Genomic DNA, 115,343 nt, shown 5'->3' with positions numbered 1-115,343 from the left:
CACTGTGGTGAGTGTACACAGAATATGTAAATTCATGAAGGCCCTCATCTGCGAAAAAGTCTGGAAATATGCCTGCTTTTATGAGAGATAGTGCGATGGTATTTTGATGAACGCTGTAACCATATTTTCCATCATTCAAGATAGTCACTCCGAAGTCAGTTTGAGATAAATCAGCCCATCTGTGTGCCGGTACTTCAAAACGCGCCTGTTCATATTTTGTGTTTTTGTGAGAAGATCTTTCTATAAACCCGCCTGAGATATCGAATATAGCTTTTCTTGTTAAGACATTTACAGGGAAATACGCCCTTAGCAGTGCCCGTCTTGTGTGCCAGTCGATCTTTGTTTTGATGTCCAGTCTTTTCGATTTTTTCGCAAGTATATAATCCTGTATGATCTTACTGCCTTCAGCTTCATACTCTACTCTTATGATCTCTCTGATAGGTCCTGATTCAATTTTCATTATTTTCGATGCTTTTAGTGTGAAACCTGTTTTTTCGACACCGTCTGCTATATCCCAGTTATCCCAGTAATAAGGAATATTCTTATGCATTTTTAAAATATTTCCACATTTATCGAATGCGAATTTCCCCAACTCTTTGTCGTATACTTGAACAGAGCCATCTTCTTTCACGGAAATTTTCAGATATTCGTTTTCCATCGAAAGGTTGTCTTTCGTTAAAGATTGTTCAGGTTGTTCATCATCTGCTCCAGAAATTTTTAGCTCTATTTTAGAGAATGGTTCTATTTTCCTGTCAACAAAATAAATGTATCTACCGTCGAAGGTTTTCTGACTGAAAACAACTTCTCTGTCAAGGGAAAGTTTGAGATTTTCGTTCAGAGAAAAGACACATCTTTTTGGAAATGAGGAAAGATTAAGTATAGAAATTATGCTTTTGTTTTTCTTTGTGATCGAATTAATGGCTTTTTCAAAAATTTCTGTGGCTTTTTCTTTTACATATGAAAGTTCTCTTTCTGCGTCTTGGTAAACTTCTTTGATAGACGATCCCGGCAAGATGTCATGAAACTCATTTCTCAGAACGATTTTCCACAGTTCATCTAACTCGTCAGAATAATTGTGTTTACAAAAAACAGAAACCACCTCTGAAAAATAAAGAGCATCTTCTGCATCTTTGTGAAGTTTTTTTATATTTGACTGAGAGGTGTAAGTTCCTCTGTGGCATTCAAGATAGAGTTCATCATCCCATATTGGAAGGTTTTTCTGAAGTTCTAATGATTCGAAATATTTTTCAACGCTCTGAATTTCAAGTTTTGGAAGGTCTGGAAATTCTTTTAAAATACGATAATTCTGTAACATCTCTTCTGTTGGACCACCGCCGCCATCACCATAACCGAACGAGAGAAGCACTTTATCTGTTAGTTCTTTTTGCCTGAAGTTTTTCCAGGTTTTGTAAACCGTATCCGGGTCTATCCTGCCATTGTAACCTTCATTGGGATTATTAAAGCTGCAATACAGAACTTCAGAGCCATCTATTCCACGCCAGATACAGAGATCGTAAGGAAATTCATTGGTGTCATTCCAGTTCAGTTTCGTTGTAACGAAATACTCTATGCCAGCTTGCTTGAGAATCTGTGGTAATATCCATGAAAAGCCAAATACATCGGGCAACCAGCAAACCTTGCTTTTTTTCCCAAATTCTCTTTCAAAAAATTTCTGTCCGTAATAGAACTGTCTTATCAAGGATTCAATGGTTGGGACATTACAGTCTGATTCCACCCACATGCCGCCAACTGGTTCCCATCTGTTCTGTTCTACGAGCTGTTTCACAGTTTCGTACAGTTCAGGGTATTTTTCTTTCAAGTCCTGATAGATCTGAGCAGAAGATTGAGAAAAGACAAATTCCGGGAACATTTTTGACAGCATAACAGCGTTTGCAAATGTTCTTGCAATCTTTCGCTTTGTTTCCTCTACTGGCCACAGCCAGGCATAATCTATATGTGAATGGCCAACAAGATGAATTGTTCCAACAGGGGGGTGCTCTCTTTTGAGTTTTTCAAGCTTGCTTTTAAATACTTTGTATTTGTTAATCAGTTGCTCTTTCAACTCTTCTTGCAATTTGATCCCCGTGAACTCTTCAAATTTTGGCGCATTCCAAACGCTTTCGATTTCTCCTTTAACACCTATGTCTTGTTGAGCAGTTTTGAGATATGTTTTTGTATCTCTCGGCACCCATACATTCGAGAGAAATTCATCGCAGATATCAGAGAGCTTTTTTGAGACAGGTTCTTCCAGAATGTTTGCCGCTCTCACAGTAATTTCCACTGTCTTAAGTATCTCAGAAATTTCTTCATCAATGATGAGTAAGAAAGCTTCCGAAAAGACTGGTTCCTGTGGTTTGCCAAACAATCCGCGCGGCATTACCTGCGCTTCTACACGATGTGTTTTCCCGTCACAGAGCGGTGTGATATTAAGCAGTTTGTGATATTCATTTATCTCACCGTAGGGTTTTCCATCTACTAATATAAGACTTTCCCCACCAAACCACAGCTTCAGGTAGGCTTTCTGGTTTTCTTGAAGTAAAACAGCTTCTAAATCTTTCATGAACCAGACTGGTGATTTTTCAAAGTCCCATTTGAATGGAAAAGTGATGGTCTTTTCGTAATCAAGAGGTTTTTCTTCGATTGGACCATTGGTGAAATACCAGGCTTTAAGAGGCCTCTGTTCTGAAATTGTGTAAGGAAGAATTTCAGAGATGCTCTTAAGAAGTCTGTAGAAAAATTTTTTGTCCACAATTGATTCCTCCCTCTGAGTTATCCTTTCAGCCCTGTAAATTTTATACTTTCCAGTAGATGCCTTTGTGCAAAAATAAAGAAAATCAAAGTGGGAACAACAGCTATGGTTGCAGCAGCCATCATTTGATTCCAGAGTGTGCCATATCTATCCAGAAACTGTGGCAGCCCGAGAGCTAAGGGATATTTTTTCTCATCTGTCAGGTATATGAGAGGCCCGAGATAATCGTTCCAGGAAGCTATGAACTGGAAAAGCCCTACTATTACAAGAGTAGGTTTTATCAGTGGAAGAGCTATCTTGAAATATGTTTGAAACTCTGAGGCACCATCTATTTTGGCAGCTTCGAATAGATCGCGTGGAAGTGTGAGAAAAAATTGACGAATGAGAAAGATATAAAATGGATGTCCAAAAAAAGACGGTAAAATCAAAGGCCAGAAAGTGTTAACCATGTTAAGTTTGCTGAAAATCAAAAAAGTCGGTATCAGTGTAACGGCATTTGGCAACATAATAGTTGCTAAAATAGCGTAGAAGACTATTTCTCTACCCTTCCATTTGAGAACAGACAATCCGTACGCAATAAGCGGGCAGGAGATCAGAGCCCCTAAAACAGCACCACCTGCTATTATCAAACTATTCCTGAAATATGTAAAAAACGGGAATCTCTGCAAAGCTTTTGAATAGTTGTTAAATTCTGCAATCGATGGGATCAGTTTAGGAGGAAATTCGTAAAGCTCGTAATTTGGTTTTAGAGAGGTAGAGATCATCCAGAAAAAAGGTGCCATATAGATCAAGGTAATTAAAATTAAAAATATCACGCGAAAGAGTGCCTGTATGCTGAATTTTCTGTTCATCAGGTTCTCCTCCTCAGCTGTAAAAAACCCATTTTCTTGACGTTTTAAAGTAAAGAATGCATATCCCCAAGGAGATCAAAAATATGAACCATGCCATTGCAGAGGCATAACCCATGTTCCCATATCTAAAAGCGTGTCTGTACAGATAAATTGCGATCGATAAACTTGCGTTGTTCGGTCCACCGCCAAACATGATTTGAGGTAGTTCAAAAAACTGGAGTGCAAGTATAGATGAAGTGATAAAATAATACAGAATAGCTGGGGTTATCAACGGCAGAGTTATTTTTCTAAAGATCTGCCATTTGTTTGCCCCGTCTATTAATGCACTTTCGTAAAACTCTTTTGGGATATCTTTCATCGCTGCCATAAGTATCATCGCCTGTTGACCTGCTCCCCATTGTGCGATGAGGATTATCGTGAGTTTGACAAGTTTGTCATCCGCGGTCCATAGGGGACCCGGGATACCGAATTTCGCAAGAAATCCATTTACAAGCCCCAGATATGGGTTAAAGAAATTCAAAGCGACTACAGCAAATGCATAGATTGGAACAACAGACGGCATGTACATAACTGCTCTGAAAAAACTCACTCCTTTAAAGTCTCTCACAAGTAAAAGAGCAAGCAGAATTCCCACTATCAGGCCAATCGGCACTAAGCCAATGAAATATACAAATGTATTCTGAAGACTTTTTACGAAAAGAGGGTCATGAAAAAGTTCTTTGAAATTTGTCAATCCTATCCATTTTGGTGGAAGGGTTATGTGATATTCAGTGAAACTGAAAAAGAAAGAAGCAAAAATCGGATATATTCTGAAAACCAGAAGGCCAATTATTCCCGGCAGAACAAAAAACATCGCTGTCCAAAATCGTTTATGCTTTTTCATAATATATGCCCTCCTGAATGTATAACAAAAACAGCCACCCCTTTTAAAAGAGTGGCTGTGAATAATGGTCGTTTTTCACTTTGTTAACCATTTATCGAGTTCTTTCTGTACCTTTTCCTGCGCACTTCTCAATGCTTCGGTTGCGCTCTTTTCACCGTAAACAACCGCTTGCATCGCGTTTGTGAGTTCGTCCCAGAGTAAAGCTCCCACAGGAATAACAGGCCTCACGTGAGCGGTTGGTAGAAGATCGGCGAAGATTTTCTGCTCTGCTGGGGAAGCACTCAAAAGTCCCGGAACAGCTTCTTTCAGAGTGGGAAGATGCTGAGTGTCAATGGCGAATTTTATCTGTCCCTTGGTTGTCATATAATGAATAAATTCTGCAGCTTCTTTCGGATGTTTCGCTCCTTTCGGTATAACGAGTGACCACCCTCCAGCCCATGTACTGTTTTTCTCGCCGTATGCTGGAGCAGGTATTGGAGCGATACCAAATTCGAAATCTTTCGGAGCCAATTGCAATATTTGTGCTAAGAGCCAATTTCCATCAACTACCATCGCGAGTTTTCCAGCCAAAAATGGATTTATTGGTTCAGCTCCACCTATACTTGCCCCTGAAAAACTCATTCCAAATGAAGAAACAAAGGCTTCCAATTCCTTTATATTGTATTTTTTTGCCCATTCTCCAAGCCATTCAAAAGCTTTCACAATTCTTGGATCATCAGCAAATACAAGCTTCTGGCTTTGAGCATCATAGAAATTTCCTCCAAAAGCCCAGCCCCATGTGTAATGCCAACCTTGAAATGCCCATGGTATGAAACCGACCTGAGTATATCTACCTGCGGTCTTTTTGGTGAGTTTTTCAGCATAGATTTCTAACTCTTCCAGTGTTACAGGAGGTTTGTTTGGATCTAAACCTGCTTCCTTGAAAAGTTTTTTGTTATAGTACAAAGCTCTGTTATCTGTATCCCATGGTAACGCCCACATTTTATTGTTCCACTGACATTCCTCGATAGCGAAATTGAAAAACTCCTCTTTCAATTTACTGATATCATAACCGAGTTGAACAAGATAGTCCTCCAATGGTTCGAGAACTCCGTACGCAGCCCTTTGTGCAACAGTAAAACGATCAAGATAGTAGACATCAGGGCCTGTTCCGCCGGCAACGGCTGTCATGAGCTTCGTGATCTCGGTTTCCGAACCTGGCACGATAACGATGTTCACTTTGATATTTGGATGTGTTTTGTTGAATTCCGCTACAGCTTCGGCTATACTTTCTCTGTCTACGGGATTGGTCATGCTGTGCCAGAAAGTAATTTCTACGCTTTGAGCAAAAAAGCAAATTGCAAAGCCTGCTATTAGCAAAAATGTAAGTGCGTGTTTCATAATTTCACCCCCTGAAAAGTTGAATTTTCACGAAAGATTCTACGTATACTTTGCAACTATGTCAAATCGTGTTTTAAATGTTTTTTTCATAAGTATTTCCAAATATACCTGATTATACTTGTATATACAAGTTGGTACTCAAAAAAACTTTCAGCTACTACTGCTTACAACCGCAGGATTCTCTCACCACTATACTAACCGGCACCTGCTGTTGGAGTTCGATATTTTCCCGCAAAAAGATCTTTGCTATTTGCAACGCGGCCAATTCCCCCATAGCCTGGAAGTCCTGGCTGATGGTTGTAAGACGGGGGTGAGAATAAACGCTTACCCTGAGATTGTCAAAACCGTATATACTAATATCTTGAGGAATATTTCTTTTTTGCTCCTTAAGATAGGTGATACCCCGTATTGCAAGATAATCATTACAGAAAAACACGGCTTCTATATTCTCTTTCTCGATAATCTCAGCAACTATTTCGAAGTCCCTATCATAATCCCCTATCATTTTATAACAGACATCCTCAATTTCTTCTTTTATTCCTTCAAACCTTTCTTTCACACTGGATACTTCAAAAGGTTCTTCTGTTACAAAAAGGGCTTTTGATACATGGTGCTTTTTCATGTGTTTGCCTATTAATTGGCCGCCTGCTTTATTATCTGACGACACCATTGGAACTTGTGGAAAGCCTTCTATTGTTCTATCGACAAAAACAACAGGAAAGTTCTCTTTTATCAAACTTATCAGCAAAGTGTCAGCAAGAGAAGTTATGCGTGGCTCCATTATAAGTCCTTTGATTTCTAATTTCAGCAATTCCTTTAACATTTTTTCTTCGTGAAATGGAGTGGTGACAAAGGTATCTAAATTGAATGGTATAACGCTGATTGAGAATTTCTGAAGAGTTCTCACAACACCGAACAGAAGAGAGGCCCGAGTATCTTGATAATTTGTTATCAAAACTCCCACTCTTTTTCCTTTTAAAGATTCCTGCATGGAGGCTACAAAAGTTCCTAAGCCCTGTATTCTTGTGACTATACCTTCATATTCCAGATTCTCTAAGGATTTTCTGGCAGTTAATCTACTGACATTAAATATTTTTGCTAACTCATTTTCTGAGGGAATTTTGTCCCCGGGTTTAAGTTCTCTTGAAAATATTTTGTTTTTGATATAGTCCATTATCAGGACATAAGCCGGTTTCATGCATTTTCCTCCCCACCAAATATTGTGCCAACGAAACATTTCATGTTTCAGACCATGATTTTTATTTTCAAATTTGCTTTGTGCATGTAATTATTATACTTTATGAATAAAAAAGAAACAGCCAGCAACAATAACACAGATCCTCTATAAATAAAGAGGATCTGTGATTTATTTTTATTTAGTTGTTAATTATTGATCCTGTAGATCTGCCTCTTGGATCGTATATGTGGATGGCATGGTGGGTGTCCACATCATATTTGGTGGAACCGGGTAAACTGAAAAACCACCTTTTGCAGTTTCTTCAAGGTTTTTCAGTATTCGATTCATTTCAGAAAATGGTATTGCCATTAACAATTCGTGATTTTGAGTGCCGCCGAAGATTCTATCTCCAGCACAGGGGAAACCGATTATTGGTTTTTGTTTTGAGATAGCAAAACCTATCGATGAGCATAGAGCTGCTTCGGCAACTGTATCAGCTGTGGTTTTTTCTCCTGTATCGTATGTATTTGCATGAATAAGTCTCATTATTTGAGCTGGGGTCGCATAGAGAACAACAGCGTCTGGTTCGAAATCAACGCTTTCTAAGGGAGCAACCATTATTGCATCATATTTTTTTCCACTATCTCCTATTTTGAAGGTATTCTCCATAAATCTTTTACCTGCTTTTTCATCTCGAGTATAAGGTCCGACGGCTGCTCTACCTGTTCTAATTGGTTCGGGAGTTTTTATCAAACCAACGCAGGCAGCACCCATGGAACAAACCATTTTCTCGGGGATACCAGAGTTGCTCTTTTTGGCATATCTTGCCATTGAAACAAGCTGACAGATGTTGAGTTTAAAATTCAAAGGTTTTCTCGGTAATTCTTCAGCATTTTTGTACATTTTAATTGCCACCGGAAAGGTGTCGAGCCGCAAAATTTGCTCAAGTTTAACAGCAATTTCTGAGAAATTCACTTCTTTCGCCCTTTTCAAAATAAATTGTCAGTTATATTCTATGCTAAAACATTTCGTGATATTTTTCACTATTGTAAGAAAGTAGTTTAAATATGCTTGTGATCAAATCATGTAAATATTCCAAATTTGGGCTTTTGAACCACACTTAGACTATTGACAGAGATAATCTCCAATTATATAATTAAAAATGGAAAATATTTCCAATAATGGGGGAAAATTATGAGGAAACTACCACGAGGAATAATAATAAGCTGCCAGTTAGAACCCGGGGACCCTGTGCAGGACGTTTCATTTATTGTAAACATGGCCAGGTCTGCTGATTATGCAGGTGCAGTGGCAGTCAGAACTAATAACGCAGATCATGTAAGAGCTGTCAAAGATTCTGTAAGTATTCCTGTCATAGGACTTGTAAAAGATAGAAATTACCAGGCTTTTATAACACCGACATTTGAACACGCAAGAGATGTAATAAAAGCTGGGGCTGATTTTGTGGCTATCGATTGCACAAGAAGTGAAAGACCTGTGCAATTAAAAACATTATTTGAAGAGATACGTTCCAGTTTTCCTGATGTTGGCATTATAGCTGATATCGCTGATGAAGCTGATGCTGAGTTGGTTTCTGCCCTGAGACCAGATTTCATTGCCACGACTCTGTGCGGTTACACACCATATACTCTCGGATGTAGTCTGCCAAACATTGAACTTGTAAGAGGGCTTTCACGGAAAATGAGTATTCCCATTATTGCAGAGGGCGGCTATACAACTTTGGAAGAAGTTCAGAATGCCTTTCAAAATGGAGCTTATGCAGTTGTTATAGGTACCGCAATAACGAGGCCCTGGATAACTATAAAAAAATTCGTCGATCTTTTCTATAAGAAATTTAATTAAGGGGGAGAAAATATGAATTGGGATGTTGCTGTTTTTGGTGGGGGTTTAGCAGGTGTAAGCGCTGCAGTTAATGCTAAAAGAGCTGGGAAAAAAGTTATCTTAATAGAGCAAAATTCCATCATTGGTGGAAATGCAACTTTAGGTTTGGTAAATCCATTTATGAGATTCTGGATCGATGGAAAAGTACTTGTCGGGGATTTTTTCCAGGAAATTATGGCAGATCTGGAAAGTAAAGGAGCTTTGTTTGAAAACTGCTTTGATTCAGAGATGCTGAAAATAGTCCTGTTAGAAAAACTTGAAGGTGTAACTCTCCTTTTCAGAGCAATTCCCATTGATGTTTTAAAGGAAGGCAAATTTATCAAAAAGGTTGTTGTTAAAACAAGTCTTGGAAATTGTTATACCATAGAGGCAAATCTCTTTGTCGATGCTACAGGCGATGGAACTTTATCTTATTTAGCCGGTTGTGAATTCCAATCCGGTGATGAATTTGGCGAAAATCAAGCGGTAACTTTGATGTTTGTTTTAGGAAATGTCGATTTTGAAAAGATTAGAAACAATATAAGGAAAGACCCTGATAACTTTTATAAATGGGTTTCAGCAGATTCAAAGGTTCTCTCCGTTGCTGGGTATTTTAAAGAAATTAAACATGCAAGAAAAGAAGGTATGGATCTCCCAAATGATTTCTTTTTCTTCACACAGCTTCCAGGCACGGGAAGAGTTTCTGTAAATACAACTCATATCTCAATTAAAACAACAGACGATTTTCAATTATCTTCGGCTATTAAAAACCTTCATAAACAAGTTAACGATGTTTATCGCTTCGCAAAAAAATTCGTGCCTGGATTCGAGAATTCTTACATTGAAAAAATCGCGACTATTCCTGGAGTCAGAGAGAGCAGGAGAGTAGTTGGTTTGTACATTTTTTCCGGCAAAGATGTACAACTCAAAATGAAGTTTAAAGATGCAGCCGTCAAGGCATGTTATGGAATTGATATTCACAGAAAAAATTATACTGTGACCGAAGAAGAAAGAACAGCTATTCCAAAATATGAGGATTATTATGAAATTCCAATCAGGTCACTTATTTCCAAGGATTTTGAGAATCTCGCAGTAATTGGAAGAAATTTTTCATCAGACTTTCCCGGACAATCTGCCGCAAGGATTATGCCATCGTGCATTGATATGGGAGAAGCGATCGGCAAATTTGCAGGGAGAGTCAGCAAAAGTTTTTACGAACCAGCAAAAGTTCGGGGGAGTTAAAAATTTGGGGAGGTGTTTTTATGAAAAGGTTTCTGGTATTTTTGATGGTCTTACTGGTAGCGGTTCTCTTGGCTAAGACGGTGACTGTAGAATTTTGGACGCTTTCCTTGAGTCCCACTTTTGACGATTACATCAAAGCAATTATAGAAGAATTTGAATCACAAAATCCGGAAATAAAAATCAAATGGCTTGATGTTCCCTATGGTTCAGCCGTTCAAAAACTTACAGCCGCCATAGCAGCACGTCAGGCCCCTGACGTGGTTAATTTGAACACAACCTGGGCTATTGACTTTGCAGCTCAGGGAGCACTGAGACCTCTTGATGATCTTATTAATCACGAAGACAAAGAACTTTATTGGGAAAAGCTCTGGAAAGCAACTGTTTTGAATGGAAATTCTTATGCCTTTCCATGGTATGCTTCTATTCCAATATTGATGTACAACAGAGATATGTTTGAAAGAGCCGGTCTTGATCCAGATAACCCTCCGAAAACCTGGGATGAAGTTTTTGAGTATTCAAGGGTAATTAGAGCAAAACTCGATGCCTATGGTTTCGAACCAAACATAATAGCGCTTGATGAGCTCCTGCTTGAAGGAATTCCAATAGTAACTGATGATGGAAAAAAGGCTGCTTTCAATACACAAGAAGCCGTCAAAAAGCTCGAGTGGTTTCAGAAGGCTTATCGCGAGAATTTAATGCCAAGAACCCTTGGTGGTTACGGAGAAGCTCGAGAATTTTATCAATCTGGAAGGCTGGCTATGTATCCAGCAGGATTGACCATGCTTAAACATATAGAGGTGAATAGCCCTGATATATACAAAGTTACTGATGTATCAAGCCACCCATTGGGAAAAGGAGGTATGATAAAAGTATCGCTGATGAATTTAGCAATTCCTATTACCTCGAAGTGTCCAAAAGAGGCTGCAAAATTTGCCTTGTTTGTGACTTCTGCAAGATGGCAAATCGAGTTCAGTAAATATGCAACAGTGATTCCATCTACTAAGCAGGGGCTTGAGACGAGCGAAGAGTTTCTTAATCGAGCAAAGTCTGGAGATTTAAGTGCTAAGGCAATGTTGATGGCAAGCAAATCCATGCAAAATGCAGTTGATCTAAATTCAGTGGCTGTTCATGGAATACCGAGCGAAAAATATGCAGATGTGAGAAAAGTGATACAGGATTACTGGATGAAAGCAATCAAAGGAGAGCTGTCCGCCCAGGAGGCTTTGGATTTGGCAGAACAAGAGGTTAACAAAATATTATCTAAGTAGTTTTGCGTGGGAAGGATTATCCTTCCCACATTTTTATTTTCGAGAGGGTGATAGTCGGTGGCTTTGAGCCGCAAGAAGCAGGTTTATTTAATAGTGTTTGCTTTTCTAATTGCTCCACTAACTTTACTTGCGATCTTTACTTATTATCCTATTTTTAGAGGGGTATTTCTTTCTTTCACCGAATACAACATGCTCTTACAGACCGGCAAGTGGGTTGGTTTAAAAAATTACATTTCACTTTTTCAGGACAGGTATTTTTACATGGCGCTTGGGAATATCTTCAAATATTTGTTGGTTGTACCTTTTATACAGTTTTTTTCAATTCTTCTGGCTGTTGCCGTCAACCAAAGGATACCAGGAATAAAGATCTTTAGAACGTTGTTCTATGTTCCTGTGATAACTGGTGCTGTAATTGTCAGCATGGCATGGAAATGGATTTTCAATGTTGACGGTATACTGAACAATTTCTTGATGAATGCAGGTTTAATAAAAGAACCCATTCTCTGGCTCACTGATGCAAGATTTGCGATTTACAGTGCCATGTTTGTTACTTTCTGGAGGGGACTTGGATATTATATGGTGATTTACCTTGCTGGACTTCAGAATATTCCTTCTGAAATATATGAAGCTGCAAGAATTGATGGGGCAAACCGGAGACAAACATTTTTCAGAATAACGATTCCTCTTTTAAGACCAACAATGCTTTTTTGCTTCATTATATCAAGCTTAGCAGCTTTAAAAGTTTTTGAAGAAATTTACTTGTTAACTCAGGGTGGTTCGGAAACGACAACTATGATGTATTTGATATATGATTATGCCTTTAATAGATATAGATTTGGTATATCTGCTGCTGCTTCTGTTGTCTTTTCCTTGATTTTGCTTGTTTTTACAGTAATCAATTTCAAGTTTTTCGGCATCGGAGGTGAGAAAGGATGAGGGGAAGAAAAATATTGAGATGTATTTTTACATACCTTATTTTAATAGTAGTTGCGTTATTTTTTACTTTTCCATTTTTATGGGTTCTATCCACGTCATTTAAGGGTGCTGAAAATATATTTACATGGCCCCCTGAGTGGATTCCGAAGAAACCAACTTTTGAAAATTATAAAGCTGTATTTGAGAGAATACCCATGATCAGATATTTTTTAAATACTCTAATAATAACAGCTATAGGTGTTGTTTTTCAAGTTGTACTGGCATCATTGGCGGCATATCCACTTGCAAGACTGGAATGGAAAGGAAAAGATCTGATTTTTAAATTGATACTTTTACCCATGTTAATACCAATGCAGGGCGCCTTAATTGTCAACTTTATAACGATTATAAAAATGGGGTTATACGATTCATATTTTGGAGTAGTATTACCGGGTGCCGTTTCTATATTTGGTATATTTCTAATGAGACAACAATATTTTTCTGTACCAAAAGAAATAGAAGATGCTGCAAGGATAGACGGTTGCAACGAATTTCAAGTCTTCTGGAAAATAACATTTCCGCTTGTCAGACCAGGTACATCAGCACTTGCTATATTTGCTTTCACATCATATTGGAATTCTTTACTATGGCCACTCGTCGTATTGAGATCTCCTGATAAATATCCCATTCAAGTTGGGCTTGCTCAACTGAGCAGCACTTTTGAACCTAACTTTAGAACTGCATCAGCGGCAATGGTTCTGGCAATGGTTCCCATACTGATTTTCTTCTATTTCACTCAGCGATTTTTTATCGAGGGTTATAAAGGAGCAGTTATTCAATAGGAGGAATGACCGTGAAAAGAATTTTAGTGTTTTTACTTGTTTTATTAGTAACGGAACAGGTAGTTTTAGCAACGAATGTGGGAATCTTTTATTCTCCAACCTCAGAAAAATATTATGGTTCTTCCACCTACAAAACTATAATTGATGGGCTGATAGAAGCATTAGAGTTTGGAAAAATAAACTATGATATTATCAACAGTTTAGATGGATACATACCGGAAAACATAAAGGTTCTTATAGATCCTTCGAATGCTGCACTAACAGATTCAGAGGTGTCGGTTGTAGAGAATTTTATTCTGAATGGTGGGAAGTTGCTTGCTGCTTATGAGAGTAGCCTCAGATTTCCAGACGGAAAATTGAGGATGAATTATGCGTATGGAGATTTCCTGAGCATAAAATTCAAATCATGGGGCAGTGGAAAATATTATTTTCTACAGCCAACTGACGACGGTGAAAAGGTTTTCAACGTATCAAATATCATTAATTTACCCAGGGGATTCGCGTTCTTGGTAGAAACTACCGAAAACTCGACGCCTCTTGCTTTATGGGTGAAAGAAGATAAGACAATTGTGGACGAAAAATTTCCGTCGGCGGCTGTTTTAACGCAATTTGGGATCTTTTTTGGTGAGAATATATATCTTCATACTTCTGTAAGTGATGAAATAAAAATTATTCTGGTTAATGCCGTAAAGTTTCTTGCACAAATGCCGCCTGCTGAAGTTGATTTTATGGAATATGAACGAAAAAAACTGTCTTCAAAGATATTTGATTTTGAACAAGCAATAAGCGAACAATACGAGGCATTTCCTGAACGTGCAAGGGAATTGGAAGAAAAAGTAAAAAATTTTAAAGCGAAGCTTTATGCGGCTTCAGACATTAATTCTATTAAAGAATTGAAAAAAGAGCTGGATCTTCTCCAAATAGGTTTGTTGAAAAAATACAGCATTCAAACAAGAGGTATCTGGCTCGACAATCAATCGATAAAGAAAACAGGTTCTCCTGAAAGATTAAGGGAAACAATTCGTAAACTACACAGTATTGGATTCAATATGATTATACCTGAGGTAATTTATAAAGGTAAAACTATGGCTTCGAAGCTCTCTTATTTTCCTCAAGATGATGATTTTCAGAGGTGGTCAGAAGATCCGTTGCAAGTGATAGTTGATGAAGCAAAAAAACTCAATATTGAAGTTCATGCATGGTGCTGGGTTTTCGCTGCAAGCTCGGGAGGAGAAGAAAATTATTTCATAAAGAATTTTCCGGATTGGATTGAGAAGGATAAGTATGGGAATATATTCACCAAGAATGGTACTGCCTGGTTTTCTCACTCTAATCCCCAAACAAGGGAATATTTAATTGATGGCATTTTGGAAATTGCGAAAAAATATGAGATAGATGGGATTAATTTAGATTATATACGCTATGATGGAGATGAAATGGGATATGATGAGCACGCTGTTAAGAGCTTCATGAAAGAAACAGGTGTTGATCCCTATAAGATTGAAAAATACAGCAAAGATCAGGTAATTTGGCATATGTGGAGAGAAGAAAAAATAAATTCTTTTGTAGAGGAGTTATACAAGAGGGCCAAGGCTTTGAATGATCGTCTTTTAATAAGTGCAGATGTTTACCCAAGTTTGAGTGGGGCAAGGAACGAGAAAAAGCAAAATTGGGAAGCCTGGGTTAGGAATAAATACATTGATGCTCTTATTCCCATGAATTACAAAGGTAGTATAGAAGATTTAAAGATAGTTCTCGAGATGCAAACGAAGTTCAAAAATATGGTTTATCTTTACTCGGGTCTTCAAATGATCAATTTGAAAAGCACAGAGGATCTCATTGAACAAATAAAGACCTCTATCAATTATTTGAGTTCGGGCATTGTGTTATTTTCATTATCATACCTGGACAGGTACGATGAAGATTACATAAGAAATATTTTCGGTGTTGAAGCAATATGTGCACATTCAGAAATCAATAGTCTTGTTAAAGCCTTTGAAAGAAAATTGCATGAAGATTTAGCTTTATGCCAGGATCTGGGTCTCTCGGAATCAGAGGTAAACATTGTTCTTGAAAAGTGGGAGAAAATAGAATTTGGTAACGATGTTGGAAATATTTTCTCTCAGCTTTCCGAATTTTTTTACTATATTTCCGACAATATTAAAAATCCGAAGGCGGCTTTGATACTCTCAGATGAAATTTCATGGATGATGGACATTCTTCGTCCAAAAGTTTATAAAGCTATGCCGGTAGAAAAATTTGTTCCTGAGAAACCTGTAGATATGATAGTTGTCGACAATATCAAACCACTGCCGAAAGTTATTGTACCTTTTGGGCATGCAAAGGTGGATGGAATTTTCGATGAATGGAAAGATATAGATGAACTTTCTCGATTTTTTGTTTACGATACTGGCGAGATTTTCCAACCATATACGTCTGTCAAAGTCATGTATGATGATGCAAATCTATATGTTCAGTTTCTATGTGAAGAACCGTATATGAATGATGTGAAGAAAGTTTCAGGCCCTCGAGATACGAGAACATACTTAGGTGATTCTGTTGAGGTTTTTATTCTGAAAAACGAGAGAGACAGAGAATATTATCATTTTGTCATTGGCATAGACGGAACTATCTATGACGAAAAAGGGCTTGACAGCAAATGGAACGGGGATATAGAAGCGATAACGACGTTGAGTGACAATTTATGGTGTGCAGAAATAAGAATAAATTTGCGAACGATTGGATTGAAACCGGTTGAAGGTGGGATTTTGAAAGCTAATTTTACCAGAAACAGATGGAGAGCGGGGAAACCGCAGTACAGTTGCTGGAGTGTAACGTATGGTTCTTATCATACAATTGAAAGATTTGGAACGCTGATATTTGGGGAGTGAAAAATATGCGCATAATTTTTCTTCCTGTTGATAACAGGTTTTGCACCAAGGATTACTTTATGCTGCTTTCTAAGGCTTTCAATTTTGACGTTCTTTGTCCAGAGGATTTAGGGTGTAAAAAAATACCGGCAGATACGGAATATATATCTCATTGGCTTTTGGCGAATGCCAGAGAAGGCGATCTATTAATATTGTCACTGGATATGTTGCTACACGGTGGGCTTGTTCCTTCAAGAATAGATAGGTTGCAGATAGAAACTTTGCTTGGAAAACTTGAGATTCTTGAAAAGCTCAAGAAAATAGGAACGAAAATATATGCCTCCAGATCTATTACACGCATACCAACATACAATTCTGATGAGGAAGAACCTGATTACTGGATGTATTATGGCGAAAAATTGTACAGATATTCACTTTCTCTCTCCAATGGAGATAAAAGAAATTTTTCAGATATACCAGGGTGGGTAATTGAGGATTTTCTGTGGAGAAGAAAGAGAAATTTATCGGTAAGTAAAGAGATTATAAATCTTGTCAAGAATGGGGTTATAGATTATTTAAGCCTCATGATGGATGATAATTCAGAAGGTAGTTTGGTTGCTAAAGAGGCAAAGGAATTGAATGATTTTGTTGAAAGATCCGGTTTATCAAAAAAGGTCTCAATTAGAAATGGAACTGATGAAATTTCCCTTGTTCTTCTCTCAAGAGCTCTGTGTGATCACTTTGATATTAGACCTCGTTTTACTGTCAAATACACATTCCCAGATTGTAAAAATCTCATTCCTCCTTATGAAAGTTCACCCTTAGAGGCGTCTGTTCAAAGTCATATAAGTGGTTCGGGAGGGGTTTTGAGCGATTCAGAGGCTGATATATTACTGTATGTGAATAATTTTAATGAGTATGAAAAAATCAGAGAGGCTCCTTTTCAGGAAAAAACGAGATCGACGATTAGTAACCAAACCTTTGATATGCAAAAGGTTTTAGGACTGGCAGATGTTAGATTTGCAAATGGTTCTGACAGAGCTTTTGTCGAAAATCTCTTAGATATGAAAATTGACTGGACCAGAGCATGTTATTATGGGTGGAACACGGCGGGAAATACAATAGGATCTACATGTGCGCATACTATTTTTTTGTATCTTTCGCATAAGAAATTAATCAATATAAATGAAGATGAGATCAAGAGATATCAAGCTATATTGATTTTGGAACACTATGGATATCAGTCAGATATTAGGCAACGCTTGGTTGAATTTGTTCGCCAGAAAAATAGTTGCTCCTATTTTCTTCCCGATGAAAACTGGGCCGTTAATTTTGTCGAACGAGAAATTCAGGAATATGTTGAAAAATTGAATAAAGTTTTTAAGCGCTCATGGAAAGCATCTGTATATTTTCCGTGGCATAGAACATTTGAGATAGGCATTGTTTTAAATGAAACCAGGTGATTGCCATGAGTCCATTGTTACTTGGTATAGATATTGGAGGAACAGCGATAAAAGGTGGCATAGTTGAAAAAAGTACTATTGTTTGGAAAACAGTCGAATTAATTGAAATGAAAAATCCCTTTGAAACACTTGTCTATGTAATTGGAAAACTGGTAGAACATGCGGATACCAGACCAGAAGCAATCGGGATTGCAAGCGCTGGCAGGATAGATTCAGAAAAAGGAATAGTTGTCTATGCTACTTCAAATTTGAAAAACTGGTCTGGTCTGGATTTGGCTCAGAAAATAAATAGCAGATTTCATATTCCAACTTTCATCATCAACGATGCTCGTGCGGCGGCTTTGGCTGAAGCAGGGAGTAGAAATGTGTCTAATATGGTTTTGTTGACAATTGGCACAGGATTGGGTGGAGGAATAGTGGTTGATGGAAAATTGATTGAAGGAGCGCACTGGCAAGCTGGAGAAATAGGACATACGATACTTTATCCAGATGGCAGGCGCTGCAACTGCGGGAAAAAAGGTTGTGCCGAAATGTATATATCGATGAAAGTTTTGCACAGGTATGCAAAAGAGAAAGATAGGGAAAGACTAATAGAGAAATTCAAACAAAAAGATGAAAATACAGTTATAGCTGTGGAAAAGATGTGTAGGGATATAGCTGTATTGATTGATAGAATTTTTCTCACAATCGATCCGCAAGTTGTTGCAATTGGCGGTGGCTTTTGCGAATTAGGATCAAATGCACTTGAGATACTCAGAAAATGTGTGGAGCCATATTCTTCTAAATCCTTGTATAATACCTCACAGGTAGATTTATCGATTCTTGGAAATGACGCGGGTATAATTGGTGCAGTTATCTATGCTAAAGACAGGATTTCGAGGAGCTGATAACAGTGACGGGTGATGTTCAGACAATCATCAAAGCCAATCAAAAACAGTTTACGAAAAAAGAGAATGAACTTGCGCAGTTTGTTATTGATCATCCTGATGAAGTAATCCACATGAGCATAACAGAAATTGTTGATGAACTTAGAATAGGCCAGGGAACAGTGGTGCGTTTTTGCCAGAAACTGGGTTTTTCCGGTTTTCATCCTTTTAAAATAGCACTTGCAAAAAGCTTGGGTCGTCAGGAAGAGGCTTCTGAGGGTTCAAAAGATATGCTGGCTATGGTAAAAGAAGATCACATCAAAGCGATAGAGGAAACCTCAAAGTTGTTGAAATTAAACGAGAAGGTCGTATATCAATGTGCTGAAAAGATATCAAATTGTAGAAGACTTTATCTACTTGGAGTTGGTGCTTCAGGTGTAACAGCCCTTGATGCATATTACAAATTTATGCGAATCGGGGTAGACGTGAAATATATGCTGGATCCACATTTTCAGGCTATGAGTTTATCTGGATGCAATGAAAAAGATTGCGTGGTAGCTTTTTCTCAGAGTGGTTCCACCGCAGTTGTAGTTGATATGGCCCAAATTGCAAAACAAAACAAAGCATGTGTGATTGCTGTTACAGGGTATAACAAATCACCTCTAACATTTTATGCAGATTTTGTTTTGTTGACAGCAGTCAGAGAAAATCCTTTTCAAAGCGGCGCTATAAGATCTAAAATAGCACAGCTCCATGTTCTGGAAGTGCTTTTTGAACAAACAAAATTGCTTCTTGCAGATAAAGCAAAACAAAATGTGGATCGCACAGCTCGTTCTGTAGAAAAGTGGATATATTAGACTTACGAGCGAGTATCTTGAGATAAGCAGGATGAATGTGCAAATTATCAAACAGGGCTAAATCGCGATATTTCTTGAGAAAGTTCGATAATGATTTTGGATTTTATTTTTAAGAGTGTTCAGATAGTTTGATAACATACCAACCCGATCTTTGTTGGGAAGATGCATAAGACTAATTCTTTTAATTAGTATTGAAGTAAAGAAAGTCAGTATTTTCGTTATATGAATTCTAATTGTTGTTGCGGTTTCTCTGTATGAAGCAAGTAACGATGAAAACAAAAGCTCTTAATTCGTGCAAAAAATATATTCCATACCACAAAATTTGAAGTCAAGTTGAATATGGTGGGCACATAAATAGTTGTGATCATCGAAAATAGATTAATTTAAAAAATTATTGAATTTTTGCGCTGGTAGGGATATGGCAACTAACTCACTTGCGATCTTGGTTTCTTTCAGTAGTACAATTTTATTGCTCAGCTAAAAATCATTTATATAAAAAACGAACTTGAGCAAGATCAACTCCATCAAAGCTGTTGCTATCTGGAAATCAATCGTTATCCTTAATCTCTTTTCTCATTTCTTTTATTTCCTCTGACAGCTTTTTATATGACTCCAGAAGATCAACATTTTGTTGCAACGTTGGAATGAGAGCTTCAAGATGGTGGTTTTCCTGTTTCAAGTTGTTTAAATCAACGCTCATTGCGTCTTCAAGAATGTGTGCTAGTTTCTTGTTTTCAACCATCATTTCATCTATCTTATTTAGTTGTTCGATATGCTCGGATAGAAGAGCAACCAGTGTTCTCATCTGTTCAGTCTGAGATTTTAATTCTTTTGCTTTTTTAAAGAGAGTCTCTGAATCCAACGTTGCCAAGCTTTTATGGACCAATTCCAATTCGTTCAATTCGCTTAGGAGAGTTTTAGCTCTCTTGCATATAAAAGGTATTTTTCTAGTGCTTTGATCTTCTTTTTTAACAAACGGTTTTTCGTTTTTATACTTTTTAAGTCGAATTCTTCTGCCCCTGCGAGAAATTGTTCTAATTTGTTCTCTCCCATATTATTCCCCCCCGAATAACTACGCATATAATCCAAACAGTTAACACTGTTATTCTACACCATTTGGCAATCTGTAAATATTCTGATTATCTAAAAAGGCAAACCTTTGAATGTGAAAATATGAGATTCAAAGAGAAGGATTTATATCTCTATGTACAAGATATAGTCGCACCATTAATTGAGGTGAAGATAAAAAGCTAAAGCACATACAATGATATCACTCGTACTTTTGATTTTATAATTTGCTTATCTTCATCATCCTGAGTTTTCGCGATTTTTGTCAATTTATTCAGGATTAGTGTATTCACAAAAAAACGCTCCGACGCATGCCGGAGCCACGAGTTCTTAAAAATGTTTTTGTTAATCTCTGGTAGCGGGGGCAGGATTTGAACCTGCGACCTTTGGGTTATGAGCCCAACGAGCTGCCAGACTGCTCCACCCCGCAACGCATATATCTTCAAAAGATCACTTTTTATCTCCATCTGGTGCCGGGGATCGGACTCGAACCGACACGGAGGCTCCCTCCAGCGGATTTTAAGTCCGCAGCGTCTGCCAATTCCGCCACCCCGGCGACCAAATAGAATTCTATCATATTTATTATAGCTATGCAAGAGGTAGTGAAGTAGAATAACGGCAATCTGCATATCTACCTGGGCTCTTTCCATATTGTAGTAGGTTTTCAGATAAGTCAGAAATTGAGCAAATAGTGATTGTCTGAATATTATTCCTCGCTTTTGAAATGATATTTCTCTACAGACCTGTATCTCTACGAATGTTCATCATATTGTTTCACGAGATAATATTTTCTCAACATTTGTAGTGGTCATCAAACTTTTTGCAAAACTATACCAATTTATGTTAATGGTATTGACATATAATGTAACATGTGATAGAAAATAGGTAGAAAATTTTCCTTTTGTTCTGAATTTATGAAAAACATTTTCACCTATAAAGGGGGTGCTTTCATGAGGCGTTTTTTAATTGTGATGATTTTGGCAGCGCTTGTGGTTTTCAGTTTTGCAAAAGTTAACTTCGGTTCGACCCAGATGACACCGGCGGCAGAACGTGAATTTATGATCAGAAAACTTGGTGAATTTTCGAAAGCCTCTGGTGTGGATGTTGAATTTCTCAATTTCGAGTACACTGATTTGCTCAGCAGATTGGAGGCCGAACAAAAAGCAGGTAAACCCGTTTTGAATTTGGTGGCAGATTTGCAGAGCGGACTTTACACGATGGGCGCCAACGGATTGCTTGCCGATTTGTCGGGAGTTTTGCTGAGTGGAAAAACATTTGTTCAGACTTTCGAAAAGTACACTTACGTTGGAAAAGAAAAGGTATTTATACCATGGTTACAGGCAACCTATGCGATGGCAATCAACAAAAAAGCTTTCGAATATTTGCCGAAAGGATTGACAATGGAAGATGTGACAAATGCAACTGAAAAATGGACCTATGATGCTTTATTACAATGGGCAAAAAATATGCAAGAAAAAACCAGGCAACCTCAACTTGGATTTCCTCTTGGACCGAAAGGTTTATGGCACAGGTTTTTGCATGGTTATATATACCCATCTTACACAGGTGCTCAGGCTGTTAAATTTGATAGTGTGAAAGCTATTGAAATGTGGAATTACCTGAAGGAATTATTCAAATATGTGCATCCAGCCTGTACAACCTGGGATAACATGGATCAGCCCTTGCTCAGGAATGAAGTACTGATTGCCTGGGATCACACGGCAAGAATCAAACAAGCCATAGTTGAAAAACCTAACGATTTTGTTGTCGTACCTGTTCCAAGGGGTCCTATGGGCAGAGGGTATATTATTGTTCTCGCAGGTATAGCAATTCCAAAGAATGTCGACATGACAGAACCTTTAAAGGTTCTGGACTTTTTGACCAGCCCAGAAACACAGATAGCTATTTTAGAAAATGTTGGATTCTTCCCCGTTGTTCAAGAAGCAGCAGGTTTGATACCCGAAGGGGCTTTAAAGGTGCTTGCTCAGGGTGTTGTTAATCAATCTGCGGCGAAAGATTCTGTTGTTTGCTTCATACCAGGACTTGGAGCAAAAGGCGGAGAGTTCAGCGAAACCTACCGCCTGGCTTTCACCAGAATTGTTTTCAACGACGAAGATCCAGTAAAAGTGATAGGTGAACTTGGAGAGAAGATAAGACAGCTGTTTATAGAAGTTGATGCACCTCTGCCTGAACCAGATGCAAGCCTGTTTTGATGATTTGCAGGTGGCTTTCGCCACCTGCTTTTGGATTGGGAGTTGAGAGTGTGAGAAGAGAAGGTATAACCCCTATGTTACTTATCTTACCTGCTCTGGCGTATCTTGCAGTTTTCATTGGTTATCCTATATTTGGTACATTTCAATTAGCTTTTACTAATGAGAAAGGCTGGCTTGAGAATTTCAGGTATGTTTTTTCTTCAAAAGATTTTCAAAATGCTTTTTTGAACACTATTATTCTCGGGTTAATTATTATTCCTGTACAGTTTGTTTTTGCAATAATGCTGGCTTTGCTGGTAAATAAGAAGTGGAAAGGTTATCAATCGCTTTTGTATATAATAGCCACTCCATTAGCTCTCAGTGATGTTACCGCTGCATTGATAAGTTATTCTATATTCGCCCCAAATGGTTATTTGAATAAAATTCTTTTGAAGCTTAACTGGATAGATAGGCCTTTGTATTTCTTCGGGTATCTTTTCAAATCGAGGGAGTTTCTTGTTGTAATTTTGACGGAAGTTTGGAGAGCCACACCCCTCGTCTTTGTAATTTTGCTGGCGGGACTTCAATCTATAAATACTGAATATCTTGAAGCAGCAGATATCTTTGGCTTTTCGGCGTGGAAAAAATTCATCAAGATTACTTTACCATTGCTTAAACCATCGATTGTTTCAGCTCTTCTTGTGAGAACGCTTTTCGCTTTTCAAATATTTGGAGTTGTCTGGCTTCTGGCGGGAAGAGATATCACAGTACTTGCAGGAGAAACTTATTATTGGTATGTGTTTATGAATAACAGAAATATCGCAAGCACTTATGCTCTGATCATAGCTGTACTGACCTTTGTAATAGGATGGTTCTACATAGGCACCATTCGCTCAAAACATTTAGAAGAAGGTGTCAGATCATGAGAAAATTCTTTTACGTGCTCGCCTTTGCGGCAATATGCCTGTGGTTTATTGGGCCAATCTTTTTTGTTTTTCTTGCTTCACTGACACCGGCGTCTGAGTTCTATCAAATGGATAGGATTTTTCCTGAGAAACTGACATTTGAACATATATACAAATTACTGGTGAACCTCGGAGGATGGAGGGCGTTGCTAACAAGTGTTCAAGTTGCGTTGATATCTATAGCTGTTTCTTTTGCCCTTGGTATCCCTGCTGGTTACGCGGTTACCCGATATATTTTTCCTGGAAAAAACTTCATAAAACTTACGATGCTCTTTACAAGATCTATACCACTTGTTGTTATTGCAGTTTCTCTTGTGACAATATATCTGAGATTCAATCTGGCAGATACAATGATAGGTGTCGCACTTGCTCATGCAGCCATGATACTTCCTTTCGTCGTTTTGATAACATCGAGTATATTTTCCGGTGTGTTTGTTGAATATGAAGAAGCTGGCATGATATTCGGTCTTTCAAGATTCGGAGCCTTTTTGAAAATAACAATTCCGCTTGCTTTGCCGGGCCTGGCAGCTTCTGCTATTTTTGCTTTTATAATGTCTTGGAATGAGGTTTTCGCAGCATCTGTACTGGCTATAACTGATAGAACTCTACCTGCTCATATATTGAACACGGCGATGGCGTCTCCAGATTATTTCAAATTTGCGGCCGGGACAATTATGGCTGTGCCTGCTATGGTTTTTATATTTATCATAAGAAAATATCTTATATCTATGTGGGGAATTTCTCTGAAATGACGAGGTGATAAAAGTGGCAAGAGTGGTTGTACAAAATGTGAAGAAATATTTTGGTAATGTGAAAGCGCTTGATGGGATAGATATTTCCATAGAAGAGGGATCTTTCGTCGTCTTACTTGGACCTTCCGGGTGTGGAAAAACGACTTTAATGAGATGCATATCCGGTTTGGAGAAACTCACAGAGGGGGAAATTCTCTTTGATGGTAAAAACATTACGAATCTTGCACCGAAAGACAGAAATGTAGCTATGGTATTTCAAAGCTATGCTGTCTGGCCTCACATGAAAGTAAAAGAAAATATTGCATATCCTTTGAAATTGAAAAAAGTTCCCAAAAAGGAAATAGAAGAAAGAGTACGCTGGGCGTCTGATTTGTTGCATATTTCTGAACTCCTCGATAGGTATCCTTCTCAACTATCAGGTGGACAGAGGCAGAGAGTAGCTGTTGCGAGGGCTATTGTGCATAAACCAAGGGTACTTTTGATGGACGAACCTTTATCAAACCTTGATGCTCTTTTGAGAATAAAAATGAGAAGTGAACTCAGAAAACTTCATGAACAGGTCAAAGTTACAACTATTTATGTTACACACGACCAGACAGAAGCCATGACAATGGGGGATAAGATAGCTGTCATGAATGCTGGTAAGATCATACAGTACGGTTCACCTGAGGAAATATACAAAGCACCCAGGACACTTTTTGTAGCTGGTTTTGTTGGTTCCCCTCAGATGAATTTTTTACCCATGAAAGTTATTTCTCACAAAGATAAGTTTTTTGCAGAAGGATTTGGCCTTCAAATACCTCTGAAAAAAGATCCAGGAATTGAATCAGTAATTGTTGGTATAAGGCCAGAACATATCTCTGTTGAAAAAAGGCAAGATTCTATTGGATTTGAAGCAAGTGTTTATTTTGTAGAAAAGCTGATGTCCGAGACAGTGATACATCTGTCTGTAGCTGATGACAAAAAAATAGTAGTCAAGGTTCCCGGGGATGTGTCTTTTAAAGAATCACAATTGGTACAGGTTCATCTTGACCTTCCTTTTATTCACATTTTTAATCCTGTTACAGAGGAGAGAATTGAATTTTGAATCACATTATCTGCCACACACACTGGGATAGGGAATGGTTTGCCACCTCGAATATCACGAATTCATGGTTGAGGGAACTTTTTGAAAGGCTCTTTATTCTCATCGAGAAAACCCCTGAATATACTTTTGTTCTTGATGGTCAGACACTCATAATCGAGGATTTGCTGGAGAATTTTCCTGAGTTTGAAAAAAAATTAGTTGCAGCGATTAAATCAGGAAATTTGATAATTGGTCCGGTGTATTCGCAGATAGATTTTCGAATAGCTTCAGAAGCAGCTATTATAAAAAATTTTGAGATTGGTTTGAAAGATATGGAGAAATTTGGAGATTTACCGAAAATTGCCTGGATGGTCGACAATTTTGGCTTTATTTCTCAACTTTCTCAATTGCTCAGAATGTATGGAATAGCAGCGGTTTTTTTGTGGAGAGGCGTTGGCATTGAGAATCCAACGATAGAATTTGTTCATGAATCTATTGATGGCTCGAGAGTTTTGTGTGTTTTCCTCATAGGAGGTTATAGAAATCTGTACGGACTTTCTTTGACGAAAGATATTGCAAAAAAGAGATTGATCCATGAAATAAAAAAGCTTGAACCATTTTCTTTAACGAAACAGATACCTCTACTTGATGGGTATGATCTTGATTTGTCTCCCGAAGATCCGTTTGAATTACTGAGCCGGAATGGTGAGACTGTGAGATCTTCTCCAGAAATCTTTTTGAGCCATATTGATGAATCATTGAACATACCTGTTGTGAGAGGTGAAATGTTAAGTGGTAAATATGCCTGTGTCTTTCCCGGGACATTGTCGAGTAGGAGTTATCTGAAAGTAGAAGCTTATTATATTGAGAAAATGCTCAGGTACTGTGACTTTCTCTCAATTTTCGGCGGCGAATCTGTAGAAGATTTGTGGAGAAGATATTTGAAAACACTCATACATGACAATATCTGTGGGGTTGCGATAGACAAAGTCCATGAGAACATGGAAAAAACCTATAGAGAACTCTATAGAGATCTTAAAAAGTTTCTTTTGAGTAAGATAGGCAATTATTTAGGTGCATCGAATTTCAAGAGTGGCTCTTATGCGTTGTGCTTTTCTCCGCATGAATATAATAACTGGTACTGTGATGGCAGAAGATGCTTTTTTCTGAAAAGCAAAGGAGTAGGTTTTTACAGAATAGAAAAAGTTGACCGCTACAGAAATGATAATACGCTTGTATGGAAAAACGATTTTTACAGGGCAGAATTGAAAAATAACGGTATTATGAAGGTAAATGACTTTAGTGTGGGATATCTGGAGCTGCTTAAGGAAGCAGGAGATAGTTATTCGAGTTTTACCAGCCCTCTTGATTTTTCATGCTCTGTTAAATCTATAGAAATTGAAAGTGCTGGATTGAACCACAAGATCATCAAAATGAAAAGGAAGCTAAGATCAAGAAATGCCGTAATAGAAACAGAAGAAAAGATAGTTTTTGACAAAACACCCTTAATCAAATGGAGTATAGTAACCACTTCAAAAGGAAAAAATTATGTGCTCAATTTTTCGATAAAGATGAAAAATAGCGGTTCAGAAGTGTTTGCCAAAATGCCATTTGAAATAGTCCGGCGTGAAAAGGAAACATATGAATTTATTGATGAAGAGCTTCTTGAAAGATTGAAGCATGTGTTGATTGCTGCCAGAGAAGTTGGAAAGGTTGATGAATACCCCTTTCAGGGTTTTGTATCACTTTCATTTCCCGGCAGAACTGTTGCGCTTATGGCTAAGGGATTAAGAAGTTACAGAATTGATGATTCAAAACTGTCCGTAACTTTGATCCGTTCTGTGGAGTGGATTGCAAAAAAGAATGTAAAAGGAAGGATTGGTGATGCCGGACCCCTCATATATGCTCCAGGTGCAAAATGTGATAGAACAACACGATTTGAGCTTGCTGTATGTGATGTGAATGTAAATGTTAAATCAACGGAGTTTATGAAATGGTTCAATTTGTTTGATGACCAGCCTTTAAAGATAGAGTTGAAGAATAACAGCTGTTGTAGAAATAATAAAATCCTTTTTTTGAGTAAATTACCGTGGGTTTGTGTAAAAGAAAGTAAAGTTTTTGTTTATAACCCTTTTGATGAGATTGTTGAACATATTCTTCCTGGAAAGATTTCAACAGTTCCTTTGAATCCGAGAAAAACTGCTGGGGAGAAAAATTCAGTATTAGTCAGATTTGTCGATTTTCCTTCTTTTCCTTCCAGGGCTGGTAAAAAGACCTCGTCTGCAAATATGCAGAAAGCGATTAAAGATAAAATAAACAAGATCAATGAAGAGATAAAAAATGTGAAAACCAAATTGAAAAACATAGAAAAAAACACAAAAGAATATCGCTTTTTACTGCACAGGTTTTTTACTCTGTACAGAACCATGCTGGAATTGAAATTATCTCTGCCTCTCCTTAAAGGGAGGCTTCCAGAGAAATTAGTCTGGAAGTTAAATGAAGTAAGATCGAAGAAAAGAATTTCTGACTACATAGTTGAACTTATGGAGGAGGAATGATTGTGGAGTATGTCAATGAGGTTCATGATTTAAAGAAATATGATGTACTGGTAGGTATACCGAGTTACAATAATGCTGAGACAATAGCAAATGTGGCAAGTGTAGCTGCAAAAGGTTGTCTGGATCTCAATTTGAAGGCTTTGATAGTTAATTCTGATGGAGGCTCTACTGATGGCACTATCGATGCATTCATGAATAGTGATACGTTTGGAGTGGAAAAAATGTCTTTCAAATACAGGGGTATAGCTGGAAAAGGTAGCGCTGTTAGAGCTCTCTTAGAAGTTGCACACAAGGTGAGAGCAGAAGTCTTTATAATGCTTGATTCAGATTTGCGAAGTGTTCAGCCGTGGTGGATAGAAAGGCTCGCATCACCAATTATTCATGGGAAGACAGATTACGTGGCGCCGTTTTATCTGAGACATAAATATGACGGAACCATAACGAACAATATCTGTTATCCGCTGACCTCTGTTCTGTACGGATTAAAAATTCGCCAGCCCATAGGTGGAGATTTCGGTGTCGGACGCAGATTAATAGAAACTTACCTTTCAAAACCAGTCGATACCTGGCAGACAAACGTGGCAAGATTTGGTATAGATATCTGGATGACAACAATTGCCATAAATGAATCAAACAAAAAGCCTTTACAAGCGGCTCTTGGAGCAAAAGTTCACGATGTTAAAGATCCTGGTAAGCATCTTCAAAATATGTTTGTTCAAGTTGTACAGACTCTCTTTGATTTGATGCTGGCTTATGAAGATAAATGGAAGAACGTCAACAAAGTTGAAAAGTGTTATGTGTACGGGGAGCAGCCCAACCAGATTGTGGAGAAAATCGTGATAGATCTTCCCGGTTTGAAAGAAAAAGCGCGAAACTTTTTGAAAAACAGGCTGGAACATATATCCTATTTGCCGTGGAAAATAGTTGATTCCGTTGTTAACTCAGGGCAGATAAAAGTTGATGATTGGGTTGAAATTGTTTATCAGGTTGCTCTTCATTATAAAAAAACTGCTGATGAGCAGGCGATAGTTGATTTACTTCCGTTTTATTTTGCCCGAATAGCCAGCTTTGTTGAAGAGACCCGGGGGGTTGACGACTGCGTTGCAGAGGAGGTTATCGAGAAACAATTGGGTGTATTTTTGCAGCTTAAACCGTCGTTTTCAAAGAGGTGGTTTGGGTGATATTTGATTACCTTCTTGGAATATTCGACAGATTGAGCGATTCAGAGAAAAAAGTAGCGATGTATATACTTGAAAGACCTGATGATGTGATCCATTATTCTATAACTGAGTTTGCAAGGGTCGTTGATGTTAGTGAAACCACTATATACAGAGTAATTAAGAAGATGAAATTCAAAGGATATCAGGCATTTAAAATAGAATTGATTAGACAGACAAGTGGTGTGAAATCTGTTCCTCTGACAAACATGGAAACACTTGATGAATATGTGGAGGAGATCAAATCTCTTGCAGAAAGAATGAAGACGACTCTCAAAAAGGATGATTTGCAAAAGGCAGCTGACTGGATCGTACAATCTCAAAAAACTATATTTTTTGGTGTAGGACTTTCATCTGTGGTTGCTGAGTATGGTAGTTTGTTGCTATCTTTACTTGGTTTTTCCTCATTTTGCTACAACGATCCCCATGTACAGGTTATCGTGGCAACAGGCCTCTGTGAGAAAGATCTTGTGATCTCAGTCAGTCATAGTGGAAACATAAGAGATACCGTGAAATCAACTCAGGTTGCGAGAGATGTTGGTGCCAGAACAGTGGCTGTAACTGCCGGAATAAATTCTCCTCTGTCGAGTGTTGTGGATATTGCCCTTTATAGTCCAGTTGCGAGATTTGAAAAGTATGAATTTCTCAGAGGAAATCTTGGAGAAATGGCGGTTCTGGAGATTCTATTCAAGATGGTTCTGAAGAAAATATATGGAGAAAAAGAAAGTCATCTCAACGATCTTTCGGAAGTGCTCAAACCGAAAATGTATAGTGGTGGTGAGCAATGAAAATCGCCCTCGTTCATTTCAGAGCTGGTGAGACAGATGGTGTTTCCTTGGAAATGGCGAAATGGAAACGTGTTCTTGAGAAAATGGGGCATGATGTTTTCTATATTTCAGGAGATCTGTACGAAGTTGGTGGAGTCCAGATTTCAACTATATCAATGAGAAATCAGGTGAATCTGTGGATTCATAGAAACGCATTTGAAAAATTATCAGTTGACGAGAAATTTTTCATCAGAATCTTTCAGAAATATGTTCAACAGATCAGATCGGAGCTGGAAGCCAAAGCACCTCCAGCGGATATTTTCATAGTCAACAATATCTTTTCTCTCGGTTTCAATTTGGCTGCAGCAGTGGCGATTGATCAGTATGCGCGGGAAAATAAGGTGAAGGTTGTAGGGCATCACCATGATTTTTACTGGGAGCGCGAGAGATATTCTAATTCCCAAATGGGTTTTGTAGAGAAGATTTTAGATGACTATTTCCCACCCAAAAATAGCAATATGGTGCATGTTACCATAAACAATATAGCAAGAAATGAACTTATTTCACGCAAAGGTGTAAATTCTTTTGTAATACCAAATGTTTTTGATTTCGATCAACCACAGTGGGTGATAGATGACTACAACAGAGATTTGAGAGGCAAACTTGGCATATCTGATAAGGATTTTGTTTTGTTGCATGCAACGCGTATTGTTGAGAGGAAAGCTATAGAAATTGCGATGGATTTTGCGGAATATCTTCAAAAATTTGTTAAAAAAGAAGTTCATTTCGTCGTTGGTGGATTTCCCGAAAAAGAATCGCTTGGCTATTTTCAGAAGCTTCAAAAAAAAGCTGATAATATAAAAGTTAAAACTCATTTTGCTTATCCTTTGTTGAGGCAGAACAGGTCAAACAGAGAAGAGAAATTCTACTCTTTCTGGGACATATACGCGATATCTGATGCAATAACCTATACTTCTGTTCTGGAAGGTTGGGGAAATCAACTCATTGAAGCTGTTTTTGCGAGAAAGCCATTGATTGTTTTTGAATATCCTGTTTACAAAACTGATATAAAGCCTCTTGGATTTGATTTCATATCTTTATCTGATGCAGTTGTGTGGAACGAAAAAACCGGGTTTTATGAAATAGACAAAAATATTTTGCAAAAAGCAGCCAAAAAGCTTGCAGGACTAATCGGCAGAACAGAAGAGCTCGAAAAAAAAGTAAAACAAAACTTCGACATAGGGAAAAAATATCTGTCCTTAGAAAGCTTGGAAAAAAGACTTGATGAGCTGATGAAAAATTTATAACTGCATTCTCATTATTTCCCTGTAAGCTTCAACTATTCTGTTTCTTACTTCTGTTGTTAGTTTGAGGGCAATGCTTGCTTTCTCTGCCTCAATTATCACTTCATGTATATTGCTGATTTTTCCAAGCGCAAAATCTGCAGACATCTGTTCGGCATTTTTTTGAATTTGATTCACTTTATTGATGGCGCTCTTAAAAATCTCTGCAAAATCATTTTCGCTTTTCTTTTTCTCTGAGGTCTGGTTCAATGAATTCAAATCTTGATTTATTCCTGATATTTTGTCTACCATTTATTAACCCCTCCCTATTTGAAGGGCACTGTTGATCATGGACTTTGTTGTATTAAACGCAGAAATATTTGCTTCGTAAGATCTCTGTGCACTTATTAAATCAACCATTTCTCTGAGTACATTGACGTTAGGCAAACTTACATAACCATTCTCATCTGCATCCGGGTGTGAAGGATCATAAACGAGCCTGAATGGTGACGGATCTTCTTCAATTCTTACAACTTTCACGCCCGTGCTCGCAGATTTACCGTCGCTTATCAGATATTCTGAGAAAACAGGTACACGCCTTCTATAAGGTGTACCCCGATCGGTCCTTGTTGTTTCTGAATTGGCTATGTTACTTGATATTATATCAACTCTTAATCTCTGAGCTGTCATACCAGATGCGCTGACATTCATGATAAGAAATTCGTTCATATCAAGCACTCCTTAGAACAGTGTTGTAATATTCAATATTTTTGCTCATCAAGCGCGAGAGTACTTCATATTTTAATCCATTAGCTGTCATTTGAGCTATTTCAATTTCTAAGTCCACCCCGTTTTCATCGTTTCTGTAAAAGAAGCTTTCCTCTTCTTTTATCTGAGGTTTAACCACAGATTTCTCTGTTTGTATATGATTGTCATCTGTGGTTTTCATCTTCATGCTCATAGCCTGATTGAGAAGTTCTTCAAAGACAACATATTTTCTTTTGTATCCGGGTGTTTCTGCATTAGCAATGTTCTGGGCAAAGATATTCTGTCTTAATATTGCTACATCCATAGCTGTTTTTATTATTTGGAAATTCTCGTTGAACATCTTTTCACTCCCTGAATAGCTTTCTACATTACCATAGAATTTTCCTAAAAACTTGGCGGGCTAACTACCCACACACCCACTGCAGTGACGTTTCCAACATTTTTCCACCGATGCGGTATCGTGGAAGGGTAGGTTATGCTGTCACCTTCCCTCAAAACAATTGATTTGTCACCAACAGTAATCTCAACTTCTCCCTGAATAACTATCCCCGATTCAATGCCTTCATGAGCATAAAAAGATTCCCCACTATCCGCCCCGGGCTCCAGATAAGAAATGAACATGGAATAAGCGTTATTCTTTGATGAAAGAAGCTCGTAAGTCAAGCCGGGAGAGACAATAACCTTTCTTCTTTCTTCCTTTCTAACAATACCTTTTATGATCTGATCTCCAACATCTTGTTCTACGAGAGAAATTATCGTTTCTCCAAGAGCCGAAAGAATAGCTTTTAAAGTGCTTAAAGACGGTGATACTTTGCCATGCTCAATCTGACTTATTAAGCCGGGAGTTACGCCAGACAACTTTGCGAGTTCTCTGACTGTCAATTTTTTTGATTGTCTGAGTGATCTGATTTTTTCACCTATGTTGTCCAACTCGCTATTCATTCATCACACTCCTCTCCAGCATAAACTAAAAAAGTCAGATCCCCGTAAAGAGATTCAATTTTTTTAAATTCATCTTTGTCGTAAAATCTAACCTCGCCCCGGCCAAAATACTTTGCGACTTCAACACAAAACCGCGCAGCTTGTTCTATGTCTACTTCACTTGATGCCCCTGTTGCGCATCCAGCAACAGGTACCTGCGTTGTTATAGCGACTCCAACAACAGGAACATCTATGGCTACAGTACATGGTTGCATTATACTATTTATATGATACACTCCGTTTCCATATGGAGTGATGTCTTGAAATGTTATCGGTAGTACAAAAGGCTCTGTTCCTGTAACACGTTCATAAATGTCAAGCAAATTGTCTGACACTTTTAGTATATACCCTTTTAGCACAGTTGGTGAAATAGCAAACCCCTTCTTTTTGGCAATACGGTTTCCTTTTGTTGTATCGATTGAGAGAATAGCATCTAATTTTCTTCTGATCATCAATTTTAAAGCCTGCCTGACGCCTACAGGTGAATCCATAAATGGTACGGGTTTATGTTGAATCGTGGGTGCATGAGGACAGATATGGGTTGCTACGAAAACTGTTCCTGAAAGATTTTCTCCTTTTTGCTTCATCTGTGCAAGCTTTAACGCGCTTGCCAGTGCAGCGATTGCTCCATCTGCATCGCTAACAAGACCTATCATTTCTGGTCTTGCCCCGACTCCACCAAGCTGGCCAATGATTCCAAGGACTGGAGCATCATTTTGCTGACCTTCGATAGTTATTCTCACGATGTCTGTTTTACCTCTGCTTGTTGTGATTGTTTCATATTCAGCTTTGACACCTTGATAATTTTCAAACAGTTCACAGACTTTCTTTCCATCTACATATGGACTATCCAGAAGTTCTGTGATTGTCTCAACTTGAGAAAGCATTTTACCTACACCTCCTGATTGTACAGATGGCATCGAACTTTTCTGCCTCTAAAATTCATTAATGGTGGTTTTTTGGAACATTTTTCAAACGCCACAGGGCATCTTGTTTGAAAAGCGCACCCCTCCGGCGGATTCAGAGGACTTGGCATTTCTCCAGAAAGGGAAAAATTTTCAAGATTGTTTTCACCAGGTTTTGGAATGGACTCAATTAAGCTTTTTGTGTATGGGTGGAAGGGATTTTCTATGATCGAATCGCACCTACCCATTTCCATGATTTGCCCGAGATACAGAACCATTACCTGATCTGATAGATGATTAACTATCTTCAGGTCATGAGTGATCAATATATACGTTAAACTGTAAAGTTCTTTCAGCTCCATCAAGAGATTCAATATCTGTGCTTGAACGGATACATCGAGAGCTGATGTTGGTTCATCGAGTATGAGCAATTTGGGTTTTAACACCAAACTGCGGGCAATGGCAACTCTCTGTTTTTGACCACCACTGAGTTGATGAGGATATTTTTTCAAAATATCTGACGTCAACCCGACAGATTCGATAGCGTCTCTGACTATTTTTTTTCGCTCAAGCCTGCTTGCTGATCTGTGAACCAGAAGTCCCTCTTCTACAATAAACGAGATAGTTTTTCTGGGATTGAGTGATGTTTCTGGATCTTGAAATACTATTTGGATGTCTTTAATTCTTTTAGCGTCTTTGAGTATTTTTCCTTCGTAATATATTTTTCCACTGGATGGATTGTATATGCCACTCAAAATACGTGCTATCGTGGATTTTCCAGATCCACTTTCACCAACGATGCTGAAAACAGAACCCTTTTCTACCTGAAAAGAGACATCCTGGACAGCTTTTAGAAAGCGCTTTGGTTTGCCAAATATGTCAAATTCCACGGGAAAATTCTTTGAGAGATTTTCTACCCTGAGCATATCAGGTGTTCACTCCTTCATATAACCAGCAGCTGACAGATCTTTGCTCGTATAAGATCACTGGTGGTTCTTTTCGAGAACAAATAGGTAATTTTCTGGAACATCTTGGGTGAAATCTGCAACCCTCAGGTGGATTTGTAAGATCTGGGATATTTCCCGGTATTGCCATGAGTTTTGTGCCTCGTTCATTTGCTCCGGGTATAGAGTTGATTAACCCTGCTGTATATGGATGAAGAGGGTTTCTAAAAAGATCAGTTGTTGGTGAGATTTCACAGATCTTTCCAGCATACATGACAATTATTCTGTCAGCAATCTGGGAAATTACACTCAAATCATGGCTTATAAAAAGTATAGACGTTCTTGATTTCTCTTTCAGTTTTTTGAAGAGCTGTATTATCTGTGCCTGAATAGTAACATCGAGGGCCGTAGTTGGTTCATCTGCTATCAAAAGTTTTGGGTTGCAGAGAACCGCCATTGCGATCATTGTTCTTTGCCTCATTCCACCACTATATTCAAACGGGTATCTATCGATCATTTTTTCAGGATCTGGGATGCCAAGTTCCTGCATGACCCGTATAACTCTTTCCATTGCTTCTCTGTAATTCAAGTTGTAGTGTTCTTGAAGCACCTCGGTTAACTGCTTCCCTATTTTGATATTTGGATTTAATGAATTCATTGGATTCTGAAAAACCATGCTTATTTTTGTCCCTCTTGGATGTTTGTTGATCGCCAAGAGGTCCAGGCCTTCGAAAATGATTTTTCCTCTGACTATGCGCCCCTGAGGCGCAGGAACAAGATTCATTATTGCAAGAGCTGTCACGCTTTTTCCAGAACCGCTTTCTCCAACGAGCCCAACGCACTCATTTTCCATGACGCTAAAAGAGATACCGTCAGGTGCTCTGAGTTTTGAATTTGATATTCTAAATTCAACAGCGAGATCTTCCACTGTTAGAAGAGGTTTCAAAAATCCCTCCTCCTTTGAGAAAAATATTCCTTGATTTCTGTTAGAAGTTCTTTGTTTGAAGAAATATCATAAATCGTAAAAGCAAGTGCTTTCGTTGCCCGGATCATCGCTTCATAGCCGTATTCGGAATTGGCAGCCTGTGCGAACTCTCTTGTGTGTGTTGGTATATCTTTGCCATCTGTAATGTTTATATACCCATGGATCGCTGGAACAATTTGTGTTACGGCCCCCATGTCGGTCGATCCGACTCCTTGTTCATAAGTTCTCGACGTTATTTTTTCACCCAGTAATTTGTAGTTTTTTTCAAGGGTGTTTGCCAGAGGAACGTTGACATAAACTTCGGGCATCTCTTCTTCGACAGTGATTTTATTTTTACATCCACTCATCGCGGACGCTCCCTGAACGAGAAGCCTTAATTTGTCTTCAAGAAAGTTTACTTCTTCCATTGTCAGAGCTCTAATTCCAATTTCCGCAGATGTGTATTCAGGTATCGTGTTAAAAGATTGTCCACCATTGGTTATGATCCCGTGGATTCTTACTTTCTCGGGAAGCTGCTGGCGGAGAAGGCCTATGGAGCTAAAGAGGAGTATCATTGCGTCAAGTGCGTTAATTCCCTTTGATGGGTCAGCAGCGGCATGTGCAGATTTACCAAAAAATTCTATCTTATATCTTTTTATCGCGTAAGCTATGTCATAACCTGTGCTCATCGATGCTGGATGTATCATCATAGCGACATCGATATCATCGAAAATTCCAGCTTTTATGAGATCTTTTTTGCCTGCTCCGTGTTCTTCAGCAGGACAGCCAATCACCATCAATGTAAAATCTATATTTTTCACAGCATTTTTGAACCCCACCGCCGCACCACAGCTCATTACGCCTATCATGTTGTGCCCGCATGCATGTCCAACAGCGGGAAGTGCGTCGTACTCAGCCAGCAAGGCTATCTTTGGTTTTTTCTCACCTATTTTTGCCACAAAAGATGTTTCAAGACCTCCAACGCCTCTTTCAACAGTGAAGCCATTGTTTTCCAGAAAATCTGACAGGAGTCTGGATGACTTTTTTTCCTGGTAAGAAAGTTCAGATAGCTCGAATATCTTTTTCGACATTTTAACCAGTTCTTCTTTTATAGAGTCGATTTGCTTTGAAATGACTTCTTTCAAAATCATCACCTTCCTTATGTTTTCAGTCTTGGATCGAGTGTATCGCGCAAACCGTCGCCAAGTAAATTGAAACCAAGGCAGGTTATCAAGATAGCAAGTCCGGGAAAAATAGCCATATGTGGAGCTGTCTGAAGGTAATTTTTTGCCTCGGAAAGCATGCTACCCCACGAAGGAGTTGGTGGCTGTATGCCAAGCCCAAGAAAACTCAATGTAGCTTCACTTATTACAGCGCCAGCGAAATTCAAAGAGGAATATATAATAAGCGTCGGTACTATGTTGGGCAGAACATGATGAAAAATTATCCATAAATTTGATGCCCCCATCGATCTTGCTGCTAAAATAAACTCCTCGTTTTTTACATTGATCACGGAGCTTCTAACAACTCTTGAAAAACTTGGTACCATTACGATACCAATTGCAAGCATTGCGTTGAACAATCCAGGACCGAGAACAGCCATCATAGCTATGGCAAGAAGCACATATGGAAATGACAGCAACGCATCAGTAAACCTCATTATCAGAGCATCAAGAAATCCACCAAAAAACCCTGATACCACGCCGAGAAGAGTGCCGATCAGTGAGCCTATTCCAACGGCTATCACACCAACCATGAGAGAGATACGACTTCCGTAGATTATTCTCGAAAAGATATCTCTTCCATAATCGTCTGTTCCAAGAACATGTCCACCCTCTCCTGGTTTAGCGAAAATGTATGAAAAATCCATTTCATCAATACTGTGAGTTGCTATTAACGGTGCAAAAATTGCCGCAAAAATGTTTACTATAATAATTATGAGCCCAAAAATTATTTGCTTGTTCGGAACTCTCACCCTGTAACACCTCTGTAGGTCTGTCTGACCTTCGGATTTATAAATGCGTAAGTTATATCGACAGCAAGATTAACAAAAATGTACATCATTGCTGTGAAAAGAACTTCTCCCTGTACAAGCATATAATCCCTCCGAAAAATGCCATCGACCATCAATTTTCCCAGACCAGGGAGTGCGAAGACTGTTTCTGTTAAAACAGCACCTGCCAGGAGGTTTCCAAGTTGAAGTCCGATAACTGTTATGACAGGTATAAGGGCATTTCTCAAAGCGTGCCTGTATAATATGAGATGTCTTCTCAAGCCTTTCGCGTACGCTGTTCTTATGTAATCCTGGTTTAAAACCTCGAGCATACTTGATCTTGTGAATCTCGCGATTGTTCCTGTCGAAAGTATTCCCAGAGCCAGAGATGGAAGAATAAAATGACTCAATCCATCCCATATACTCTTTGAGAAATCTCCCGTACCAACTGCTGGAAGCCATCCAAGTTGAAGTGAAAAGATGATTATCAAAACCATTCCAAACCAGAATATTGGAATCGATATACCTATCAAGGATAAAGAAGTTACGAGTAAGTCGACAAACGAATTATGTTTAATTGCTGCGAGTATTCCAGCCGGAATACCAATGACGATAGCTATAAATAATGCGCAAATGCTTAAAATAATCGTTGTGGGTAATCTTTCAAAAATTAGCGATAGCACGTCTTGTCTATACACTAACGATGTTCCAAGATCGCCGGTTAGAATCCTTTTCAAGTACAGGAAAAATTGAACAATAACCGGTTTATCTAATCCAAGTTGTTGTCTGAATCGTGCAATATCTTCTGGTCCAGCCTGAGGACCAAGCAATACCATCGCTGGATCTCCCGGTATCATCTTCATTATGAGAAACACTGTCAAAATTACAAAAAATAACGTTGGAATAGCTTGCAGAAGCCTTTTTATGATGTATTTTGTCATGTTACCCTCCAGGAAATCCAAGAGCGCAAAAGCGCTCTTGGGATTTTACTGTTCAACCCACACGTTTGTTCCAGGGGCGTAGAGGCGTATTGTCATATCTGGAGAAGGTTTATAACCATGAACTTTCTTGTTTACTCCATTAACAACTAATTTATGCCAGAGTGGAAAATAGTACATATCTTTCATGATGAGTTCTTCTGCTTTTCTATAATATTCTGTTCTTTCGTTTTGATCTACAGAAGATTCTCCAAGCTCTATGTATTTATCAACTTCTGGGTTGTTGTATCCTCCACCGTTGCCATATGTGCCCTTTCTGGATGAATGGAACATGTAGAATATAAAAAATTCGGGATCTGGGTACCATGTCCAGCCAATTGTATATGCGTCTGCCTCCCCTTTAGAAGTCGTGGCGGTAAATGCTCCCCACTCAAGGGATTGAACTTCGATATCAAAGCCAATTTTTTTCAACATTGACTGGATGATCACAGCAGCTTTCCTTCTATTGGGGTCTTCCGGGGTATATATAGTCAATTTGACCGGTTGATTTTCGTATCCTGCTTCTTTCAATAACTGCTTTGCTTTTTCTGGATCGTAATTCGGATAGAATGATTTCACATTCGGATTGTATGCCCATGATCCAGTTGGAATAGGCCCGTAGGCAGCTTCAGCGGTGCCATTGGGAAAGATTACTTTCACGAGCTGCTGGACATCTATTCCTCTAAAGAAGGCTTCTCTTACCTTTTTGTCTGTTGTGGGACCCTTTGAAGAATTGAGATATACTGCATAAACGTTACAACCTCCAACCATTATAGGGTCAACATTTGGATTTGATTTGACTTTTGGTATGTCCTGATCTAAGATGTCGCTTGTTATATCCACTTCTCCACTCAAGAGTGCAACGGTTAAAACTGATTTATCGGGAATGAATTTGTAAACAATTTGTTTGAGGTATGGCTTTTCATCCCAGTAATCTTCATTTCTTTCGAAAACCATATGACTGTCCTTTACCCATTCTACAAGTTTGAATGGACCAGTTCCAACAGGGTGAAGTGTGAATTCTTCGCCCCAGCCTTCACACTCTTCTTTCGGAACAATAGCGGCCCCAATATCTGTTAAAACTGTTAGGAATGGAGCGTAGGGATATTTAAGTACAATTTTTACTGTGTATCTATCTATTACTTCTACTTTTTCAACCATATAGAGTCTCACCATAGGAGAGATAGATATTTCTCTTTCAAAGCTGTATTTTACATCCTCAGCGGTTACCTCTCGACCATTCTGGAATTTTCCCTTTTGAAATCGGACGCCCTTTTTGAGCTTGAATGTCCATTCCTTTAAATCGGCGCTTACTTCCCAGGATTCTGCAATTAACGGGTGGATTTCTTTTACATCTGCATCGTAAGCAACAAGAGTTTCAAAGACATTTCTCATAACCTGGGCCGAAGCCAGATCCTGATACATGGCAGGATCCATTGTTGTAGGATTTTGATCAGACCCAACACGTATCACAGAGTTGTAATTTGGCGATGCAAATATTGCAACGGATAGAACCACTGCAAAAAGAAAAGCTGCCAGTTTCCTCATACCAATCCCTCCTTTAAGATATCAGACACCTCAGATAATTTCCCAGAATTCTCCTTGCACTTATAACTATTCCTTTTGTTAGATCTTTGAAAAATTTTTCGTGTTGAAGTGAAAATCCGATACAATCTAAATACACTAACTGTTCATCTCTCAGATCAAAGCTGGTTGCTTTCATCTGTGGTTTATACGGTGAAAAAGCAATACACGAAAGCCTGTTTGATATATTATTCCATCTCTTAATTGCATTTTCCCGCTGATCTTCTTCGGGTACTACAACTGTCATTTTATCAAGTTTCGGCAAGGCTTTGAAAAAAGATCTGACTACTCTGTAAGGAAGAATCAATCTATCGTTCTCGAAATCATCTGTACACAACAAAATGCCAAGATCGTTCAATTTGAGATTTGCTAAGCGCTCACTAACCCATTTGTGCGATACATATGCAATACTCCCATCGCGTTTTCTACTTACAAGAATGTCTTGCGAATTTAATGGTGTGTATAGTCTTGAATCAACGTTATCTATCAGACCTATTTCTCTATAAGAAATGTTTCGTTTACCTATTATATCTATAAGTTCGGGGACAACATCATCTCTTGGGCTTTCTCCAATTGTTATGAATAACATGGTATCCCTCCTGAGTTTTGATTAATTATACTAAACACATTATAGCTATGTCAATAGAAAATTCTTTTCTCACAAAGGGTTATAATAAAATTCATGCAACTTTTTTTGGAGGTCGACAGAACGTGAGCATAATTTATTTAATGCCGGGCATTTTCATAGGAATCATCCTTGGTGCAAATGATGCGGCGAGTATATTTGGACCACTTGTTGCTGTTGGATCTGTTCGTTATAGGACTGCGAGCATCTTTAGTGCGATCTTTGTTATTCTCGGGGCTACAGTTGGTGGGGCAAATGGCCTGGAGACACTTAACACATTGACTGTTCTTGAACGAGATCAGAGCGCCGTAGCGACTCTGGCTGCTGCTCTGACTGTTATTTTAATGATATTAATCAAGGCTCCCGCATCTGTTTCTCAAGCTGTTGTTGGTTCACTCATTGGTGTTGCCTTTTTGAACGGCGCGGAGACTATCAGGTGGGATATATTGATAAAAATTGTTGCAATATGGATTATAACGCCTTTATCGGCGATTTTAATATCTTTCAGTTTATACAGATTGGTTGCGTATTTTTTCAGAAAATTGAAGAATGTACGAGTTCAAGATCTTGTATTACAGTATGCTAACCTGATGGCACTGTGCTATAGTGCTTATTCTCTTGGTGCAAACAATGTTGCGAATGTCGCCAGATCATTTGTCACAGGCGAGTCAAATCTTGTTGTAGCACAGTTGCTTGGGGGTGTTTCCATAGCCATAGGTATTATGTTTTTCAGCAAAAGGATGACTTTTGTCATAGGAAAAAGTATAATAGTACTGGATCATTTTTCGTCACTTATTTCTGGACTTGCATTGGCAACAAATGTTTTTGTTTTCTCCATGGTAGGAGTTCCAGTCTCTGCAACACAGTCGGCAATAGGTTCTGTTGTTGGGACCGGAATGAGCAGAGGTCAGCGATTGAGCAGTAGAAAGACAAAGATCAAGATAATTTTAGGACTCGTTTTGACGCCCTCTGTCTCAGGGATAATCAGTGTATTGCTCCATTTAATACTGAGAGGAGGTTAATATGGGCTGGATTACAGGAAAGAAAGAACAGGAGATTATAGCAAAAGTTATGAACCATCTGGATATGATAAGTGTCGAACTTTCTGAGCTGAGAAAATTGGTGGAAAAATACTTGAATCACGAGATAGATGAAATTGATCAGTGTGCAGAAAAGGTAAGATATTATGAGCATCAGGCGGACATAATTAGGCGAGAAGCGGAAACATCGATGTATAGTGGCGCATTCTTGCCTAACTTTAGGGGAGATTTGCTTGGTGTCATAGAATCGGTTGACAAAGTTGCGAACAGGGCAGAGTATGTTGCAGATATACTTGAGCTCGAACATCCTGTTATACCAGATGTACTCAGCTCTCAATTGATGAAACTTCTTGACATTTGTATCGAAACATATGAGGCTTTGAAGATTGCAATTGGAGATTTATTTGAAGATCTCGAAAAAGTTAAAGAGCACGTTTTGCTTGTTGAACAAAAGGAACATGAAGCGGACAATGTTGAACGATGTTTAATAAAGCAAATATATAAGCTCGATATCTCACATGGTCATAAATTTGAATTGAAAGAGTTGGTTCAAAGCATTGCCGACATTTCAGACCGTGCTGAAGATTGCTCAGACAGAGTGGAAGTTGTTTCCATGAAAAGGAGGGTATGATTTGTCTGAAATTGGTGAACAGTTTCAAAAGCTGGTTTCCATAATGCAAAAATTGAGATCGCCAGATGGATGTGAGTGGGATAGAGAACAAACACACCATAGTTTGAAGCCTTATCTTGTCGAGGAAGTTTTTGAACTAATTGAAGCAATTGATCAGTCAGAAGATGAGAAATTGAAAGAAGAACTCGGTGATGTATTACTTCAGGTGATTTTTCACTGCCAGATAGCTTCTGAAAGAGGTGCTTTCAATATATCAGATGTTGTAACATTTTTGAGTGAAAAACTTGTCAGGAGGCATCCTCATGTTTTTTCAGATAGTCCCGGATATTCTTATGAGCAGTGGGAGAGGATCAAATCGAGTGAAAAAGGCGAGCAAAAATCATCGGCAATAGGGAGATTGAATCATGCGCTTCCTGCCCTCAGCCTTGCCAGGAGAATTCAGGAAAATGCTGCGGCAGTTGGTTTTGATTGGCCGGATATCTCCGGTGCAATGGAAAAAGTAAAAGAAGAGGTGGGAGAATTAGAGGATGCAATTAAATCGGAAGGGAGGCAAGAACTCGAAGAGGAACTTGGTGATTTGCTTTTCGCGGTCGTAAATATCGCGCGTTTTCTTCAACTTGATCCAGAAATCGCTTTGAGAAAGTCAACAAGAAAATTTGTGGAGAGATTCCAGATGGTTGAAGAGTTTGTACGGGAGAGAAAGCTTGATTTAAAAAAGCTTTCTCTTGATCAACTTGATGAACTCTGGGAAGAAGCGAAGGGAGGAAAAATAAAATGAGAAAAGTTTTTATGTTTGGCTTGATTTTGATTCTGTCATTGGTGGCTATTGGTCAGGAAACTCAGCCTGCTACAGCAGTAGTTGCTGAGGTTAATGGTGTTGCTATTACTATGGAAGAACTAAACAGGGAAGCGAATGTGGATAGATTATTATCTCAAATTCAATCAGTGGATGCCACATTTTATGATGTTCTGGTTAACACCTCTGAAGGTGTTAATTTATTGCTCAGATATAAAAGAGAAGTTTTAAATAACCTGATAGACCAGGTTTTGATCAAGCAGATTGGCGAAAAAATGGGAGTAACTGTTTCAAAAGATAATATCGAAAATATGGTTTCAACAGAATTGAACAAAACACTTACCCAATATGGAATGACTGAAAGTGATCTTGATTGGTATCTCAAGCAAGCTGGACTTGGTGATATAAACTCTTTTAAAGACAGACTCAGATGGATTTTCACAGTTCAGCAGACAGTTTCATTGATTCAGCAGCAGGTTACCTCCTCGGCAACAGTGACAGAAGAAGAGGCAAGGCAATTCTATGAACAAAACAGAGAATATTTTGCTGTTGAAGAAGCGGCAAAATTATTGCGCATAACAGTTGATTCAAAAGAGAAAGCAGATAAAGCTTTGGAAAGAATCAGAGCTGGAGAGGAATTTTCTCAGGTTGCAAGTGATGTTTCAACCGATCCTCTGTCTAAGGGGAAGGCTGGAGATCTTGGTTGGGTAGAACGTGGCAGTGGCCTGATATCTGAAGAAATCGAAGAAAAGATTTTCGTAAGTCCGAAGGGTGCTATACTTGGTCCATTGCAAACCAGTGTAGGTTGGGAAATATATAGAATTATTGACAAAAGGCCCAAAGGATATGAGAATTTTGAAGATGTAGTGAACGATATCTATCAGCACTTAATACAGCAGAAGGCTCAGCAATTGTGGCAGACTTGGATCAATGAACAATTTATTCCTTTCAAAAATTCAAGTGTTATAAACATCTATTTGCTAAGCGAGGGAGGACAGGAAGATCAATGAATTTCAAAACTTTGACAATGCAATGGACAGGAAATTCACTAATTCTTGTGGATCAGCGAAAATTGCCTCATGTTGTTAATTATGTTGAGTGTAAGAGCTATGCTGAAGTAGCACGGGCGATCAAAGATATGGTCGTCCGTGGAGCTCCTGCTATAGGAGCCACCGCGGCTTTTGGTTATGTTCTTGGAGCAAAAGAGGCTGCAACTCTTAAAAATCAGAATTTTATCGACGTTATGAAAAATGTGTACGATGTACTTGCATCGACTCGACCAACGGCTGTTAACCTGTTCTGGGCGTTGAATCGAATGGAAAAGTGTGTAGACTTGTCAAAAGCTGTTGATGAAATTCTTGAAGATCTTGAAAAAGAAGCGATAAAGATAGCAGAAGAAGATATCAGGATAAACAAAACTATAGGAACACATGGGCAAACTTTGTTGAAAGATGGCTGCGCTGTTTTAACTCATTGCAATGCAGGAGCTTTAGCGACGGTAGATTATGGCACAGCCCTTGGAGTTATAAGGGCGGCTGTAGAATCTGGAAAGAAGATAAAGGTATACGTAGATGAAACAAGACCATATTTGCAGGGAGCCCGGTTGACAGCCTGGGAATTGCTTGAAATTGGTGTTGAAACAATTTTAATAACAGATAATATGGCTGGCTGGGTTATGAAGCAGGGGAAGATCGATGCCGTTATCGTTGGAGCTGATAGAATAGCAGCGAATGGCGATGTTGCTAACAAGATAGGTACTTATTCGGTGGCAGTACTTTCAAACCAGCATGGTATACCGTTTTATGTCGCAGCTCCTACATCGACGATAGATATTAAAATAAAAAATGGAAGCGAGATACCCATAGAAGAGCGTTCTCACGATGAGGTAACCCATGTTCACGGGGTGAAAGTTGCCCCGGATGGTGTGGCAGTATATAATCCTGCTTTTGATGTGACAGAGCATCAATTAATAACAGCTATAATAACTGAAAAAGGAATTCTGAGGCCTCCTTATAAAGAAAATATAGCAAAGTTGTTTGGAGGATAGTGATGTGAGAATTAATCCTCTTGAAGATGGTAAGTTTAGAAGTTCTGAAGTTAAGAAAAAAAAGAAAATCAAATTCAAATCAAGTTCTGCCGTGAGGAGCATGGATAGCACAAGTTTTTTCGAAGTGCTTGAAGAAGCTGAAGAAGAGAAACTTGACGAATTGCTTGAAAGACTTATAAGACAGGTTGTAAAATCGGGAAACAATCTCGTCAGATCGCCAACGCAGGAAAATTTCAGATCTTATCGTGAGAGCATTAAAGATTTTTTGAAAGTAATTGAGAAAAAGCTCTACAAAATTGGAAAACAACTTTCCAGTGTTGATTTGCATCTAATTGTTCAAGAAGTTGATAACAGATTGGAGAAAATAGCCGCGGAGTTATTTGAAGCTGAAAGAGGTGCTATTTTGTTGTCTGCGAGAGTTCAGGAAATATACGGTTTATTAATGGATTTATACAGGTGATTACAATATGGAAAAATTGCTGAGCACGGTTAAGGATTTTTTGATTCGGAATATTGGTTCCTCGGTGTGCTTAAAGTCACGGGACGAATCTTTACTGAAATGGACCTGTGAGCAAGTCATCAGGGAAGTTACGAACGAGTTTTTAGAATTTGAGGCGCCAGGTATAGATGATATAAGATATATGTCACAGTTTCTCTATACATCATCTTCTGATGGTTATAAAATTGTGATCATCCACCGTGCAGACAGAATTTTGCATGAAGCGGCAAATTCAATGCTCAAAATTTTGGAGGAACCACCTGTCTACTCTGAGATAGTTCTTACAAGCGCAAAATATACTGACCTTTTACCAACCATTAAAAGCAGGGTAAAAGTGTTTAATGTTGCCATAGACAGGCAGATATTGAATAACCTGGAGAGAAAAAAAGCCAGCCTGGTGAAACCTGATCTTATCTTGAGCTTGGCTGAAAATGATTTTGAAGTACTCGATTTTGTTATGAAATCAGATCAATTTCCACAAAACAATGATTTTGATCCCAAGGCGATATGTAATATCTTTTCAAAAGAGGAGATATCTGCTGCTGACAAAGTGTCAGCAATTCTGATGATCGATGATCTCTATGAGAAATTGTCACTGGTGAGTGAAGAAACACTGGTCAAGTTTTATGATGACATGATGAGCAATCTCAGTAGAGCTGATCTTAACCGCACGATAGTACATTTGTGCCGCCTGTTGCAAATTGTGGCAGAGTATAGAGGATGTACAGAATTGTCTTTATTCAAGTGGATTGACTCGATATTGACAAACCGTTTGATGAATTTCAATGGAACGTTGACTTTGCTTAACCTGTTTCTCGTGATTAGAGAAAACGCAAAGAGGTGATGATCTGTGTCAATGATAGCAATTGTTTATGCTATAGAGATATTTCCAAAGGGGAAATTGTTTTATTATTCTGAAAATGGTGAAGACATAAAACCGGGAGATCTTGTCCTCGTTATGACAGAATTCGGTCCGGACGTTGGCAAGGTAATAAAAGGGCCAGATGAAATGGGAATAGAGGAGATTGGATCGGAATTAAGGCCAGTAATGAGAAAATTAACCGAGGAAGATACGAAAATCTATAGCGAAAATCTCAAAGATGCCGAGCAGGCGATGCAAATATGCCTTGAAAAGATAAAAGAGCATAATTTGCCCATGAAGCTTCTCCATACCCGGTATATGTTTGACAGATCAAGGCTGGTTTTTTTCTTCAGTTCCGAAACAAGAGTGGATTTCAGAGAACTGGTAAAAGACCTTGCCAGAATTTTCAAGACGCGTATAGAACTCAGGCAAGTTGGTGTAAGAGATGAGCTGAAATTCATAGGTGGTTTAGGTTTATGCGGGCGTCCCACTTGCTGCAGCACTTTCTTGAGAGAATTCGATAGTATAACCCTGAAACATGCAAAATGCCAGCAGCTCATGATAAATACCGCGAAAATATCCGGAGCTTGTAGAAGATTGCTGTGCTGTTTGATGTACGAATATGATTTTTACGAAGAAGCTCTTGCTGATATTCCATCAGAGGGAGAAACTATAATCTATGAAGCAAAAAATTGCAAAGTTCAGTCGATAGATGTTTTCAAAGAAAAAGTTCTGGTAATTTCTGAGGAGGGAGAGATGATTAACTTACCCTTTTCGTATTTCAGGGGTGATGCGCGTGATCCAGATAAGTAGGATACTCATTGTCCTCGGCTTGATACTGATAATCGTGGGTTTTTCCATTTATTTGATAGGGCGTTTTACCCCCCTTGGGAGGTTGCCGGGTGATATAGTAATAAAGCGGGAAAGATTTGTTTTTTACTTTCCACTCACGACATGTTTGCTGATTAGTGCCACTTTAACATTGATATTTTTGTTAATATCGAAATTTTGGAAATAAAATAATCAAAGGAGGATAGTTTCATGAAGACATTTAATAAACATGATATCAAAAAACTCAAACAGATAGCACGCCTTTGCCGCGGTGATATACTTAAAATGACATATGTAGCTAATTCAGGTCATCCGGGAGGATCGATGTCCTCTCTGGAGATTTTTTTAAGTGTTTTTTCATTTGCAAATCTTAATCCTGATAATCCTTATGACCCCTTGAGAGATCGTGTTGTAGTTAGCCATGGCCACACATCACCAGGGGTATATTCAGTTCTGGGCAGGCTCGGATTTGTAGACATAGATCAGGTTATAGCTGGTTTCAGACACCATTCGAGTATCTTTGAAGGACATGTAACCCGTGGCATTCCTGGTGTCGAATGGACTACAGGAAATCTGGGACAGGGCTTGTCAGCTGGAGTGGGATTTGCATTGGCCGCTAAAATGAAGGAGCAGGATTACCATATTTTTGTGGCAATGAGCGATGCGGAACAGGCAAAAGGACAGGTAGCTGAAGCTCGCCGGGTTGCAAAAAAATACGGGTTGAGTAATCTGACTGTTGTTATAGATTACAATGATGCCCAGATTTCTGGAAGAGCAAGAGACGTAATGCCGGTTAATATCAGAAAAAACTACGAAGCAGATGGGTGGAGAGTTCTGGAAGTTGATGGTCATGATATAGAACAGCTTTTGCATGCACTTTCACAGGCTGTTGAAGATAAAGTCAATCCTGTTGCTATACTGGCACACACTATTATGGGCAAAGGTGTGTCGTTCATGGAAAATGATGTTTCTTATCATGGGAAACCTCTCGATAAAGAACAACTTGAGAAAGCTCTGAATGAACTTGGCATTGATAACGATGTGGAGAAATATATGAAGATGCGTGCTCAGCTTGGTAATCAGAAACATGAACCATTCCATCTGGAGTATCCTGTAAAAATAAAAGTTCCAGTTGGCAGAACTTACACAACCAAAACTGATAATCGGAGTGCTTTTGGAAATGCTTTATTGGATTTAGTAAAAGAGAACAGGAACTCTGAAACACCTGTAGTAGCTGTAGATTGCGACCTTGCAACATCTGTAAAGCTTGACGGGGTTCAGAAGTACGTTCCAGAAAGATTTTTAGAGCTTGGTGTTCAGGAACATAATGCGGCAGCTGTTGCAGGAGCACTTTCTGCAGATGGTGTGGTGACCTTTTTTGCTGATTTTGGAGTGTTTGGAGTAAGTGAGACGTATAATCAGCACAGATTGAATGCTATAAACCACACCAATTTGAAAGTTATTGTGACTCATTGCGGTTTAAATGTAGGGGAGGACGGAAAAACTCACCATGGACTTGATTACATCTCTGCACCTGCAAATTGGCTGGGTTACAAAGTTATCGTACCGGCAGATCCCAATCAAACCGACAGGGTTATTCGCTACATTGCATCGGTATATGGAAACTACCTGGTAGCCATGGGCAGGGCAAAAATGATGCCTATCGTTGATGAAAATGGCAAGTTGTTTTTTGCGGATAACTATCGTTTTGAATATGGAAAGATAGATATTCTCAGAAAAGGAACAGATGTGACTGTTGTGACATGTGGATCTGTTGTGCCAAATGTTGTCGAGGCTGCGGATAAATTGAGAGGTAAGGTAAGCGTTCTGAATGTGTCATGCCCGCTTGATCTTGACGAGCATGTGTTGAGAGAATATGGACACGGGAAGAAAATCTTGGTTGTTGAGGATCATGTTGCGACACTTGGATTAACATCTCTTCTGGCAAAATTTTTCTTGCAGAAAGGGATAATTCCTTCAAGTTTTGAACAAATTGCTATTCAAGAGCATGCAGTTTCAGGATCTTACGAGGCTCTATATGAAATCTATGGACTCAGCTCTACTAAGATTGCCGAAAAGCTGGGTCAGATGATCAGTTGAACAAAGAAGAGGCAAAAATTTTGATAGATTTCATGGAGAAAATAGGATACAGATTTTATGAGCCAGAGCTTTTGTACAATGCCCTCTGTCATTCCTCATATGCTCATGAGCAAAAACAACGCGGGCGAAAAGATGTTGAATCGAATGAAAGACTGGAGTTTCTGGGTGATGCTGTTATTGATTTACTGCTTGCAGAGTATTTATATTTAGAGTTTCCAGAAGCATCAGAGGGAGTTATGGCAAAGGTTAAAGCAGCAATTGCAAGCGAGGAAGCTTTAGCTCAGATAGCTCGGGATATAAATCTGGGAAGATATATGTTTTTGGGACGCGGAGAAGAAGTTTCAAGCGGCAGAGAGAGAGATTCACTGCTTGCCGACATGCTTGAAGCTGTTGTAGCTGCAGTGTATATAGATGGTGGCCTGACAGCAGTAAAAAAGGTATTTCTTTCTTATTTTGCAAAATATGCAAAAGAAGTTGTTGAAGGGAAAATAGTGTTTGACTACAAGACTTCTTTGCAGGAGATTACTCAGGCGAGATACAGAAAATTACCTGAATATGTTCTTGTTAATGAAAAAGGCCCATCTCATATGAAAAAGTTTACTGTAGAACTGCGCCTATCTGGAAAATTGATAGCTGTTGGCGAGGGACCTTCAATAAAAGAAGCAGAGAAGGAGGCAGCACGCAGAGCTATTGAGAAACTCAAAGGTGATTGATATGAAAATCGTTCCTGTTTTTTTACCTCAAATGGGTTGTAAAAAAAGATGTTTGTTTTGCGACCAGAGATCTGCAACAGGTTTTTCTCAGTTGCCATCGATTGAAGAGCTTAATAAGATGATTAATAAGTATATTGCCCCAGACGAACGGTTTGAAATAGCTTTTTATGGCGGGACCTTTACGGCTCTCCCTGTTTTGTTGCAGAAGCGATACCTTGCCTGGGCAGATGAGTACATAAGAAAAAATGTTTGCGATGGAATAAGAATATCTACACGACCTGATGAGATCAATAAAGAAAATCTGATATTTTTAAAGAAAAACGGTGTGAAATTTGTCGAACTCGGAGCTCAATCTTTTTGTGATGACGTGCTGCATGAGTCTGAGAGGAATCATAGCAGTAAAGATATTGAAAAAGCCTGTACACTTCTTAAGGAATTAAAAATAGATTTTGGATTGCATTTAATGATCGGTTTACCAGGTGATGAGAAATGGAAAGATCTTTTCAGCAGCTGGAAAACTGTAGAAAATGGCGCAAAAACATGTCGCTTACATCCTACAATAGTTTTAAAAGGAGCGCCGTTAGAGTCCCTTTATCTGGATGGCAGATACAGAGCTGTAAGACTTGATGAAGCAATTGATATATGTTCAGACATGATGGCTATACTTGAGTCAAACAATGTGAAGGTTATCAGAATAGGCTTATTCGTTCCAGATGAACTGATGAAAAATATTGTGGCCGGGCCTTATCATCCAAGATTTGGTGAGCTTGTAAAAGGAGAGCTCTTGAAAAAAGTGGTGAAATTTGTCGATCCAGAGTTATTAATTTACACAGAAAAGCAAGCGAGTATTGTAAGAAATCTGGATGTGAAAGCAATTGCTGGAAGAGAATTGGGTTTTGTTGTCAACAAACGGTTTGTTTCGTGGAAAGATGCCTTGAAAGAATATGTGTCAGGAGGTGTGGAGGATGTTCGAGCAATTGAGAGAACAGGCACTTCGAGAAATCAATGCAGCAACCGATCTTCAACAACTTGAAAAAATAAGAGTATCTCTTCTGGGTAAAAAAGGCACTATTACCGAACAGATGAAAAATATAGCCAGCCTTCCTGTTCATGAAAGACCGGGGGCTGGTAAGATCCTGAATGAACTCAAAGATGCTGTTCAGCGTGCTATAGAACAGAAAAAGGAGATGTTAAAAAAGATAGAAAGTCAAATAATCGCCAGAAAGTACTGGGTAGATGTGACTCTCCCGGGTGCGCGGAGAAATGTTGGTCACAGACATCCTATATCATTGATGCTTGAAGAGATAGAAAGCATCTTCGTATCAATGGGCTTTAAAGTAGTTGAAGGTCCCGAGATAGAAGATGTATGGCACAATTTTGATGCTTTGAATACTCCAGAGTGGCATCCTGCGAGAGACGAACATGATTCTTTTTATATAAATGATCTACTTCTTAGAACGCACACTTCTCCGGTTCAGATTAGAACAATGATGTCAGCAAAACCACCTATCGCAATTATATCACCAGGGCGTGTTTACAGGAGAGATTATGATGCGACACATCTTCCCATGTTTACCCAGGTTGAAGGTTTGTATGTGGATGAAAATGTGTCGGTTGGTCACCTGAAATACACATTGGAGAGATTTGCCCAGATGGTTTTTGGAAGCGAAAGAAAAATACGGCTGAGACCAAGCTTTTTCCCATTCACTGAGCCAAGCTTTGAGGTAGATGTCTCATGTGGCATCTGCAATGGAAAAGGATGTCAGGCCTGTGGATACACTGGTTGGCTTGAAATTCTTGGTGCTGGTATGGTTCATCCCAATGTTTTCAAAAATGTTGGTTATGATTCGGAAAAATGGACCGGTTTTGCTTTTGGAATGGGCGTTGAGCGTATAGCGATGCTCAAATATAACATCAAAGATATAAGGGATTTTGTAAAAAATGACAAGAGATTTTTAGAAAAATTCTGATGGAGGGATGAAATGTGCTTGTAGCTACAGAATGGCTCAGAGAATATGTTGATATAGACTGGACAGATGAAGAAATAGCGTCAAAGCTTACTATAGCTGGATTGAATGTTGCAAATGTAATTGATTTACCCATAAGAGGAAAAATTACTTGCGGAATAGTGCGTGAAGTGTCTCCTCATCCCCGCTCAGAAAAGCTTCATGTATGTAAAGTTTTTGATGGTGACAGCGTTCATACAACAATCACTTCGGACATGAATATTTGCAAAGGCACAAAGGTTCCTGTAGCTTTCCCTGGCACAACCCTGTCAGATGGAAGAATAGTTGAGGCAATGGATATAAAAGGTATTACGTCTGAAGTAATTATGTGTTCTCTACAGGAACTTGGACTTGAGGAAAAATCGGAGTGTGTTTATCAGATAAGAGAAGAAATACCTGTAGGAACAGATCTAATAAGATACTGGAAGCTTGACGGCAAGGTTCTTGATATAGAAATAACTCCCAATAGGCCGGATTGTCTTGGGGTTATCGGTGTTGCAAGAGAAATGGCTGTTCTATCTGGCAGACCTTTGAAAAAACCGTCTGTTGATTATACAGAATCCGATAAACCGGTGAATGATATGGTGAGTGTATCGATAGAGGATGTGGATGGATGCCCGCGTTATTGTGCCGCTTTTATGGAGTCAGTGAAGGCAGTTTCAAGCCCGGTGTGGATGCGGCGTAGACTCATGTCTGCAGGTATCAGACCGATAAATTCGATTGTCGATGCGGCAAATTATGTAATGCTTGAGACAGGTCATCCTGTTCATACTTTCGATTATTCGAAAATTTCCAGCGGACGGATTGTTGTTAGAAAAGCAAATAAAAGCGAGAGAGTTCTTCTGCTTGATGAAAGAGAATACTCACTGCATGGTATAGAGACACTAATAACGGATGGGGAAAAAGTTCTGGCAGTTGGAGGTGTTATGGGAACTGCAGATTCAGGTGTATCAGACAAAACTGATTCACTCCTTCTTGAAGTTGCTTATTTTAACCCTGTGAGAATTCGCAAAACCTCCAGAAGTATGAATATAAAATCTGATGCGTCTTATAGATTTGAAAGAGGTGTTGATCCAAATGACGTTGATTTTGTGATGAAGCGTTTAATAAAGGTTATTGAGGAGACTTCAGGTGGAGTAGCAGCAAGGGGATTTGTGGATAAGTATGTTCACAAAATTCCACCAAGGACAGTTTTTTTAAGAGATTCAAAATTGAGCAGGATTTTAGGAATTGACATCGATCAAAGTTCAGTGGAGCATATTCTATCCGGACTGGATTTTGTTACTGAAAGAATAACTGATGGCTGGAAAGTGCTTATTCCCACTTTCAGACCGGACATTTCTATTGAAGAGGATTTGATAGAAGAAGTTGGGAGAATCTACGGTTATGAAAAAATAGAAGGAAAAATGTTAAGGATACCAGTTAAGAGCACGGGGTTTGGTGAATTACAGAGATTTCGAAAAAAAATCAATCAATTGCTCATAGCGTCAGGGTTTGATGAGAGTATAAATCTGTCTTTTTGTTCTTCTTCTGTTGTAAAAAAACTTGTAAAAATGGAGCCGGTCAGACTGAAAAACCCCCTGAGTGAAGATATGGACTGCTTAAGACCTTCTCTTGTTTTTGGATTGATAGATTCTGTTGCATACAATCTCAAAAGGCAACTCAGGGATGTAAAGCTGTTCGAAATAGCAAAAGTCTACAATTTTGAAAGCGGTACTGTTTGTGAGAGAGAAAAAATAGGGCTTGTAATGACAGGGAAACTGAATGAGGATGATTATACCGATTACCGGACAGTTTCATTACTTAATTTGAAAGGCGTTCTTGATGAGCTGGCGAGCCATCTGTCTGTTCAATTTGAAGTTGCAGAAAAAGAAATGCCTTTCTTCGTTCCCGGGCGCAGCGCTGAAATATTTTTGAATGATAAATCTGTCGGTGTTATGGGGATGCTATCGGGTGATTTTAACGATTTCTATGATTTTAAAGGTGATGTTTATTTTATGGAGCTTGATCTTCAGGTAATTTTTGAAAATCGCAGAATATTCAAACAAATTGGTAATCTCTCAAGTTTTCCATCTGTAAGAAGAGACATATCTTTACTGGCTCCTGTAGGTTTTAATTGTGGAAAGATTGTGTCTCATCTCAAGCAATCCAGCGAATATGTAGAAAAAGTAGGAGTGAGTGATATATACAGAGGAAAAGATATACCACAGGATGTGTTGAGCATTACTTTTTATGTTGTTTACAGAGCCCCGGATCGTTCTCTAACCGATGAAGAAGTCAATGATCTTTTTGAAAAAACGGTTTCAGAAATTGAAACCAGGTTTAATTTGAAAAGGCGATTTTCGTGACACGCTATGAAAATTTATGAATATGATAAAACTTTACCTCTAAATGTTGAAACAATCGATCTTGGTTGCTATTTACTTGTAAGCTTTGATGCTGTGTATGATCCAGCTATTCCTCAATCAAAAAGGGTTTATGTGTATGTTTATAAAGCAAAAAAAGCATGGATGAACCTGATATTTTTGCATGGCATTGGAAATGGAAATATTCCATATTTGTTGTGGTTTGCTGAATATTTTAAATTGCATGGTATAAATACTTTTTTTATGGTACTTCCTTATCACGAAAGGCGTGGAATGCATGGTTGGAAAGGTGGAGAACCATTTTTCTCGCCATCACCATCTTACTGTATCAATAGATTTCACGAGACAGTAAAAGATGTGAGGAGGACTATTGATTATATTGATAGTATTTCAGATTTGCATACATCTATTATGGGATTTAGTTTTGGTGGCATGATAGCGGTAATGTCGCTTGCACTTGATAAGAGGTTGAAGAAAGGTGTTCTGGCTTTTACCGGGGGAGATTGGAGATGGATAAATTGGCACTCACCATATACAGAGGAGCTCAGAAAAAACTACAGATTGAATGGGAATGAATACGGGTGCCGGGATGAAAATGATTGCTTAAAAAATAGAGATGCTATGAAAAATTTGAAAAAGCCTGATTCGCTTGATGACATTTTTCTTTTATCCCCCAAATGCTTTCATTATGATCCGTGTTTATATGGAATGTTCGTTAATCAGGAAATTCTTTTCTTCAGGGGAATTTTTGACAGAATAATCCCATTAAGAAGTTCAGAAGCGTTGTTTAAAAGCCTCCCTAAGGTAAAAAAAATAGTCCTGCCTTGTGGTCACAGATCTTCTTATTTTTTCAGAAAGTTCATAGCGAATAGAGTAATCAAATTTTTGAAAAACACACCGAATCCCCTTATTTAGAAGTACCTCTTTAGAAATACCTCTGTTACATTTTATACGAATTGTTGACATATCTTCATCGTGGTGTATAATTTTTTTTCGGACGCCATTTTAGGTAGTCCAAATCATATAATTTTTTCACAGGGGGTGAACCCATGAAGGGTAAAAGCAGGTACTTGTTGATGTTTGTTGCTTGCGTGATTCTGGCAGGGTCACTTATAGCAGCACCAAAGTATACTTTGAAATTCAATCACGTTTTAGGACCAAGCGAACCATATCATGAGGGATTTCTTAAGTGGGCAAAGGCTGTTGAAGAAAGAACAAATGGAAACCTTAAAATTGAGGTTTACCACAGTGCCCAGCTCGGTGTTGAAGAAGATATTCTCGAACAGATAAGAGCAGGTGCAAATATTGGACAAAATACAGATTCAGCAAGGATGGGCATGTACGTTCCACAAATAGCCGTTATGAACGCGGCTTACTTCATTGATTTCATGGGTGCAAAAACACCCGATGAAGTTATTGAAGTGTTGAAAAAGATCAAGGAATCAGATGTTATGAAAAAATGGCTGGACGAACTTGAACAAAAATATGGCTTCAAAGTAGTTTCATTTATGTGGGTTCAGGGGTACAGGCATTTTGTTACAAACAAGCCTATCAGGACTCCTGACGATCTCAAGGGTTTAAGGATAAGAACCCCGGGTGCTCCCATATGGCAAGAATCTATTCGCGCACTTGGTGCACAACCAGTGGCAGTCAATTTTGGAGAAATCTACACAGCTGTTCAAACAAGAGCAGTTGATGGTGCGGAACTTGTTTATGCAAATGTTGTGGCGGGTGCACTTTATGAAGTTTTAAAGTATATGTCGGAGACAGGCCATATTTTGCTGATCAATTTTGAGGTTGTCAGCGCAAAATGGTTCAATAATTTGCCAGAAGAGTATCAACAGATTCTTGTTGAAGAATGTGATAGAGCTGGTATTGAAACATCGTTGAAGATAATGAAAGAGCTTGAGGAATCCTTCAAGCAACAAGCTGTCGAAAAGGGTATTGAAGTTATCACAGATGTTGATAAAGAGGCTTTTATGAAGGCTGCTGAAAAAGCGTATGAGAAACTTGGACTTGTAGAGGCAAGAAATGCTCTCATGGAGGCTATAAAGGTTAAGTAATGAAAGGATACTCCTTTTATCATGAAGGGCCCAGCTCTTTTATTGGGTTGGGCCTTTGACCTATGTATGAATGCAGAGGTGGTAAAAGATGCGGAAGATTGATGAGTTTTTGCTTAAGTTTGAGAAAAATGCAGCAAAAATATTGATTCTGGTTATGGTGATACTGGTTTTTGCATCTGGAATAATGAGATTTTTGAGATATCCAATAAATTGGGCAGTTGATATGAGCACATTCATGTTTGCCTGGGCATGTTTTTTTGCAGCTGATGTTGCATGGCGTGAGGGAAAGATGATGACGGTTGATTTATTTGTTAAAAGGCTTTCTCGAAAAGTACAGAAAATTCTCAGACTTGCCAATTATTTTATTATTGCGGCTTTTTTGATTTATTTAGTAATATGGGGATTTTATCTTTCTTACACGACTCGTTTCAGAACTTTCGTTGGTATTCCAAATTTCAGTTATACGTGGGTTACATTGAGTATACCAATAGGAGCGATATTGATGCTGAGGACTACTTTTTTAAAAATAAAAAGTGAGTTTGCCGAAAACAAAGAAAGGGCCAGCACTGAGGGGGAAGATAAATGATAATAGTTATAATAGCTTTCATAATCTTTCTGGCAATAGGCATGCCTGTTGCTTTTGCCATAGGAATATCGGGTTTTCTATGGTTTTTGCAGCATCTGGATTTACCTGTAACTATTCCTATACAGCTGGCACTCTCCCAAACCCAAAGTTTCACACTGCTCGCAATTCCCATGTTTATTTTCGCTGGAAATGTTATGAACAGCGCGGGCGTGACGGGAAGATTGATGAATTTGGCGTCTGCTTTGACCGGACATATGAGAGGTGGTCTCGGCCAGGTATCTGCTGTTTTATCCACCTTGATGGGTGGTGTTTCCGGTTCAAGCATCGCGGATGCAGCTATGGAAACAAGAATGCTCGGCCCTGAAATGTTAAAGAGAGGTTATCCAAAGGGTTTTGCAGTTGCAGTAAATGTGTGGACTTCTCTCATTACTCCTATTATACCTCCAGGGATCGCTTTTATTATTTATGGAACAATTGGCCAGGTTTCTGTCGGTAGGCTTTTTGCGGCGGGCATTGTTCCTGGTTTACTTCTGATGGTTGTTTATATGATTGCAATATGGGCAGCTGCGAAGAGAATGGGATTGCAACCGGAGAGAGAAAGACGTGCTTCCAGTAAAGAAATAGCATCCGCCTTTTCAAAAAGTATATGGTCGGTGATTTTTCCGATCTTGCTCATCCTGGGTCTCAGAACAGGTATATTTACACCATCTGAAGTTGGGTCTTTTGCTGTGATCTATGGCCTGATCGTTGGATTTTTGATTCATAGAGAATTGAATCTTAAGACATTGTTTAAAGAGACTCTGGATAACTCCATAGGAGATATAGGTAGCGTGATGTACATAATTGTCATGTCAGCTATCTTTGGGTATGGTCTTGTTTGGGACAGAATCCCCGAAGTACTTGCAAATTTTCTGCTTGGCATAAGCAGCAATCCTTATGTTTTGCTTTTGATGATTATGATATTTTTGATTTTTGCTGGTTTGTTCATAGATGCCACAGCTTTGATATTGATGACCACGGCTGTTTTTCTTCCTGTAGCGAGAAAAATAGGCATAGATCCAGTTTATTTTGGGTTAGTGTTCATACTATCAGCAGCTCTGGGTAATCAGACACCGCCCGTCGGAGCCTCTATGTATGCAGGATGTTCAGTTCTGGGTGCGTCAGTAGAAGAATATGTCAAAGCATCCATACCATTCTTTGTTGCCACTATTGCTGTCATTGCATTATTGGTATTTTTCCCGCAGCTTGTTTTGTTTATACCCGATTTGCTGTTCAGATAAGGAGGTAGTGAGATGAATTTTAAGGGAAAGGTTGTTTTAATTACAGGAGCCGGTTCTGGTATAGGGAGAAAAGCTGCTATGATGTTTGCCGAAAGAGGTGCTAAGGTGGCGATAAACGATGTTTCGGAAGAAAAGGGAAATGAAACGGTCGAGATGATCAAAAATCAGAATGGTGAAGCAATTTTTGTTTTTGGGGATGTTTCCAAAGATGCAGAAAAGATAGTCGAAAAAACAGTTGAGGTTTTTGGAAAAATTGATATACTGGTTAACAATGCTGGGATAGTGCCTTATGGAAACGCTGAAGAAACCTCTGATGAAGAATTTCAAAAGACAATAGATATAAATGTGAAAGGACCATTTTTACTATCGAAGCACGCCGTAAAGTATATGAAAGAGCAGAGATCTGGCGTCATAGTTAACATTGCTTCAGAGGCAGGTTTAATTGGTATTCCTCGCAGGTGTGTTTACAGCATTTCAAAGGCAGCTTTGCTCGGTTTGACAAGATCTTTTGCTGTTGATTATGTTCAATATGGAATAAGAGTGAACGCCATTTGCCCTGGTACAACCTACTCTCAAGGACTCGCTGAAAGAGTCAGGTCATCTGCGAATCCAGAAGAAACTATGAATAAAATGGTTTCACGAATTCCCATGAAACGTCTTGGTAAAGAAGAAGAAATCGCGTTTGCAATATTGTTTGCAGCCTGTGATGAGGCATCTTTTATGACAGGCAGTTTTATAAACATTGACGGAGGATCTACAATGGTGTAATTTTACATTAAGCTATTAAATAGAAAATAAACTGCACTGAGCTAAACTTTTCTATGGAGCATTGAACAAAACTCTGGAGGTGGAAAAAATGGATATTCTTCAAACCCTGAGAACTGTTTATGATTCTTTAACCGCTGCTGAAAAAAGGATAGCTGATGTGATACTGACAAATCCAAGAGGTGTTCTTGAATGTTCCATAAGTGAACTGAGCAGACTTGCAAATGTAAAAAGCGAGGCTTCGGTAGTTAAATTCTACAGAAAACTGAATTTAAGCAGCTTTCAGCAGTTTAAAGTGTTACTTGCTCAGGATCTATCGAAAGCTCCGCTGGAAATTGTTTATGAAGATGTTTCTGAGCAGGACGACTTGAAGACAATTACTCAAAAGATTTTCAAAGCCACAGTTAAAGCGATTCTCGACACACTTGATAGTATAGATTTTGATGCCATTGAAAAGGCTACTGATCTCATAAAAGAAGCAAACAGAGTGTTGTTTTTTGGTTTTGCTGCTTCAGCTGCAGTGGCTTTTGATGCATTTCACAAATTTAGCAGGATAGGAAAAAATTGCCTTTTTTCGAACGACGAACATATAATGGCCACATTGCTTGCAAATTCTATTGCTGGCGATGTGCTTGTAGCTGTTTCTCATTCTGGAGAGACGAAATCCATGGTTTCGCTGGCAAAAAAAGCAATTGGACTTGGAGTTCCTGTTGTTACTGTTACTGGTAATAGAAAATCAAGTTTAGCAAAAGTTTCTACGGTTGTCCTTTGCACCAATACAAGAGAAACACGTATAAGAACAGATGCCATGACATCTCGTATTGTTCAATTGGTGATTCTTGACACAATATACACGATGCTTGCGGCAAAAGATCCAAAAGCAGTAGAGAGCCTTAATAAAAGCAGGCTGGCTGTTTCGGAGTTGAAGTATTGATATCTTTCAGGAGGGGAACGGTGTGAAAACGGTAATTGTTGCTACGAGAACATTCGGAAAATATTCGGAAGAACCCGTGAAATTGTTAGAAAAAAATGGTTTCACATTGCTTCGGCCGGAATACCTTGATGAAAATATTTTAAAGAGAGCAGATGCAATTATACTTGGTACAGGCAAACTTAGCGGAGAAATGATAAGACACTCTTCCATAAAAATAATTGCAAGACATGGAGTAGGAGTGGACAACGTTGATTTGAAAACAGCCACAGAACTTGGTATACCTGTTACGATAACGCCGAATGCTAATACTGTATCAGTGGCAGAGTTGACTATAGCACTTATATTAGCCCTTTCGAGGAGATTGATAGATTCGTACAGAGAGATCTCTGAGAAAAAGTTTTCTCCTGTGACAGGAATAGAAATTTTTGGCAAGACGCTTGGAATAATAGGTTTTGGGGCAATAGGAAGGGAAACTTCCAAAAGAGCAATCTGTCTTGGAATGAAAGTTCTGGCGTGTGATCCGTATGTTGAAAAAAACATAATAGAAAGACATTCCGTAGAAGCTGTTGACCTTGAAACTTTATTGAAAAACAGTGATTTTGTTTCGCTCCATGTTCCATTGACTCAATCAACTAAGCATATGATAGGCAAAGAGCAACTGAAAATGATGAAAAAATCTGCATTTCTCATCAATACCTCGCGTGGAGGTATCGTTGATGAGCGTGCTCTTGTCGAAGCTTTGAAGGAAGGTTACATATCTGGAGCTGCCTTAGATGCCTTTGAGCAAGAGCCACTGCCAGAGGATTCTATCTTGTATGACTGTCCCAATCTGGTTTTAACTCCACATGCTGGGGCTCATACTTATGAAGCTATTTATAAAATGAATATGATGTCTGCTCAGGCAGTTGTGGATTTCTTTGATGGAAAGATTCCTCTGCATGTTGCAAATGAGAAAGTTGTTGAAAAACTGCTTGAAATGGGATTTTTAAGGGGATAATAGGTTTAACAAATGGAGGTGCCCCGGGCGATGGAAATGTACATTGGCGTCGATATAGGTACGACAGCTGTTAAGACTATTGTTTACAACTCTGATGCTAAAAAGATAGAAATGGACGTAAGTCAATCTTATGAAGCTTTCTCAAAAGGACATGGGCAGTTTGAACAGGATCCTCGTCAAATCGAAAGGGCTGTTTTCGAAACATTGAAACAGGTTTCCAAATCTTTTACAAATGTAAGAGCTATAGTCCTCGATTCTGCTCTTCACACTGTCATGTTGCTTAATGGTGACTTTGAGCCACTGAGTAATGTTATACCATGGCTTGATGAGAGATCTGTTGATCATGTTAAAAAGGTGATTTCAGATAATCAGCTTTCGAAGCATTTACATTTGAAAACTGGATGTCCACCGGATACAGTTTATCCTCTTTATAAACTCCTTTGGATAAAACAGAATGAAAAAGACATGTTGAATTCTGCCTCAAAAATAGTTTCTCTAAAGGATTACGTAATATACAAGTTAACAGGTGATCTGGTCAGCGATATAGGCGTTGCTTCTGGAAGCGGGTATATGGATATTGAAAAAAAAGTTTGGTGCGAAGAACTGTTAAAAGATTTTTTAGAAATAAGCAGTGAAAAATTGCCACAACTTGTTTCTCCAAAAACTGTTTTGAGATTGAGCAAAGAAGCAGCTAAAATCACTGGTTTGCCAGAAGGATTGCCGGTAGTGGTCGGTATCTCTGATGCAGCAGCTTCGAGTATTGGGGCTGGCGCCTTCGTTGAAAATTCAATAACGATATCTGTTGGTAGTAGCGCAGCTATAAGGGCTGTATTGAATCATCCTGTGAAACAATATCCTGTGAGTAGTATCTGGTGCTATGTGCTGGATGAGAATCATTATATCTCAGGTGCAGCCATCAAAAATGGTGGTTATGTTTTCGACTGGTATGTAAAGCTGTTTTGCTGTTATGATCATGAAACTATTGTAAAAAAGGTGGAGGAAAATCTGAATTTTTTGGATGAAAAACCTGTGCTTTTTTATCCGTTTATCTTTGGGAAAAGGTTTCCTGAGTTTGATCCTTCTCCCAGGGCAAAGTTTGATAACTTGACAAGTACGACGACGCAAGAACAAGTAGCCAGAAGTGTACTTGAGGGTATCGCTTTCAATCTAAAGAGAGCTTTTGATGTGGTGAAAACTATACCTGATTCACTTGAAAAAGTGTTTGCAACGGGTGGTCTAACGCGAGCGACTGTTTGGATGAAAATGCTTTCAGCTATTTTAAACCATCCTATTTTGGTCCAAAGTAAACGGCAGGGGGCTGCGCTTGGTACGATACTTTATTTTTTGAGCAAGGGTGATCTTCATTCTATTGGCGGTTATCTATCTAATAATGAAGTTGAGATTTTCCGACCTGATCGATCGCTTTTTGAATATTACAGCAAATTGTACAGAATGTGGGTGGAGAATTTCTGATTTATGTTCTTGCAATCACAAGAACCTCCGTTTCCCCATATTTTTTTGATTTCAGAATTTTTAATTTTTCAGGGATAACAACCTGTTCTGCTGCTGCTTTTTCAATAATGATTATCTGACCGAGAGACGGCTTTATTGAAAGAAGCTCGAGAAGTTTTTGAACAAAGCCAAGATTATATGGAGGATCGGCAAAAACAACATCAAAATTGTCGTTGCAGAGGTTGATGAATTTTCTGAAATCGGATTTCACAATTTTGAGTTCAACCCCGCATTTTTTCGCATTTTCAATGGCGGTTTTAATTGCTTTGCTTGAAATATCAACCGCAACAGCGTGTTTTGCTCCGCGGCTCAGCGCTTCGATTGACATCACAGCGCTCCCGCAAAAAAGCTCTAAAAAACTGCTTTGTGAAACATCAATCATGTTGAAAACAGCCTGTCTCACAAGTGAAGTTGTATATCTCGTCCTTGAATCAGGAACGGGATTCAAATGGTAGCCTTTGAGGGTTCCTCCTGTTATCTTCATACTTCCTCGCCACGCATATTTTTAATCTTTTCTTTAATTCGATTTAGATAATCGCCCTCAAGTGGGTAGTATTTCAAAATAAGTAGACCACCTATCGTAGCAATTATTGGTACGACACTGCATAGAATTCTGAATCCGGAAACAGCCGTTAGTGGTTGCATTTCTGCAGGTAAATTTGCATCATATCCGCTTGAAGAAAGCACAAATCCCATGATTAACGAGTTCAAAGAGATGCCGAGCCTTATTATAAGCGCGTTTGCTCCAAAATACATTCCTTCTCTCCTCTTGCCAGTTTTAATCTCATCTTCGTCAGATATATCGGCAATCATTATGTCAAAGACGATCAGAGCTCCGGCAAGGCTCATGGCAAGAGCAGAGGTTAATATAATTGCTTGAAAAAAGGTTTTCACGAATCCAAAACCAATCAGGAGTATTGCCCACAAAATCATTGAAACCTTCATGGTTTTTTTGGCTCCTATCTTCGCTGTTATTTTTTGCCAGACGGGTATGAGGAAAAAAGCCACGACGAATATTGAAGCTAAAAGCAAAGTAGTTTGTGTCTCACTGGCTTTGAGGACATATTTTGCATAAAATGGGAGTGTAGCTGTCAGCATGGTGTATGTAAATTGTAAAAGAAATGACGGCACGACATAGGTGAAAAAAGACCTGTTGAAAAAGGTGAACTTTATTGCCTCAATTATATTCAGAGTTTGTTGATGAGAAAACTCCGGGTTTTCCTTAATTCCAAACAGTGTCATATAGAGGATAGAACCACCAATCACTGCAAAGACCGCACCCATTTTCCCCCATCCAATCTTTGCAGCAATTACAGGGGTAACTGCTACTCCAAGTAAAAGTCCCGGTATGGCAAGAATTTGCCTTAGTCCGGAGATTTTTGCGCGTTCTTTGAGGGTTGGATACATCTCTGGAAACAAAGCAGTCCAGTTCAGGAAAACTATGGTGAAAAACGTATCAAATAGAAAGATCATAATCAGGTAGTAAATAACCAGAGCTGTTTTCTGGGAGCTATCGAAAGGTGGTGCCCAGAACATGGCAAAACTTATTGTTAGGGGCAGGGAAAACCATACAATATAGGGCTTTCTTCTTCCCCATCTTGTCTTCGTTGTGTCGGAAAGATATCCGAATAGAGGATCATTTATAGCGTTCCAGATTCCGTATAACACCATGATTATGCTTATTAAATGAGGCGGGGCTTTTAAAACATCGACGTAGTAGAAAATGGCAAAGGTGGAGATCGCGTTGGAAAACAAAGCAGAACTGAAAGATCCCAGACTGTATAGGAAATTTTTCACCTTTTCCACTCCTATTCAAGTTTAATGAAATCTTTGTTTGCGTTTAAAATATCTTCGAGTAATTTTGGAGCATCTTCAACATCTGGGCCCAGCGGGTGTAGAAGCATGGCCTTGAGCGCGAGGTTCTTCGATTTTTTAAGGTATGCGTCGATAGTTATGCGCTCGTACATTTTTACAATATGGATAAGCCCGGATGCAAATTCATCAGCAATACCAAGTGAGGTTGGAAAAACTTTTCCGGCTTTGACCATACATGGTATTTCCAAAACGTAATCATCAGGGAGATTGCTGATGGCTCCATTATTTCTTGTATTTAGTATATGCACCGAACCATTTGAAAGATGCAGATCTCTGATAAGATAGGCTGCTGCCGTTGAATACATGCTACCGCCTCGCTGAGAAAGCTGATCAGGGATTTTATCACCTGTTTTGTAAAGTTCGAGCAGCTGCTTTTCAATGGAGATTACTTTTTCGGCACGTGTACCTTCTTTTTTTATTTTTTTGAGCATTTTTTTCTCCATAAGATAGTATCTCAAATAAGAATTCGGATACATCTTCAGGCATTCTATTAACCAGCCCGGAAAATCTTCCTTTGGTATATTTGCAAGTTCCAATTTAACGGTCTCAAGCAATTTCTCAGTTGCATCTTCATTTTTCAAGTAGACTTTTTCAAGAAATGTCAGGTGATTCAATCCATAGTATTTGACGAATATGTCTTTCGGCGGATATCCAGTTACCTGTGAAATCATGTGAAGCAAATTTACCGGAATATTGCACAAACCTATGAATCTTTCGAAACCTATATAATTCATCACGAATTCTGTTATGTGACCCGAAGGATTGGTAAAGTTTATGACTGTTGCTTTGCTATATTTGTCAACCAGCTCGATGTATTTTTCAATGACTGGAAATGTTCTCAGTGCGCAGGAAAATCCTCCCATGCCTGTTGTTTCCTGGCCGATCAGATTGTAACGAAGGGGAATTTTTTCATCATTTTCTCTTGCTTTGAGAAAACCAACTCTGAATTGAAAAATCACATAATCGGCTCCTTGAAGTGCATCGATCAAATTTTTCGGTTTCACCACTTTGAAAAGGTCTTTTACCAGTCTTTTGCTGAACTGGTATATAGTTTCAAGCTTTTCTTCCGATTCTTCCAGATCGTACAGAATAAGCTCGTCTACTTTTACTTCGCTGGATATGTCCATGATGCCTTTGACAAGCTCCGGGGTATAAGTACTTCCGGCACCAATAACCGTTATTTTCATTTTTTACCCCCCCAGTGACTCAGTAAATTGGCGATAAAATTTTCATCGTATTTATAACCTGCTTTTTCAGCAGCGAGTAGCACCGCACCAACCACAGGAGGATGTTTTGGAATTATGAGAATGTATTCGTCGCTAAGAGCTGACTGTATCATGTTTATCAGTATTGGATCTGCTTTTTTGAAAAAGCTTCCCTCTAAGACAACCTTTACAGGAGAGGTAAAATACATTTCTTTTCTGTATGCTGTAACAATTTTTATTATTTCATCGACAATATTTCCCATTATTCTAAGTGCTACATAGTCAAATTGATGAGCGGCTTCGTAAAGAGATTGTATGAGTAAAATGGCATATTCTGCTAACTTTGACTTATCCTCATTTGCATATTCATAATGCATTATTTCTTCTATCGGCTGGTTTATTTTTGATTCGAATATTTGTTTCATAAGTGTGTTTTCATCTCTTTGATCTTTTGACCTGATAATAGCAGAAGCTACCATACTTGCGATAACGAATGCTCCAAGTCTTTCACCGAAGAATCTCGAAAAGCCGCCCTTTCTTGCGATCTTCTTCCCATCTCCTGCATAGGTTATTCCGCCGGTTCCACAACTTATCAGGATGCCTTTATCGTCGAAAGTACCAGATTTCAGGGCTATTCTACCGTCATTATCAAAGTCATAGTTTTTCAATTGGAGTCTTTCGAGTATGGATTTAACAATTTTTATTTCATACTCCATATCTGCACCGGCAACACCAAAGTAAGAGTACGAAAGCTCATTATAATTTAAACTGGATTTTTGCAAAGCATCGTTTATAGCACTTTTTAAAATTTCGTAGGCTTTCTGCACTCCTACTCCTTGATAATTTGCCCCTGAAGCTCTGACGTGAGAGATCAATTTTCCATTTTTATCAACGATAGCAACATCTGTTTTACTTCCACCTACATCGATACCCATGAAGTACATTTTCTTTCCTCCCTTAGAAATCCTGCGCTTCTGGAAAAACGTGGAGCATAACAGGGGGCAGTATTTTGAATGACTCTGCCAGTTTGTCTTCTCCAACCTTTGCCCTCTCTTCTAAATAAAAATATAATGTCTGAAGAGTTTTTTCATCAAATTGGCTTTTATGATGGGATAGTGCAAGAAACTTTTTTTCAAGGTGCTTTCTCTCGATCTGATAAAAGTTATTAGGATTGGCTGTGTTGAAAAAACCAATCGCGTGCAGGATATGATCGGTTCTAAATTTGGAAATTTTTGGCAATTTATAAAAACTACTCGCCTGGGCAGCAGCGAAACCGCATTTTATATGATCCGGGTGAATTTCATATGGTAAAAATGGGTCAACGGTAAAAACGATATCGGGCTTTAAGACAACGATATGTTCTGCTATCATTGACCTTAATTCTTTCAACTGGTAATCTCCTAAGTCTTCGAAATCAAGCCAGATCAGGTCATGTACACCAAGAATTTCAGCAGCTTTTTCTTGCTCTTCTTTGCGTATTTTGCTCAAAGTCTCTCCGATTAATCTTTCGTTGGTTGAACCGGCACTACCATCTGTCACTGTGAGGTAGAAAACTTTAGCGCCTTTTTCAGATAGCTTTGCCACCGTTGCTCCCATACCTATATCTGCGTCATCTGGGTGAGGTTGTATGCATAGAATTGTTCTGTATTCCTCTAAATCTGGCATTTTGAAAAAATTTCTGAGATGTTCTAGTAAAGAATTCATACATTCACCTTCTTTCTTGTTTTTCGGCTCTATTTAACTTTACCACAATGATTACTAATGTAGTTGTATAATCTTTCACTGGAGGCGATTAGATGCTGAAGTCTACGTTGAATTACATGTTGTTTTTACTTATTTTAAGCAGCTTGAAGATCTTCGGTTTCTATACGACGGTACCAGAGGTTTTGAGATTTTCAACTCTCCTGAGTACAACTGGCTGGCTGATTCTGTTTTTTCTTCTGTTCACTTTCTTTTTCAGAGAATGGGGGTTTGGTCTTTATTGCGTAATATCCATAGCACTTTTTATAGATTTTCTCTATTTTCAGAACTTTGGCAATCTTCCGTCTGTTAAACAGCTTGTTCTCCTGCCTCAAGTTGGAAAACTTGGGGCAAATATAAGGTATTTCACAAATTTTTTTTCCCTGCTGTTTGTTGCAGATTTAATACCACTTGGGATTTTTGATAGAAGGCGTTATTTACAATTGAGAACAACTGATTTCAGTACTCCCAAAGGATTGTTTTTGACAATGATTTTATGTAGTGTATTTGCAATTGTTCCCCTTGTATCCGAAAAATTGAAGCCTGGCCAGGTTTTTAACAGATATGGCTTTTTTGCGTACCATATTTTTGATATTGCTACAGTCTTTTCGAAACCTGAGCGAGAGAACTATTCAGTGACTCATATGAACCACGAGCAGCCATCTTCCAAAAAATATTGGTCCATTGCTTCAAATAGAAATATCATAGTTGTCCAACTTGAATCATTCCAGAATTTTCTGGTGAATATGAGATATAACGGTCAGGAAGTCACACCAAACCTCAACAAACTTGTCAGGAATGATTCGATATATTTCAACAATTACTATCAACAAACAGGTATAGGAAACACTGCCGATGCGGAATTTGTTTCGCTTGTCTCTTTGCATGTGCCAGGCGACGAAGTTGCTTATGAAAAGTATGCTGATATAGATTTTTATGCTCTACCAAGGATATTGAAAAATCATGGATTTCATACAGTGGCAATGCACGGTAACGTTGGTTGGTTCTGGAATAGATTCAAAATATACCCTCATCTTGGTTTTGAAAAATTCCTTAGTTTGGAAGATTTCAATCAGGATGAAGTATTCGGTATGGGGTTGAATGATGTTTCCTTTTTCGAACAGTCTGTGGATGTTTTGAAAAACTATCCCGAACCATTTTTTTCCTTTCTCGTAACAGTATCAAGTCATAGCCCTTTTGTTATACCGGAACAATATAGAAAACTTATGCTTTTACCGGAAGATGAGAATACGATGTTTGGAAACTATCTTCAGGCAGTTCATTATGCAGATTACGCCCTTGGAATTTTTGTAGATAGGCTGAAAAAAGCAGGGTTGTATGAGAGATGCATTCTTATACTGTATGGAGATCATGCAGGTTTATATCCATTCAATAAAGAATCAAAAGAAAGGTTGTCTGCGATCTTTGAAAAAGAATATACATACAAAGAGGCTATGAATATTCCTCTAATTTTTCATATCCCGGGTTGCAAAATCAATGAAATTGTAAGTACCGTTGGGGGGCAGATAGATTTCTTGCGTACAGTTCTTAATGTAATAGGGATAGACGATTCCGGCGTGGTTTCGTTTGGCAGGGATTTGCTCAATACTGAAGATGGTTTTGTAGCTTTACGATACCATGTTCCGGATGGTTCTTTTGTTGACGATGAAAGATATTTCGAGATATCGAAAGATGGAATCCTGCAGAACAGTCTGGCTGTGAATTATATTGAGGGTACCTCTCTGCCATATTATGAATGTCTGGATGGATTTAAAGCAGCCGTAAAGCAAATAGAGACTTCAAAGAATATGCTTGAAACAGCCGAAGCAACTTTGGCAAAATTGCGCTGAATAATAAATTAACTGGCGGGCCTGCCCCGCCTTTGTTTTTATTTCGAATATTTTGTTTCTAATTTATTCCATTTTTTTATTCCAACAATTTCATTGAATTCAGACCAGTTGACACCCATATGTGATATTTTTTCAAGATCTTTGTTTTTAAGCGCATTTAGAGCTTCCATAATAGCTTTTGTCGCAGGATACAGACATATCATCGGGACAGATAGATACTTAACCCCTAACTCGGCGAGTTTCTCCAGTTCAAAAATAGGTGTTTTTCCACCAGGTATGATGTTAAAAGAGATTGGCTTGGATACTTCTCTAACAAGCGTTTCAATCTCATAAAGTGATTGTGGAGTTTCGACATAAACGTAATCTGCCCCGGCTTCTGCGTAAGCTTTAGCCCTACGAACCACTTCTTCAAATCCGGCTACTGTTCTTGCATCAGTTCTTGCACCTATTACCATTTCCGGATTTTCTTCATTTTTCGCATCGGTGGCTGCTTTTATCTTGTTAATCATCTCCTCGAGAGGAACTATATTTTTTCCCTCCATGTGTCCACATCTTTTTGGCCAGACCTGATCTTCCAGCCTGATGCCAGCCACGCCTACTCTGGCAAAATTTTTTACAGCCCAGAAAACATTCAACGCATTTCCATAACCTGTATCAATGTCTGCATCGACGGGCAGTTCGGTAGCATTAACAATTGTTCTCACTCTTTCAAGCATTTCAGCAAACCCAACAAGACCTATGTCAGGTTGCCCTATGAGTGATGCAGAAATACCATACCCAGTTGTTCCAACAACTTCGAAACCTGCTCTTTCTATTAAAACAGCCGAGAGCGCATCGTATGCACAAACCCTGAGTGTCAGAACACCTTCTCTTTGAAGATATTCTCTCAATTTTTTAGCTTTTTCAAAAGATTTTGAATTCATTGGCCATACCCTCCCAAAGTAAAGATATTCTGAGATTTGTTTTTAGATGTAACATGTTATATAATTGCTTTGAACCATATAATATATGATATCATATATTATATGTGATATCTCAAAAAATATTTTAACATGAAATTTTATATCGGGAGGTGGTGTTATGAAATTAAGGTTTGGAATTTTTATGTTAGCTGTATTTTTTACCGGGATTTTATTCGCGGAAATTTACCCGGCAAAACCTATCACATTTATAGCTCCTGCAGGTCCTGGAGGAGGATGGGATACAACAGCAAGAGTGGTTTCTCAAATTTTGAAAGAGACTAATTTGGTGGATCAGCCAATAATTGTGGTCAACATGCCAGGAGGGGGAGGCGGTGTTGGTTTGGCTCATATGCAAAGTAAAAAAGGCGATCCATACACGATGATAGTTTTTTCTCCGCCATTGCTGTTGATAAATCTAACCGGTCAGACAGGTTATTCTTATAAAAATCTTACCCCGCTTGCAATGTTGATACATGACTATGGAGCATTCGCAGTTTCAAAAAAATCGAAATTCAACAGTATATCAGAAATTATGGAAGCTTTGAAAAAAGATCCCAAGAGTATTAAAGTGGGTGGAATATCTTCGTTTGGTTCTATGGACCATATACAGTTTCTCATTGCAGCAAAAGCAGCCGGTGTGAAAAATTTAAAAGATATAACTTACGTTTCTTTTCAGGAAGGAGAACATCTGGCGGCTTTACTCGGAGGGCATATAGATGTTTTATCCACCGGGCTGGCTGAAACTGTTACAGCAATGCAGGCAGGAGCAGTAAGAGTTTTAGCGGTAACTGCTCCACAGCGAGTAGGAGGTATTTTGTCATCTGTCCCTACTCTTAGAGAGGAAGGAATAGACGCGGAATTCATAAATTGGCGTGGATTCTTTGGACCACCGGATATGCCATCGTATGCAGTGGATTATTGGATAAATACTTTTAGCAAAATGGTTCAAAGACCAGAGTGGGACAAAATTGTTTCGAAATACAGCTGGACTAAGGCATTTATGAATGGAAAAGATTTCGAAAATTACCTGGATAAAGTTAATGAAAACTATAAAGAAATACTCAGAGAGATCGGTTTGTACAAAGAATAGTTTAATCCTGCAGGGTTCTCCCTGCAGGAATCTGGAGGGTCTATTATGAAACAAAGTTCTGAAAAAATATTGGCTATAGTGGTTTTAAGTTTTGGAGTCATGTACATAATCACAACATTGGGGTTGCCAAGAGCACCGGTGGGAAATCCTATGAGCCCGCTTTATTTTCCCATAGGTCTGGGGATTTTAATGAGTGTTTTAGGGTTTTTAATGCTTATTAGAACAGAGGGCAGTAAAGTAAGGAAAGAGGTACCAAAAAGAAGTTATTTTATGATACTTACGATTCTATGTGCCTGCTTTGCTTATGCTATGTTGTTCAAAATAATTGGGTTTGTGGCATCAACAATGCTGTTTTTGGTGGGTTTGTTGTTTTTACTCAACGGGTATAAGAAATGGTTGATAAATATTATCGTTGCAATTTCATACACGTTTGGTATATGGTATGTGTTTGAAAAAATTTTCATGATCAGCTTGCCATAGGTGGTGATCTGAATGGAGGCGTTGCAACACTTAATATATGGACTTGAAGTTGTTTTAAGACCATCAAATATGCTTTGGATAACCATTGGAAGTGTTCTTGGTACTATTCTGGGGATGGTTCCTGGCCTTGGACCAGCCACGGGTATAGCTTTGCTTTTGCCACTAACATTTGTGTTAAAGCCCGAGACAGCTCTAATAGCAATGGCTGCAATTTTCTTTGGTGCTATGTTTGGTGGATCACGAAGTTCAATCTTACTCAACATCCCGGGAGACGCATCAGCAGTTGCGACTTGTTTTGACGGATATCCTATGGCAATGAATGGCGAAGCTGAAGCTGCTCTTGCTATCTCAGCGATAGCTTCTTTTATAGGTGGCCTGCTTGCTGCAATTGGCTTTGTTTTTCTTGCTTTGCCACTTGCAAAAATTGCTTTAATGTTCGGGCCACCTGAGTATTTTGCACTTATGGTTTTAGCTTTGACTGCCACAGCCTCTCTATCGGAAGGCAAGGTTTTGAAGGGATTATTGTCGATGACAATAGGGTTGATGATATCGGTCATTGGGCTTGATCCCCAATCGGGTGTTTCCAGATTTACGTTCGGTGTTTTGGAACTTCAAGGAGGAATTGATTTCATAGTGGTAATTATGGGAGTTTATGGTTTGGGTGAGGTACTAAAAAATCTTGAAAAGATGGCTAAAAAAGAATCTAATAGATCCATCCAAAAAAAATTCAAGCGAATTTGGATTACAAAAGAGCAATGGAGAAGGAGTGTCGTACCAATATTGAGATCTGCACCTTTAGGATTCCTGATAGGAATACTACCCGGTGCAGGAGGAACTATAGCAGCCCTCATGTCTTATAACGTTGAAAAGAAACTCTCAAAAAATCCAGAAAAATTTGGTAAAGGAGCCATTGAAGGAGTTGCAGCGCCAGAATCGGCAAATAATGCTTGTTCTATAGGGGCTATGATACCAACTCTCACGCTGGGCATACCCGGGTCTGGTACAGCGGCAGTCATGCTTGGTGCACTCATGATCTATGGGCTTCAACCAGGGCCTCTTTTGTTTCAACAATATCCCGAAATTGGCTGGGGTATTATCGCAGCACTTTTTGTAGGAGACATTATATGCGCCGTGATCAATCTTCCTTTAGCAGGGCTACTTGTGAGAGTGCTTGCAGTACCTCCAAAAATACTGTATCCTTTGGTTGCTGCCCTGTGTTTCATAGGTGTGTATGCTGTCAATGTGAGTACAGTTGATTTTTATCTCCTAATAATATTTGGATTACTCGGATATGCCATGAGAAAATTTGAAATTCCAACTGCTCCATTGATTTTGGCAACTGTTGTAGGTGGAAAATTAGAGCAATCATTCAGGCAATCTTTGATGCTCTCTGACGGTGATTTCACAATATTTTTTCAATCTAAGATTTCTTTAGTTCTTATATTGTTGACGGTTTTTTCGCTGTTTTATCCGTTTATATCTAAGAAAATCAAATCAAAGCGCTTGGGAAAATAGTATAATCAGTGAACTGAGGAGGAATTGCTTTGACAGTTATAGGTAGAAAATCTTTGAAGGATGAAGTAGTAGAAAGAGTAAAAGAATACATACTGAAAGGGCGTTATTCACCGGGTCAAAAGATAGTAATCGATAGCCTTGCCAAGGACCTTGGCGTTAGCGTAACGCCAGTAAGAGAAGCATTAAATTATCTTGCGGCTGAAGGGCTTATTGATGTAGAACCTCATAAGGGTTTCTCAGTGAAAAAATGGAATAGAAAGGAAATCGAAGATCTGCTTTTATTGAGAATGTATCTGGAGAGATTAGCTGTGAGACTTTTTATAGAAAGAGGCTATGATGAAAACATATCAATTTTAGAGCAGATAGTGAAAGAAATGTCAATTGCAGCTGATTCCGAGAATTTGCAAAGATTGTTACAGCTCAATACAGATTTTCATAATGTTATAGTAATGGGATCTAAAAACGAGGAGCTCAGAAAGGTTATATCTGCTTTGCGAGATAAACTTTACAGAGTAAGGGTATTTTCGCTTTCCTATCCGGGGCGAATTAAACAGTCTTATCAAGAACATTTGCAAATATACAAAGCAATAAAGAGCAAAGATATAGAATTATCCGAGAAATTAATGGAGGAACATATAAAATGCGTAAGAGATGTTCTTATCAAGAGAGCCAGTGAAGGTTTGATTTAACTTGTGCCCTGCAAGAAGTCTTCATCCTGCAGAAAGTGAAGATGAGTTGCAGCAGACAAATATTTATTTTTGTATGCAATTACAAGCAATCAGCATGTGGACCACCTGAGACTATAAAGATAATGCCTTTACTATCGAATTTTCCAGTGGCAAGTTTGGTCGGTGAAGCAGGAAGCCACCGCTATAGGAGGAATGGTTCACAAAATTGAAATATGATGTGGTGCCAGCCATACAAGGCTGGCTTTTTTATTAAAGATATTTTTAGAAAAGTCACGATAAGACAAGATATTTTTTAAAAAATGGAGGTTTTTAGTTTAAAACAGTAAAAATTATTTTGTTATTCGAGAATTTTCCCATTTTACAGCTTTTGACTGAGAGTGATATTTATGATAAGTTAGTTGCAGTATGCAAGCAACTAACAAGAGGTGAAAAACATGCTGAACCATCTGCACCATCAAATACTATCTTGTCTCAAAAAAAATGGACCTATGACAGCTCAGGGCATTAGCGAAGAATTATCTGTAAATGAATCAACTATTTCAAGAAATTTGAGATATCTTCTTGAGTGCGGAATAGTTTTTGTAAAAGATCATCTGCCTGCTAAAAGTGCTGGTGGGAGAAAACCCCGACTACTTTGCTTGAATCCTGAGTGGCTCAAGCTACTTGGTATATCTGTAGAACAAGGAGAGATATGCTGGACAATCAGCGATTTTCTGGGAAGAGCTCTTTTTTTTAAAAGATTAATTACTAATATTGATAGAGAAAATTTTGAACAAGTTGTTTCCAAGGTTTTATTTGAAAATTCGTTTGATGTTGTGACAATAGCTATGCCGGGATTAATAAAATCTTCTGAGAATTTCATCGTGTTTTCTGAAGCACTTGGCATAGAAAATTATTCCCTGAATGGTATTTATCATGGTCCATTTTTGCTCTTTAACGATGCAAATGCTGCCGCAGCGTGTTATTTGAATTTTGCAAACAACCTGGTGTATTTACTGCTTTCAATCCCCTATGAACTTTCAAAGCCTGTCGGACTTGGAGCGGGCATGGTTATAAACGGGACGATTTATGAGGGTAGTAATGGGTCTGCTGGCGAGCTTGGAGAAGGTGTCCCGGTAATAAGAAAAACGCCTTTTACAGTTGAAGATCTTGAAAAAAACAGAAATCTTTTAACAGAACACGAGAATGATCTCGAAGCTTTTATAAAGCATATCTGCGATAAGGTTGCAACTGCGGTTAATTTAATTGACCCGGAGTTGTTTGTCCTTGGAGGGGATTTTCATCTACTTGGGGAGCGCGTTCTTTCAAAAGTAATAGATAAGATAGAAAGCCAGGTTACTGTGAAGAGGGTGAAAAAAATCAACTGGCAACTGGATATGAGTGGTTCTAAGACAGTTGCGCTTGGTTCTGTTTTGGCATTCTTAGAAAGGTTTTTCTACGATTATGAATTTGCGAAATACGTTTTTGAAAGCAAAGGGTGCGTTCAAAATGGGAAGATATGAGAAAGTTTTCTTTTGCGGTGTATCAAATTCAGATGATTTAAAAGTTGTTTTGAATTACGATATTGGTGGAGTTCTCCTTTATCCTTCGGTTTTCGAAGATCCATCTGAATTTGCTGAGATAATGTGCAATCTTGAGGGAAAAAAGTTGTTGGTTTCCACAGATCACGAAGGCGGTCAGCTTGAAATTTTGCCGTTCATCCCTCAATCTCCGGGTAATCTTCTCTTCGGACAAACAAATCCGGATTTTGTGTTCAAGTATTGTAATTTATCCGGAAAATTTATGAAAGAACTTGGAATAAATATGATCTTTGCGCCTGTATTGGATTTAAAGTTCCCGGAAACTAACCCTGTGATTGGTTACAGAAGCTATGGAAGCGATCCAAAAAAAGTTTCCGAGTTTGGATTATCTGCTATAAATGGTTATAAAGCAGCTGGTTTGCTTTCGTGTGCAAAACATTTTCCTGGCCATGGTAGAACTCGCCAGGATAGCCACCAGGAAATTGCTGTTGTCGATATTGATCGTGAAGAACTTGATAAGGACCTTTATCCGTTCAGGATAGCTGTTCAAAATGGTGTCGATTCTATAATGATGGCACATGTAATCTATTCAAAGATCGATGAAAAACCGGCCTCAATTTCAAGAAGATTCATAGACTCCATGCTCAGGAATGAGTTGCAGTATGATGGTTTGATCATAAGTGATGCTGTGGAAATGAAATCTCTTTCGCGGCATTACAGCCCTGAAGATATATTAGTGGATTTTTTTAGTTCAAGAGGAGATATGCTAATAATTTCTCGCCCCAGAACTTTGAGAATCTATGTTGAAATGCTTCATAAACTTATCAAAAATGGAAAACTTGAAAAAACATTTCTTGCCGAAAGTATGCAACGCATAGAAAAAATCTCTCCTGCTATTGAGGATAGTTATGGATTTATCCGCCATGCAATTGAAGAAGCGGTGGAATTTCATATTGAGCAATTGAGATCAGAACAAGCTGTATTGGTGCTTCCCGATTTGACATTTTACAGTGAGGCAGATGTATCTGAGAGCTATCTCGAATTTTTTAAGAAACAGGCAAAAAGGTTTTTAAAGGCAAAGATTATTCCTTTCAGTGGGATCAACAGTGTGTCTGGAAATGTTCTGATTATAGATCTTTTGATTGATGCTTCGGATAAAGAAATAGTTGCCCATAGAAAGTTGTCGGAAAATTTTGAAACAGTTCACATAATAACGAGAAATCCATTTCTGAAGACGTATTTCTGCGATAGAAATTATATCGTTACCTACTCCCTTTCTCCGATTGTTATGGGGTATGTTTTTAAAAAAATATCACGGTTTTTAAAAGGGGGTGTTTGAAGATGTTGAGAAAGTTTTTTATCTTTGTCATACTCGTCCTTGTAGTCATCAGCTTTGGAAAAACCAAACTTACATTCTGGCAATTTATGATGGATGATGCTCTGGCAAAAGAAGTCCTTTCCGGTTTTTCAAAGGAGTTTCCCGATATTGAAGTGGAAGTAGTTCAGCTTTCATGGTCGACTGGATTTGACAAGATAGTTACTGCAATCGCAGCCGGGGCTGCGCCGGATGTTGTGGAATTGGGAAATACATGGATAGCAAATTTTGCTTCAGAGGGGGTACTTTCGGAACTTCATCCGGAGGATCTTGAAAAATATAGGGATTTTCCGGGTATGAATAGTACTGAATACATGGGAAAATACTACGGCTATCCATGGTTGCTTGGAACACGCGCCATGTTCTACAATGTTGATCTTATGATGAAAGCAGGGCTTGATCCGGATCGGCCGCCGCAGACGTGGTCTGAATTGCTCGAGGCTGCCAGAAAAATTTCTGAATTGCCGGATGTTTACGGAATTGGTTTGCCTGCTGGAGAAGTATATAGCCCGTGGCAGGAATGGTTTTTGCTGGCTATATGGGGAAATGGTGGAAATGTTATTTCCAAGGATTTGAAAAAAGCTACTCTCAACTCTCAACAGAATAGAGATACGGCCAGATTTTATCAAGAACTTTCTAAGTACGCTTTGAAAAGCAAACAAAAAGATCTCGGTGATGCGTTTGGAGAAGGTCGGGTAGGTTTTTTAGTAAGTGGGGCCTGGTCAATAGGAACGCTTGCACAATCATATCCAAATTTAAATTATGGTGTATGTCTTATACCAAAACCTGATAAACCTGACGGAATTCATGCTTCATTTTTAGGAGGGGAAATACTCGCTGTGCCTTCTCAGACAAAAAATGTAGATGCTGCGAGAAAATTTATAAATTATCTTATGAGACCAGAGATAGCTATGATCATAACCAAACATTATCCAGGGGTCTATCCTGCTGATCCAAAGGCTTCTTCAGACCCATGGTTTGAGGACAATCCATTACACTTAGTCTTTTTTGAGCAATTGAAAACAGCTTTTCCTGTTCCGCCGACTCCTGCATGGCCAAAAATCGAGGATGTTCTGACGAATGTGGTAGATGATTTGATAATTTCCTACAAAGATGTCGATGAAGTTTTGAATTTCTACAACACGGAAATTCAGAGAATTCTCGATGAGGTGGGTATGTAGAAAAAAACAGGGAGCTCTGGCTCCCTGTTTTTGGTGGAGTGAAAAATTATGAAAAAAAGAGGCAGAATCACAATATTGTTCTTACTTCCGTGGATTGTCAGTTTCATTTTTTTCACGGCTTATCCATTGATTTTCTCGATTTTTGTCAGCTTCACAGATTATTCTGGACTAAACCCGGCTATGAAATTTATCGGATTGTCCAATTACACAAGAGCTTTTTCAGATAAGATTTTCCTCAAAGCTCTTCTTAATACATTTAGTTTTGTAATTATAACAGTTCCAATAACGACTGTTATTTCGTTATTTTTGGCTATTCTCCTGACAGGTGGAATAAGGCTTAAAAGAGTCTTTCAGGCGAGCTATTTTCTTCCATCTGTAATATCGATGGTAGTCATTTCTATGATCTGGTTGTACATATACAGTGCTACAGGTCCGCTTAATCTGTTGTTAAATGCTTTGGGGTTCAATTTTCCCGCAAGAAGCTGGCTTTCATCCTCGAAAACAGCACTTGGGTCAATAATGGTTATGGACATATGGTCTGCCATAGGGTATTATACAGTTTTGTTTGTTGCAGGCCTTCAAAGTATTCCCATTCAACTCTATGAAGCTGCAAGAATAGATGGCGCAACAAAATGGCAGATTGTGAAATCTATTACTCTACCACTTCTAAAATCAACAATACTTTTTGTCATATCAATAAACTCAATTCGTTCCTTTCAGATATTCACAGAAATATTCACTCTAACCGGCGGTGGCCCTGCGAACTCCACGCAAACTGTTGTTTATTATCTTTATGATACGTCGTTTCGCAAATTTGAGATGGGATATGGTTCGGCTATTGCGTATATCTTGTTTTTGATAATTATGTCGGTAACATTTATTCAAAGAAAGTTTTTGAAGGGTGAGCAATTATGAGATTTTTTATTTATGCGATTCTAATTATCTTTATGGTGTTATCGCTTTTCCCCACGTTTTTAATGTTTTTTACGGCTTTCGTTCCCGAAGGTGATTTGTTTAACAGGACAATTGAAAAGACCATCACAGATTTTGAGTTGCCGAAGGCAATTCTGCTGAGTAAGGTCAGACCTGTAAAAACGACTATAAATTTAATAAAAGAAGGTGAGAATAGTTTTTTGAGAATAGACGCTTCGAAGGATTTTTCCGGTATAGCACCATCGATGGGCTCTTCAGATATAAATAAAGTCAAATTCGTCGAATTGAGGTTAAGAAATGAAGAATCTATTCGTCTAAGAGTAGGCTTCAAAGATATAAAAGACAGGGTAGATTATTGTATAGTGAGGGATATCCCGGCATCCAGAGAATGGCAAAATCTCAGATTCGAAATTAAGCCAGGCGATCTTTCTCTGGATACATTTCACATTTCTCAGTTAAGAATTGAGACACTGGGAGATGGTTGGGTTGATATAGATGATGTAAAGCTTGTGAACAGATATCCCACATTCTATAATTTCGTTAAAGTTCTCAGGGATGATTACTTTGGAAGATATTTGCTCAACAGCGCTATTGTCTCGACGGGCTCTGTGGTGGGGAATTTGTTTTTCTGCTCAATGGTGGCCTATGCCTTTGCAAGGAAAAATTTCAGATTCAAAGAACTTCTTTTTTCTTTGATTCTCGGAACGATGATGATTCCACCGCAGGTAACGATCATTCCTACTTTCATATTGATGAAAAAACTTGGCTTCATAGATACTTACTGGGCTCTGATTTTGCCGAATCTGGTAACACCATTTGGCATTTTTCTTATGAGACAGTATATCGAACAGCTGCCAGTTGAATTGGATCAGGCTGCATTTGTAGATGGAGCAACCGATTTTCAGATTTTTCGCTATATCATATTACCTTTGAGTAAGCCAGCCCTTTCGGTACTTGGTATAAACACTTTTGTCTTGACCTGGAATGATGTTTTTTATCCACTAATTTTGACCACATCCCGAGAAATGCGGACTGTGCAGATAGGGCTCGCACTCTATCAAAAATTAAACGTTTTCACATGGCCGTCATTAATGGCGGCGTCTGCTATAGCAGGATTGCCTATAATTCTGATGTTTTTGATCTTTGAAAAGAGAATCATATCTGGTATCCTTGAAGGAGCAATAAAAAGCTGATTTTTCAAAGTTTTTTTATAAAATAAGAGGAATAAACGGCGCTTGTAACCAAGCAAATTGCGCCAAATGTTATGTACGTGTTTGAAATGCCTATGCTGTCGACTACAATGCCGCCCATCGTAGAACCAAGCAGCGGCCCCACTCCTTGAAGAGCTATCCAGAAAAGTGTTTGTGCTGATCTCAATGTTTGACCTTTTAAGGCTTCCCTCATGATGAAAATAGTTGAATAGTAAACCACAATAAATGTCCAGCCGTGAAGCATCTGGATTAAAACCATGCTTCCGGTGGACCAGCTCATAGGTACGAGAATAAGTCTTACACCAATTATCAAAATACCTGTAAGAAAGAGAAATTTACTCGAAATTTTCTTTCTGATTTTTTCTGCGGACATCAGAAAAGGGACTTCGCTCAATGCCATTAAAGACAAGGTTGTTCCAACAATTGACACATTGTAGTTTCTGTGTTTTACAAAAACCGGTAAAAAATTGCTGTTGAATAGATTAAAACCGATAGCAATTGTTACCATAATGAAGAGGAACAGAAAAGGCGAGGGTACTTTCCCAAATTTTCGATTTTTTTCGGCCTTTTCAGTTTTTATATTGATTTTTCGTATTAGCAAATTTATAAGTACAAAAATGACAGACAGGACAATGAAAAGCCATTCAAACCCCAATCTAACTAACTGGCCTATTAAAAATGCTGCTACTGCGTATCCAATAGAACCAAAGATTCTTATCTTGTTGTATGAAAAAGCATATTTTTCCGAAAGATCAATCATGGCTGATTCGACCAAAGGTAAAAATGAAGCTTGGAAAAATGCAAGCACAGCCATGAAAAGAAATTTCATGACGAATCCTTCTGATATATAAAGCAACCAGGAGGAAAGTACAGCGGATATTGAAAAAATCCTTATTATTTTTATCGTTGAAAATCTATCTACCAGAGAAAAGTATATGTAGTTTCCGTAGACAGCAGTTAACGGCATTAACGCCATCAAAAGACCTATCTGTGAAGGCGAAAAACCTGTTATAGTAAAATACTGGCTCATCAACGTTGAACACGCCATAATAGAATAGATAAGTGCCTCAAGAACGCATGAGTTTAACATTTCCAATCTCCTTTGTTTTTTTAATTATACTATAGACAGCTGGTTTTCCGGTAGTTGTGTCAGCGTATAATACAGTTGGTGGTGATGATTGTGAAAGTTTTGGTTGCTTATGACACTTACACGGGAACAACAGAAAAGTGCGCAAAAATCCTGGCAGAGAAATTTAAAGAGGCAAGAATTATTAATCTTGCGAAAGGTTATGGAGTGGTTCTGAATGAATATGATTGTGTGGTTGTTGGAAGCTACGTGCACGCTGGAAAAATAAGCAAGAGGGTTAAAAAATTCTGTGAAAAGAATATTGAAAATCTTAGGGGTAAAAAAATAGGTATATTTTTATGCATGCTGGGGGAAGAAAAAGATTTTGAAGAGTATGTTTCCAGAAATTTTTCGAGTCAGTTTCTTGATCTTGTAAAGGCAAAGGATTACTTTGGTGGAGAACTTAACTATGAAAGAATGAACTTTGTCTTCAGATTTATATTGAAACTGATTGTCAAAAACACCAAGCCAAAGCTTGGTGTAAGGGAAGAAAAGATAGAGAATTTTGCAAAGCAATTAATGGATTAGAGACGAGCTTTTGAACGATCTTTTCTCTGCTGGACCTCATTCTTATCAATATTGGAGCCCTCTATAACTTTGATATCTTTTGCCTTTTTCAACATTCTTTCTGTTTCAGCTTCTCTCAAAAGTTCATCTAAACGAGCCTTTGCGAGTAGATATTCTAACATGCTCCCACCTCCGAAAAAATTTTAGCATATACTTTGAAATTTGTCAAGTGTAATTTCATAAATATGAGTTTTTATTTTGATATATATGGAATAAGCCTGGAAATATCAAAAATAATTATAATTATATCAATAATATTTAGGTGAGATGGAGAAATATTTTTCGAAGGCTGGTGTAAAATGAAAAAGAGGTGGTTTTATGGGACGGTTTTCATCTTTCTGGACACTCATAATATTTGGGATATTTCTCATATTATTGGTTTTTGTTTCACCTTTAACGAGGCAATCGAGAGAAGATGTCGAGTGGTTGAAATTTATAGGCAGGACATCAAGGGATATAGCCTATGATATAGCAAGGTTAAATGATGGGTCATTTGTAATCGCTGGATGGACAGGATCAAAAGAAGATTTCGATCAGGATGTTTTACTGCTTGGAATGGACAAAGGTGGGAAATTGCTCTGGGAAAAGGAATTTGGTGGGACGGGAACTGATGGTGCGGTTTCACTAACGCCGGCTTCTGACGGAGGATTTGTAGTTCTTGCACTTAGCGATTCAGATTCTGGAGAGCTATTTGCACAGTTTGGAGAACAAGACGTCTGGCTTTTGAAGTTCGATAACAAAGGTACACTTCAATGGAAGAAATGTTACGGTACATATGGTTACGAGACGGCTTTTGATGTGATAGAAGATGAAGGATATATTTTTGCGGGCAGCATAAATATAGATGGTCAGGAAGATTTCTGGGTAGTAAAAGTTGATAAGTCTGGAGATGTTGTCTGGAGCAGAAATTTCGGTGGAACTGATTGGGATGCAGCTTTCAGCGTAGCAAAATCCAAGAATGGATATATAGTTGCTGGAATGTCAAAATCAGCTGATGGTGATGTCAAAATAAACCATGGTTCGGCGGATATGTGGATCGCAGAAATATCTACCGACGGAAGATTACTCTGGGAAAACGCTTTTGGAGGAAGTGAATGGGATCAGATAGTAGACTTAACAGCTGTCGAAGATGGGTATATCGCTGCTGGGGTCAGCTGGTCTGAAGAAATAGTTGGCAAGGAAAGAAAAGCAGATTTTGTGATGATCAAATTTGATATAAATGGCAAAGTTCAATTTTTCAGAACCTATGGTGGAAGCTCAGATGATATTGTTCAAAAGATATTAGTAACTGAAGATGGTTATGTTCTGGCTGGGACATCATGGTCTGATGATGGTGATGTTGCGGGTAAACATAAAGGTAGTGATTATTGGCTTATCAAGGTTGATAAAGATGGCGAGCTTATATGGCAAAAATGCTTTGGGGGCGACATGGACGAGGTTGCTTATGCGTTAGAAAATTCAAAGAGTGGTTTTTTGATAGGGGGCATTTCTTATTCTTACGCCGCTGGAATTGCGGGAAGATCTCATGGTGGTGGGGATGTATTTATTGTGAAGACAAAATAACTGGCCTGAAGGCCAGTTATTTCTTGTATTTTGTGACCTGTCTTAAAAAATTGTGTCTGAACTCTCTATCTTTTTCTGTTTCGACATCCTTGATTTTGTATCCATCTACCACACCAAGAACAGCTCTTCCTTGATCTGTTTCAGTTACAATTACCTGAAGTGGGTTTGCTGTAGCTGCGAAGATTCTGCAAACTTCCTGAACATTTTTGATTTGATTGAGTATGTTTATGGGGTAACCATCTTTGATAACAAGTACAAATAGATGCCCAGCACCTATATTTCTGGCATTTTCGATTGCTACATCAGTTAATTGCTGGTCATTGCCTTCATACCTTATCAGGCAAGGGCCACTTGCTTCATTAAAAGCCAGGCCAAATTTAATATTTGGGTTTGTTGTGACTATGACTTCATACAAATCTTCCACGGTCTTAATAAAATGTGAATGACCTATAATGACGTTAGCCCCTTCTGGAATTTTGACCTGTACAATCTCAAAATTCATGAAAAATCACCTCCTGTATCTCAGGAGAATTATACTATAACGGACTTTCAGAATGAGAGCTGTCTAATTTCAAGTTGCAGAAGAACTCGATATTGTCCATGAACAGATGAAAAATATAGGGATCATAATGAGCTTTTTCCTCTTCCATGACACGTAGAGCTTTTTCTAACGAATAAGCAGATCTATAGTATCTAACTGATGTTAACGCGTCAAAAACATCCGCAATCGCCACAATTCTTGCTTCCAGAGGAATCTGCTCGCCTTTTAATCCGTGAGGATATCCACTTCCATCAAACTTTTCGTGATGGTATAAACATACTTTCATACATGCTGACAACAATTCGTCTTCCGGATAAATTTTCGAAATTGTCGAGAAAAGTTCAGCTCCCCTCCTGGTGTGGCTTTTCATAGTATTGAACTCATCATATGTTAGCGAAGACGGTTTACAGAGAATCGATTCAGGAACAAGTATTTTTCCTATATCATGAAAAAGTGCCGCAATCCTCAAATTATCGTGAAATTGAAAATCAATCTTTTTGTTTTCCAGAAAGTAGAGATTTGCCAGGATAGAGGAAATAATTTTTACATTTTTCGAATGTTCGTAAGTGGGGAAGTTTTTATACTCAATGATTTTCATTGCGAACTCTGTAAAGGCCCTGAGATCTGTTGACTTTTTTTCTTTTTCAAGGGCAGATCTCAGAAAATCCTGAACTGTTTCTTTTTCAACAACACTATCTGCACCAGCCTTTAATGCTATGGTGGTTGTTTTAAGCCTGTCATCCGTAACAGCAAGAATATACGGATGTATGAAGGATATATCATTTCTTATTGCACGTATCAAAGGAAGAATATTGAATGGATAATCACAATATGTTATGAGAAGGTCATATTCACAGGGTGATTTTCGACAGATCCTGTAGGCATCTATGCAGTTTTCGCATATGTCAAGTAAACATTTTCCCTGAAGAAACTCTTGAATGCTTTTGAGTTTATTTCTGCTTTCCGCAACTATTAGTATTTTTTTCTGCTGCATCGTATCTCCTCCTGACATTTATATAGTTATAATGACAACTAACGAGAATGATGATTATTGATAGTACATTGAAGAAATCTAAGTTCAAAGTTACGACGAGGAAAGTTTTTATTCAAAAATAGTGCTGAAAAACTATAGAGTTTGCGATTGACACGATAATACAAAAAATGCGAAAATACACTTAGAAAAAGAAAAATCATTTGAATCTTTACTATCAATAATCATCATTATTTTGATTTATAAATTTTTCTCATTCTTAATATTACCTTTCACTTTTGTTTTAAAATATTATGCCTGCAATTGATTGAAACTACGTCCGATCGGTGATGAAAATGTCTCTCTTTAACGTATATCTACATAATTTAAGGAGGCCGGGATCATGAAAACAGATGTTGATTTACTCAAACGTTTTGAAGCCGTTCTTCGGAGTCAAAAATTGAGTTCAATGACCGTCAGAGCCTATATGTCCGCTGTGAGGAAATTTACACAGAGCATTGAAGAGCTCAATGTAGAAGAGATCCTCAAATGGGCTGAAACAACTGCAGAAGGTCGGAAGCCATCTACAGTGAATCTATATTACTGTGCTATAAGAAGATTTCTTGAGGAAGTTTCTCCAGAAATATTACTTGATTTAAGAAACAAACTTAAAGTTAAGGGAAGGTCTTCTACTATACCGAAAGCGCTTTCTGAAAGAGAGTTTCTAAAGTTATGGAACAAGGCTGTTAAGATATTTGATGAAGATTACAGGCAACTTCTTATTGTTGGCCTTGCAGGCTATGCAGGTTTGAGGGTTAGTGAGATCAGATCTTTAAAAGTAGGGCACATAAATCTTCGGGAAGATCATATATTGGTTAATGGAAAAGGAAGGAAAATGAGAATAGTTCCGATTCCTTCCAAACTTAAACCCTATATATTCAAGATAGTTCCTAAATTGAAAGAAGAAGAACCTCTCTTGAAAAATCTTTCCGGCAAACCAATAACTTCCCATGGTATTTCATATCTGCTCAAAAATCTTGCAAAGAAAACTGGAATTAAACATATATCACCGCATGTTTTAAGGCACACCGCTGCGACGAATCTTTTGAAGAAAGGTGTAAATCTCAAAATTGTCCAGGAATTTCTTGGGCACTCGAGTCTGGCGACCACGGAAAGGTATCTGAGAGTGACTATCAACGATATGAAAGAAAATTTGAGAAAAGCAGGTTATTGAAAATCAAAAGGTTAATTTTACCTCCTCAAGAACGGTTTCAATTGAGATCTTCAATTTCTGAAGCTCGGTTTCATTAAGAATTTTAAGAGGTGATCTGCATCCGCCTGCGTTGATTCCTCGCCAGCTCAAAACTGTTTTCAATATAGGAATACTTGCTCCATCTCCCAAGGCAAGTGAAAGTTTTGTAAGTTTTCTCTGAGTTTGCCTTGCTCCTTCGATATCACCTTTTTTGAACTGCTCATACAGCCTTACAAAAAACTCGGGGAAAACTGCTGCAGGACCTGAAACACACCCCTTTGCACCCATTTGAGTAGCATAAGATTATTGTATGAGATTTGGGCGGTTCACCCGCAGCATTAAAGGTCGTTATTTTGTTTCACAGAATTTCAACTACTTTTCGAATTTCTCAATACAAAAAGCACCGCCCTTTAAGGCGGCTAATTTTATTGATCAACTTTATCGATGTTTCCAAAAATATATCGAGTTGTGAAACAAGTCTTAATTCGGTTTCTTTTGCGATTGCTTTGTAGCGGGTTAAAACTATCTCTTCGTTAGATCTCCAACAATACAACAGACTGATCATCATTCCACCGAGTCCAGTCCAGTTTTTTCTGTACAATGAACCAACTTTATGACCGTTGTTCGTGTATCGGCACAGTCACATCCACCAGTTGCAGGAACTTCGTCTCTTGCTTTTCCTGCTTTCTCTTTGACTATTTCGAATATTATCTTTTCTCTTCATCTGTGAGCATTACCGCACATTCTTGAATACTTCCAACAGACACCAAAAAACCAGTACTGTTTCTTACATTGATATCAATCAAAAATTGGGTAAGTTTTTTCAATCCTTTTATTTTTTCTTTCAATTTCTCTGATCTTATGATCTTTTTCACTCTTCATATCTTTTTCACTCTTCATTTTATGAAATGAAATAATTTTTTTCGTTTATCGTACCATGATTGTAGCGCAAAATCGCGCAGAAATACAATCAAAAGGATTTGTTAAAGAACAGAAAATGAAAGACGCTTCAACATTTATTCCAGATTGGGTATCAGAAAGTCTGGATTTTTTATCACAGCGACATTTATCTTTTCATTTTCAGCGATAAAATTATCGATTGCTTCCTGAGTCGAGTTGAAGCATGTTATTCCAAAGTTTTTTAATTTGTCTTTTAACAGTGTGTTCGATGTGATAACAATTAGGCGTGCTCTGAGTAAAAACGATGCCAGGAATTGAGCTGCCCATTGTTCTGGTAATGGAGAAGAGGCTTTTAGATACTTTAAAACTTTCTTTGGATCTCGATATGTCGTAAAAAGTTCTTCAATGATATCACTTCCCATGCCTTCTTTACATTGCGCAAATAAAATTATGATTCCGTTTTCTTTAAGTACTGGCTTAGGAGTTGTGAGAACAACATTACAACCAAAGAGTGCTTGATAAAAGTTTATAGAACCGGGGTACCCCCCTTCAACTACAACCAAATCCATGGGCTCTTTCAAAAAAACTTCTGCCATTTTTTTAAAGGCTTCTACTCCTTTACGATGCGCACCAATGACATCACCAGCTACAACGTCAATGATCTGATTTTTATCATTCAAGACAACATTGATGATAAAAACAGGCAATTTCTTTGCAGCCTCTTCCATATCTTGTCTAACCATGCTCTTTTCTGCATCGCCCAAAATACCATTGGGATATTCTATAAACTCAAAACGATGATTTGAAAGCACGGTTTTTTCGTTTGATATACCTGGGAGTATACTTTTCGCGCCACCAGTGAATCCAGCGAAGGAATGTGATTTAATCATTCCAATAGTTACAATTAAATCAGCTGAAGTTACTCTTTTGTTGAAAAACAAAGGTGTACCCTTGGATGTTTCTCCAAAGTACTGATATTGATCATTTTTTGTGTCATTATCGTGAACTTCGAATTTTTCAAGAATTTCCATTCCAAATATTTTCTTTTTTTCTTCCAATGTTGTTAAGCGGTGTAATCCATTTGCTATTTGCATTACTATGTTCTTTTTCTTTACCCTGATTTTTTCTAATTTTTTCAATAAAATTTTCAAGATGAACTTTGTTGGTGTTTGACGAGTTGCGTCATCGACAACAATTGAAACCCTTGAATCTTCACTTAGCAATAATTCCAAAGATTTGGAGTCCACAGGCATATTGAGCATTTTTTCTACTACATCCCTTGGATTTTCCACTGGGCGAGAGGCACTTTCTTTAGGAATTAGAATTGCTTTCAAATTTTCTGAGTGTATAAAAACCTTTTCTTCAAAATCACCAGAAAAAAGTTCAACAATTTTGAACATAATAGATCTCCTCTCGAACTCAAATTACTCGACTACCCCAAATAATCTTGGAAGAAATAATACGGTCTCCGGAATGTATGTTACCAAGAACAAGATTATAATTGAAGCTATTATAAAAGGAATCATTTCCTTCGAAATTTTACCGATGGATAATCCGCTCACAGCGGCACCTGTAAACAATGCAGCTCCATATGGAGGTGTCATGAGTCCTATGATCAGATTGAATCCCATTATCACCCCAAAATGAACGGGATTCAATCCATAGTGATTAATGGCAATCGGCAAAAAGGTTGGTGCAAGGACTAGCAGTGCAGGCATAGCATCCATGACCATACCAAAAAGAAGCAAGAAGATATTCACAAACAACAAGAAGAAAAATTTATTTTCTCCAATTGTTGACAGAAGAAAATTTGTGAGAACTTCGGGTACTTTTTCTATAGCCAAGATTCTTGCGAATACACTGGAAGTTCCTGTGAGCATTAGAATAGCAGCTGAAGTTATCATAGCGCTTTTCAAATATTTTAGAACATCTTTTCCTAATTTTCCTTTTTTGATCACCAGTGATAATACTAAGCCATAAAGCACGGCGATTCCAGAAGCTTCTGTAGGTGTGAACATGCCGCTTAATATACCGCCCAATATAATAAAAGGCATAATCAAAAATGGTGTTCCACCAAACAGAATTTTGATCTTTCTACCAAAAGTTACATTAAGTAAATATCTGGGGAAATTTTTTTTCTTGGCTATGATAGCAATGATTATTATTTGCGAGATACCAACAAGAATACCTGGTATAGCGCCTCCCAACAATAATCCACCAATTGAAACACCTGTGATCGCACCTAAAAGTACCATTATTATACTTGGCGGAATCAACGGACCCTGAATAGAAGAGCTCACAGTCAAAGCAACTGAAAACGGCTTATCATATCCAGCTTCTACCATTGAATCCATTATTAGTCTTCCTATGCCACCAACATCAGCAATAGCGGAACCAGAAACCCCTCCAAAGAGCATACTTGCCAAAACGTTGACATAAGCTAAACCACCTCGATATTTTCCAACTAAAACATTTGAGAATTCAGCTATTTTGTTTATGGTGCCGGAGTATACCATCAGCTCCCCTGCTAAGATGAAAAATGGAATTGCCAAAAGAGTAAAAGCATCCAAACCCGTGAAAAAAGTATGGACGACTAAATAAAGGGGGTCACCTTTAACCAAGAAGTACACAATTGAACTCAAAAGCATAGTGAAAGACAGAGGCATTCCCATGATCGTAAAAAATGCGAAAGATAAAATTACGACTAAAAGTGCTGTGGACATAAGTTTATCCCCCTTTGTTTTTGACTATATATTTGAAAATTATTTGTATCTCCATGAGAACACCACCTATTGGCAATGCAAGATAAATGTAGAAAAATGGTATTCTCAAAGCAGGAGTTTTCATTATCAAAGCATCTACTGCCATCGAAAATCCTTCTTTTATTACCACAATGTATGAAAAGAAAATTAAGATATCTACTATAAACAGCCAATTTTTACGAATCTTTGATGGCATTTTCTCCAAAACTATGAGAAGATTGGGATGACGATTTTCACGAAATACCAATCCGCAGGATAAAGTAACCATGTAAAACATAAGATAGCGAGTCAATTCCGCCGTCCAAAAGACAGGATTGACAAGAACATATCTATTTAAAATGCCGAATATTGTTATTGCAAACATAGCTATTAATAGAATAACCCCAGTATATTCAGTTATTTTTCTCAAAAGAGAGTCTATTTTCTTTAACATATAGGTGTCCTCCCTTATCCTGATTTTCCAAACATCACGGGGATTCCCCGTGATGTTTGGAATTCAGAGTTATTTACCCAGGGAAGTTGCTTCAGTAACTATTTGTTGTCTGGCTTCATCGACAATCTTAAGAAATTCATCCACAAGATCTTTACCTAATTTTTCAACGAGATATTCCTTAACATAAGATTGGGTTTTCTCTTTCCACAATTCTATTTCTTTAGTGGTTGGAACATACACTTCCATTTTCTTTTTCAATTCATCCAGCTTGACATCGGAAACAAGTTGGCCTATTCCTGAATAAACTAACCAAGCAGTCTTTTCGCCTTCTACAAGTGCCGCTTTTAAATCGCTTGGTAATGACTGGAACCATTCTTCATTAATTATGGTAGCTCCTATTCCCATGAGATGGCCTGTTAAAGTTAGATACTTTTGAACCTGATAATACTTTTGAGCCAAAATATTAGATATCGTGTTTTCTGCACCGTCCACTACTTTTGTTTGTAAAGCTGTGTAAAGTTCTAACATTGGCATTGGAGTTGGCGTGCCCCCAGCAGCTTCGATTAATTTCATGTGAGGGACTATTTCCATCGTTCTTATTTTCAAACCTTTCAAATCGCTCGGAACTTTAATTGGTCGTCTGCTATTGAATATATGTCTGAATCCAAATGGTTGAAGTGAAAGTATCCTAATCCCTGTCTTTTTAGCACAATCTTCAATAAGATTTTTCATAAAGTCGCTATTTACAACCAATCTAACGTGTTCATATGAAGTAAATAAAAACGGCATATCAACCAGTTCCAGTGGTGGATAATATGCTGAAGCCAGAACACCCGAACTGATATTACAAGCTTCTATGGTACCTTTTCTAACCTGTTCGACAGATGATCGTTGATCACCAAGTTGACCAGCTGGATAAAGTTCGACCTTTATTCTCCCGCCAGAAAGTCTTTCTACTTCACTTTTTAAAGTAACTGCGTATGCACTCGTTGGATTGCTGTAAGGATCAGGTGGATCGATCCAACCGAATTTCATTACATAGACTTTCTCAGCCAAAACTGTTAAGGAACCGAAAACCAAAATAATCATAACCATCAACAGAAAAAATGGAAACCTTTTCATCCATGATCCCTCCCCTTTAACTTAATTTCTGATACTCTTTTCTTGCGATTTTCAAGGCTTTACTTATGAACTCTCTATCTTCCTTTGTATAAGTTAGAAGCGGTGGTCTCGCTGTTGAAACGCGGAGACCACTTACCACCTCCAATGCCATTTTCACACCTGGTGTTGGATTAACTCGACTATCTGATACACCGAAGAAACTCTTGAATACATCGTACAATATTTCGAATAGCTTCCTCGATCTTTCCACTTTTCCTGATAGAAACGAATCTATCAGGTCTCTTATCATATCTCCCACCACGTGTGCTCCTCCACTAACCACTCCTATTCCACCTTGCTGAATAACTTGCAAAATCATTATGTCATCCCCGGAATAGACCGTTAATTTGCCTCCAGATTTTTTTATAAACTCCATTGTTTGTAGAGGATTGATCCCTGCTTCGTCTTTCACAGCAACTATGTTTTCTATCTCTGAAAGTCTTGCTGCCGTCTCAGGAGAAATACTTTCATTTACGAACAATGGTATGTTGTATATTATTATCGGTAGCGATGTATTCTCTGCTATCTCTTTAAAATGTTGATATATCCCTTCTTGCGTTGGATGACAATAATATGGCACAATCACCATTGCAGCTTTGTATCCAAGTCTCTCTGCTTCTTTTGTTAACTTGATGGCTTCTTTTGTGTACACGGCACCCGTGCCTGCTATCAATGGAACTTCGTTTCCCATCTCATCCTTGATCTCCTCGAACAGTTTTACTCTCTCGTCGAAAGAAAGGGAATGAAATTCGCCCGTTGTACCACTGACAATGATTGAATCACAGTATTTGTTATCGATTATGTATCTTGCCACTTTCCTGGCCGTTTGATAATCGACAGAGTAATCCTCATTGAAAGGTGTAATCATAGGAACCAAGATCCTGCCGAATTCTTTTACTAAATCCATAGTGCATACCTCCTTATTAAAAAATATTTGAACCAACATATGATTTATGCGTAGATGACACATTTGATTCCTGATATATCGCAGAAATGCTTTAATTCTTCCACGTAATCTCCATACACTCCATGAATATGGTTAGAACTATAAGTTGCCAGAAAATCATCTGCTGAGATTTTGAGTTTTGCAAAAGCATGAGGCCATTCAATCTGTGTATTTCTTGCCTTCTCTTCGTTTTTTTGCTCACCAAAATCAAGAAATTCTCCTTTTATAACAGTCATCACATACTCGCCGTTTTTTCTCGTGAGGCGAGCCAGAGTTACTTCCCCAGGTGCTGCGATGTGTCTTATAGAAGCTCCACCTGCTGGAAAATAGAAACTTTCTGGATAGAGCTCCACTTTTGCAAGATTCACGGCGGGATCATAAGATTTTGCCGCAAAAAAAGTGGCGTGTTCTCCAGAGTTACACAGATCAAAGAAATCATCCTGTTCATCATAGTGGCGAAGATCAGCAAAAAGCACGGGCTGGTTGGATATAAGCTTCAATATTTGCATTGTTAAAGCACCATCTGAATCAGCTTCAGTTGCACATACGATTGGTTCCTTTGGGCCATCGAAATCGTACGGATCGTTCATAAAGGCTTCTGTGAGATCCATGGTGACAAAATGCTCTGTCAATTCTGGCTGAGCTTTTATACCTGTAAAATCAAGTTCGAATTCTTCACAGATCTTTTTGACAGCGTAATAACTCTTGATCTGCAGTTCGAGCTTTTCTGGTGTGAGCTGTTTGCCATCGTAGTGGATCTTTCTTGTTAATTTTTCAAGCCACTCTCTTGCACTTTTTGCGGCTTGATCTGGTATTTTTTTACTTTTTTCAATGATTTCAAGTTGATCTATGTGCTCTATGTCTATTCCAAAGAGCTTGTTCCATAAATCCACATTTGGAACAGCTGTGTACATGCCCATCGACCTTCCGCCAAAAAGACCATATCTTTGACCTCTAAGCATGTTTCTTGCAGTCGCGGCCCTTACAAAAGCAAGGACTTTTCTCAGAACATCTTTTTGTTTTATATCTCCCCAGACTCTGTAAGTCTGAGTACCATCTTGATCGAGTGCGCCTGCTGCGGCAAGCATTCCCACCATGCCCGGGTATTTTGGATTAATATTTCCGAAGAGTAAAAATGGTGGTGGAGCGAATTTACTTGCAATCACGCTGAAATGCGGAAAGGCCCAGACCGCATAATTGAAAATAGTCATTTGTGCTCCACTATTATTTAGAAAAACAGCTTCTTCTCTGGCTACAGAGGGTTTATTTACAATCTTATTTGACCTTATTACCTGTATTTCTCCGGTAGATTCAAGAGCCTCAACAAGTTTTTGCTCAAAAGCTTTGTTGATATTTATAAGGTCTTTGTGAACATATTCTCTGCCATCGGAAAAGGTCATGAGCCCAACTTTTCTTTTCAAAAGTAACACTCCTTTCTATATAAAGTAACGCATTCGTTTGCGATAATCTGAAAATAGAATAAAACAGAAAAATGTTATAGTCAAATATGAAAAAATGATGCAAAAAAGTGAAACAAGGAGAATTTCCACTATAATATCCTCAGAACGGTAAAAAATCATTGATTTTCAGAATTGATCACTTATGCAAGTCATGTAAAATAAATTGTGCGCGAAGACGCGAAGAAAAGAGGAGTGTAAGAGTCAACTGCCCACTATAGAAAGCGGGGGCTTGAAAAAAGCCTGATTGACTACCCTCAGCCACATAAGTGGCTACGTTAGACAGTTACACCTTGGGATGCTGCTCAAGTTCCAGACTCTGTCGTGCAGGTCTAAACAGTCCTGAGGGGTAAGGGCAGTGATCTGCACATAACAAGCCTGTCTAACATTGGGGATGAGCACCTTACAGGGATAATCCCTGAGTTATCGTCAAAAGACAATTGGAAGTGATTGTGTGGTTTATGTAATTTCAAAAGATAGCAAACCATTAATGCCAACAAAAAGGCATAGAAAAGTAAGAAGATTATTAAAACAGGGTCTTGCAAAAGTTGTTAGAAGAGAACCATTTACAATCCAGTTGCTGTATGACACAACAACATACACACAACCTGTTATTGCTGGAATGGACACAGGTTCAAAAACAGCTGGCGTTTCAGCAATAACAGACAAACAAAAACTGTTCAGCATTGAAGTAGAACTGCGACAAGATATAAAGAAACTGCTTTTAGAGAGAAGAGAGTATAGAAGAAACAGAAGATATGGAAAAACAAGGTTTCTAAATAGAAAGAGACGAAATAATTGGTTGTCACCAAGTCTTCAATGGAAGGTTGATGCACACAACAGACTTGTTAACTTAATAACCAAGATACTGCCGATTGCAAAAGTAGAAATAGCACCGTTTGATATACACAAAATAGTCAACCCTGACGTAGAAGGCAGTCAATATCAAGAAGGTCCACAAAAAGGTTTTTTCGATGTAAGAGAATATTGTTTATGGAGAGCAGGGTATAAATCTGAATTATCTGGCAAGAAAGGTATTCATAGAAGGTTTGATAAAGTGAGGTACAAAAATCAAGTTGGTATAATTTATAGTTTGAGTTCTGGGTATTTTGATATACGTACATTGAATGGGGAAAAAATTCATTCATCAGCTAAGTATCAAGACTTAACAAAGATGCTAATGTTAGAAAGGAGGGAACAGCGCACTTTTCTTCATCTTAAAGAAGATGCAGTCTCCTGCGCTGGGTTGTGATGAAAATAACGATCAAAGATATTGCAAAAAAACTTGGTGTCAATGCATCAACTGTGTCTCGTGCTTTAAATGGTAAACCCGGTGTGAGTGCTCAACTCAGAGAAAAGATAATACAATTAGCCGAGAAGATGGGGTATCTTCCGGATCTGACAGCGATGGGATTGAAAAAAGGTCAGACTAAAATTATAGGTGTTTTGATACCAGATATTTCTAATCCTTTTTTCGCATATACTGTTCGCGGGATGGAAAAAGTCCTTCGGCCGATAGGGTATCACCTGCTTTTGTGTTCTACTAATGAAGATCCTGATCAAGAAGTGGAGAATCTTAGAACACTTGCAAGTCAGAAAGTAGAAGGCATTCTTGCTGCTCCAGTTGATTCTGGAGGTAACAGAACTATATACAAAAAAATTGCAGAATCAGGAATTCCGCTTGTTTTTTTCGACAGGATAGTACCAAATGTAGATGTGAGTTATGTCATAACAGATAATGAATCTGGCGTTAGGGAGCTTGTGACATATCTTTACAAAAGTGGACATAGAACAATTGGAATAATGACATTAAGGGCCAGATCTTTTACTGGAAAGGAAAGACTTAATGGGGTTCTGAAGGCATGTAAGGAGCTTGGAATAACTGTTCAGAATGAGTGGATTATAGACGGAGAATCAAGCGAAGAGGGAGGATATCGAGCAGCCAAGAGGTTTTTTTCTCTATGCAGAAAACCCACAGCACTTATCGTGAGCAACAATTTGATGATGCTTGGTGTTATGAAGGTCATCAAAGAAACTGGATTGAAAGTCCCGCAGGACATTTCGCTTGTTTCTTTTGATGATTCTCACTGGAATGAAATTTTTGAACCTCCAATTACCTGTGTTGCTCAGGAACCAGAACAAATGGGTCTGATAGCTGCCACTCTTTTGATCAACAATATCTTTCACGATAAAAAAACGAGCAGGACAGTTTTAAAAGCACATTTTATCGAGCGACAATCTGTTGCAAAAATATGAGGGGCAACTGCCCCTCTTTATTTAAATATTATTCCGTATTCGTCTGCATCTATTGTTATTGTTTCGTTCTCTTTGAATTGCTCTGAAATTATTTTTTCGGCAATAGGAGCTTCTATTTCGCTCTCCACAACCCTTCTGAGAGGTCTTGCACCAAGCGCAGGAAGATACCCGCGTTTGGCTATATATTCCTTTGCTTGCTCTGTAAAATATACTTTTCTTCCCTGTTCACTAAGTCTTTCAGAAATTTTTTCGAGTTGAAGTTCAACAATTTGTTTCATGTGCTCAAGTGAGAGAGGTTTGAAAACAACAGCTGCATCTATTCTGTTTACAAACTCTGGCTTGAAATGCTTTTTCATTTCTTCTTCAATCATTACTGTCAAATCATCAATGCCTTCTTCGAGGGCATCAAGTATTTGCTCACTTGCTATATTGCTTGTCATTATTATAATTGTATTCCTGAAATCTACTGTGTTACCTTTGCCGTCGGTTAATCTGCCGTCGTCAAATACCTGAAGCAGAACATTGAAAACTTCTTGATGTGCCTTTTCTATTTCATCGAGCAGAATAACACTGTATGGCCTTCTTCTGACTTGTTCGGTTAGTTGACCCCCTTCTTCGTAACCGACATATCCAGGAGGTGCACCGATTAATCGACTAACGGTGTGTTTTTCTGTGTATTCGCTCATATCAATCCTTATCAAAGCATCTTCACTTCCAAAAAGAACCTCCGCGAGAGCTTTTGCAAGTTCTGTTTTGCCAACACCTGTTGGACCAAGAAAGAGAAAGACACCATTTGGTCTTTTTGGATCTTTCAGACCGGCCCTTGATTTTCTTATTGTTTGTGCAACAATTTTTACTGCGTTATCTTGGTCTACAATTCTTTTGTGGATGAGTTGCTCAAGATTCATCAACTTTTCTCTTTCAGATTGCAACATTTTTGAGACAGGTATACCCGTCCAGAGCTCTACTACCTTGGCTATATCGTTTTCATTCACAATTTTTCCATTATCTTGAAGTCTTATTGCTGATGCAGCTTCATCTATTAAGTCTATTGCTTTATCTGGTAGAAAACGATCTGTGATATATCTTGCACCCAAACGGGCAGCTGCAACAAGCGCCTGATCAGTTATTGATACCTCATGGTGTTTTTCAAATTCTTTTTTTATACCGCGCAATATTTCAATAGTTTCTTCAACAGATGGTTCCCCCACGAAGACCGGCTGGAATCTTCGAGCCAGTGCTTTATCTTTTTCAACATATTTTCTATATTCATTAACAGTTGTTGCTCCTATTACCTGCATTTCGCCTCGAGCAAGCTCTGGTTTGAGTAAATTAGCAGCATCAACGGCGCCCTCTGCTGCACCTGCACCAACGACAGTGTGAAGTTCATCTATAAACAGTATGTACTGCCCGACATTTTTTTTAAGGGCATCTATCAATTTTTTCATTCTCTCTTCGAATTCACCTCTAAATTTGGTACCGGCAATGATCCTTCCCATATCCAATTTCAGGATTTTTTTATTTTTTAGAAAACCTGGTACATTTTCTGAGATTATTTTTTGAGCCAGTCCTTCGGCAACTGCCGTTTTCCCTACTCCAGGATCTCCTATCAAAACCGGATTATTTTTGAATTTTCTGCCAAGTATTTGTATAATTCTGAGAATCTCTTTCTCTCTTCCTATTACAGGTAGCAGTTTTCCATCCTTGGCGAGTTTTGTAAGATCTTCGGTGAATTTGAACAATACGTCGACATTCTCATCTTCGGCAGTTTTTCCACTTGTTCTCAGCTCTCTTATGGCTTCGTAAACTTTATCTGGAGTGACGCCGTGTCTGGAGAGCAATCTGTATGTCATTGAACTTGGTGATAAAATCATTCCAAGCAACAAATGATCGGTTCCTATTTTTTCATCTCCCATTCTTCTCGCTTCTTTTTTTGATTCTTCGAGCACATGCCTTGCATCGGGTGTTATATAGACCTGAGATAGAGATCCAGATGGGTTTATTAATCCTCCACGCATTCCATATCTGCTAACAAACGAAGATGTCTCATCTCTCAGGGTATCTATATTTACTCCTATTTTTTTCAAAATATCTATAGCTGCGTTGTCGCTATCCTCTAATATGGCAAGTAATATGTGCTCAGAGGACATTTGATTTTGGGAAAATCTATTTAGAATGTCTTGGACAGAAGTTAGAACTCTTTGGGCACTTTCAGTGTAATCTTTGAAATCAATCACAATTATCACCTCCTAAATTAATGGGGCGGTTGCCCGCCCCATCTTTTACTCAATTTTCACATCCACTACTTTAGCCTTTTTCTCTTCGCGTTTAGGCAGGGAGATTGTCAAGACACCGTTTTCATATTTTGCTTTGATTTTGTCTGCATCGACATAGTCAGGCAACGACAGGGTTCTTTCAAATTTCCCGTAGCATCTTTCAACGACTTTGTAGTTTCTGTTCTCCTTCTCGCGCTCGAGTTTCTTTTCGCCGGTGATTCTCAAAATACTGTCTTCGACCTTTACTTCAAAGTCTTTTTTGTCCATTCCAGGAACCTCGACTTCGACCACTACTGAGTCATCGGTTTCATAAACATCGACATCTGGTAAATACGAATAAACTGTGCTTCTGCGAGTCACTGGAGCGAAGAAGTCTTCAAAAAGCCTGTCGATTTCACGTTGAAGTTCTCTGAATGGTTTCATGAAATCCTCACGTCTTTCCAGCAACATGAAGACCCCTCCTTTCAAAAATCTTTATTGTGAACTTGATTGTTCTTTTCTAACATTTTCGTACAGATACTGACCTACCTTCATGCTCTCTTGCTGTAAATCATCGAAAAGCATCTTGACTCTTGGAATGTCATCTTTATTTATCGCATCTCGCAGATCATTGACAAGCTGTTCAAGTTTTGATTTCAAATCAGCTGGGAGCTTATCTCCATGTTCTTTCAAAGATTTGCTCACGCTGTAGGCAAGATCGTCTGCTTTATTTTTGAGTTCGACTTCTTCACGTTTTCTCTTATCTTGTTCCTCATATTTCTGAGCTTCTTCCATCATTTTCTTTATGTCTTCATCTTTTAATTTATGCCTACCTGTAACTACCATCGATTGTTCTTTGTTAGATGCAAGGTCTTTCGCAGAGACATGTACTATGCCATCGCTGTCTATGTCGAATGTTACTTCTATCTGTGGTACACCCCTTGGCGCTGGTGGAATGTCGACAAGTCTAAAGCTTCCGAGGAATATGTTGTCTCTTGCCATGGTTCTTTCACCTTGATAGACTCTTATTTCTACTTCCGTTTGATAATCTTCCGCTGTTGTGAATATCTTACTTTTTTTAACAGGTATAGTGGTATTTCTTGGGATAACAGGTTCCATAAGACCTCCCTTAACTTCGATACCAAGCGTCAGTGGCGTAACATCTACGAGAACTATGTCTTTTTCTTTTGCTTCTCCAGCAAGAATTGCTGCCTGAATAGCTGCACCTATTGCAACTGCCTCATCCGGGTTCACACCTTTGTTAGGTTCTTTACCAAAAATATCTTGTATGATCTTGTGAACCGTTGGTGAACGCGTCATACCACCGACAAGTATTACTTCATTTATGTCCTTTGGAGAAAGTTTTGCATCACTTAAGGCTTTCTCCACGGGACCTTTTGTCATTTCAAACAGATCTTTAACAAGAGATTCGTAGAGAGATCTCGTTAATCTCAATTCGAGATGTAGCGGACCTGATGCAGTAGCAGTGATGTATGGCAAACTTATGTCTGTTTCAAGCTTGCTCGAAAGCTCTATTTTTGCTTTCTCTGCGGCATCTCTTAACCTTTGAAGTGCTTGTCTGTCTTCTCTTAAATCCACACCGTGCTGTTTTTTGAATTCTTCAGCCATCCAATCGACAATTCTCTGATCAAAATCGTCTCCACCAAGATGGTTATTGCCAGATGTTGCCACTACTTGTATAACACCTTCGCCTATCTCGAGTATGGATACGTCAAATGTTCCTCCGCCGAGATCGTAAACAAGCACCTTCTCTTCTTTTTTCTTGTCAAGCCCATAAGCCAGTGCAGCAGCAGTTGGTTCGTTGATTATTCTCAGAACTTCAAAGCCTGCAATTTGCCCGGCTTCTTTTGTTGCCTGTCTCTGAGCGTCGTTGAAATAGGCCGGACAGGTTATAACTGCTTTTTTGATCTTTCCATTCAGGTATTGTTCAGCGTCTTTCTTCATCTTTTTCAAAATCAAAGCGCTGATTTCCTGCGGAGTATATTGCTTGTCGTCGATTTTTACTTTGTAATCGCTTCCCATTTTACGCTTTATGGATTTAATAGTTCGCTCTGAATTGAGTATCATCTGGCGTTTTGCTGGTTCGCCAACTATTATTTCCCCAGATTTTGTGAAGGCTACTATGGATGGAGTTATCCTTCCACCTTCAGCATTCGGGATTACTTCAATCGATCCATCCGGTTTCATCCAAGCTATTACTGAATTTGTCGTGCCTAAATCAATACCAACAACGTATTCTCTTTCGCTCATCATTTCACCTCCTAAGTACTTCCAGTATCATTATATGGGTTGAAAACCAGCTTGTCAAGGGCTATTGGCTCTATTTGGTTGTTTATAAAGTTATCTATATAAAAGCGATTAGGTTATAATAATGTATCTGTATATAAATTGTATAGCACTCGTAATTATAGACTGATACTAATGCTGGCTGGTTATAAGTGAATCCAGCGATAGTAAATGCTGTTATAATTTTGTTGAATGAATTAGTCTGAACGTAAGATTTTTTTCGATGAGAAAACCAAGGGGGTGTTGGCATGAGAATAACGTGGTTTGGGCATGCATGTTTTTTGATTGATACCGGCAAGACATTGATACTCACCGATCCTTTTGATAGTTCGGTTGGCTATAGAGTTCCAGATGTAACCGTTGATTTAATTACGGAAAGTCACCAGCATTTTGATCACAATGCCCACAGACTCATTAAAGGAAAATTTGAGATTATCAAGGATTCGGGGGACTATGAATTCAGGGACGTGAAGATCTCTGGAATAGAAACTTTTCATGATGATGAATCTGGTGCCCGGAGGGGTCGTAATATAGTTTTTGTATTTGATTTCGGTCGATTCAGAGTAGCTCACCTTGGCGATCTTGGTCACATTCCGGATGAGTCACAGATAAAACATCTAAAAGATTTAGATGTTCTGCTTTTACCGGTAGGAGGGACTTTTACCATAGGACCGAAAGAAGCAAGAAAGATTTTGGACCTGATCAAGCCGAAAATTGCGATTCCTATGCATTATAAAACAAAGTATATAAAATTTGACATAGCCCCTGTTGAGGAATTTACAAGATTGTGCGAAAATGTTAGATATACAAGTGATAATTTTATTGATTTGAGCGAGGAACTTAAAAGTTTTGATAGAATGGTTCAGGTACTGAACGTTTGAGAGGAGGCATTGTGTGTTACCAAAAATTTTGTTTGATGAAGGAGCTGTACGCAGCAGAATTTCTGAAATGGGAAGAGAGATAGAAGAGTACTACAGGGATAAAACGGATTCGCTCAGTGCTATATGCGTGCTCAAGGGCTCAGTACATTTTTTCAGTGAGTTGGTTTTGAGCATAAATATGAATATTAGCTATTCATTTGTTCATGTATCGAGCTATGCAGGTACTCAATCAACAGGAAGAATACGCGTCAAATCGTGGGTTGATGAAGATCTTGCAGGTAAGCATGTCCTTGTAGTTGAGGATATAATCGACACCGGTAATACGTTGAGGTACATACTTGCATATTTGAGGAAATACAAACCAGCAGATCTCAAAGTAGTAACTTTGATTGAGAAACAAAAGCATGATCATGGCATACCAATAGATTTTGTTGGATTCAAAGTAGGAGATCTCTTCGTAGTTGGTTATGGGCTTGATTATGAAGAAAGGTACAGAAATCTTCCCTATATAGGATATTTAGAATGAAAAAAGGTTCAATGATTATTGCTGGCTTGATATTGCTTGTGGTGGTATCTGGCATTCTCTTCTCGTTGCAGAAACTTATCGAGATGCGAATTTCTGGTTGGGTTAATCTTCAAAACTGGGAGAGCATTGTTTACGATGCACCCTATCCTCGTTGAAGAGTTTCTTGATTTTCTTGAGCAAAGTTTGCTTGAAGTGTTACATGGAAAAAAGGGTACAAACGAGCTGGTCGAGGAAGTCCAGGATCGGTATGAACTTGTTGCTGACCATGTTTTGCAAAATTCGGAGATTCTCGAGAAATTTAAGCAATTATTTGAATACATCGAACCAGTTGCCGATATGCAGCCTGAGAGAGCTATAAAAAGAGTAAAAAATTCCTTGGGAATGATTGAGCGTTTCAGAGATTGGTATCTAATCTCAAATCCAGATTGTTCGCAGATGAAACAACCGAGCTGTGAAATTAAATATGCAAAGAGAGTTGGACCAAGAAAAGAGGCCATTTTGAAGAAACTGGGAATATCAACACTTGGGGATCTGATTTTCTACTTTCCACGGGATTACGAAGATCGCAGAAAAATAATTCCGATTTCGGAGATTAGTTTCGAAGGAAAGCTCACCACAAGAGGAAAAGTGGTGAATGTTGAAACCAAGAAAATTGGTTCTATGACAATTACAGCAGCTGTACTTGCCGACGGTGTAAGTCAGCTTTTATTGAAATGGTTCAATCAGGAATACCTCCATAAAGGCCTTCAGGTTTTAAAAAATAAAACTATTTATGCAACTGGTTTGGTAAAACATTCTCAATTTGGTGGTATTGAAATGGTAAATCCAGAGATTGAACCAGAGGATGGGACACAAGTTCTTGAGATTCTTCCAATATACCCCTTAACCCATGGCATAAGCCAGAAAGAGATTAGAAGAATAGTCAGGGAGAATATTTCCTGCGTCTGTCACTACACAGATGAATTGCCCGAGGAGTTGATGAAAAAACGAAAATTGATGGATATTTCAAGGGCTCTTCTTGGCATACATTTTCCAAAGAGTAACTATCACCTTAAGAAATCGATCGAGAGATTAGCATATGAAGAATTATTTTTAATGCAGTTTGCCCTTTTACTTTCTCGAAAATCTTTTGAAGAAATTGGTGGACTGCCAAAGAAGATCCCTGGTAAGCTTGCGGAAGAGTTTTTGAGAAAATTGCCTTTTAAGTTGACAGACTCTCAGAAAGAGGCACACAGGCAAATAAGAGCGGATTTGATGTCAAATAAACCGATGAGTAGATTGCTACAGGGTGATGTTGGCTGTGGCAAAACAGTTGTTGCACAGCTTGCTATTGTTGATAATTTTGAAGCAGGTTTTCAATCGGCAGTGATGGCACCGACTTCAATTCTTGCAATGCAGCATTACAGAAGAATGTCACCTGCTTTTGAAGAAATGGGTATCAGAACAGCTCTTCTTTTGGGTGAAACCAGCTCAAGAGAAAAAGAAAAGATAAAGCGCATGCTTTCTGACGGAGAAATATCGGTTGTTATAGGTACACACACGTTGATTCAGGAGGATGTCAGCTTTTCCAATCTTGGACTTGTAATAATAGATGAACAGCACAGATTTGGCGTAAAGCAGAGAGAAGCACTTGTAAGTAAAGGAAAAGCGCTTGACACACTTGTTATGACTGCTACTCCTATTCCAAGAACCCTGGCATTAACGATATATGGGGACCTGGATATAACAGTTATTGATGAAATGCCCCCGGGTAGAAAAGATGTGAAAACTATGCTTGTCTCCGTTTCAAAATTAGAACAGGTGTATGAATTTGTGAAGAAAGAAATAGCAGAGGGAGGACAGGTTTTTATCGTTTATCCACTTATAGAAGAATCCGACAAAATTCAAGCAAAAGCAGCCATTCGAATGCATGAATATCTGTCAAAAAAGATTTTTGGGGAATTCAGAGTCGGATTGTTGCATGGAAAAATGAGTCAGCAAGAAAAAGATAAAATAATGGAGAGGTTTGCCACGGGAGAGTTCGATATTCTGATTTCAACAACTGTAATAGAGGTGGGTATAGATGTGCCAAGAGCAACGGTGATGATTATAGAAAATCCAGAACGTTTTGGACTGGCACAGCTTCATCAGCTTCGGGGAAGGATAGGTCGTGGAGATAAACAGGGTTACTGTTTTCTGGTTGTTGGAAATGTTGATGATGATGCTCTGGAAAGACTCAGGTATTTTTCTATGACTAAAAACGGGTTCGAGGTAGCAGAATATGATATGAAACTTCGAGGTCCTGGAGAAATTCTCGGATTAAAGCAGCATGGATTGCCGGAATTAAAGATAGCTGATTTGATAAGGGACAGAGAACTTCTTTTCAGAGCAAGAAATGATGCTGAGGAAATAGTGAGAAAAAAAGAACAATACCCGGATATAGTTAAGAAGGTGAAAACAATCTATGGGGAAAGGCTGAAACTTGTAAAAATAGCCTGACTGGTGGGTGCGGCAGGAATCGAACCTGCGGCCTCTTCCTCGTGAGGGAAGCGCTCTCCCTCTGAGCTACGCACCCATGCATGGTAAAATTCTATCACCCGAGGAGTTTTTTTTCAAGACTTGCTCCAGATTGATTTGGGGGCGATTTAGTGTGAGAATTCTGTTGTATGCCGAAGCTGCAAGGTTAATATCTAAATCTGGTATAGGGACAGCATATAAACAACAAATAGAAGCACTTAAGAGGGCAGGAGTTGACTATACCTGCGATTGGGAAGATATATATGATATTGCCCACGTAAATACGGTTGGACCCAGCTCCAGAATGGTTGTTGAGCACTGTAAAAAAAAGAATATACCGGTTATATGGCATGTTCATACAACTGCTGAGGATATCCGAAATAGTTTTATTTTCAGCAATTTTTATGCTCGGATTTCTCAAAAATGGTTGAAAAAGCTTTATTCAAAGGCAGATTATTTGATTTTCCCAACTAAGTATACAGAATCGATCATCAGGGGTTATGGTATACAAATCCCCGGGACAGTTTTATCCAATGGAATTGACACAGAAATATTTAAGAAAAATGATGAAAAAGCCAAACAATTCCTGAAAAAATTTGGTTTGAGCAAACCCATCGTCCTCTCTGTTGGCTTTCCATTTAAAAGAAAAGGCATACACGATTTTGTGGCCGTTGCTCGTAAAATGAGAAATTACACCTTTGTATGGCTCGGAGCGAAAATAACAAGTGTTCTTCCAAGAGATGTTCGTGAAATGATTAAAAATCCCCCACAAAATGTCATTTTTCCTGGTTTCTTGGATCGCGAAGAACTTGTTGGCGCGTATTCTGCGGCAGATGTTTTTTTCTTTCCAACTTACGAGGAAAACGAAGGAATTGTGGTCCTTGAAGCGCTCTCCTGTGAATGCCCTGTTGTCGTTAGAGATATTCCCGTGTACCGAGATTGGTTAGAAAACGGTGTTAACTGTTTAAAAGGAAACTCGAACGATGATTTCGAGGCACTTATAGAAAAATTAATTGTGGATAAGAATCTCTCGGACAAACTTTCTCGGGAAGGCAGAAAGGTGGCTTTTGAAAGAGACTTGTCGAATATTGGGAGAGCCTTGAGAGAAATTTATGAAAATATCTTAGGGCGGTGCACAAGTTGAAGAACACATTATCAAAATCCCTTATTATACTTGTTATCAGCTTTATTATAGTAATATTCATCGCAGGTTTCACGGATCTATCCTCAACTGTGAGGGCTTTGAAGAGAGTATCTATAGGGTGGTTAACGATCGGTGGGTTTTTAATGATATGCGATTGGTTTCTGGAAACGATAACAGTTAAGATTTTTGCTATCTCTTATAAGACAAAAATAAGTATGACTTATCTATTTAAATCTACACTCATTGGCAGCTTCTTCTCAGCAATTACACCTTTTTCCACAGGGGGACAGCCTGCCCAGATAGCCTTTATGAACAAAAGAGGTGTTGAGTACGGAGAAGCTACCGCCCTGTATGTTTCAAGATTTATAGTTTATCAACTGGTAGCAACCGGTATGGGAATTTTTGGTGTTTATGCTGCATATGACATTCTCCAAAAAAACATAACCAGATTTGCCTGGTTTGCATTCGCTGGTTTTGCCCTAAATGGAGCTGTGTTGATGTTTTTATTGATTTTTTCCATCAATAGAAACCTTGCTATATGGCTCGTTAAGACATTGATAAAACCCCTGGCTTTTTTAAGATTAATAAAACATCAACAAGCAGTTGTTGAGAAAACAATAGCACAAACAGAGCTTTTCAACAAATACATGCTCAGATCTATGGGCAGTCCTTTTCTCCTTATCTTCTCTATTTTTACAACGCTGTGTCAGATGACAGCAAGAGTTTCTATAACTTATTTTGTTGCCCGGTCTGTAGGTGTCAATTGTTCGTATTTAGAAACAGTTTTGTTTCAGCTTGTGCTATTTCTGGTGATCTCACTGATGCCAACACCTGGTGCAATGGGCGTTTCAGAAAGTGGATATGTTCTGTTTTTCAAATTTCTTTTTGGCCCTGAAACTGTCGCTACATTGTTACTGTGGAGATTTTTAACGTATTACGTGAATATAATAATTGGAGGTTTGATTACGGCTCATGAAATGAGGAATATGAGCAAGTTTTATGTAAAGTGACACATTTTAAAAAATCAGGGTATAATGTAAAATGATGATGAAGTAAATATTGCAGGGGAGTGGTACAGTGGAAAGGGTGATTATCTTGGAAATACAGCAAAAGCAGATTGAGATTACAACTGACACACCTTTTGTAATTATGCTCAGGGATTTAATGTACGAAGGAGACTGGGAATTCATGAAACAGGATTTTGTTAATAAGGAGTGGATTGCGAAGGAGATCGAGAATTGTGAATATATCGAAAATAATGTAACTTTGCTGAATGAAGTGGTTTATGACCCGGTTTGTTTCGAAGAACTGGTTGAATGGCTTGAAAAAAAGAAAATATCTCCGAGAAATTTTATTCATGCAACTATGAACGGTTTGTATGATCTTGCGCTTGATTATGCGGATAAGGATCTTCATGAAGTATCATTCAAGGTTATAAAGTATATTCTTGAGATAGATAAAAATTACGCACCAGCTTATGAACTTCTTGGATCTTTGATGCTCGAAAGAGGCGATTTTGAGCAGGGAATAAGATATCTTGACAAAGCTATAGAGATTGATCCGTGGCTTGTAGAGGCTTATTCTTCTCTCGGCGAGGCTTACTACAACCTTGGTGAATATGCGAGAGCAGCTTCTTACTGGGAAAAAGAGATAGAGTATGCACCGGATAACAAATTCACTTATTTCATGCTCGCTGAAGCATACAGAAAGATGGGTGCACATAGCAGAGTGTGCGAGGTACTGGAAAGATTTTTGAAGATAGATTCAAACAGCGTTCTTGGTATGTTTGAGCTCTCAGAAGCTTATAAAAAAGTTGGGAAGTTAGATAAAGCAACCGAGATGGAGCAGAGAATTTTAAAGACCAGGCCAGTTTACATGAGTGATGTGGAAGTCTGGAGCAGAATTCAGTTAAAACATGGGAATTATGCGACAGTTGAAGAAGTTGTTACACAGATGCTTGGTGATTCAAAAACAAAAACACATTTAAAATTGCTGCTGTTCCTGGCGTATTTAAAACAGGGGAAAAAAGATCAGGCAAAGCAGATTATTCAGGAAATGAAAGACCAGAACATATGGTATTTGTATGGGAAAAAAGAGCTGTTTTCTGAGTTTCTGACCGAGGAGGAGATGCGCTCTTGTGGCATTTCCTGAGTTTTGTGTTTGGGGTCATTATTGGAAGTTTCCTGAACGCAGTAATTTACAGATTGCCGCGTGAAAATTTGAGTTTGGTGAAACCTGCCTATTCCATATGCCCTTTATGTGGTAAAAAAATTCGATGGTACGACAACATTCCTTTAATAAGTTATATCTTACTTGGCGGAAGATGCAGAAATTGTGGCGGAAGGATAAGTTTGAGATATCCTGCAGTCGAGCTTTGCAATGGCGTTGGTTATCTTGTCAATTTTATTTTCTGTTCTAATTTCTTGGAATTTATTGCTCTTTCAATAATTTTATCGTCTGTAATAGTTCTATCGCTTATCGATTTGCAATTTATGTTAATCCCAGATATAACTCTTTTATTAATAGGTGCTGGTAGTTTCGTTTTATGGATTGTAAGAGGTGCTGAATTATTGAATCTGGTAGCTGTTGGTCTTGTAACAGTTCTTTTGATAGTTCTGAGCCTTTTGTATAAAGGTGGAATGGGAAGCGGTGATATCTTATTGATGGCTGCGATGAGCCTGTCACTTGGAATAACTGGTTCACTCTACAGCCTGGTCTTTGCCTCTTTATCTGGCATAATATATGCTCTAATAAGAGATAAAGGAAAACTTATCGCAAAAAAGAGAATCCCTTTTGGAACGTTCCTGGCTCCGACTGGATATATAATTCTTGTGATTCAAAAATTTCTGTCAGTGTAATTTTGTGTTAAGGAGGTGCTAACGGCGTTCATGATAATTTGCTTTTGAACGCTCTTTATTTGTGAAACTGATCTGCCTGACTTTGTTTTTGATAATTATTGTGCTTTTCTATTGGCAATTTCCCGTGAAGTATTATTCAGTTGTCAGAGAGAACAGCAAACCTTTGGACCCTCTTTTAATAATGGCTTTGATCAAAGTTGAGAGCAATTTCAGGGAGAACGCAATTTCTCCGGCAGGTGCAATAGGTTTGATGCAAGTCATGCCCAGGACGGCTGACTGGATGAAGGAAAAGTTCAATTTGATTGATAGCAATGTCAATCATCCTGTTGACAATATTGTCTTAGGTACAACTTATTTGAAATATTTAATGCAGCTGTATGATGAAAATATAGATCTTGCACTGATGGCTTACAACGTTGGACCATCACAGCTGGAAACCCGTAAAACGTTGGCGGAGAAGTATTTGTATAGAATAAAATTGTATTATAAAATCTATAAAGTACTTTATTTCTGGATGGGGTGATTTTTTGAAAATAGTGACGTCACAGCAGATGAAAGAGATTGATAGATTAGCTGCTGAGCAATTTTTTATTCCTTCTTCTATTCTCATGGAGCGAGCAGGTCTTTCAGTTGTGCTCTCAATAGAACAGGTTTTCAAAAATTTGTCAGATCTGTCGTTTCTTGTTTTGTGCGGACCTGGAAATAATGGCGGAGACGGCTTTGTTGCAGCAAGAGATTTGCTTGACTATACAGATTATGTGACGATCGTTTTTGCAGGTGATGAGAAAAAATTGTCTGTCGAGGCTGGAGAAAATTTCAAAAGGTTGAAAAGTGTTGGTGGAGATATCAGGGTACTTGGAGTTGATGTAACACTCGATGATGTTGCTGATATCATGAAAAAGTGTGATATTGTGATTGATGCACTTCTTGGGATAGGTATTAAAGGTGAGGTCCGCGGTCAGATAGCAGAATTGATCAAGTTGATTAACTTATATTCAAATTACGTAGTTTCTATAGATATTCCGTCCGGATTGGATTCGGATACAGGTAAAATACTGGGAATAGCTGTAAAAGCTGATTTAACTGTGACTTTTGGTTTACCAAAACCATGTCATCTTTTGTATCCTGGCAGAGAACTTTGTGGACAGCTCAAGGTGGCAAGCATAGGTATACCGAGAGTGCTAAGAGAATCAAAACAGTTTACAAGGCAAATAATAACCAAGCAGCTTGTTTCCCGATTGATACCAGAGAGATTTCCTGATTCCCATAAAGGAAGTTATGGAAAATTGCTTGTTATAGCAGGATCTGCTGAATATCCGGGCGCAGCCGTTTTGACATCTTTGTCGGCCCTGCGGGTTGGTTGCGGATATGTTCATCTTCTAACATGCTCTCCCGCAAATGAGGTAGCAATACAGAGAGAGCCTGGATTGGTGGCAACAGTGGTTGATAAAAAACACTTTTGTGAGCAAGATGTAGCAATTGCTCTGGAGCTATCAAATAATGCAGATGCAGTAGTTATAGGTCCAGGTATTACTTGCAATGATGGTGTGAGAAAGTTCTTAAGTGAATTTTTGGAAAATTTGAAGGTTCCGGTTGTCATAGATGCAGATGGATTGAATTGTCTGGCAAGGGATCTAAATATTCTGGAAAAAATTCAGGTTCCGGCTGTTCTAACACCTCATCCTGCAGAATTTGCACGTTTGACTGGTGAAGATTTATCAGATGTAAAGTACAATTATCTTTTAACAGAAGAGTTTTCGAAAAAATATAATCTGGTGGTTGTTTTGAAAAGTGCAACCACGATAATAAGCACACCAAATGAAACTTTTTTCAATTTGACGGGAAATACCTCTCTTTCAAAAGCGGGTAGTGGAGACATACTTGCAGGTATGATAGGCGGTTTTGCTGCTCAAGGATTAAACCAAAAAGATGCATCCATTTGCAGCGTTTATCTACACGGTCTTGCTTCGGAACATTATAGACACAGGGAAGGATCGATGTTAGTAAGCGAACTTCTGGATTTGATACCAGTTGCGATGGAGGAGGTGTGAGTGTGAACGATGCAGTCGAGAGGGTGGTAAGGGATTTGATAAAAGAAAATATGCTCTCGAGGGCAAGGGCTGTTTTAAGTTTGTTTCAGGACGATTATCCTCATTTGTTGCTTGAGTTAGAGGCTGCTTCTGGAAATTGGAAGACAGTGCTGAAGGTGTACGAAAATTTGTCGGAGGAAAGAAAAGATGAATACAGCACTCTTTACAAAACGGCTCACGAAAGAGTCAAAACAGATTATTCCCAGGATGTTAAGGAAGCTTTTGAAGAGGCCAACAAGAACAATTTTGAAGGGGCTATGGCTATTTTAGAGTCTGTTTCAAAAACGTATCCGGAATTAGTCGAAGCTGTAGCTTTAAAACTTGAACTCGCGAGGAGGAAAGGTGACAAAGCCAGGGCAAAAATCTTTGAAAATGTTCTAAAAAAACTTGATGCTTCTCATCCTTTGCTTATTGCGAAATCTGGCGGGGCTTCTAATTTTGTAAAAATGGATCTGATTGTATTGATAGCGATACTCTTCACATTGGCAATTTCTCTCGCTGGTATATTCCAAAGCATGGCTCAATCTAGCAAAATTGATGTTGTTGAATCTGAAATGCAAGAACTTAGAACACACGTGAAAGAACTCGATTTGTCTCTCAGGAGAATCAACGAGTCATTTTCAAATTTTGAGATTTCCACACTGAGTGAAAAAGTGGAGCAGACATCTAACGAGCTGTCGCAGTCTATCGATAAAATTCTACTGGCAATTGAATCAATAAAAGAAGGCGAGTCGCAGGAACTGGGATCTTTGAAGGAAGAAATAATAAAGCTTTTGGGTGAAGCAAGGTCAAAACCGATTTCTCTGGAATTGTCTGAGAATTTAAGTATTGATTTGGTAAGATCACTCTGGCTGTTTGGTTACCAGCTGTATAGGTCTGGTTATTATCAAGATGCGTACAATGTTTTGGAGAATGTGTCTAATATTTTGAAAGACACCAGCATATATTTTAAAGATGATGCTTTTTATTTCATGGCATTGAGTAGTTACGAGGTGGGCAATATAGTAATGGCAAGCCAATTGTTCAGCAAATTTATTACCTTGTATCCTGATAGTGAATATGTGCCCCATGCAAAATATTTTCTTGAAAGGATGTCAGGAGCTGGGAAATGAGCGAATTTTTGAGATATGATTTGGATCTTCGTCATTACGCAGCACCGATAGATTGGAAAAAGATCTTTGGCAACAATAAGGAACTCGCTGTGGAAATAGGTTTTGGCAATGGCGAGTTCCTTGTTTCTATGGCAAAAGAGAAGAGCTGGTGCAATTTTATTGGATTTGAAACGTCCCTTATTTCGCTCGTAAAGATACAAAAAAAGCTGTATTCTGAATCGATAGAGAATGTGAAAGTATCACGCATAGATGGAAAATTTGCCCTGAGAGAATTTTTTTCCGACAACAGCGTTTGGGAAGTATACATCAATTTTCCATGTCCCTGGCCAAAGAAGTCTCATCAAGGGAAAAGGTTCACAGATCAAGGATTTACAGAAACACTCGCGGCCGTTTTGAAAGCGGATGGTAATTTTCAGTTGATCAGCGATGTTAAATGGTATGTGGAACACATGAAGGCATTTCTTTTGAAAACAGGATGTTTTGAAATTATCGAATTTGGCAAAAGTGATAAAACGATTGTGGGTACGAGGTATGAAAAAAAGTGGATTTCTCAGGGTAAGGATATCTACATTTTGCGGGCTAAGAAAATCAATCACATTACTGTTGAGAGATGGACCTGGGGAGGTTTTGAGATGCCTCATGTTCATATAGAGAATGTGAATAGAGAAAAAATTCTTGGATTAAAGGATACCATTTTCAAGCATTTAAAAGGGGTTTTTGTGGTTAAATCAGTGTATTACTCACAGGACGAATACCTGCTTAGAATTGTTTCAAATGAAGGAGGTTTTCAGCAGAGATATTTTATCAGTGTAGAGAAAGTTCATGATAGATGGCTCGTTAAACTCGATACAGATGCATCTGCATACCGAACACCCGTTGTAAAATTTTCGGTGCGCAAAATAGCAGAGGTGATAGGATTTTGAAGTTTTCCATTCTTGGTGCTGGAAGTTGGGGAACAGCTTTTGCAAAGCTTTTGGTTGAGAACGGTCACGAAGTTTTAATTTGGGCAAGAAGAGAAGAATTGGCAGACAAGATAAACAAATATCATGCAAACGACGATTATTTACCGAACGTGAGACTTCCAGAGACTCTAATTGCTTCATCTGATATTTCCAGTGCGGTTCATTTTTCAGATAATCTGGTAATAGCTGTGCCAACCAAATACGTTGATGAAACTATGGCAAAAATTGAGAGAAAACCGGCAGTTATTGTGAATCTCTCAAAAGGTATCGACGAGAAATTGAGAACAATAAGTTCTATCGTTAAATCGCGATGGAGAGACGCTGATTATTTAGTTCTTTCTGGCCCGTGCCATGCTGTGGAAGTTGCAAAGAGATTGCCCACCAGCGTTGTTATCGCTGGTCCAAACAGCATTACCGAAGCATTTCAACAGGCCTTCAGCAATGATTATTTCAGAGTTTATGTAAATGATGATGTTCTTGGCGTCGAAATATCTGGAGCGGTTAAAAACGTAATAGCCATAGCAGCAGGAATATTAGATGGTCTTGGTCAATGGCACAATGCAAAAGCGGCTTTGATAACGCGAGGTTTACAGGAAATAGCAAGATTTGGATTATCCCTCGGCGCAAGGAGCCCCCTTACTTTTATGGGGCTTGCCGGCATGGGTGATTTGATTGTTACCTGTACAAGCCCTTATAGCAGGAACAGATATGTAGGAGAAATGATAGGTAAAGGTATGGCACTAAAAGATATTCTTTCTCAGATGAAAATGGTTGCTGAGGGTGTCTATACGGTAGGGCCTTTATTGAGAATGGCTGATTCTTTACACATAGATATGCCCATATGCAGGCAGGTTTATGACGTACTTTTTAGAAAAAAAGATCCCTATCAGGCTATATCTGAATTGATGAGCAGACCACTGAAGATGGAAATAGATCTTACACAGATTGGTCCAGAATCTGACCTGTGACACATCTTGCCAGCCTATCTATCTGGGATTTTATAACCATGTTCCCACTATTGGTTAATTCCTCCAGTTTTTGTATTGTGTGTGAGACAGTAGGATGTGATCTTTTAAACATGTCAGCTACTTTTCTTAAAGAGAACCCCATGTAATTTCTGGCGACATACATGCCAATCTGCCTTGCAAGAGCCACTTCCTTTTTTCTGCTCTTACTGAGGATTTCTTCCTGAGAGACGCCAAAAATTTCGCAGATTGAGTTCATCAGTTTTTCCTCTGGTAGGGATTTGTTGTGATACGAATTTTGTATTGCTAGCAGCTCAAAGGCTTTTTGCAGGTCAACTTTCTCACCGGATATCTGTTGATACATTATAAGTTTTACAAGAGCGCCACGGAGCCTTCTAAGATTATCCGAGAAGTTTTTCGATATTAATTTCAAAATATCTTCCTGAAGCTCTGCATTCTCCAGCTGTGCCATTTTTTGGGCTATTTTAAAACAAGTTTCTTCATCAGGCTTTTCTATTTTTGTTACCACGCCCATTTGAAATCTCGACACCAGCCTGTCTTGGAATTTTTCGAGTTGCTGGGGATCTCTGTCAGAACACACAACTATTTGCTTACCTTCGTTGTAAAGTTCATTGAATGTGTGGAAAAGCTCTGTTTGAATGCCAGTTTTTCCTATCAGAAACTGTACATCGTCAAGTAATAACACGTCTATTTTGTTCCTGAATTTATCTCTGAATTCTTGAACTCTGTTCTTTTTTATTGAGTCAACCAGTTCATTCAAAAATCTTTCACTGGTTAGATAAATTACTCTCATATCTGGCTCGTGCTTGAATAAATAATGCCCTATGGCTTGCAATAGGTGCGTTTTCCCAAGCCCAACACCACCATGAAGGAACAGAGGGTTATATTTACCAGGATTTTTAGCAACCTCGAGGCATGTGCTGTATGCAAACATATTGTTTGGACCAACGACAAAGTTTTCGAAAGTTAAAATTGGGTTCAAAGGTGTCAAGATCAAAGGACGTTTTTTAACGAGTGGCTCATCTTCATTGGAATCTAATTTTTCCTCTGTCTTTGCTGAGGCGTGTTCTATTCGAAAATCCATCGGCTTTCCAAACAACTCTCGCAAGGTTTTAGATATCAGGGAGCCGTATTTTTTCTCGAGCCACTCTCTGATGAAAAGATTTCCAACCTGAAAAACTACATAGTCTGGACCAATTTCTTTCACATCAAAGGTTCCAAACCAGCTTTCCCACACCCGGCGGTTAAGTTTTGATTTTAAAGATTCTATTATCTCGCTTTTCAT

109 protein-coding genes and 3 tRNA genes (1 of these 112 running past the window's edge) are annotated in these 115,343 nt (G+C 38.5%); 67 read left to right on the top strand and 45 right to left on the bottom strand.

Going from position 1 to position 115,343, the window contains the following annotated elements:
- The 6 genes from TEL01S_RS00540 to TEL01S_RS00515 all read right to left on the bottom strand — a co-directional run.
- On the bottom strand, positions 1-2,749 hold the 5' portion of the coding sequence (locus tag TEL01S_RS00540) for an alpha-mannosidase (RefSeq protein WP_028843561.1). The gene continues 314 nt to the left of window position 1, outside the view; the window shows 2,749 of its 3,063 coding nt (coding positions 1-2,749); it begins with the start codon at positions 2,747-2,749; the stop codon falls past the left edge of the window.
- Between the two features lie 20 nt (positions 2,750-2,769).
- Entirely contained in the window at positions 2,770-3,600 is an 831-nt protein-coding gene (locus TEL01S_RS00535; RefSeq protein ID WP_012002167.1) for a carbohydrate ABC transporter permease, read from the bottom strand.
- A 13-nt stretch (positions 3,601-3,613) separates the two neighbouring features.
- The gene (locus tag TEL01S_RS00530) at positions 3,614-4,483 is read right to left on the bottom strand and encodes a carbohydrate ABC transporter permease (RefSeq protein ID WP_012002166.1); all 870 of its coding nucleotides are present in this window, start codon (positions 4,481-4,483) and stop codon (positions 3,614-3,616) included.
- A 75-nt stretch (positions 4,484-4,558) separates the two neighbouring features.
- Complete coding sequence (locus TEL01S_RS00525) at positions 4,559-5,863, bottom strand: ABC transporter substrate-binding protein (protein WP_012002165.1); 1,305 nt, start codon at positions 5,861-5,863, stop codon at positions 4,559-4,561.
- A gap of 157 nt (positions 5,864-6,020) precedes the next feature.
- On the bottom strand, positions 6,021-7,061 hold the full coding sequence (locus TEL01S_RS00520) for a GntR family transcriptional regulator (RefSeq protein WP_012002164.1): 1,041 nt from the start codon (positions 7,059-7,061) through the stop codon (positions 6,021-6,023).
- Positions 7,062-7,250: 189 nt separating this feature from the next.
- Positions 7,251-8,015 (bottom strand): DUF169 domain-containing protein, encoded by a 765-nt coding sequence (locus tag TEL01S_RS00515; RefSeq protein WP_012002163.1) that lies wholly within the window; start codon positions 8,013-8,015, stop codon positions 7,251-7,253.
- Positions 8,016-8,234: 219 nt separating this feature from the next.
- On the opposite strand from TEL01S_RS00515, the gene TEL01S_RS00510 reads away from it, so the two are divergent.
- Genes TEL01S_RS00510 through TEL01S_RS00470 form a run of 9 tightly spaced genes read left to right on the top strand, consistent with a single transcriptional unit; the run spans position 8,235 to position 19,244 of the window.
- Positions 8,235-8,903, top strand: coding sequence for an N-acetylmannosamine-6-phosphate 2-epimerase (locus tag TEL01S_RS00510; RefSeq protein WP_012002162.1), 669 nt, complete (start codon positions 8,235-8,237; stop codon positions 8,901-8,903).
- A gap of 12 nt (positions 8,904-8,915) precedes the next feature.
- Positions 8,916-10,163: an FAD-dependent oxidoreductase gene (locus TEL01S_RS00505; protein WP_012002161.1), complete on the top strand. Its 1,248-nt coding sequence runs from the start codon at positions 8,916-8,918 to the stop codon at positions 10,161-10,163.
- A gap of 20 nt (positions 10,164-10,183) precedes the next feature.
- Positions 10,184-11,431 (top strand): ABC transporter substrate-binding protein, encoded by a 1,248-nt coding sequence (locus TEL01S_RS00500; protein WP_028843562.1) that lies wholly within the window; start codon positions 10,184-10,186, stop codon positions 11,429-11,431.
- A gap of 57 nt (positions 11,432-11,488) precedes the next feature.
- Positions 11,489-12,367, top strand: coding sequence for a carbohydrate ABC transporter permease (locus TEL01S_RS00495; protein WP_012002159.1), 879 nt, complete (start codon positions 11,489-11,491; stop codon positions 12,365-12,367).
- On the top strand, positions 12,364-13,188 hold the full coding sequence (locus TEL01S_RS00490; protein ID WP_012002158.1) for a carbohydrate ABC transporter permease: 825 nt from the start codon (positions 12,364-12,366) through the stop codon (positions 13,186-13,188). The genes TEL01S_RS00495 and TEL01S_RS00490 overlap by 4 nt, the downstream gene beginning before the upstream one ends.
- Positions 13,189-13,193: 5 nt before the next feature.
- The gene (locus tag TEL01S_RS00485; protein WP_028843564.1) at positions 13,194-16,079 is read left to right on the top strand and encodes a family 10 glycosylhydrolase; all 2,886 of its coding nucleotides are present in this window, start codon (positions 13,194-13,196) and stop codon (positions 16,077-16,079) included.
- A 5-nt stretch (positions 16,080-16,084) separates the two neighbouring features.
- On the top strand, positions 16,085-17,521 hold the full coding sequence (locus tag TEL01S_RS00480; RefSeq protein WP_012002156.1) for a DUF4127 family protein: 1,437 nt from the start codon (positions 16,085-16,087) through the stop codon (positions 17,519-17,521).
- Positions 17,522-17,526: 5 nt separating this feature from the next.
- Entirely contained in the window at positions 17,527-18,408 is an 882-nt protein-coding gene (locus tag TEL01S_RS00475) for an ROK family protein (RefSeq protein WP_012002155.1), read from the top strand.
- A gap of 5 nt (positions 18,409-18,413) precedes the next feature.
- Positions 18,414-19,244, top strand: a complete 831-nt coding sequence (locus TEL01S_RS00470) for a MurR/RpiR family transcriptional regulator (protein ID WP_012002154.1) — start codon at positions 18,414-18,416, stop codon at positions 19,242-19,244.
- A 547-nt stretch (positions 19,245-19,791) separates the two neighbouring features.
- Here the strand turns inward: TEL01S_RS00470 and TEL01S_RS00465 are convergent.
- From TEL01S_RS00465 to TEL01S_RS00455, 4 genes are all read right to left on the bottom strand, one after another.
- A complete protein-coding gene (locus tag TEL01S_RS00465) occupies positions 19,792-20,115 on the bottom strand; it encodes a hypothetical protein (RefSeq protein ID WP_161632321.1) in 324 nt (107 codons plus the stop codon).
- A gap of 35 nt (positions 20,116-20,150) precedes the next feature.
- The gene (locus tag TEL01S_RS11000) at positions 20,151-20,297 is read right to left on the bottom strand and encodes a hypothetical protein (protein WP_161632322.1); all 147 of its coding nucleotides are present in this window, start codon (positions 20,295-20,297) and stop codon (positions 20,151-20,153) included.
- Between the two features lie 368 nt (positions 20,298-20,665).
- Positions 20,666-20,742: transfer RNA gene (locus TEL01S_RS00460), tRNA-Met, on the bottom strand.
- A gap of 38 nt (positions 20,743-20,780) precedes the next feature.
- A tRNA-Leu gene (locus tag TEL01S_RS00455) sits at positions 20,781-20,868 on the bottom strand.
- 394 nt (positions 20,869-21,262) lie between these two features.
- Between TEL01S_RS00455 and TEL01S_RS00450 the strand changes: the two genes are divergently transcribed.
- The 8 genes from TEL01S_RS00450 to TEL01S_RS00415 are packed head-to-tail and all read left to right on the top strand — an operon-like array spanning position 21,263 to position 31,136.
- Positions 21,263-22,525, top strand: a complete 1,263-nt coding sequence (locus TEL01S_RS00450) for an ABC transporter substrate-binding protein (RefSeq protein WP_012002142.1) — start codon at positions 21,263-21,265, stop codon at positions 22,523-22,525.
- A 50-nt stretch (positions 22,526-22,575) separates the two neighbouring features.
- Complete coding sequence (locus TEL01S_RS00445; RefSeq protein WP_012002141.1) at positions 22,576-23,430, top strand: carbohydrate ABC transporter permease; 855 nt, start codon at positions 22,576-22,578, stop codon at positions 23,428-23,430.
- Positions 23,427-24,221 (top strand): carbohydrate ABC transporter permease, encoded by a 795-nt coding sequence (locus TEL01S_RS00440; protein WP_012002140.1) that lies wholly within the window; start codon positions 23,427-23,429, stop codon positions 24,219-24,221. The genes TEL01S_RS00445 and TEL01S_RS00440 overlap by 4 nt, the downstream gene beginning before the upstream one ends.
- Positions 24,222-24,234: 13 nt before the next feature.
- Positions 24,235-25,308: an ABC transporter ATP-binding protein gene (locus TEL01S_RS00435; RefSeq protein ID WP_012002139.1), complete on the top strand. Its 1,074-nt coding sequence runs from the start codon at positions 24,235-24,237 to the stop codon at positions 25,306-25,308.
- Entirely contained in the window at positions 25,305-27,845 is a 2,541-nt protein-coding gene (locus TEL01S_RS00430; RefSeq protein WP_012002138.1) for a glycoside hydrolase family 38 N-terminal domain-containing protein, read from the top strand. The genes TEL01S_RS00435 and TEL01S_RS00430 overlap by 4 nt, the downstream gene beginning before the upstream one ends.
- Positions 27,842-29,026 carry a glycosyltransferase family 2 protein gene (locus TEL01S_RS00425; protein ID WP_028843567.1) on the top strand — a complete coding sequence of 395 codons (1,185 nt, stop codon included), beginning with the start codon at positions 27,842-27,844 and terminating at the stop codon, positions 29,024-29,026. The genes TEL01S_RS00430 and TEL01S_RS00425 overlap by 4 nt, the downstream gene beginning before the upstream one ends.
- Positions 29,023-29,850, top strand: a complete 828-nt coding sequence (locus TEL01S_RS00420; RefSeq protein ID WP_028843568.1) for a MurR/RpiR family transcriptional regulator — start codon at positions 29,023-29,025, stop codon at positions 29,848-29,850. Before TEL01S_RS00425 ends, TEL01S_RS00420 begins: the two co-directional genes overlap by 4 nt.
- Positions 29,847-31,136 carry a glycosyltransferase family 4 protein gene (locus TEL01S_RS00415; RefSeq protein WP_028843569.1) on the top strand — a complete coding sequence of 430 codons (1,290 nt, stop codon included), beginning with the start codon at positions 29,847-29,849 and terminating at the stop codon, positions 31,134-31,136. Before TEL01S_RS00420 ends, TEL01S_RS00415 begins: the two co-directional genes overlap by 4 nt.
- Here TEL01S_RS00415 and fliE read toward each other — a convergent pair.
- The 12 genes from fliE to TEL01S_RS00355 are packed head-to-tail and all read right to left on the bottom strand — an operon-like array spanning position 31,131 to position 40,817.
- Complete coding sequence (gene fliE, locus TEL01S_RS00410; protein WP_012002134.1) at positions 31,131-31,424, bottom strand: flagellar hook-basal body complex protein FliE; 294 nt, start codon at positions 31,422-31,424, stop codon at positions 31,131-31,133. The two genes, TEL01S_RS00415 and fliE, sit on opposite strands and share 6 nt — an antisense overlap.
- Before the next feature lie 3 nt (positions 31,425-31,427).
- A complete protein-coding gene (flgC, locus tag TEL01S_RS00405; protein ID WP_012002133.1) occupies positions 31,428-31,841 on the bottom strand; it encodes a flagellar basal body rod protein FlgC in 414 nt (137 codons plus the stop codon).
- A gap of 1 nt (position 31,842) precedes the next feature.
- Positions 31,843-32,220, bottom strand: a complete 378-nt coding sequence (flgB, locus tag TEL01S_RS00400; protein WP_028843570.1) for a flagellar basal body rod protein FlgB — start codon at positions 32,218-32,220, stop codon at positions 31,843-31,845.
- 44 nt (positions 32,221-32,264) lie between these two features.
- Positions 32,265-32,822, bottom strand: coding sequence for a cupin domain-containing protein (locus TEL01S_RS00395; protein ID WP_028843571.1), 558 nt, complete (start codon positions 32,820-32,822; stop codon positions 32,265-32,267).
- Entirely contained in the window at positions 32,819-33,748 is a 930-nt protein-coding gene (locus TEL01S_RS00390; RefSeq protein WP_028843572.1) for a DUF1177 domain-containing protein, read from the bottom strand. The genes TEL01S_RS00395 and TEL01S_RS00390 overlap by 4 nt, the downstream gene beginning before the upstream one ends.
- 5 nt (positions 33,749-33,753) lie before the next feature.
- Positions 33,754-34,692 carry an ABC transporter ATP-binding protein gene (locus TEL01S_RS00385; RefSeq protein WP_028843573.1) on the bottom strand — a complete coding sequence of 313 codons (939 nt, stop codon included), beginning with the start codon at positions 34,690-34,692 and terminating at the stop codon, positions 33,754-33,756.
- A 1-nt stretch (position 34,693) separates the two neighbouring features.
- On the bottom strand, positions 34,694-35,656 hold the full coding sequence (locus tag TEL01S_RS00380) for an ABC transporter ATP-binding protein (protein ID WP_028843574.1): 963 nt from the start codon (positions 35,654-35,656) through the stop codon (positions 34,694-34,696).
- Entirely contained in the window at positions 35,653-36,825 is a 1,173-nt protein-coding gene (locus TEL01S_RS00375) for a M20 family metallopeptidase (RefSeq protein ID WP_038051422.1), read from the bottom strand. The genes TEL01S_RS00380 and TEL01S_RS00375 overlap by 4 nt, the downstream gene beginning before the upstream one ends.
- 8 nt (positions 36,826-36,833) lie before the next feature.
- Entirely contained in the window at positions 36,834-37,649 is an 816-nt protein-coding gene (locus tag TEL01S_RS00370; protein ID WP_012002126.1) for an ABC transporter permease, read from the bottom strand.
- Positions 37,646-38,608 (bottom strand): ABC transporter permease, encoded by a 963-nt coding sequence (locus tag TEL01S_RS00365; RefSeq protein WP_012002125.1) that lies wholly within the window; start codon positions 38,606-38,608, stop codon positions 37,646-37,648. The genes TEL01S_RS00370 and TEL01S_RS00365 overlap by 4 nt, the downstream gene beginning before the upstream one ends.
- A gap of 45 nt (positions 38,609-38,653) precedes the next feature.
- On the bottom strand, positions 38,654-40,192 hold the full coding sequence (locus tag TEL01S_RS00360) for an ABC transporter substrate-binding protein (protein WP_012002124.1): 1,539 nt from the start codon (positions 40,190-40,192) through the stop codon (positions 38,654-38,656).
- Between the two features lie 13 nt (positions 40,193-40,205).
- The gene (locus TEL01S_RS00355; RefSeq protein WP_012002123.1) at positions 40,206-40,817 is read right to left on the bottom strand and encodes an AroM family protein; all 612 of its coding nucleotides are present in this window, start codon (positions 40,815-40,817) and stop codon (positions 40,206-40,208) included.
- A gap of 122 nt (positions 40,818-40,939) precedes the next feature.
- On the opposite strand from TEL01S_RS00355, the gene TEL01S_RS00350 reads away from it, so the two are divergent.
- The 22 genes from TEL01S_RS00350 (at position 40,940) to TEL01S_RS00245 (ending at position 62,842) form a co-directional block, all read left to right on the top strand.
- The gene (locus TEL01S_RS00350; protein ID WP_012002122.1) at positions 40,940-41,875 is read left to right on the top strand and encodes an inorganic phosphate transporter; all 936 of its coding nucleotides are present in this window, start codon (positions 40,940-40,942) and stop codon (positions 41,873-41,875) included.
- Position 41,876: 1 nt separating this feature from the next.
- Positions 41,877-42,524, top strand: a complete 648-nt coding sequence (locus TEL01S_RS00345) for a TIGR00153 family protein (protein ID WP_012002121.1) — start codon at positions 41,877-41,879, stop codon at positions 42,522-42,524.
- A gap of 1 nt (position 42,525) precedes the next feature.
- Positions 42,526-43,302 carry a nucleoside triphosphate pyrophosphohydrolase gene (gene mazG / locus TEL01S_RS00340; protein WP_012002120.1) on the top strand — a complete coding sequence of 259 codons (777 nt, stop codon included), beginning with the start codon at positions 42,526-42,528 and terminating at the stop codon, positions 43,300-43,302.
- Positions 43,299-44,330, top strand: coding sequence for a peptidyl-prolyl cis-trans isomerase (locus TEL01S_RS00335; RefSeq protein WP_012002119.1), 1,032 nt, complete (start codon positions 43,299-43,301; stop codon positions 44,328-44,330). Before mazG ends, TEL01S_RS00335 begins: the two co-directional genes overlap by 4 nt.
- Complete coding sequence (gene mtnA, locus TEL01S_RS00330) at positions 44,327-45,367, top strand: S-methyl-5-thioribose-1-phosphate isomerase (RefSeq protein WP_012002118.1); 1,041 nt, start codon at positions 44,327-44,329, stop codon at positions 45,365-45,367. Before TEL01S_RS00335 ends, mtnA begins: the two co-directional genes overlap by 4 nt.
- A gap of 4 nt (positions 45,368-45,371) precedes the next feature.
- Positions 45,372-45,827, top strand: a complete 456-nt coding sequence (locus tag TEL01S_RS00325; RefSeq protein ID WP_012002117.1) for a YaaR family protein — start codon at positions 45,372-45,374, stop codon at positions 45,825-45,827.
- A 7-nt stretch (positions 45,828-45,834) separates the two neighbouring features.
- Positions 45,835-46,710 (top strand): hypothetical protein, encoded by an 876-nt coding sequence (locus TEL01S_RS10645; RefSeq protein WP_012002116.1) that lies wholly within the window; start codon positions 45,835-45,837, stop codon positions 46,708-46,710.
- A gap of 12 nt (positions 46,711-46,722) precedes the next feature.
- On the top strand, positions 46,723-47,541 hold the full coding sequence (locus TEL01S_RS00315; protein ID WP_012002115.1) for a PSP1 domain-containing protein: 819 nt from the start codon (positions 46,723-46,725) through the stop codon (positions 47,539-47,541).
- The gene (locus tag TEL01S_RS00310) at positions 47,519-47,746 is read left to right on the top strand and encodes a DUF2905 domain-containing protein (protein ID WP_028843579.1); all 228 of its coding nucleotides are present in this window, start codon (positions 47,519-47,521) and stop codon (positions 47,744-47,746) included. The genes TEL01S_RS00315 and TEL01S_RS00310 overlap by 23 nt, the downstream gene beginning before the upstream one ends.
- A gap of 23 nt (positions 47,747-47,769) precedes the next feature.
- Positions 47,770-49,659 (top strand): transketolase, encoded by a 1,890-nt coding sequence (locus TEL01S_RS00305; RefSeq protein WP_028843580.1) that lies wholly within the window; start codon positions 47,770-47,772, stop codon positions 49,657-49,659.
- Positions 49,656-50,372, top strand: coding sequence for a ribonuclease III (gene rnc / locus TEL01S_RS00300; protein ID WP_012002112.1), 717 nt, complete (start codon positions 49,656-49,658; stop codon positions 50,370-50,372). The genes TEL01S_RS00305 and rnc overlap by 4 nt, the downstream gene beginning before the upstream one ends.
- Entirely contained in the window at positions 50,350-51,405 is a 1,056-nt protein-coding gene (locus TEL01S_RS00295) for an elongator complex protein 3 (protein WP_144313054.1), read from the top strand. The genes rnc and TEL01S_RS00295 overlap by 23 nt, the downstream gene beginning before the upstream one ends.
- Complete coding sequence (gene pheS / locus TEL01S_RS00290; RefSeq protein ID WP_028843581.1) at positions 51,338-52,342, top strand: phenylalanine--tRNA ligase subunit alpha; 1,005 nt, start codon at positions 51,338-51,340, stop codon at positions 52,340-52,342. The genes TEL01S_RS00295 and pheS overlap by 68 nt, the downstream gene beginning before the upstream one ends.
- Before the next feature lie 14 nt (positions 52,343-52,356).
- On the top strand, positions 52,357-54,726 hold the full coding sequence (gene pheT, locus TEL01S_RS00285) for a phenylalanine--tRNA ligase subunit beta (protein WP_028843582.1): 2,370 nt from the start codon (positions 52,357-52,359) through the stop codon (positions 54,724-54,726).
- 6 nt (positions 54,727-54,732) lie between these two features.
- Positions 54,733-55,659 carry an alpha/beta hydrolase family protein gene (locus tag TEL01S_RS00280; RefSeq protein ID WP_012002108.1) on the top strand — a complete coding sequence of 309 codons (927 nt, stop codon included), beginning with the start codon at positions 54,733-54,735 and terminating at the stop codon, positions 55,657-55,659.
- Positions 55,660-55,793: 134 nt separating this feature from the next.
- Positions 55,794-56,807, top strand: coding sequence for a C4-dicarboxylate TRAP transporter substrate-binding protein (locus TEL01S_RS00275; RefSeq protein ID WP_012002107.1), 1,014 nt, complete (start codon positions 55,794-55,796; stop codon positions 56,805-56,807).
- 88 nt (positions 56,808-56,895) lie between these two features.
- Positions 56,896-57,393 carry a TRAP transporter small permease gene (locus tag TEL01S_RS00270; protein WP_012002106.1) on the top strand — a complete coding sequence of 166 codons (498 nt, stop codon included), beginning with the start codon at positions 56,896-56,898 and terminating at the stop codon, positions 57,391-57,393.
- Positions 57,390-58,673, top strand: a complete 1,284-nt coding sequence (locus tag TEL01S_RS00265) for a TRAP transporter large permease (RefSeq protein WP_012002105.1) — start codon at positions 57,390-57,392, stop codon at positions 58,671-58,673. Before TEL01S_RS00270 ends, TEL01S_RS00265 begins: the two co-directional genes overlap by 4 nt.
- A 12-nt stretch (positions 58,674-58,685) precedes the next feature.
- A complete protein-coding gene (locus tag TEL01S_RS00260; RefSeq protein ID WP_012002104.1) occupies positions 58,686-59,441 on the top strand; it encodes an SDR family NAD(P)-dependent oxidoreductase in 756 nt (251 codons plus the stop codon).
- An 88-nt stretch (positions 59,442-59,529) separates the two neighbouring features.
- Entirely contained in the window at positions 59,530-60,372 is an 843-nt protein-coding gene (locus tag TEL01S_RS00255; protein ID WP_012002103.1) for a MurR/RpiR family transcriptional regulator, read from the top strand.
- 22 nt (positions 60,373-60,394) lie between these two features.
- Entirely contained in the window at positions 60,395-61,369 is a 975-nt protein-coding gene (locus TEL01S_RS00250) for a phosphoglycerate dehydrogenase (RefSeq protein ID WP_012002102.1), read from the top strand.
- Positions 61,370-61,399: 30 nt separating this feature from the next.
- A complete protein-coding gene (locus tag TEL01S_RS00245) occupies positions 61,400-62,842 on the top strand; it encodes a gluconokinase (protein ID WP_012002101.1) in 1,443 nt (480 codons plus the stop codon).
- A 1-nt stretch (position 62,843) separates the two neighbouring features.
- Here the strand turns inward: TEL01S_RS00245 and rsmD are convergent, their stop codons facing one another.
- Genes rsmD through TEL01S_RS00220 form a run of 5 tightly spaced genes read right to left on the bottom strand, consistent with a single transcriptional unit; the run spans position 62,844 to position 67,665 of the window.
- On the bottom strand, positions 62,844-63,365 hold the full coding sequence (rsmD, locus tag TEL01S_RS00240) for a 16S rRNA (guanine(966)-N(2))-methyltransferase RsmD (protein ID WP_012002100.1): 522 nt from the start codon (positions 63,363-63,365) through the stop codon (positions 62,844-62,846).
- Positions 63,362-64,678 (bottom strand): MFS transporter, encoded by a 1,317-nt coding sequence (locus TEL01S_RS00235; RefSeq protein ID WP_012002099.1) that lies wholly within the window; start codon positions 64,676-64,678, stop codon positions 63,362-63,364. Before TEL01S_RS00235 ends, rsmD begins: the two co-directional genes overlap by 4 nt.
- Before the next feature lie 11 nt (positions 64,679-64,689).
- Positions 64,690-65,943, bottom strand: a complete 1,254-nt coding sequence (locus TEL01S_RS00230; RefSeq protein WP_012002098.1) for a 6-phospho-beta-glucosidase — start codon at positions 65,941-65,943, stop codon at positions 64,690-64,692.
- Positions 65,940-66,905 (bottom strand): N-acetylglucosamine kinase, encoded by a 966-nt coding sequence (locus TEL01S_RS00225; RefSeq protein ID WP_028843584.1) that lies wholly within the window; start codon positions 66,903-66,905, stop codon positions 65,940-65,942. The genes TEL01S_RS00230 and TEL01S_RS00225 overlap by 4 nt, the downstream gene beginning before the upstream one ends.
- Before the next feature lie 13 nt (positions 66,906-66,918).
- Positions 66,919-67,665 carry a PIG-L deacetylase family protein gene (locus tag TEL01S_RS00220; protein ID WP_028843585.1) on the bottom strand — a complete coding sequence of 249 codons (747 nt, stop codon included), beginning with the start codon at positions 67,663-67,665 and terminating at the stop codon, positions 66,919-66,921.
- 92 nt (positions 67,666-67,757) lie between these two features.
- Between TEL01S_RS00220 and TEL01S_RS00215 the strand changes: the two genes are divergently transcribed.
- On the top strand, positions 67,758-69,551 hold the full coding sequence (locus tag TEL01S_RS00215) for an LTA synthase family protein (protein ID WP_012002095.1): 1,794 nt from the start codon (positions 67,758-67,760) through the stop codon (positions 69,549-69,551).
- A 38-nt stretch (positions 69,552-69,589) separates the two neighbouring features.
- Here TEL01S_RS00215 and TEL01S_RS00210 read toward each other — a convergent pair whose 3' ends face one another.
- The gene (locus TEL01S_RS00210; protein WP_012002094.1) at positions 69,590-70,474 is read right to left on the bottom strand and encodes an isocitrate lyase/PEP mutase family protein; all 885 of its coding nucleotides are present in this window, start codon (positions 70,472-70,474) and stop codon (positions 69,590-69,592) included.
- Positions 70,475-70,631: 157 nt separating this feature from the next.
- Between TEL01S_RS00210 and TEL01S_RS00205 the strand changes: the two genes are divergently transcribed.
- The 9 genes from TEL01S_RS00205 (at position 70,632) to TEL01S_RS00165 (ending at position 80,489) form a co-directional block, all read left to right on the top strand.
- Positions 70,632-71,603 carry a tripartite tricarboxylate transporter substrate binding protein gene (locus TEL01S_RS00205; protein WP_012002093.1) on the top strand — a complete coding sequence of 324 codons (972 nt, stop codon included), beginning with the start codon at positions 70,632-70,634 and terminating at the stop codon, positions 71,601-71,603.
- A 45-nt stretch (positions 71,604-71,648) separates the two neighbouring features.
- Positions 71,649-72,083, top strand: a complete 435-nt coding sequence (locus TEL01S_RS00200; RefSeq protein ID WP_012002092.1) for a tripartite tricarboxylate transporter TctB family protein — start codon at positions 71,649-71,651, stop codon at positions 72,081-72,083.
- Between the two features lie 12 nt (positions 72,084-72,095).
- Positions 72,096-73,598, top strand: coding sequence for a tripartite tricarboxylate transporter permease (locus tag TEL01S_RS00195; RefSeq protein WP_028843586.1), 1,503 nt, complete (start codon positions 72,096-72,098; stop codon positions 73,596-73,598).
- A gap of 29 nt (positions 73,599-73,627) precedes the next feature.
- Positions 73,628-74,287 (top strand): GntR family transcriptional regulator, encoded by a 660-nt coding sequence (locus tag TEL01S_RS00190; protein ID WP_012002091.1) that lies wholly within the window; start codon positions 73,628-73,630, stop codon positions 74,285-74,287.
- A gap of 434 nt (positions 74,288-74,721) precedes the next feature.
- Positions 74,722-75,789, top strand: a complete 1,068-nt coding sequence (locus TEL01S_RS00185; protein WP_012002090.1) for an ROK family transcriptional regulator — start codon at positions 74,722-74,724, stop codon at positions 75,787-75,789.
- On the top strand, positions 75,776-77,146 hold the full coding sequence (locus tag TEL01S_RS00180; RefSeq protein ID WP_028843587.1) for a glycoside hydrolase family 3 N-terminal domain-containing protein: 1,371 nt from the start codon (positions 75,776-75,778) through the stop codon (positions 77,144-77,146). Before TEL01S_RS00185 ends, TEL01S_RS00180 begins: the two co-directional genes overlap by 14 nt.
- Before the next feature lie 2 nt (positions 77,147-77,148).
- Entirely contained in the window at positions 77,149-78,363 is a 1,215-nt protein-coding gene (locus tag TEL01S_RS00175; RefSeq protein ID WP_012002088.1) for a sugar ABC transporter substrate-binding protein, read from the top strand.
- A 48-nt stretch (positions 78,364-78,411) separates the two neighbouring features.
- The gene (locus TEL01S_RS00170) at positions 78,412-79,278 is read left to right on the top strand and encodes a carbohydrate ABC transporter permease (protein WP_012002087.1); all 867 of its coding nucleotides are present in this window, start codon (positions 78,412-78,414) and stop codon (positions 79,276-79,278) included.
- Entirely contained in the window at positions 79,275-80,489 is a 1,215-nt protein-coding gene (locus TEL01S_RS00165; protein WP_012002086.1) for a carbohydrate ABC transporter permease, read from the top strand. The genes TEL01S_RS00170 and TEL01S_RS00165 overlap by 4 nt, the downstream gene beginning before the upstream one ends.
- Positions 80,490-80,493: 4 nt before the next feature.
- On the opposite strand, the gene TEL01S_RS00160 is transcribed toward TEL01S_RS00165, so the two are convergent.
- Positions 80,494-81,597 carry an MFS transporter gene (locus TEL01S_RS00160; protein WP_012002085.1) on the bottom strand — a complete coding sequence of 368 codons (1,104 nt, stop codon included), beginning with the start codon at positions 81,595-81,597 and terminating at the stop codon, positions 80,494-80,496.
- A gap of 90 nt (positions 81,598-81,687) precedes the next feature.
- Here TEL01S_RS00160 and TEL01S_RS00155 point away from each other — a divergent pair, with 90 nt between their 5' ends.
- On the top strand, positions 81,688-82,161 hold the full coding sequence (locus tag TEL01S_RS00155; RefSeq protein ID WP_012002084.1) for a flavodoxin domain-containing protein: 474 nt from the start codon (positions 81,688-81,690) through the stop codon (positions 82,159-82,161).
- On the opposite strand, the gene TEL01S_RS10995 is transcribed toward TEL01S_RS00155, so the two are convergent.
- The gene (locus tag TEL01S_RS10995; RefSeq protein ID WP_154654498.1) at positions 82,158-82,322 is read right to left on the bottom strand and encodes a hypothetical protein; all 165 of its coding nucleotides are present in this window, start codon (positions 82,320-82,322) and stop codon (positions 82,158-82,160) included. The genes TEL01S_RS00155 and TEL01S_RS10995 overlap by 4 nt on opposite strands.
- Positions 82,323-82,518: 196 nt before the next feature.
- On the opposite strand from TEL01S_RS10995, the gene TEL01S_RS00150 reads away from it, so the two are divergent.
- Positions 82,519-83,763, top strand: a complete 1,245-nt coding sequence (locus TEL01S_RS00150; protein ID WP_012002083.1) for a PKD domain-containing protein — start codon at positions 82,519-82,521, stop codon at positions 83,761-83,763.
- A gap of 16 nt (positions 83,764-83,779) precedes the next feature.
- Here the strand turns inward: TEL01S_RS00150 and TEL01S_RS00145 are convergent, their stop codons facing one another.
- Entirely contained in the window at positions 83,780-84,265 is a 486-nt protein-coding gene (locus TEL01S_RS00145) for an adenosine-specific kinase (RefSeq protein WP_012002082.1), read from the bottom strand.
- A gap of 34 nt (positions 84,266-84,299) precedes the next feature.
- Complete coding sequence (locus TEL01S_RS10640) at positions 84,300-85,298, bottom strand: HD-GYP domain-containing protein (protein ID WP_012002081.1); 999 nt, start codon at positions 85,296-85,298, stop codon at positions 84,300-84,302.
- A 379-nt stretch (positions 85,299-85,677) separates the two neighbouring features.
- On the opposite strand from TEL01S_RS10640, the gene TEL01S_RS00135 reads away from it, so the two are divergent.
- Positions 85,678-86,508 (top strand): tyrosine-type recombinase/integrase, encoded by an 831-nt coding sequence (locus tag TEL01S_RS00135; protein WP_012002080.1) that lies wholly within the window; start codon positions 85,678-85,680, stop codon positions 86,506-86,508.
- Between the two features lie 3 nt (positions 86,509-86,511).
- On the opposite strand, the gene TEL01S_RS00130 is transcribed toward TEL01S_RS00135, so the two are convergent.
- The 8 genes from TEL01S_RS00130 to TEL01S_RS00100 all read right to left on the bottom strand — a co-directional run bounded on the left by TEL01S_RS00130 (position 86,512) and on the right by TEL01S_RS00100 (position 94,158).
- Positions 86,512-86,814 carry a dihydrodipicolinate synthase family protein gene (locus tag TEL01S_RS00130; RefSeq protein WP_028843590.1) on the bottom strand — a complete coding sequence of 101 codons (303 nt, stop codon included), beginning with the start codon at positions 86,812-86,814 and terminating at the stop codon, positions 86,512-86,514.
- Between the two features lie 419 nt (positions 86,815-87,233).
- Positions 87,234-87,401: a hypothetical protein gene (locus tag TEL01S_RS10990; protein ID WP_154654499.1), complete on the bottom strand. Its 168-nt coding sequence runs from the start codon at positions 87,399-87,401 to the stop codon at positions 87,234-87,236.
- A 141-nt stretch (positions 87,402-87,542) separates the two neighbouring features.
- Positions 87,543-88,826, bottom strand: a complete 1,284-nt coding sequence (locus tag TEL01S_RS00125; RefSeq protein WP_051366129.1) for a nickel-dependent lactate racemase family protein — start codon at positions 88,824-88,826, stop codon at positions 87,543-87,545.
- 24 nt (positions 88,827-88,850) lie between these two features.
- Positions 88,851-90,149, bottom strand: a complete 1,299-nt coding sequence (locus TEL01S_RS00120) for a TRAP transporter large permease (RefSeq protein ID WP_028843591.1) — start codon at positions 90,147-90,149, stop codon at positions 88,851-88,853.
- Positions 90,150-90,153: 4 nt separating this feature from the next.
- The gene (locus TEL01S_RS00115) at positions 90,154-90,621 is read right to left on the bottom strand and encodes a TRAP transporter small permease (protein WP_028843592.1); all 468 of its coding nucleotides are present in this window, start codon (positions 90,619-90,621) and stop codon (positions 90,154-90,156) included.
- Positions 90,622-90,690: 69 nt separating this feature from the next.
- Positions 90,691-91,743: a TRAP transporter substrate-binding protein gene (locus tag TEL01S_RS00110; RefSeq protein ID WP_051366127.1), complete on the bottom strand. Its 1,053-nt coding sequence runs from the start codon at positions 91,741-91,743 to the stop codon at positions 90,691-90,693.
- A 16-nt stretch (positions 91,744-91,759) separates the two neighbouring features.
- Positions 91,760-92,689 carry a 4-hydroxy-tetrahydrodipicolinate synthase gene (dapA, locus tag TEL01S_RS00105; protein WP_028843593.1) on the bottom strand — a complete coding sequence of 310 codons (930 nt, stop codon included), beginning with the start codon at positions 92,687-92,689 and terminating at the stop codon, positions 91,760-91,762.
- Positions 92,690-92,733: 44 nt separating this feature from the next.
- Complete coding sequence (locus TEL01S_RS00100; protein WP_232504364.1) at positions 92,734-94,158, bottom strand: L-fucose/L-arabinose isomerase family protein; 1,425 nt, start codon at positions 94,156-94,158, stop codon at positions 92,734-92,736.
- Between the two features lie 481 nt (positions 94,159-94,639).
- Between TEL01S_RS00100 and iscB the strand changes: the two genes are divergently transcribed.
- Together iscB and TEL01S_RS00090 are read left to right on the top strand one after the other, a co-directional pair.
- Entirely contained in the window at positions 94,640-95,437 is a 798-nt protein-coding gene (gene iscB / locus TEL01S_RS00095) for an RNA-guided endonuclease IscB (protein WP_028843595.1), read from the top strand.
- Positions 95,437-96,441 (top strand): LacI family DNA-binding transcriptional regulator, encoded by a 1,005-nt coding sequence (locus TEL01S_RS00090; RefSeq protein WP_012002071.1) that lies wholly within the window; start codon positions 95,437-95,439, stop codon positions 96,439-96,441. Before iscB ends, TEL01S_RS00090 begins: the two co-directional genes overlap by 1 nt.
- Positions 96,442-96,458: 17 nt before the next feature.
- Here TEL01S_RS00090 and TEL01S_RS00085 read toward each other — a convergent pair whose 3' ends face one another.
- From TEL01S_RS00085 to dnaK, 3 genes are read right to left on the bottom strand one after another with little or no spacing between them, the layout of a single operon-like run.
- Positions 96,459-98,678 carry an ATP-dependent Clp protease ATP-binding subunit gene (locus TEL01S_RS00085; protein ID WP_012002070.1) on the bottom strand — a complete coding sequence of 740 codons (2,220 nt, stop codon included), beginning with the start codon at positions 98,676-98,678 and terminating at the stop codon, positions 96,459-96,461.
- Positions 98,679-98,723: 45 nt separating this feature from the next.
- Positions 98,724-99,167 (bottom strand): Hsp20/alpha crystallin family protein, encoded by a 444-nt coding sequence (locus tag TEL01S_RS00080; RefSeq protein WP_012002069.1) that lies wholly within the window; start codon positions 99,165-99,167, stop codon positions 98,724-98,726.
- A gap of 24 nt (positions 99,168-99,191) precedes the next feature.
- Positions 99,192-100,970 carry a molecular chaperone DnaK gene (gene dnaK / locus TEL01S_RS00075; protein WP_028843597.1) on the bottom strand — a complete coding sequence of 593 codons (1,779 nt, stop codon included), beginning with the start codon at positions 100,968-100,970 and terminating at the stop codon, positions 99,192-99,194.
- A 281-nt stretch (positions 100,971-101,251) separates the two neighbouring features.
- Here dnaK and TEL01S_RS00070 point away from each other — a divergent pair, with 281 nt between their 5' ends.
- From TEL01S_RS00070 to recG, 4 genes are read left to right on the top strand one after another with little or no spacing between them, the layout of a single operon-like run.
- Positions 101,252-101,884 (top strand): MBL fold metallo-hydrolase, encoded by a 633-nt coding sequence (locus TEL01S_RS00070; protein ID WP_012002067.1) that lies wholly within the window; start codon positions 101,252-101,254, stop codon positions 101,882-101,884.
- Between the two features lie 13 nt (positions 101,885-101,897).
- Positions 101,898-102,410 carry a hypoxanthine phosphoribosyltransferase gene (hpt, locus tag TEL01S_RS00065; RefSeq protein ID WP_012002066.1) on the top strand — a complete coding sequence of 171 codons (513 nt, stop codon included), beginning with the start codon at positions 101,898-101,900 and terminating at the stop codon, positions 102,408-102,410.
- On the top strand, positions 102,407-102,565 hold the full coding sequence (locus TEL01S_RS10985) for a hypothetical protein (protein WP_154654500.1): 159 nt from the start codon (positions 102,407-102,409) through the stop codon (positions 102,563-102,565). The genes hpt and TEL01S_RS10985 overlap by 4 nt, the downstream gene beginning before the upstream one ends.
- On the top strand, positions 102,546-104,888 hold the full coding sequence (gene recG / locus TEL01S_RS00060) for an ATP-dependent DNA helicase RecG (protein ID WP_038051428.1): 2,343 nt from the start codon (positions 102,546-102,548) through the stop codon (positions 104,886-104,888). Before TEL01S_RS10985 ends, recG begins: the two co-directional genes overlap by 20 nt.
- A gap of 1 nt (position 104,889) precedes the next feature.
- On the opposite strand, the gene TEL01S_RS00055 is transcribed toward recG, so the two are convergent.
- A tRNA-Val gene (locus tag TEL01S_RS00055) sits at positions 104,890-104,964 on the bottom strand.
- Between the two features lie 75 nt (positions 104,965-105,039).
- Here TEL01S_RS00055 and TEL01S_RS00050 point away from each other — a divergent pair.
- The 9 genes from TEL01S_RS00050 to TEL01S_RS00010 all read left to right on the top strand — a co-directional run bounded on the left by TEL01S_RS00050 (position 105,040) and on the right by TEL01S_RS00010 (position 114,040).
- A complete protein-coding gene (locus TEL01S_RS00050) occupies positions 105,040-106,050 on the top strand; it encodes a glycosyltransferase family 4 protein (protein WP_012002064.1) in 1,011 nt (336 codons plus the stop codon).
- The gene (locus TEL01S_RS00045) at positions 106,038-107,060 is read left to right on the top strand and encodes a lysylphosphatidylglycerol synthase transmembrane domain-containing protein (protein WP_081706809.1); all 1,023 of its coding nucleotides are present in this window, start codon (positions 106,038-106,040) and stop codon (positions 107,058-107,060) included. The genes TEL01S_RS00050 and TEL01S_RS00045 overlap by 13 nt, the downstream gene beginning before the upstream one ends.
- 67 nt (positions 107,061-107,127) lie before the next feature.
- A complete protein-coding gene (locus tag TEL01S_RS00040; protein ID WP_028843598.1) occupies positions 107,128-108,201 on the top strand; it encodes a tetratricopeptide repeat protein in 1,074 nt (357 codons plus the stop codon).
- Entirely contained in the window at positions 108,186-108,908 is a 723-nt protein-coding gene (locus tag TEL01S_RS00035; protein WP_012002061.1) for a prepilin peptidase, read from the top strand. The genes TEL01S_RS00040 and TEL01S_RS00035 overlap by 16 nt, the downstream gene beginning before the upstream one ends.
- Before the next feature lie 61 nt (positions 108,909-108,969).
- On the top strand, positions 108,970-109,431 hold the full coding sequence (locus TEL01S_RS00030; RefSeq protein WP_012002060.1) for a lytic transglycosylase domain-containing protein: 462 nt from the start codon (positions 108,970-108,972) through the stop codon (positions 109,429-109,431).
- Between the two features lie 13 nt (positions 109,432-109,444).
- Entirely contained in the window at positions 109,445-110,959 is a 1,515-nt protein-coding gene (locus TEL01S_RS00025) for an NAD(P)H-hydrate dehydratase (protein WP_309297894.1), read from the top strand.
- Positions 110,960-110,961: 2 nt separating this feature from the next.
- Complete coding sequence (locus tag TEL01S_RS00020; RefSeq protein WP_028843599.1) at positions 110,962-112,110, top strand: tetratricopeptide repeat protein; 1,149 nt, start codon at positions 110,962-110,964, stop codon at positions 112,108-112,110.
- Positions 112,107-113,033 carry a tRNA (guanosine(46)-N7)-methyltransferase TrmB gene (gene trmB, locus TEL01S_RS00015; RefSeq protein ID WP_012002057.1) on the top strand — a complete coding sequence of 309 codons (927 nt, stop codon included), beginning with the start codon at positions 112,107-112,109 and terminating at the stop codon, positions 113,031-113,033. Before TEL01S_RS00020 ends, trmB begins: the two co-directional genes overlap by 4 nt.
- Positions 113,030-114,040, top strand: a complete 1,011-nt coding sequence (locus TEL01S_RS00010; RefSeq protein ID WP_012002056.1) for an NAD(P)H-dependent glycerol-3-phosphate dehydrogenase — start codon at positions 113,030-113,032, stop codon at positions 114,038-114,040. The genes trmB and TEL01S_RS00010 overlap by 4 nt, the downstream gene beginning before the upstream one ends.
- Here TEL01S_RS00010 and dnaA read toward each other — a convergent pair.
- Entirely contained in the window at positions 114,009-115,343 is a 1,335-nt protein-coding gene (gene dnaA, locus TEL01S_RS00005; protein WP_012002055.1) for a chromosomal replication initiator protein DnaA, read from the bottom strand. The genes TEL01S_RS00010 and dnaA overlap by 32 nt on opposite strands.

The sequence above is a fragment of the Pseudothermotoga elfii DSM 9442 = NBRC 107921 genome, from assembly GCF_000504085.1.
GTDB lineage: Bacteria > Thermotogota > Thermotogae > Thermotogales > DSM-5069 > Pseudothermotoga_B > Pseudothermotoga_B elfii.
This window is presented reverse-complemented; position numbering and strand designations above follow the sequence as displayed.

Excerpts from the sequence above, each read along its gene's own strand:
- TEL01S_RS00175 (WP_012002088.1), top strand. The coding sequence starts at position 77,149 with ATGTTGAGAAAGTTTTTTATCTTTGTCATACTCGTCCTTGTAGTCATC.
- TEL01S_RS10640 (WP_012002081.1), bottom strand. The coding sequence starts at position 85,298 with ATGCAGCAGAAAAAAATACTAATAGTTGCGGAAAGCAGAAATAAACTC.
- TEL01S_RS00255 (WP_012002103.1), top strand. The coding sequence starts at position 59,530 with ATGGATATTCTTCAAACCCTGAGAACTGTTTATGATTCTTTAACCGCT.
- pheS (WP_028843581.1), top strand. The coding sequence starts at position 51,338 with ATGTTCGAGCAATTGAGAGAACAGGCACTTCGAGAAATCAATGCAGCA.
- TEL01S_RS00520 (WP_012002164.1), bottom strand. The coding sequence starts at position 7,061 with ATGAAACCGGCTTATGTCCTGATAATGGACTATATCAAAAACAAAATA.
- TEL01S_RS00425 (WP_028843567.1), top strand. The coding sequence starts at position 27,842 with ATGATTGTGGAGTATGTCAATGAGGTTCATGATTTAAAGAAATATGAT.
- TEL01S_RS00450 (WP_012002142.1), top strand. The coding sequence starts at position 21,263 with ATGAGGCGTTTTTTAATTGTGATGATTTTGGCAGCGCTTGTGGTTTTC.
- TEL01S_RS00280 (WP_012002108.1), top strand. The coding sequence starts at position 54,733 with ATGAAAATTTATGAATATGATAAAACTTTACCTCTAAATGTTGAAACA.
- TEL01S_RS00415 (WP_028843569.1), top strand. The coding sequence starts at position 29,847 with ATGAAAATCGCCCTCGTTCATTTCAGAGCTGGTGAGACAGATGGTGTT.
- TEL01S_RS00090 (WP_012002071.1), top strand. The coding sequence starts at position 95,437 with ATGAAAATAACGATCAAAGATATTGCAAAAAAACTTGGTGTCAATGCA.
- TEL01S_RS00365 (WP_012002125.1), bottom strand. The coding sequence starts at position 38,608 with ATGACAAAATACATCATAAAAAGGCTTCTGCAAGCTATTCCAACGTTA.
- TEL01S_RS00125 (WP_051366129.1), bottom strand. The coding sequence starts at position 88,826 with ATGTTCAAAATTGTTGAACTTTTTTCTGGTGATTTTGAAGAAAAGGTT.
- TEL01S_RS00480 (WP_012002156.1), top strand. The coding sequence starts at position 16,085 with ATGCGCATAATTTTTCTTCCTGTTGATAACAGGTTTTGCACCAAGGAT.
- flgB (WP_028843570.1), bottom strand. The coding sequence starts at position 32,220 with ATGTTCAACGAGAATTTCCAAATAATAAAAACAGCTATGGATGTAGCA.
- TEL01S_RS00220 (WP_028843585.1), bottom strand. The coding sequence starts at position 67,665 with ATGAATTCTTTACTAGAACATCTCAGAAATTTTTTCAAAATGCCAGAT.
- flgC (WP_012002133.1), bottom strand. The coding sequence starts at position 31,841 with ATGAACGAATTTCTTATCATGAATGTCAGCGCATCTGGTATGACAGCT.
- dnaK (WP_028843597.1), bottom strand. The coding sequence starts at position 100,970 with ATGATGAGCGAAAGAGAATACGTTGTTGGTATTGATTTAGGCACGACA.
- TEL01S_RS00440 (WP_012002140.1), top strand. The coding sequence starts at position 23,427 with ATGAGAAAATTCTTTTACGTGCTCGCCTTTGCGGCAATATGCCTGTGG.
- TEL01S_RS00210 (WP_012002094.1), bottom strand. The coding sequence starts at position 70,474 with ATGAATTCAAAATCTTTTGAAAAAGCTAAAAAATTGAGAGAATATCTT.
- TEL01S_RS00180 (WP_028843587.1), top strand. The coding sequence starts at position 75,776 with ATGGGAAGATATGAGAAAGTTTTCTTTTGCGGTGTATCAAATTCAGAT.
- TEL01S_RS00315 (WP_012002115.1), top strand. The coding sequence starts at position 46,723 with ATGATAGCAATTGTTTATGCTATAGAGATATTTCCAAAGGGGAAATTG.
- TEL01S_RS00130 (WP_028843590.1), bottom strand. The coding sequence starts at position 86,814 with ATGGGTGCAAAGGGGTGTGTTTCAGGTCCTGCAGCAGTTTTCCCCGAG.
- TEL01S_RS00110 (WP_051366127.1), bottom strand. The coding sequence starts at position 91,743 with ATGAAAAGGTTTCCATTTTTTCTGTTGATGGTTATGATTATTTTGGTT.
- TEL01S_RS00505 (WP_012002161.1), top strand. The coding sequence starts at position 8,916 with ATGAATTGGGATGTTGCTGTTTTTGGTGGGGGTTTAGCAGGTGTAAGC.
- TEL01S_RS00525 (WP_012002165.1), bottom strand. The coding sequence starts at position 5,863 with ATGAAACACGCACTTACATTTTTGCTAATAGCAGGCTTTGCAATTTGC.
- TEL01S_RS00345 (WP_012002121.1), top strand. The coding sequence starts at position 41,877 with ATGGGCTGGATTACAGGAAAGAAAGAACAGGAGATTATAGCAAAAGTT.
- TEL01S_RS00150 (WP_012002083.1), top strand. The coding sequence starts at position 82,519 with ATGGGACGGTTTTCATCTTTCTGGACACTCATAATATTTGGGATATTT.
- TEL01S_RS00510 (WP_012002162.1), top strand. The coding sequence starts at position 8,235 with ATGAGGAAACTACCACGAGGAATAATAATAAGCTGCCAGTTAGAACCC.
- TEL01S_RS00395 (WP_028843571.1), bottom strand. The coding sequence starts at position 32,822 with ATGAATAGCGAGTTGGACAACATAGGTGAAAAAATCAGATCACTCAGA.
- TEL01S_RS00230 (WP_012002098.1), bottom strand. The coding sequence starts at position 65,943 with ATGAAAATAACGGTTATTGGTGCCGGAAGTACTTATACCCCGGAGCTT.
- TEL01S_RS00485 (WP_028843564.1), top strand. The coding sequence starts at position 13,194 with ATGACCGTGAAAAGAATTTTAGTGTTTTTACTTGTTTTATTAGTAACG.
- TEL01S_RS00385 (WP_028843573.1), bottom strand. The coding sequence starts at position 34,692 with ATGCTCAGGGTAGAAAATCTCTCAAAGAATTTTCCCGTGGAATTTGAC.
- trmB (WP_012002057.1), top strand. The coding sequence starts at position 112,107 with ATGAGCGAATTTTTGAGATATGATTTGGATCTTCGTCATTACGCAGCA.
- TEL01S_RS00490 (WP_012002158.1), top strand. The coding sequence starts at position 12,364 with ATGAGGGGAAGAAAAATATTGAGATGTATTTTTACATACCTTATTTTA.
- TEL01S_RS00305 (WP_028843580.1), top strand. The coding sequence starts at position 47,770 with ATGAAGACATTTAATAAACATGATATCAAAAAACTCAAACAGATAGCA.
- TEL01S_RS00200 (WP_012002092.1), top strand. The coding sequence starts at position 71,649 with ATGAAACAAAGTTCTGAAAAAATATTGGCTATAGTGGTTTTAAGTTTT.
- TEL01S_RS00080 (WP_012002069.1), bottom strand. The coding sequence starts at position 99,167 with ATGTTGCTGGAAAGACGTGAGGATTTCATGAAACCATTCAGAGAACTT.
- TEL01S_RS00310 (WP_028843579.1), top strand. The coding sequence starts at position 47,519 with ATGCGCGTGATCCAGATAAGTAGGATACTCATTGTCCTCGGCTTGATA.
- TEL01S_RS00215 (WP_012002095.1), top strand. The coding sequence starts at position 67,758 with ATGCTGAAGTCTACGTTGAATTACATGTTGTTTTTACTTATTTTAAGC.
- dapA (WP_028843593.1), bottom strand. The coding sequence starts at position 92,689 with ATGGATTTAGTAAAAGAATTCGGCAGGATCTTGGTTCCTATGATTACA.
- rsmD (WP_012002100.1), bottom strand. The coding sequence starts at position 63,365 with ATGAAGATAACAGGAGGAACCCTCAAAGGCTACCATTTGAATCCCGTT.
- TEL01S_RS11000 (WP_161632322.1), bottom strand. The coding sequence starts at position 20,297 with ATGGGAGAGAACAAATTAGAACAATTTCTCGCAGGGGCAGAAGAATTC.
- TEL01S_RS00245 (WP_012002101.1), top strand. The coding sequence starts at position 61,400 with ATGGAAATGTACATTGGCGTCGATATAGGTACGACAGCTGTTAAGACT.
- fliE (WP_012002134.1), bottom strand. The coding sequence starts at position 31,424 with ATGGTAGACAAAATATCAGGAATAAATCAAGATTTGAATTCATTGAAC.
- TEL01S_RS00390 (WP_028843572.1), bottom strand. The coding sequence starts at position 33,748 with ATGCTTTCTCAAGTTGAGACAATCACAGAACTTCTGGATAGTCCATAT.
- TEL01S_RS00275 (WP_012002107.1), top strand. The coding sequence starts at position 55,794 with ATGAAGGGTAAAAGCAGGTACTTGTTGATGTTTGTTGCTTGCGTGATT.
- TEL01S_RS00165 (WP_012002086.1), top strand. The coding sequence starts at position 79,275 with ATGAGATTTTTTATTTATGCGATTCTAATTATCTTTATGGTGTTATCG.
- TEL01S_RS00375 (WP_038051422.1), bottom strand. The coding sequence starts at position 36,825 with ATGATTTTGAAAGAAGTCATTTCAAAGCAAATCGACTCTATAAAAGAA.
- TEL01S_RS00360 (WP_012002124.1), bottom strand. The coding sequence starts at position 40,192 with ATGAGGAAACTGGCAGCTTTTCTTTTTGCAGTGGTTCTATCCGTTGCA.
- TEL01S_RS00185 (WP_012002090.1), top strand. The coding sequence starts at position 74,722 with ATGCTGAACCATCTGCACCATCAAATACTATCTTGTCTCAAAAAAAAT.
- TEL01S_RS00070 (WP_012002067.1), top strand. The coding sequence starts at position 101,252 with ATGAGAATAACGTGGTTTGGGCATGCATGTTTTTTGATTGATACCGGC.
- TEL01S_RS00135 (WP_012002080.1), top strand. The coding sequence starts at position 85,678 with ATGAAAACAGATGTTGATTTACTCAAACGTTTTGAAGCCGTTCTTCGG.
- TEL01S_RS00260 (WP_012002104.1), top strand. The coding sequence starts at position 58,686 with ATGAATTTTAAGGGAAAGGTTGTTTTAATTACAGGAGCCGGTTCTGGT.
- TEL01S_RS10985 (WP_154654500.1), top strand. The coding sequence starts at position 102,407 with ATGAAAAAAGGTTCAATGATTATTGCTGGCTTGATATTGCTTGTGGTG.
- TEL01S_RS00145 (WP_012002082.1), bottom strand. The coding sequence starts at position 84,265 with ATGAATTTTGAGATTGTACAGGTCAAAATTCCAGAAGGGGCTAACGTC.
- TEL01S_RS00120 (WP_028843591.1), bottom strand. The coding sequence starts at position 90,149 with ATGTCCACAGCACTTTTAGTCGTAATTTTATCTTTCGCATTTTTTACG.
- TEL01S_RS00475 (WP_012002155.1), top strand. The coding sequence starts at position 17,527 with ATGAGTCCATTGTTACTTGGTATAGATATTGGAGGAACAGCGATAAAA.
- mtnA (WP_012002118.1), top strand. The coding sequence starts at position 44,327 with ATGAATTTCAAAACTTTGACAATGCAATGGACAGGAAATTCACTAATT.
- TEL01S_RS00335 (WP_012002119.1), top strand. The coding sequence starts at position 43,299 with ATGAGAAAAGTTTTTATGTTTGGCTTGATTTTGATTCTGTCATTGGTG.
- TEL01S_RS00500 (WP_028843562.1), top strand. The coding sequence starts at position 10,184 with ATGAAAAGGTTTCTGGTATTTTTGATGGTCTTACTGGTAGCGGTTCTC.
- recG (WP_038051428.1), top strand. The coding sequence starts at position 102,546 with ATGCACCCTATCCTCGTTGAAGAGTTTCTTGATTTTCTTGAGCAAAGT.
- TEL01S_RS00225 (WP_028843584.1), bottom strand. The coding sequence starts at position 66,905 with ATGTACTTCATGGGTATCGATGTAGGTGGAAGTAAAACAGATGTTGCT.
- TEL01S_RS00530 (WP_012002166.1), bottom strand. The coding sequence starts at position 4,483 with ATGAAAAAGCATAAACGATTTTGGACAGCGATGTTTTTTGTTCTGCCG.
- TEL01S_RS00195 (WP_028843586.1), top strand. The coding sequence starts at position 72,096 with ATGGAGGCGTTGCAACACTTAATATATGGACTTGAAGTTGTTTTAAGA.
- TEL01S_RS00205 (WP_012002093.1), top strand. The coding sequence starts at position 70,632 with ATGAAATTAAGGTTTGGAATTTTTATGTTAGCTGTATTTTTTACCGGG.
- TEL01S_RS00270 (WP_012002106.1), top strand. The coding sequence starts at position 56,896 with ATGCGGAAGATTGATGAGTTTTTGCTTAAGTTTGAGAAAAATGCAGCA.
- TEL01S_RS00160 (WP_012002085.1), bottom strand. The coding sequence starts at position 81,597 with ATGTTAAACTCATGCGTTCTTGAGGCACTTATCTATTCTATTATGGCG.
- TEL01S_RS00535 (WP_012002167.1), bottom strand. The coding sequence starts at position 3,600 with ATGAACAGAAAATTCAGCATACAGGCACTCTTTCGCGTGATATTTTTA.
- TEL01S_RS00355 (WP_012002123.1), bottom strand. The coding sequence starts at position 40,817 with ATGTTATTCATAACAATTGGAGAAAGCCCAAGAGATGATGTTGTCCCC.
- TEL01S_RS00115 (WP_028843592.1), bottom strand. The coding sequence starts at position 90,621 with ATGTTAAAGAAAATAGACTCTCTTTTGAGAAAAATAACTGAATATACT.
- TEL01S_RS00265 (WP_012002105.1), top strand. The coding sequence starts at position 57,390 with ATGATAATAGTTATAATAGCTTTCATAATCTTTCTGGCAATAGGCATG.
- TEL01S_RS10995 (WP_154654498.1), bottom strand. The coding sequence starts at position 82,322 with ATGTTAGAATATCTACTCGCAAAGGCTCGTTTAGATGAACTTTTGAGA.
- dnaA (WP_012002055.1), bottom strand. The coding sequence starts at position 115,343 with ATGAAAAGCGAGATAATAGAATCTTTAAAATCAAAACTTAACCGCCGG.
- TEL01S_RS00170 (WP_012002087.1), top strand. The coding sequence starts at position 78,412 with ATGAAAAAAAGAGGCAGAATCACAATATTGTTCTTACTTCCGTGGATT.
- TEL01S_RS10645 (WP_012002116.1), top strand. The coding sequence starts at position 45,835 with ATGGAAAAATTGCTGAGCACGGTTAAGGATTTTTTGATTCGGAATATT.